This window comes from Amycolatopsis albidoflavus (assembly GCF_039525725.1).
Classification (GTDB): Bacteria; Actinomycetota; Actinomycetes; order Mycobacteriales; family Pseudonocardiaceae; genus Amycolatopsis; species Amycolatopsis albidoflava.
Map to the genome: position 1 here is coordinate 57,672 of NZ_BAAAHV010000008.1, position 111,719 is coordinate 169,390.

At 68.8% G+C, this 111,719-nt stretch carries 118 protein-coding genes and 1 tRNA gene (2 of these 119 cut by a window edge); 94 read left to right on the top strand and 25 right to left on the bottom strand.

Annotated features, from left to right (window positions below; genetic code table 11):
* A protein-coding gene (locus ABD156_RS10600; protein WP_344269986.1) for a MaoC family dehydratase N-terminal domain-containing protein crosses the window boundary here: on the top strand, nucleotides 1-148 show its end. 302 nt of this gene lie to the left of the window's left edge; 148 of the gene's 450 nt are visible here — the last part of the coding sequence; its start codon lies off the left edge, out of view; its stop codon occupies nucleotides 146-148.
* Complete coding sequence (locus tag ABD156_RS10605; RefSeq protein ID WP_344269989.1) at nucleotides 145-543, top strand: MaoC family dehydratase; 399 nt, start codon at nucleotides 145-147, stop codon at nucleotides 541-543. Before ABD156_RS10600 ends, ABD156_RS10605 begins: the two co-directional genes overlap by 4 nt.
* 165 nt (nucleotides 544-708) lie before the next feature.
* Here ABD156_RS10605 and ABD156_RS10610 read toward each other — a convergent pair whose 3' ends face one another.
* The gene (locus tag ABD156_RS10610; protein WP_425546104.1) at nucleotides 709-1,587 is read right to left on the bottom strand and encodes an SGNH/GDSL hydrolase family protein; all 879 of its coding nucleotides are present in this window, start codon (nucleotides 1,585-1,587) and stop codon (nucleotides 709-711) included.
* 80 nt (nucleotides 1,588-1,667) lie between these two features.
* A complete protein-coding gene (locus ABD156_RS10615; RefSeq protein ID WP_344269995.1) occupies nucleotides 1,668-2,570 on the bottom strand; it encodes a TIGR03619 family F420-dependent LLM class oxidoreductase in 903 nt (300 codons plus the stop codon).
* Between the two features lie 555 nt (nucleotides 2,571-3,125).
* Here ABD156_RS10615 and ABD156_RS10620 point away from each other — a divergent pair.
* The 6 genes from ABD156_RS10620 (at nucleotide 3,126) to ABD156_RS10645 (ending at nucleotide 6,858) form a co-directional block, all read left to right on the top strand.
* Nucleotides 3,126-3,198: transfer RNA gene (locus ABD156_RS10620), tRNA-Trp, on the top strand.
* 32 nt (nucleotides 3,199-3,230) lie between these two features.
* Entirely contained in the window at nucleotides 3,231-3,665 is a 435-nt protein-coding gene (secE, locus tag ABD156_RS10625) for a preprotein translocase subunit SecE (RefSeq protein WP_161269654.1), read from the top strand.
* A 74-nt stretch (nucleotides 3,666-3,739) separates the two neighbouring features.
* On the top strand, nucleotides 3,740-4,558 hold the full coding sequence (nusG, locus tag ABD156_RS10630; RefSeq protein ID WP_344270001.1) for a transcription termination/antitermination protein NusG: 819 nt from the start codon (nucleotides 3,740-3,742) through the stop codon (nucleotides 4,556-4,558).
* 82 nt (nucleotides 4,559-4,640) lie between these two features.
* Nucleotides 4,641-5,072, top strand: a complete 432-nt coding sequence (gene rplK / locus ABD156_RS10635; protein WP_037360170.1) for a 50S ribosomal protein L11 — start codon at nucleotides 4,641-4,643, stop codon at nucleotides 5,070-5,072.
* Nucleotides 5,073-5,259: 187 nt separating this feature from the next.
* Complete coding sequence (rplA, locus tag ABD156_RS10640) at nucleotides 5,260-5,979, top strand: 50S ribosomal protein L1 (RefSeq protein WP_344270008.1); 720 nt, start codon at nucleotides 5,260-5,262, stop codon at nucleotides 5,977-5,979.
* A gap of 69 nt (nucleotides 5,980-6,048) precedes the next feature.
* On the top strand, nucleotides 6,049-6,858 hold the full coding sequence (locus ABD156_RS10645) for an alpha/beta fold hydrolase (RefSeq protein ID WP_344270011.1): 810 nt from the start codon (nucleotides 6,049-6,051) through the stop codon (nucleotides 6,856-6,858).
* Between the two features lie 6 nt (nucleotides 6,859-6,864).
* Here the strand turns inward: ABD156_RS10645 and ABD156_RS10650 are convergent, their stop codons facing one another.
* Nucleotides 6,865-7,854 carry a hypothetical protein gene (locus ABD156_RS10650; protein ID WP_344270014.1) on the bottom strand — a complete coding sequence of 330 codons (990 nt, stop codon included), beginning with the start codon at nucleotides 7,852-7,854 and terminating at the stop codon, nucleotides 6,865-6,867.
* Nucleotides 7,855-8,172: 318 nt separating this feature from the next.
* On the opposite strand from ABD156_RS10650, the gene rplJ reads away from it, so the two are divergent.
* From rplJ to ABD156_RS10715, 13 genes are all read left to right on the top strand, one after another.
* A complete protein-coding gene (gene rplJ, locus ABD156_RS10655) occupies nucleotides 8,173-8,727 on the top strand; it encodes a 50S ribosomal protein L10 (RefSeq protein WP_116200926.1) in 555 nt (184 codons plus the stop codon).
* A gap of 49 nt (nucleotides 8,728-8,776) precedes the next feature.
* Nucleotides 8,777-9,163 carry a 50S ribosomal protein L7/L12 gene (rplL, locus tag ABD156_RS10660; RefSeq protein WP_344270019.1) on the top strand — a complete coding sequence of 129 codons (387 nt, stop codon included), beginning with the start codon at nucleotides 8,777-8,779 and terminating at the stop codon, nucleotides 9,161-9,163.
* Nucleotides 9,164-9,617: 454 nt separating this feature from the next.
* Nucleotides 9,618-10,796: an ABC transporter ATP-binding protein gene (locus tag ABD156_RS10665; protein ID WP_344270022.1), complete on the top strand. Its 1,179-nt coding sequence runs from the start codon at nucleotides 9,618-9,620 to the stop codon at nucleotides 10,794-10,796.
* A 32-nt stretch (nucleotides 10,797-10,828) separates the two neighbouring features.
* Entirely contained in the window at nucleotides 10,829-11,581 is a 753-nt protein-coding gene (locus tag ABD156_RS10670; RefSeq protein WP_051165981.1) for an MlaE family ABC transporter permease, read from the top strand.
* Between the two features lie 2 nt (nucleotides 11,582-11,583).
* Nucleotides 11,584-12,420 (top strand): MlaE family ABC transporter permease, encoded by an 837-nt coding sequence (locus ABD156_RS10675; protein ID WP_344270025.1) that lies wholly within the window; start codon nucleotides 11,584-11,586, stop codon nucleotides 12,418-12,420.
* Entirely contained in the window at nucleotides 12,417-13,748 is a 1,332-nt protein-coding gene (locus tag ABD156_RS10680; RefSeq protein WP_344270028.1) for an MCE family protein, read from the top strand. Before ABD156_RS10675 ends, ABD156_RS10680 begins: the two co-directional genes overlap by 4 nt.
* A complete protein-coding gene (locus ABD156_RS10685; protein ID WP_344270031.1) occupies nucleotides 13,745-14,773 on the top strand; it encodes an MCE family protein in 1,029 nt (342 codons plus the stop codon). Before ABD156_RS10680 ends, ABD156_RS10685 begins: the two co-directional genes overlap by 4 nt.
* A complete protein-coding gene (locus ABD156_RS10690; protein WP_344270034.1) occupies nucleotides 14,770-15,756 on the top strand; it encodes an MCE family protein in 987 nt (328 codons plus the stop codon). The genes ABD156_RS10685 and ABD156_RS10690 overlap by 4 nt, the downstream gene beginning before the upstream one ends.
* Nucleotides 15,753-16,934, top strand: a complete 1,182-nt coding sequence (locus tag ABD156_RS10695) for an MCE family protein (RefSeq protein WP_344270037.1) — start codon at nucleotides 15,753-15,755, stop codon at nucleotides 16,932-16,934. Before ABD156_RS10690 ends, ABD156_RS10695 begins: the two co-directional genes overlap by 4 nt.
* Nucleotides 16,935-16,944: 10 nt before the next feature.
* Nucleotides 16,945-18,168 carry an MCE family protein gene (locus ABD156_RS10700; protein WP_377926247.1) on the top strand — a complete coding sequence of 408 codons (1,224 nt, stop codon included), beginning with the start codon at nucleotides 16,945-16,947 and terminating at the stop codon, nucleotides 18,166-18,168.
* Nucleotides 18,168-19,430 (top strand): MCE family protein, encoded by a 1,263-nt coding sequence (locus ABD156_RS10705; RefSeq protein ID WP_344270043.1) that lies wholly within the window; start codon nucleotides 18,168-18,170, stop codon nucleotides 19,428-19,430. Before ABD156_RS10700 ends, ABD156_RS10705 begins: the two co-directional genes overlap by 1 nt.
* Before the next feature lie 36 nt (nucleotides 19,431-19,466).
* A complete protein-coding gene (locus tag ABD156_RS10710; RefSeq protein WP_344270046.1) occupies nucleotides 19,467-20,075 on the top strand; it encodes a hypothetical protein in 609 nt (202 codons plus the stop codon).
* Between the two features lie 26 nt (nucleotides 20,076-20,101).
* Nucleotides 20,102-21,169 carry a hypothetical protein gene (locus ABD156_RS10715; RefSeq protein ID WP_344270049.1) on the top strand — a complete coding sequence of 356 codons (1,068 nt, stop codon included), beginning with the start codon at nucleotides 20,102-20,104 and terminating at the stop codon, nucleotides 21,167-21,169.
* 17 nt (nucleotides 21,170-21,186) lie between these two features.
* Here ABD156_RS10715 and aroQ read toward each other — a convergent pair whose 3' ends face one another.
* Complete coding sequence (gene aroQ, locus ABD156_RS10720) at nucleotides 21,187-21,660, bottom strand: gamma subclass chorismate mutase AroQ (protein WP_344270052.1); 474 nt, start codon at nucleotides 21,658-21,660, stop codon at nucleotides 21,187-21,189.
* Between the two features lie 719 nt (nucleotides 21,661-22,379).
* Here aroQ and rpoB point away from each other — a divergent pair.
* The 3 genes from rpoB (at nucleotide 22,380) to ABD156_RS10735 (ending at nucleotide 30,653) form a co-directional block, all read left to right on the top strand.
* A complete protein-coding gene (gene rpoB, locus ABD156_RS10725) occupies nucleotides 22,380-25,883 on the top strand; it encodes a DNA-directed RNA polymerase subunit beta (protein WP_344270055.1) in 3,504 nt (1,167 codons plus the stop codon).
* Nucleotides 25,884-25,973: 90 nt separating this feature from the next.
* Nucleotides 25,974-29,885, top strand: a complete 3,912-nt coding sequence (locus tag ABD156_RS10730; RefSeq protein WP_344270058.1) for a DNA-directed RNA polymerase subunit beta' — start codon at nucleotides 25,974-25,976, stop codon at nucleotides 29,883-29,885.
* Between the two features lie 129 nt (nucleotides 29,886-30,014).
* On the top strand, nucleotides 30,015-30,653 hold the full coding sequence (locus tag ABD156_RS10735; RefSeq protein ID WP_344270061.1) for a double zinc ribbon domain-containing protein: 639 nt from the start codon (nucleotides 30,015-30,017) through the stop codon (nucleotides 30,651-30,653).
* Between the two features lie 435 nt (nucleotides 30,654-31,088).
* On the opposite strand, the gene ABD156_RS10740 is transcribed toward ABD156_RS10735, so the two are convergent.
* The 4 genes from ABD156_RS10740 to ABD156_RS10755 are packed head-to-tail and all read right to left on the bottom strand — an operon-like array spanning nucleotide 31,089 to nucleotide 34,683.
* Nucleotides 31,089-32,594 carry a hypothetical protein gene (locus tag ABD156_RS10740; RefSeq protein ID WP_344270064.1) on the bottom strand — a complete coding sequence of 502 codons (1,506 nt, stop codon included), beginning with the start codon at nucleotides 32,592-32,594 and terminating at the stop codon, nucleotides 31,089-31,091.
* 4 nt (nucleotides 32,595-32,598) lie between these two features.
* Nucleotides 32,599-33,756 (bottom strand): hypothetical protein, encoded by a 1,158-nt coding sequence (locus ABD156_RS10745; RefSeq protein ID WP_344270067.1) that lies wholly within the window; start codon nucleotides 33,754-33,756, stop codon nucleotides 32,599-32,601.
* Between the two features lie 13 nt (nucleotides 33,757-33,769).
* Nucleotides 33,770-34,105, bottom strand: a complete 336-nt coding sequence (locus ABD156_RS10750) for a type VII secretion target (protein ID WP_344270069.1) — start codon at nucleotides 34,103-34,105, stop codon at nucleotides 33,770-33,772.
* On the bottom strand, nucleotides 34,102-34,683 hold the full coding sequence (locus tag ABD156_RS10755; protein WP_344270072.1) for a YbaB/EbfC family nucleoid-associated protein: 582 nt from the start codon (nucleotides 34,681-34,683) through the stop codon (nucleotides 34,102-34,104). Before ABD156_RS10755 ends, ABD156_RS10750 begins: the two co-directional genes overlap by 4 nt.
* Before the next feature lie 630 nt (nucleotides 34,684-35,313).
* Here ABD156_RS10755 and ABD156_RS10760 point away from each other — a divergent pair.
* From ABD156_RS10760 to ABD156_RS10780, 5 genes are all read left to right on the top strand, one after another.
* On the top strand, nucleotides 35,314-37,176 hold the full coding sequence (locus ABD156_RS10760) for a hypothetical protein (RefSeq protein WP_344270075.1): 1,863 nt from the start codon (nucleotides 35,314-35,316) through the stop codon (nucleotides 37,174-37,176).
* 61 nt (nucleotides 37,177-37,237) lie between these two features.
* Nucleotides 37,238-38,998, top strand: coding sequence for a hypothetical protein (locus ABD156_RS10765; RefSeq protein WP_344270078.1), 1,761 nt, complete (start codon nucleotides 37,238-37,240; stop codon nucleotides 38,996-38,998).
* 40 nt (nucleotides 38,999-39,038) lie between these two features.
* A complete protein-coding gene (locus ABD156_RS10770; RefSeq protein WP_344270081.1) occupies nucleotides 39,039-39,473 on the top strand; it encodes a hypothetical protein in 435 nt (144 codons plus the stop codon).
* An 18-nt stretch (nucleotides 39,474-39,491) separates the two neighbouring features.
* Nucleotides 39,492-39,725 (top strand): hypothetical protein, encoded by a 234-nt coding sequence (locus tag ABD156_RS10775; protein ID WP_344270084.1) that lies wholly within the window; start codon nucleotides 39,492-39,494, stop codon nucleotides 39,723-39,725.
* Nucleotides 39,726-39,795: 70 nt separating this feature from the next.
* Nucleotides 39,796-40,287 (top strand): MmpS family transport accessory protein, encoded by a 492-nt coding sequence (locus tag ABD156_RS10780; protein ID WP_344270087.1) that lies wholly within the window; start codon nucleotides 39,796-39,798, stop codon nucleotides 40,285-40,287.
* Here the strand turns inward: ABD156_RS10780 and ABD156_RS10785 are convergent.
* A complete protein-coding gene (locus tag ABD156_RS10785; RefSeq protein WP_350564310.1) occupies nucleotides 40,280-40,768 on the bottom strand; it encodes a GNAT family N-acetyltransferase in 489 nt (162 codons plus the stop codon). The genes ABD156_RS10780 and ABD156_RS10785 overlap by 8 nt on opposite strands.
* A gap of 74 nt (nucleotides 40,769-40,842) precedes the next feature.
* Here ABD156_RS10785 and ABD156_RS10790 point away from each other — a divergent pair, with 74 nt between their 5' ends.
* The 40 genes from ABD156_RS10790 to ABD156_RS10985 all read left to right on the top strand — a co-directional run bounded on the left by ABD156_RS10790 (nucleotide 40,843) and on the right by ABD156_RS10985 (nucleotide 65,726).
* Entirely contained in the window at nucleotides 40,843-40,995 is a 153-nt protein-coding gene (locus tag ABD156_RS10790) for a hypothetical protein (RefSeq protein WP_344270092.1), read from the top strand.
* A gap of 929 nt (nucleotides 40,996-41,924) precedes the next feature.
* On the top strand, nucleotides 41,925-42,299 hold the full coding sequence (gene rpsL, locus ABD156_RS10795; RefSeq protein WP_003102113.1) for a 30S ribosomal protein S12: 375 nt from the start codon (nucleotides 41,925-41,927) through the stop codon (nucleotides 42,297-42,299).
* Entirely contained in the window at nucleotides 42,299-42,769 is a 471-nt protein-coding gene (gene rpsG, locus ABD156_RS10800) for a 30S ribosomal protein S7 (protein WP_007031033.1), read from the top strand. Before rpsL ends, rpsG begins: the two co-directional genes overlap by 1 nt.
* A gap of 75 nt (nucleotides 42,770-42,844) precedes the next feature.
* The gene (gene fusA / locus ABD156_RS10805; protein WP_344270144.1) at nucleotides 42,845-44,944 is read left to right on the top strand and encodes an elongation factor G; all 2,100 of its coding nucleotides are present in this window, start codon (nucleotides 42,845-42,847) and stop codon (nucleotides 44,942-44,944) included.
* Between the two features lie 129 nt (nucleotides 44,945-45,073).
* Nucleotides 45,074-46,267 (top strand): elongation factor Tu, encoded by a 1,194-nt coding sequence (gene tuf / locus ABD156_RS10810; RefSeq protein WP_037816270.1) that lies wholly within the window; start codon nucleotides 45,074-45,076, stop codon nucleotides 46,265-46,267.
* Nucleotides 46,268-46,686: 419 nt separating this feature from the next.
* Complete coding sequence (rpsJ, locus tag ABD156_RS10815) at nucleotides 46,687-46,992, top strand: 30S ribosomal protein S10 (RefSeq protein ID WP_003102098.1); 306 nt, start codon at nucleotides 46,687-46,689, stop codon at nucleotides 46,990-46,992.
* Between the two features lie 72 nt (nucleotides 46,993-47,064).
* The gene (gene rplC, locus ABD156_RS10820; protein WP_344270152.1) at nucleotides 47,065-47,715 is read left to right on the top strand and encodes a 50S ribosomal protein L3; all 651 of its coding nucleotides are present in this window, start codon (nucleotides 47,065-47,067) and stop codon (nucleotides 47,713-47,715) included.
* Nucleotides 47,716-47,717: 2 nt separating this feature from the next.
* Nucleotides 47,718-48,407 (top strand): 50S ribosomal protein L4, encoded by a 690-nt coding sequence (rplD, locus tag ABD156_RS10825; protein WP_344270155.1) that lies wholly within the window; start codon nucleotides 47,718-47,720, stop codon nucleotides 48,405-48,407.
* Nucleotides 48,404-48,715: a 50S ribosomal protein L23 gene (rplW, locus tag ABD156_RS10830; RefSeq protein ID WP_009072304.1), complete on the top strand. Its 312-nt coding sequence runs from the start codon at nucleotides 48,404-48,406 to the stop codon at nucleotides 48,713-48,715. Before rplD ends, rplW begins: the two co-directional genes overlap by 4 nt.
* A gap of 15 nt (nucleotides 48,716-48,730) precedes the next feature.
* Nucleotides 48,731-49,564 carry a 50S ribosomal protein L2 gene (rplB, locus tag ABD156_RS10835; protein ID WP_037816266.1) on the top strand — a complete coding sequence of 278 codons (834 nt, stop codon included), beginning with the start codon at nucleotides 48,731-48,733 and terminating at the stop codon, nucleotides 49,562-49,564.
* An 18-nt stretch (nucleotides 49,565-49,582) separates the two neighbouring features.
* Nucleotides 49,583-49,864: a 30S ribosomal protein S19 gene (gene rpsS, locus ABD156_RS10840; protein ID WP_003102083.1), complete on the top strand. Its 282-nt coding sequence runs from the start codon at nucleotides 49,583-49,585 to the stop codon at nucleotides 49,862-49,864.
* Between the two features lie 28 nt (nucleotides 49,865-49,892).
* Nucleotides 49,893-50,306: a 50S ribosomal protein L22 gene (gene rplV / locus ABD156_RS10845; RefSeq protein ID WP_344270166.1), complete on the top strand. Its 414-nt coding sequence runs from the start codon at nucleotides 49,893-49,895 to the stop codon at nucleotides 50,304-50,306.
* Complete coding sequence (gene rpsC / locus ABD156_RS10850) at nucleotides 50,306-51,148, top strand: 30S ribosomal protein S3 (protein WP_101436015.1); 843 nt, start codon at nucleotides 50,306-50,308, stop codon at nucleotides 51,146-51,148. The genes rplV and rpsC overlap by 1 nt, the downstream gene beginning before the upstream one ends.
* 3 nt (nucleotides 51,149-51,151) lie before the next feature.
* The gene (gene rplP / locus ABD156_RS10855; RefSeq protein ID WP_009072313.1) at nucleotides 51,152-51,568 is read left to right on the top strand and encodes a 50S ribosomal protein L16; all 417 of its coding nucleotides are present in this window, start codon (nucleotides 51,152-51,154) and stop codon (nucleotides 51,566-51,568) included.
* Nucleotides 51,568-51,813: a 50S ribosomal protein L29 gene (gene rpmC, locus ABD156_RS10860; RefSeq protein ID WP_009072314.1), complete on the top strand. Its 246-nt coding sequence runs from the start codon at nucleotides 51,568-51,570 to the stop codon at nucleotides 51,811-51,813. The genes rplP and rpmC overlap by 1 nt, the downstream gene beginning before the upstream one ends.
* Entirely contained in the window at nucleotides 51,810-52,088 is a 279-nt protein-coding gene (rpsQ, locus tag ABD156_RS10865; RefSeq protein ID WP_116204582.1) for a 30S ribosomal protein S17, read from the top strand. Before rpmC ends, rpsQ begins: the two co-directional genes overlap by 4 nt.
* 75 nt (nucleotides 52,089-52,163) lie before the next feature.
* Complete coding sequence (gene rplN, locus ABD156_RS10870) at nucleotides 52,164-52,532, top strand: 50S ribosomal protein L14 (RefSeq protein WP_004558867.1); 369 nt, start codon at nucleotides 52,164-52,166, stop codon at nucleotides 52,530-52,532.
* A complete protein-coding gene (gene rplX / locus ABD156_RS10875; RefSeq protein ID WP_033291190.1) occupies nucleotides 52,532-52,846 on the top strand; it encodes a 50S ribosomal protein L24 in 315 nt (104 codons plus the stop codon). The genes rplN and rplX overlap by 1 nt, the downstream gene beginning before the upstream one ends.
* A gap of 1 nt (nucleotide 52,847) precedes the next feature.
* On the top strand, nucleotides 52,848-53,411 hold the full coding sequence (gene rplE / locus ABD156_RS10880) for a 50S ribosomal protein L5 (RefSeq protein ID WP_037816262.1): 564 nt from the start codon (nucleotides 52,848-52,850) through the stop codon (nucleotides 53,409-53,411).
* A gap of 4 nt (nucleotides 53,412-53,415) precedes the next feature.
* Nucleotides 53,416-53,601 carry a type Z 30S ribosomal protein S14 gene (locus ABD156_RS10885; RefSeq protein WP_116204585.1) on the top strand — a complete coding sequence of 62 codons (186 nt, stop codon included), beginning with the start codon at nucleotides 53,416-53,418 and terminating at the stop codon, nucleotides 53,599-53,601.
* Between the two features lie 106 nt (nucleotides 53,602-53,707).
* Nucleotides 53,708-54,106 carry a 30S ribosomal protein S8 gene (gene rpsH, locus ABD156_RS10890; protein ID WP_116204586.1) on the top strand — a complete coding sequence of 133 codons (399 nt, stop codon included), beginning with the start codon at nucleotides 53,708-53,710 and terminating at the stop codon, nucleotides 54,104-54,106.
* Between the two features lie 16 nt (nucleotides 54,107-54,122).
* Complete coding sequence (gene rplF / locus ABD156_RS10895; protein WP_344270191.1) at nucleotides 54,123-54,662, top strand: 50S ribosomal protein L6; 540 nt, start codon at nucleotides 54,123-54,125, stop codon at nucleotides 54,660-54,662.
* Nucleotides 54,662-55,063: a 50S ribosomal protein L18 gene (gene rplR / locus ABD156_RS10900; protein WP_116204588.1), complete on the top strand. Its 402-nt coding sequence runs from the start codon at nucleotides 54,662-54,664 to the stop codon at nucleotides 55,061-55,063. Before rplF ends, rplR begins: the two co-directional genes overlap by 1 nt.
* 31 nt (nucleotides 55,064-55,094) lie before the next feature.
* Nucleotides 55,095-55,742 (top strand): 30S ribosomal protein S5, encoded by a 648-nt coding sequence (rpsE, locus tag ABD156_RS10905; RefSeq protein ID WP_067583695.1) that lies wholly within the window; start codon nucleotides 55,095-55,097, stop codon nucleotides 55,740-55,742.
* A 1-nt stretch (nucleotide 55,743) separates the two neighbouring features.
* Nucleotides 55,744-55,929: a 50S ribosomal protein L30 gene (gene rpmD, locus ABD156_RS10910; RefSeq protein WP_004558875.1), complete on the top strand. Its 186-nt coding sequence runs from the start codon at nucleotides 55,744-55,746 to the stop codon at nucleotides 55,927-55,929.
* Nucleotides 55,926-56,372 (top strand): 50S ribosomal protein L15, encoded by a 447-nt coding sequence (rplO, locus tag ABD156_RS10915; RefSeq protein ID WP_009072329.1) that lies wholly within the window; start codon nucleotides 55,926-55,928, stop codon nucleotides 56,370-56,372. Before rpmD ends, rplO begins: the two co-directional genes overlap by 4 nt.
* 897 nt (nucleotides 56,373-57,269) lie before the next feature.
* A complete protein-coding gene (gene secY, locus ABD156_RS10920; protein WP_344270202.1) occupies nucleotides 57,270-58,577 on the top strand; it encodes a preprotein translocase subunit SecY in 1,308 nt (435 codons plus the stop codon).
* Complete coding sequence (locus tag ABD156_RS10925; RefSeq protein ID WP_344270205.1) at nucleotides 58,574-59,128, top strand: adenylate kinase; 555 nt, start codon at nucleotides 58,574-58,576, stop codon at nucleotides 59,126-59,128. Before secY ends, ABD156_RS10925 begins: the two co-directional genes overlap by 4 nt.
* Nucleotides 59,129-59,172: 44 nt before the next feature.
* Nucleotides 59,173-59,949 carry a type I methionyl aminopeptidase gene (gene map, locus ABD156_RS10930; protein ID WP_344270724.1) on the top strand — a complete coding sequence of 259 codons (777 nt, stop codon included), beginning with the start codon at nucleotides 59,173-59,175 and terminating at the stop codon, nucleotides 59,947-59,949.
* Between the two features lie 239 nt (nucleotides 59,950-60,188).
* Nucleotides 60,189-60,410 carry a translation initiation factor IF-1 gene (gene infA, locus ABD156_RS10935; protein ID WP_004558881.1) on the top strand — a complete coding sequence of 74 codons (222 nt, stop codon included), beginning with the start codon at nucleotides 60,189-60,191 and terminating at the stop codon, nucleotides 60,408-60,410.
* A gap of 37 nt (nucleotides 60,411-60,447) precedes the next feature.
* Nucleotides 60,448-60,561, top strand: a complete 114-nt coding sequence (gene rpmJ, locus ABD156_RS10940; RefSeq protein WP_004558882.1) for a 50S ribosomal protein L36 — start codon at nucleotides 60,448-60,450, stop codon at nucleotides 60,559-60,561.
* Between the two features lie 197 nt (nucleotides 60,562-60,758).
* On the top strand, nucleotides 60,759-61,139 hold the full coding sequence (rpsM, locus tag ABD156_RS10945) for a 30S ribosomal protein S13 (RefSeq protein WP_009072337.1): 381 nt from the start codon (nucleotides 60,759-60,761) through the stop codon (nucleotides 61,137-61,139).
* On the top strand, nucleotides 61,136-61,321 hold the full coding sequence (locus ABD156_RS10950; protein ID WP_009072338.1) for a hypothetical protein: 186 nt from the start codon (nucleotides 61,136-61,138) through the stop codon (nucleotides 61,319-61,321). Before rpsM ends, ABD156_RS10950 begins: the two co-directional genes overlap by 4 nt.
* Before the next feature lie 18 nt (nucleotides 61,322-61,339).
* The gene (gene rpsK, locus ABD156_RS10955; protein WP_009072340.1) at nucleotides 61,340-61,744 is read left to right on the top strand and encodes a 30S ribosomal protein S11; all 405 of its coding nucleotides are present in this window, start codon (nucleotides 61,340-61,342) and stop codon (nucleotides 61,742-61,744) included.
* Between the two features lie 23 nt (nucleotides 61,745-61,767).
* Nucleotides 61,768-62,373, top strand: a complete 606-nt coding sequence (gene rpsD, locus ABD156_RS10960) for a 30S ribosomal protein S4 (RefSeq protein ID WP_344270220.1) — start codon at nucleotides 61,768-61,770, stop codon at nucleotides 62,371-62,373.
* Between the two features lie 106 nt (nucleotides 62,374-62,479).
* Nucleotides 62,480-63,553: a DNA-directed RNA polymerase subunit alpha gene (locus ABD156_RS10965; RefSeq protein WP_009072342.1), complete on the top strand. Its 1,074-nt coding sequence runs from the start codon at nucleotides 62,480-62,482 to the stop codon at nucleotides 63,551-63,553.
* A 42-nt stretch (nucleotides 63,554-63,595) separates the two neighbouring features.
* Nucleotides 63,596-64,141, top strand: a complete 546-nt coding sequence (gene rplQ, locus ABD156_RS10970; protein ID WP_344270224.1) for a 50S ribosomal protein L17 — start codon at nucleotides 63,596-63,598, stop codon at nucleotides 64,139-64,141.
* Nucleotides 64,142-64,213: 72 nt separating this feature from the next.
* Nucleotides 64,214-65,050, top strand: coding sequence for a tRNA pseudouridine(38-40) synthase TruA (gene truA / locus ABD156_RS10975; RefSeq protein WP_344270227.1), 837 nt, complete (start codon nucleotides 64,214-64,216; stop codon nucleotides 65,048-65,050).
* A 59-nt stretch (nucleotides 65,051-65,109) separates the two neighbouring features.
* Nucleotides 65,110-65,313: a CopG family transcriptional regulator gene (locus ABD156_RS10980; protein ID WP_344270230.1), complete on the top strand. Its 204-nt coding sequence runs from the start codon at nucleotides 65,110-65,112 to the stop codon at nucleotides 65,311-65,313.
* Entirely contained in the window at nucleotides 65,310-65,726 is a 417-nt protein-coding gene (locus ABD156_RS10985) for a type II toxin-antitoxin system death-on-curing family toxin (protein ID WP_344270233.1), read from the top strand. The genes ABD156_RS10980 and ABD156_RS10985 overlap by 4 nt, the downstream gene beginning before the upstream one ends.
* Before the next feature lie 54 nt (nucleotides 65,727-65,780).
* On the opposite strand, the gene ABD156_RS10990 is transcribed toward ABD156_RS10985, so the two are convergent.
* Together ABD156_RS10990 and eccE are read right to left on the bottom strand one after the other, a co-directional pair.
* Nucleotides 65,781-66,500, bottom strand: coding sequence for a hypothetical protein (locus tag ABD156_RS10990; RefSeq protein WP_067587903.1), 720 nt, complete (start codon nucleotides 66,498-66,500; stop codon nucleotides 65,781-65,783).
* Between the two features lie 82 nt (nucleotides 66,501-66,582).
* Nucleotides 66,583-67,815 carry a type VII secretion protein EccE gene (gene eccE, locus ABD156_RS10995; RefSeq protein ID WP_344270242.1) on the bottom strand — a complete coding sequence of 411 codons (1,233 nt, stop codon included), beginning with the start codon at nucleotides 67,813-67,815 and terminating at the stop codon, nucleotides 66,583-66,585.
* 858 nt (nucleotides 67,816-68,673) lie between these two features.
* Between eccE and eccB the strand changes: the two genes are divergently transcribed.
* The 3 genes from eccB to ABD156_RS11010 all read left to right on the top strand — a co-directional run bounded on the left by eccB (nucleotide 68,674) and on the right by ABD156_RS11010 (nucleotide 71,696).
* The gene (gene eccB, locus ABD156_RS11000) at nucleotides 68,674-70,224 is read left to right on the top strand and encodes a type VII secretion protein EccB (protein ID WP_377926201.1); all 1,551 of its coding nucleotides are present in this window, start codon (nucleotides 68,674-68,676) and stop codon (nucleotides 70,222-70,224) included.
* Nucleotides 70,225-70,314: 90 nt separating this feature from the next.
* The gene (locus ABD156_RS11005; protein WP_344270248.1) at nucleotides 70,315-70,623 is read left to right on the top strand and encodes a hypothetical protein; all 309 of its coding nucleotides are present in this window, start codon (nucleotides 70,315-70,317) and stop codon (nucleotides 70,621-70,623) included.
* A complete protein-coding gene (locus tag ABD156_RS11010; RefSeq protein WP_344270250.1) occupies nucleotides 70,620-71,696 on the top strand; it encodes a WXG100 family type VII secretion target in 1,077 nt (358 codons plus the stop codon). Before ABD156_RS11005 ends, ABD156_RS11010 begins: the two co-directional genes overlap by 4 nt.
* A gap of 135 nt (nucleotides 71,697-71,831) precedes the next feature.
* On the opposite strand, the gene ABD156_RS11015 is transcribed toward ABD156_RS11010, so the two are convergent.
* Complete coding sequence (locus tag ABD156_RS11015) at nucleotides 71,832-73,487, bottom strand: S8 family serine peptidase (RefSeq protein ID WP_344270253.1); 1,656 nt, start codon at nucleotides 73,485-73,487, stop codon at nucleotides 71,832-71,834.
* 8 nt (nucleotides 73,488-73,495) lie between these two features.
* A complete protein-coding gene (eccD, locus tag ABD156_RS11020) occupies nucleotides 73,496-74,896 on the bottom strand; it encodes a type VII secretion integral membrane protein EccD (RefSeq protein WP_344270256.1) in 1,401 nt (466 codons plus the stop codon).
* 329 nt (nucleotides 74,897-75,225) lie between these two features.
* Between eccD and eccCa the strand changes: the two genes are divergently transcribed.
* The 5 genes from eccCa (at nucleotide 75,226) to ABD156_RS11045 (ending at nucleotide 82,590) form a co-directional block, all read left to right on the top strand.
* Entirely contained in the window at nucleotides 75,226-79,245 is a 4,020-nt protein-coding gene (eccCa, locus tag ABD156_RS11025; RefSeq protein ID WP_344270259.1) for a type VII secretion protein EccCa, read from the top strand.
* Between the two features lie 43 nt (nucleotides 79,246-79,288).
* Nucleotides 79,289-81,304 (top strand): type VII secretion-associated protein, encoded by a 2,016-nt coding sequence (locus tag ABD156_RS11030; RefSeq protein WP_344270262.1) that lies wholly within the window; start codon nucleotides 79,289-79,291, stop codon nucleotides 81,302-81,304.
* Nucleotides 81,305-81,314: 10 nt separating this feature from the next.
* On the top strand, nucleotides 81,315-81,674 hold the full coding sequence (locus ABD156_RS11035) for a hypothetical protein (RefSeq protein ID WP_344270265.1): 360 nt from the start codon (nucleotides 81,315-81,317) through the stop codon (nucleotides 81,672-81,674).
* A gap of 241 nt (nucleotides 81,675-81,915) precedes the next feature.
* Nucleotides 81,916-82,236, top strand: a complete 321-nt coding sequence (locus ABD156_RS11040; protein WP_116202477.1) for a WXG100 family type VII secretion target — start codon at nucleotides 81,916-81,918, stop codon at nucleotides 82,234-82,236.
* A 63-nt stretch (nucleotides 82,237-82,299) separates the two neighbouring features.
* The gene (locus ABD156_RS11045; protein WP_116202478.1) at nucleotides 82,300-82,590 is read left to right on the top strand and encodes a WXG100 family type VII secretion target; all 291 of its coding nucleotides are present in this window, start codon (nucleotides 82,300-82,302) and stop codon (nucleotides 82,588-82,590) included.
* A 111-nt stretch (nucleotides 82,591-82,701) separates the two neighbouring features.
* On the opposite strand, the gene ABD156_RS11050 is transcribed toward ABD156_RS11045, so the two are convergent.
* On the bottom strand, nucleotides 82,702-83,379 hold the full coding sequence (locus ABD156_RS11050; RefSeq protein ID WP_344270270.1) for a DUF4333 domain-containing protein: 678 nt from the start codon (nucleotides 83,377-83,379) through the stop codon (nucleotides 82,702-82,704).
* A 52-nt stretch (nucleotides 83,380-83,431) separates the two neighbouring features.
* Entirely contained in the window at nucleotides 83,432-84,337 is a 906-nt protein-coding gene (locus ABD156_RS11055) for a hypothetical protein (protein WP_344270272.1), read from the bottom strand.
* 254 nt (nucleotides 84,338-84,591) lie between these two features.
* Between ABD156_RS11055 and rplM the strand changes: the two genes are divergently transcribed.
* From rplM to ABD156_RS11085, 6 genes are all read left to right on the top strand, one after another.
* Complete coding sequence (gene rplM / locus ABD156_RS11060) at nucleotides 84,592-85,044, top strand: 50S ribosomal protein L13 (RefSeq protein WP_009072361.1); 453 nt, start codon at nucleotides 84,592-84,594, stop codon at nucleotides 85,042-85,044.
* 11 nt (nucleotides 85,045-85,055) lie between these two features.
* Nucleotides 85,056-85,544, top strand: coding sequence for a 30S ribosomal protein S9 (gene rpsI, locus ABD156_RS11065; RefSeq protein ID WP_037816243.1), 489 nt, complete (start codon nucleotides 85,056-85,058; stop codon nucleotides 85,542-85,544).
* Nucleotides 85,545-85,749: 205 nt separating this feature from the next.
* The gene (glmM, locus tag ABD156_RS11070) at nucleotides 85,750-87,087 is read left to right on the top strand and encodes a phosphoglucosamine mutase (protein WP_344270279.1); all 1,338 of its coding nucleotides are present in this window, start codon (nucleotides 85,750-85,752) and stop codon (nucleotides 87,085-87,087) included.
* Between the two features lie 130 nt (nucleotides 87,088-87,217).
* Nucleotides 87,218-87,628: a hypothetical protein gene (locus tag ABD156_RS11075; RefSeq protein WP_344270282.1), complete on the top strand. Its 411-nt coding sequence runs from the start codon at nucleotides 87,218-87,220 to the stop codon at nucleotides 87,626-87,628.
* 27 nt (nucleotides 87,629-87,655) lie between these two features.
* Nucleotides 87,656-87,973, top strand: coding sequence for a hypothetical protein (locus ABD156_RS11080; RefSeq protein ID WP_344270285.1), 318 nt, complete (start codon nucleotides 87,656-87,658; stop codon nucleotides 87,971-87,973).
* Nucleotides 87,974-87,975: 2 nt separating this feature from the next.
* Entirely contained in the window at nucleotides 87,976-90,411 is a 2,436-nt protein-coding gene (locus ABD156_RS11085) for a hypothetical protein (RefSeq protein ID WP_344270288.1), read from the top strand.
* On the opposite strand, the gene ABD156_RS11090 is transcribed toward ABD156_RS11085, so the two are convergent.
* Nucleotides 90,412-91,248, bottom strand: coding sequence for a dienelactone hydrolase family protein (locus ABD156_RS11090; RefSeq protein ID WP_344270291.1), 837 nt, complete (start codon nucleotides 91,246-91,248; stop codon nucleotides 90,412-90,414).
* A 194-nt stretch (nucleotides 91,249-91,442) separates the two neighbouring features.
* Between ABD156_RS11090 and glmS the strand changes: the two genes are divergently transcribed.
* Genes glmS through tsaE form a run of 8 tightly spaced genes read left to right on the top strand, consistent with a single transcriptional unit; the run spans nucleotide 91,443 to nucleotide 100,855 of the window.
* Nucleotides 91,443-93,305: a glutamine--fructose-6-phosphate transaminase (isomerizing) gene (gene glmS, locus ABD156_RS11095; RefSeq protein ID WP_344270294.1), complete on the top strand. Its 1,863-nt coding sequence runs from the start codon at nucleotides 91,443-91,445 to the stop codon at nucleotides 93,303-93,305.
* Between the two features lie 17 nt (nucleotides 93,306-93,322).
* Nucleotides 93,323-94,765: an NAD(P)H-hydrate dehydratase gene (locus ABD156_RS11100; protein WP_344270297.1), complete on the top strand. Its 1,443-nt coding sequence runs from the start codon at nucleotides 93,323-93,325 to the stop codon at nucleotides 94,763-94,765.
* 50 nt (nucleotides 94,766-94,815) lie between these two features.
* The gene (locus tag ABD156_RS11105; RefSeq protein ID WP_344270299.1) at nucleotides 94,816-95,640 is read left to right on the top strand and encodes a DeoR/GlpR family DNA-binding transcription regulator; all 825 of its coding nucleotides are present in this window, start codon (nucleotides 94,816-94,818) and stop codon (nucleotides 95,638-95,640) included.
* On the top strand, nucleotides 95,630-97,063 hold the full coding sequence (gene xylB / locus ABD156_RS11110) for a xylulokinase (RefSeq protein WP_344270301.1): 1,434 nt from the start codon (nucleotides 95,630-95,632) through the stop codon (nucleotides 97,061-97,063). Before ABD156_RS11105 ends, xylB begins: the two co-directional genes overlap by 11 nt.
* Before the next feature lie 3 nt (nucleotides 97,064-97,066).
* Nucleotides 97,067-98,167, top strand: coding sequence for an ABC transporter ATP-binding protein (locus tag ABD156_RS11115; RefSeq protein ID WP_344270304.1), 1,101 nt, complete (start codon nucleotides 97,067-97,069; stop codon nucleotides 98,165-98,167).
* A 29-nt stretch (nucleotides 98,168-98,196) separates the two neighbouring features.
* Nucleotides 98,197-99,318 (top strand): alanine racemase, encoded by a 1,122-nt coding sequence (gene alr / locus ABD156_RS11120; protein ID WP_344270307.1) that lies wholly within the window; start codon nucleotides 98,197-98,199, stop codon nucleotides 99,316-99,318.
* Nucleotides 99,315-100,403 (top strand): alpha/beta fold hydrolase, encoded by a 1,089-nt coding sequence (locus tag ABD156_RS11125; protein WP_344270310.1) that lies wholly within the window; start codon nucleotides 99,315-99,317, stop codon nucleotides 100,401-100,403. The genes alr and ABD156_RS11125 overlap by 4 nt, the downstream gene beginning before the upstream one ends.
* Complete coding sequence (gene tsaE / locus ABD156_RS11130; RefSeq protein ID WP_344270313.1) at nucleotides 100,400-100,855, top strand: tRNA (adenosine(37)-N6)-threonylcarbamoyltransferase complex ATPase subunit type 1 TsaE; 456 nt, start codon at nucleotides 100,400-100,402, stop codon at nucleotides 100,853-100,855. The genes ABD156_RS11125 and tsaE overlap by 4 nt, the downstream gene beginning before the upstream one ends.
* A 67-nt stretch (nucleotides 100,856-100,922) precedes the next feature.
* Here tsaE and ABD156_RS11135 read toward each other — a convergent pair whose 3' ends face one another.
* From ABD156_RS11135 to ABD156_RS11170, 8 genes are all read right to left on the bottom strand, one after another.
* Nucleotides 100,923-102,326 (bottom strand): MFS transporter, encoded by a 1,404-nt coding sequence (locus ABD156_RS11135; RefSeq protein WP_344270316.1) that lies wholly within the window; start codon nucleotides 102,324-102,326, stop codon nucleotides 100,923-100,925.
* A gap of 390 nt (nucleotides 102,327-102,716) precedes the next feature.
* Nucleotides 102,717-104,033, bottom strand: coding sequence for a carboxyl transferase domain-containing protein (locus ABD156_RS11140; RefSeq protein ID WP_344270319.1), 1,317 nt, complete (start codon nucleotides 104,031-104,033; stop codon nucleotides 102,717-102,719).
* Entirely contained in the window at nucleotides 104,030-105,451 is a 1,422-nt protein-coding gene (locus tag ABD156_RS11145) for an acyl-CoA synthetase (RefSeq protein ID WP_344270322.1), read from the bottom strand. The genes ABD156_RS11140 and ABD156_RS11145 overlap by 4 nt, the downstream gene beginning before the upstream one ends.
* Nucleotides 105,452-105,560: 109 nt before the next feature.
* Nucleotides 105,561-106,307, bottom strand: coding sequence for an ESX secretion-associated protein EspG (locus ABD156_RS11150; protein WP_344270325.1), 747 nt, complete (start codon nucleotides 106,305-106,307; stop codon nucleotides 105,561-105,563).
* Between the two features lie 3 nt (nucleotides 106,308-106,310).
* Nucleotides 106,311-107,624 carry a WXG100 family type VII secretion target gene (locus ABD156_RS11155; protein ID WP_344270328.1) on the bottom strand — a complete coding sequence of 438 codons (1,314 nt, stop codon included), beginning with the start codon at nucleotides 107,622-107,624 and terminating at the stop codon, nucleotides 106,311-106,313.
* Nucleotides 107,624-108,220 (bottom strand): DUF3558 domain-containing protein, encoded by a 597-nt coding sequence (locus ABD156_RS11160; protein WP_344270331.1) that lies wholly within the window; start codon nucleotides 108,218-108,220, stop codon nucleotides 107,624-107,626. Before ABD156_RS11160 ends, ABD156_RS11155 begins: the two co-directional genes overlap by 1 nt.
* 4 nt (nucleotides 108,221-108,224) lie before the next feature.
* Nucleotides 108,225-108,716 (bottom strand): hypothetical protein, encoded by a 492-nt coding sequence (locus ABD156_RS11165; RefSeq protein WP_344270334.1) that lies wholly within the window; start codon nucleotides 108,714-108,716, stop codon nucleotides 108,225-108,227.
* Between the two features lie 112 nt (nucleotides 108,717-108,828).
* Nucleotides 108,829-109,485: a DUF3558 domain-containing protein gene (locus ABD156_RS11170; protein WP_344270337.1), complete on the bottom strand. Its 657-nt coding sequence runs from the start codon at nucleotides 109,483-109,485 to the stop codon at nucleotides 108,829-108,831.
* On the opposite strand from ABD156_RS11170, the gene tsaB reads away from it, so the two are divergent.
* Genes tsaB through tsaD form a run of 3 tightly spaced genes read left to right on the top strand, consistent with a single transcriptional unit; the run spans nucleotide 109,463 to nucleotide 111,653 of the window.
* The gene (gene tsaB / locus ABD156_RS11175; RefSeq protein ID WP_344270340.1) at nucleotides 109,463-110,128 is read left to right on the top strand and encodes a tRNA (adenosine(37)-N6)-threonylcarbamoyltransferase complex dimerization subunit type 1 TsaB; all 666 of its coding nucleotides are present in this window, start codon (nucleotides 109,463-109,465) and stop codon (nucleotides 110,126-110,128) included. The two genes, ABD156_RS11170 and tsaB, sit on opposite strands and share 23 nt — an antisense overlap.
* Entirely contained in the window at nucleotides 110,125-110,607 is a 483-nt protein-coding gene (gene rimI / locus ABD156_RS11180) for a ribosomal protein S18-alanine N-acetyltransferase (protein WP_344270343.1), read from the top strand. The genes tsaB and rimI overlap by 4 nt, the downstream gene beginning before the upstream one ends.
* Nucleotides 110,607-111,653, top strand: a complete 1,047-nt coding sequence (gene tsaD, locus ABD156_RS11185) for a tRNA (adenosine(37)-N6)-threonylcarbamoyltransferase complex transferase subunit TsaD (protein WP_344270346.1) — start codon at nucleotides 110,607-110,609, stop codon at nucleotides 111,651-111,653. Before rimI ends, tsaD begins: the two co-directional genes overlap by 1 nt.
* On the opposite strand, the gene wecB is transcribed toward tsaD, so the two are convergent.
* Nucleotides 111,634-111,719: the 3' end of a non-hydrolyzing UDP-N-acetylglucosamine 2-epimerase gene (wecB, locus tag ABD156_RS11190; RefSeq protein WP_344270727.1), read on the bottom strand. It continues 1,078 nt past the right edge of the window; the window shows 86 of its 1,164 coding nt (coding positions 1,079-1,164); its start codon lies beyond the right edge, outside the window; the stop codon is at nucleotides 111,634-111,636. The two genes, tsaD and wecB, sit on opposite strands and share 20 nt — an antisense overlap.

Consider the following 111,719-nt stretch of genomic DNA (forward strand, 5'->3'; position numbering starts at 1 on the left):
CGAGCTGGAAATCTCGGCCAAGATCGAAGCGATCATGGCGAGGGCGGGCAACGACTTCATCAACCTCCGCGCGGAAATCACCGACGCGGACGGCAAACTCGTGTGCACGACGCGGGCGCAGCTCGTGGTGCGGGGGGCGGAAGCGTGAACATCGGCGACGAACTGCCTCCGCTGGAGGTCCGCATCACGCGCGACCAGCTGGTCCGCTACGCCGGGGCCTCGCTCGACTTCAACCCGATCCACTGGAACGAGAACTTCGCGACCAAGGTCGGCCTCCCGGACGTGATCGCGCACGGCATGCTCACCATGGCCCTGTCCGGCCGCATCGTCACCGACTGGCTCGGCGACCCGGCCCGCCTCGTGGACTTCAGCACGCGCTTCACCCGCCCGGTCGTGGTGCCGGACAACGACGAGGGCGCGCTGGTCGAGGTCACCGGAAAGGTCGGAGCCCTGACGGACGAGGGCCTGGCCCGGATCGACCTGACGGTGAAGTTCGAAGGCAAGACCGTACTGGGCAAACCGCAGGCCCTAGTCCGCCCCTGACGCCACGGGCGTGGCTTGCGTTCCTGCGAAAAGTCCGTGAGGGGAACCCTGAGGGACTCTGATTCCCTCAGGGTTCCCCTCACGGACCTCGGTGCCGCGCGCCAGACTCGTGGATGGGGTGAGAACCCCGCGCGCGGTGCTGAGAAAACTCGTCGGGCGGCGGCCTCAGTGCACGCCCAGCACTGACTCCACCGCCCCGGCCATCCCGGCCTCGCCCCGCGCATTGGGGTGCAGGGCCGCGGCCGAGGAGGTCGGGACCACGCCTTCGACCCACTTCACGTCCGAGTTCGCGCAGACGTCGTGCCCCTTGCTCGGCTCGGCCGTGTCCGCGAAACCGGCGTCGTGAGACTTGGCCTGGTCGGACAGGGCGTCGTTGAGCTTCCCGAGCGCGTCCCGCAGATACGCCACATCACCGGCGCCCAGCGGAAGGACCGGCCAGCAGCCGTCGCCGTCCGGGAGGACCGTCGGGTAGCCGACGACCACCACGCGCGCCTTCGGGGCCTTCTTGTGGATCTGATCGAGTGCGGTGCCGACCTTCTTCGCGGTGTCGCTGATGCGATCGGCCAGCTGGTCTTTGCCGCCCGCGGTGAGCCGGTCCTTGCACGGCGAGGCGCTTTCGTGCGCGGTCACGCAGGACTGCGCCAGTGCGATGAATCCCACATCGTTGCCGCCGATGCCCAGGGTGACCAGCGTCGTGTCCGCGGTGACCGAGTCGAACTGCGGCGGGTTCGAGCCCTTGCGCGTCGACTGGGTGTCGCTCAGGTCGTCCGTCGTCGCGCCGCTGCAGCTGACGTCCACGAACTTCGCCGGCTTCAGCTTCGCGGACACCAGGTGCGGATAGTTGTTGTCCGAGCGCGCGCATCCGGCCGGCGAGCCCGACTGCTTCCCGGTGCGCGGCGCCGACGTGTACGAGTCGCCGAGTGCGACGTACCGGCCGCTGCCGCCGCCGGTGTCCGCGCCGGACGGCGGTGCGGTCGACGAGTCGTGCTTCGACTTGTAGTAGCCGACGGCCAGCAACGCCCCCACGACAACGAGGACGAGCAACCCGCATCCACCGCTCTTGTTAGCCCCCACTCGACCGTTCTACCGGTCCCGCCCCGCGCCGACGACCCGCTTACGGGTGATCACGCAAAGACAGCACCGTGCAGTTCGCCTGCCAGCTCCAGCGCGTGCGGGACGGTTTCGGCCACATAGTGCAGATCGACCAGCGCCTCGGTGATGCCGTCGGCTTCGGCGGCCTTGAGCTGACCTGCGACGTCCTCGACGGTCGCGACCTTCGAACCCGGCGTCGGGTTGATCCGCAGCACCCGGCGCAGCGACTCCGGATCCCGCCCCGCCTTCTCCGCGGATTCGACGACCACCGCCCACTTCTGGCGCAACATCGGGATCGGAAGCCCGGCGGGCAACCAGCCGTCGGCGATCCGGCCGACGCGCCGCAGCGCCGCGTCCGAAGCCCCGCCTAGCAGCACCGGCGGGCCGGGCTGCTGCATCGGACGGAGGCCGATCAGGGAGTCCGGGATGTCCCAGCGTTCGCTCTGGTGCCCGGCGGGGTCCGCGGTCCACAGCGTCCGCAGCACCTCGACCAGCTCGGCCAGCCGCGCGCCGCGGTGCTCCCACGGCACCCCGGCGGCGGTGTACTCGTCGCGGAGCCAGCTGAGCCCGAGGCCGACGTCGAGCCGGCCGCCGGACAGCAGGTCCAGCGACGTGAGGGAGCGCGCCAGCAGCACCGGCGAGTAGAGCGGGCCGTTGAGAGTGCTCGACCCCAGCCGCGCGGACTCCGTCGAGTTCGCCGCGATGGTGAGCGCCAGCAGCGGATCGACGAAGCGGACGAACTCCGGCGGGTACGGCCGTTCGGGTGTTCCGGACGGGTAATAGGTCTTGGGGGAGACCGGGGTCAGGACCCGGTCGCCGACCCACAGCGAGGCGAAGCCGATGCGCTCGGCTTCGGTGGCGAAGCCGGCGATGGCGGAGGGGTCGGCGAGCTTGCCGTACTGCGGCAGCGCCAGTCCGAGCCGGAAGGTGGTCACCGGATCTCCTGTGTTTGATTGCCACGGCTCCGCCGTGGCGGCGAGATCGCCTCAAGCCGATTTCTTCCCTCCCGATTCGCTCGGCCTGGGGGCCGAGCGAATCGCTCAGTCCAGAAATCGGCGCGATCTCGCGGTCCTGGTTTGCTTGGCGGACAACTAAGATCATCTTTGGTCAAGCCGGTCTTGGCTGCCTGGCGGGGAAATGCGTGGCGAACTCGGCCATTTTGGTTGCCTCGCCAGGAATCCGGGGTGATCGCGAAGGCGGGCTGCCCGGCGAGCGAGAGGGGCTCGGCGGCGGCTTCGCGATTAATCGGATTTCGGTGCACGCGCTTATATTGGCACGTTCGGGTGATCTTCGCCGTGGGGTCCGGGAACCTGCCCGAGAGTGCCGGAACGGTCGTCCCGGGGGCGCCGCGCGGGCGTCGAGGGGGCTGGGTTGCAAGGCAACATCCGGCTTGCCGTAGACTTCGGAACTCGGAACGCACTACGGTCATCCCCGCCGGATGGTGGGGACGATGGAATGCGTCCTCCGGAGCCAGGGTGACCGGGCTCCACAGGGGTGTAGCTCAATTGGCAGAGCAGCGGTCTCCAAAACCGCAGGTTGCAGGTTCAAGTCCTGTCACCCCTGCGTACGGGAACTGGTGGAGCGGAGGAGTGGTCGTGAGCGACAGCGACGCCAGCGGCGAGCACGAGCAGGACGATTCGGGCAAGCAGTCCGGAGTCGAATCCCGCCCGGTGTCCGCCGCGGCTCGACGCGAACGCCGCGCTTCCGCTCGGCCGGCAGGCAAGTCCGAGGCACGGCCGGGCTCGACCCGTCCGTCCGGCAAGGCGGGCGACAAGGTCGCGAAGCCCGCCGACGCCAAGGGCGCGCCGACCCCTAAGCGGGACCGGAAGGCGAAGAAGGCCTCGGTGTTCGCCCGGTTCACGCGGTTCATCCGCGAGGTCTGGGCCGAACTGCGCAAGGTCATCTGGCCCAACCGCAAGCAGATGGTCACCTACACCGCCGTCGTGCTGGTGTTCGTGGTGTTCATGGTGGCCCTCGTGAGCGGCCTCGACCTCGGCTTCAAGGAGCTGGTCGGGCTGGTCTTCGGCTGACGCCCGACGGGCGCGCCACCGCGCTGGCCGGGCCCCGGTCCGGCCCGGCAAGCGATCAACTGAGAGGACGGAACGTGACCTCCGACAACGGCACCGAAGCCGGTCGCGACCTGACCGAGCTTTCCGACGAGCAGGTGCAGACGGCACCCGGCGACGAGGAGTCCGCCGAGTCCGTCGAGGTGCCCGTCGCCGAGGACGAGGTCGCCGCCGCCACCGACGAGTCCGAGGAATCGGACGACGACGCCGACGTGACCGAGCCCGCCCCCGAGGCGGACGACCCGGTCGCCGCGCTGCGCGCCGAGCTCAAGGCCGCGCCGGGCGAGTGGTACGTCGTGCACTCGTACGCCGGTTACGAGAACAAGGTCAAGACCAACCTCGAGACGCGTACCCAGACCCTGGACGTCGAGGACTACATCTTCCAGATCGAGGTTCCGACCGAAGAGGTCACCGAGATCAAGAACGGCCAGCGCAAGCAGGTGCAGCGCAAGGTGCTGCCCGGCTACATCCTGGTCCGGATGGACCTCAACGACCAGTCGTGGAGCGCGGTGCGCAACACCCCGGGCGTCACCGGGTTCGTCGGGGCCACCTCGCGGCCGTCGCCGCTGACCGTGGACGAGGTGCTGAAGTTCCTCGCCCCGCAGGTCGAGAAGGAAGCCCCGGCCAAGGCAGCCAAGGGCGGGGAATCCGCCGCGGCCGCGACGTCCGGCGCGCCCGCCGTCGAGGTCGACTTCGAGGTCGGCGAGTCGGTCACCGTCATGGACGGCCCGTTCGCCACGCTGCCCGCCACGATCTCCGAGGTCAACGTCGACGGGCAGAAGCTGAAGGTCCTGGTGTCGATCTTCGGCCGGGAGACCCCGGTCGAGCTCTCGTTCAGCCAGGTCTCCAAGATCTGACGGCCGGGCCATCCCGGTCGGCAGTCCCCGCGTACTGGCAGGTGTGCGGGGGACTCACGTCAGTTAAGAAGGACACAAGGTAATGCCACCCAAGAAGAAGAAGCTTGCGGCGATCATCAAGCTGCAGATCAAGGCGGGTGCGGCCAACCCCGCGCCGCCGGTCGGCCCGGCGCTGGGTCAGCACGGCGTCAACATCATGGAGTTCTGCAAGGCCTACAACGCCGCGACCGAGTCGCAGCGCGGGGACGTCGTCCCGGTCGAGATCTCCGTCTACGAAGACCGGTCGTTCGACTTCAAGCTGAAGACGCCGCCGGCCGCCAAGCTGCTGCTCAAGGCCGCGGGCGTGGAGAAGGGCTCCGGCGAGCCGCACAAGACCAAGGTCGCCAAGGTCACCTGGGACCAGGTCCGCGAGATCGCGAAGACCAAGGAGACCGACCTCAACGCGCACGACATCGACCAGGCCGCGAAGATCATCGCCGGCACCGCCCGCTCCATGGGCATCACGGTGGAGTAGTTGGCCTCGACTCCGTCGAGGCGGCGAAATCGCCGTTAAGCCGATTTCTTCCCTCCCGATCCGCTCGGCCCGAGGGGCCGATCGAATCGCTCAGTCCAGAAATCGGCGCGATTTCGCGCTAGCTCGAGTGGGAGAGCCAGGTGCTGGCTCTGCAAACCACACTGATCCAAGACGTTAGGACAGAAGCATGACCAAGCACAGCAAGGCCTACCGCCAGGCCAGCGAGCTGATCGACAAGGCGCGCCTCTACGCGCCGCTCGAGGCCGTGAAGCTGGCGAAGGAGACCTCCAAGACGAAGATGGACGCGACCGTCGAGGTCGCGATGCGTCTCGGGGTCGACCCGCGCAAGGCCGACCAGATGGTCCGCGGCACCGTGAACCTGCCGCACGGCACCGGTAAGACCGCCCGCGTCATCGTCTTCGCCGTCGGCGACAAGGCCGCCGAGGCCGAAGCCGCCGGCGCGGACGCGGTCGGCACCGACGAACTGATCGAGCGCATCCAGGGTGGCTGGCTCGACTTCGACGCCGCGATCGCGACGCCGGACCAGATGGCCAAGGTGGGCCGCATCGCCCGCATCCTCGGCCCGCGCGGCCTCATGCCGAACCCGAAGACCGGCACGGTGACCCCCGCGGTCGAGAAGGCCGTGAAGGACATCAAGGGCGGCAAGATCAACTTCCGCGTCGACAAGCAGGCGAACCTGCACCTGGTGATCGGCAAGGCGTCGTTCGACATCGAGAAGCTGGTGGAGAACTACGCGGCCGCGCTGGACGAGATCCTGCGCGCCAAGCCGTCGTCGGCCAAGGGCCGCTACGTCAAGAAGATCACCTTCACCACCACGATGGGCCCGGGCATCCCGGTCGACCCGGCGCGGACCCGCAACCTCCTCACCGAGGACGCGGCGGTCTGAGTCGCACATCACGCGAAAGGGTGGTCACGCTTCGTGCGTGGCCACCCTTTTTTCGTGTCTCATGGACGTATGCCAACGACGTTCATCGCCCCCGACGGGCTCCAGCTGAGCTACACCGTCTGGGAGGGCGACGGACGGCACCGGCGGCCCGTCGTGCTGCACCACGGTTTCGCCGCCGACTCCCAGGTGAACTGGGTCAACCCCGGAGTCGTGGACGCGCTGGTCAAGGCGGGCTTCACGGTGATCGCGCTGGACGCGCGCGGGCACGGCGAGTCGGAGAAGCCGCACGACCCGGCGGCCTACGGCGAGGACATCATGGCCGCGGACCTGACCGCGCTGTTCGACGAACTCGGCCTCGAAGAAGTCTGCCTGGCGGGCTATTCGATGGGCGCGATCGTCTCGCTCCTGGTGGCTACGCGTGACCGGCGGGTCCGCTGCCTCGCGGTCGGCGGGGTCGGAGCGGGCATCGTGGACTTCGGCGGCGTGGATGCCCGAGTGGTCAACCGAAGCCAGATCGCGGCGGGGCTGCTGGCCGAAGACCGGTCGGAGGTGCCCTCGGCGGCGCGCCCGTTCCGCCGGCTGGCCCGCCGGGCGGGCGCGGACGTCGAAGCGCTGGCCGCGGTCATGCACGCGACCCCGCACGGCCCGATGCGGCTGTCGAACCTCTCGGCGGCGACGCTGATCCTGGCCGGAGAGTCGGACGAGCTGGCGACGCAGCCGGAGCGCCTCGCGGCGGGGATCGCGGGCGCGCGGCTGGTGCGGGTTCCGGGGAACCACATGGAAGCGGTGGCGCACCCGGCTTTCGCGGCGTCGCTGGTGGACTTCTTCGCGTACTCGGACACGGGGGAGACCCGGTTGCCGATCAGCTCGCCTGCCTGACGGCGGTCAGCCTGGGGTAGAGGTCGCCGTCGGCGGCGCGCATTTCTCCGGTCCGCGTTGGTGTCCGGAGATCAGCCACTGTCCTTTTTCGACCTGCTTGACGGTGAAGTCGCCGAGCGCAGGGCCGCCGGTGATGGGGAAGTCGCAGGACTTGATGACCACGTCCTCGCCCGGCGGCCATCCGGAACGCTTCGAGATCGACTCGGCGTAGGCGTCGACCGAACCGGGCGCGCGGTCGAGCCGGTCATGCAGACCCTGGACCGCCGCGGCACAGTCGGTGAAGCCGAGGTCAGTCGCGAACTTCAGTTGCGTGGCCTGGTCGAAAAGGCCGCAGACGTGGTCGACCATGCTCTTCTGTCCGGGACCGTGCTGCGCGATGCCGTCGTAGACGCGGCGGACCGATTCGTACGGCGAGGCCGTCGTGAGGATCTGGTTCGTGTGGTAGGTCCCGCCACCCTCGGCGGCGATCTGGGCCGAGGTTTTGCCGTCGTCGCTGGGGAAGATCTGGTGGTAGCCCCAGTTGATCAGGATGCCCAGGATGACCAGGGCGATCACCCAGCCCAGGATTTTCCCGCCGAGGCGTTTCACCCAGCGCGGCACCGGGCGGCGGCTGCGCGGCGGTTCCTCGTACGCGGTCAGCGCGCCCGGCTGGTTCGGCGGCGCCGGCGGCTGGCCGCCGGCGAGCGGCTGCGGCTGACGGTTGCCCGCCGGGACCAAGCCCGCGTCCGGTGCCGGAGCCGGTTCGGTTCCCTGCTGGGACTGGGTGAACCGCAGGTACTCCTGGAACCGCTGGAATTCCTGGAACTGGCGCAGCTGCTCAGGGTCCAGCTGCTGCGGCTCGGCCGAGCCGCTCGGCTGCGGGAGATTCGGAGCGGGCGTTCGCGGCGCGACCTCGGCCCCGCCGGGTTGCGGAAGCGCGGGCGGCTGAGCCGAGGACTCACCCGAACCGGGAGACGGGGTTTCTTCCGGCTTTCCGTGATCACGCTGTTCCGCCACGTCACCAATGATGCCCGCTCCGCCGCGATTTCCCGAGACTGCCCCGGTTCTCGCAGCTCAGGAAGGGGGTGCCCGCGAACGCCGCGAAGCCCTCCCGTATGCTGGTCGACGGTTCTACCAAAGACCGCTGGTTTTCTCCGGATTCCCGGGGAACGAAGGTTCCGCAGTACGGCGGACGGCCTGCGCAGGAGGAACGAGGCTTTCACCCCGGTCGCGAGACCGGGCAACGCCCCGCGTCTGCTGCGCGTGGGCGTTTTTGTCGTTCGGAGGCGCCTCCGACATGGCCAGTGGTGACACTAGCCAAGAGAGGAGGCGACCATGGCGAAGCCCGACAAGGTGGCGGCCGTCGCCGAGATCGCGGAGAGCTTCCGCAGCAGCTCGGCCACCGTCGTTACCCAGTACACCGGCCTCTCCGTGACTCAGCTGTCCCAGCTGCGCCGCGCTCTCGGCACCAGTGCCAAGTACCGGGTCGCGAAGAACACCCTCGTCAAGCGTGCCGCTGAGGACGCTGGTCTCGAGGGCGTCGAGGACCTGTTCGTCGGCCCGACCGCGATCGCCTTCGTGCAGGGCGAGGCAGTCGACGCCGCGAAGGCACTTCGCGACTTCGCGAAGGACAACAACGCGCTTGTCATCAAGGGCGGCTACATGGACGGCCGCGCGCTGTCCGTGGACGAGATCTCCAAGATCGCTGATCTCGACAGCCGTGAGGTGCTGCTCTCCAAGGCGGCGGGCGCGTTCAAGGCGAAGCTTTCCCAGGCCGCCGCGCTGTTCCAGGCGCCGGCGTCCCAGGTTGCCCGCCTGGCTGCCGCGCTGGAGGAGAAGCAGCGCAACGCCACCGGTACCGAAGCAGCCGAAGCACCCGCCGAGAGCTGAACCACCCCACCCCGAACGTTTTAGTTCGTTTTTCTGAGAGGAAGCCATCATGGCGAAGCTGAGCACCGCCGAGCTGATCGACGCCTTCAAGGAGCTGACCCTCCTCGAGCTGTCGGACTTCGTGAAGGAGTTCGAAGAGGTCTTCGACGTCACCGCCGCCGCCCCGGCCGCCGTTGTCGCGGCCGCCCCGGGCGCCGCTCCGGCCGAGGCCGCCGCGGAGCAGGACGAGTTCGACGTCATCCTCGACTCGGCCGGCGACAAGAAGATCCAGGTCATCAAGGTCGTCCGCGAGGTCGTCTCCGGTCTGGGCCTGAAGGAGGCCAAGGAGCTGGTCGAGGCCGCTCCGAAGGCGCTCCTGGAGAAGGTCGACAAGGAGGCCGCCGAGGCCGCCAAGGAGAAGCTCGAGGCCGCTGGCGCCAAGATCTCCATCAAGTGATCCCGGGCGCGCAAGCGCCTGCGTCACCTCGAAAGGGGCGGACACCCGACACGGGTGCCCGCCCTTTTTGCTGTCCGGAACAAAAAAGACGCACAGTCGCTGAGCGGCCCACGAGCGCCCTCGTTCAGGTGAACAAACCGTTCACCGGACGGCCCCGGGTCACCCCCTGTTTGCCGCGTTTCCGCCGGTTAACCCATCGGGATGAGCGCCGGTCGGCCATCTGGATCTGCGCTCGAACGTGACGTGCACTACCGTGCTGCCAGCGGTCGCCGTACTGGATCCCCGGCACGTGAGACGTGCACGGGGGCTGGCCAGAGAACAAAACTGGTGAGTAACCTGTTCGCGCTCAGCTCGTTGCACCTGGTTGAAGCGGAGTTCGCCGCGCGAGCTCCGCCGCTGCCAGCGGTGACGGGGCGGCGGTGCGCGACGACGCGGAACAGCTCCTGGAGGTGCGATGGGTGCCGAGGTGGTCATCGAAGGTCTGACGAAGTCCTTCGGAAAGCAGACCATCTGGCGGGACGTGACGCTGACCCTGCCTCCCGGCGAGGTCTCGGCGATGCTCGGCCCGTCCGGAACCGGCAAGTCCGTGTTCCTGAAGTCGATGATCGGCCTGCTCAAGCCGGACCGCGGACGGTGCGTCATCAATGGCGTCGACATCGTCACCTGCTCCGAGCACAAGCTGTACGAGATCCGGAAGCTCTTCGGCGTCCTGTTCCAGGACGGCGCGCTGTTCGGCTCGATGAACCTCTTCGACAACGTGGCCTTCCCGCTGCGGGAGCACACGAAGAAGTCCGAGACCGAGATCCGCCGGATCGTGCTCGAGAAGCTTGAGATCACCGGCCTCGCCGGCGCGGACAAGAAGCTCCCCGGCGAGATCTCCGGCGGTATGCGCAAGCGCGCCGGCCTCGCCCGCGCCCTCGTGCTGGACCCGGAGATCATCCTGGTCGACGAGCCGGACTCGGGTCTCGACCCGGTCCGCACCACCTACATCTCGCAGCTCTTCCTGGACGTCAACGCCCAGATCGACGCGACGTTCCTGATCGTGTCGCACAACATCAACCTCGCCCGCACGGTGCCGGACAACCTCGGCATGCTGTTCCGCAAGGAACTCGTCATGTTCGGCCCGCGCGAGGTGCTGCTGACCAGCGACGAACCGGTGGTCGAGCAGTTCCTCAACGGCCGCAAGCTCGGCCCGATCGGCATGTCCGAGGAGAAGGACAGCGCCCAGATGGCCCGCGAGCAGGCCGAGGCCGAGGCGGGCCACGGCGACGTGCTCAACGAGGACGTGCGCGGCGTCGTGCCGCAGATGCAGGTCAGCCCGGGCGTGCCGGAGCGCGGCGGGGCCAAGCGCCGGATGGACCGCGTGATGCGGATCCTGCACACGCTCCCGGCGGCGGCGCAGGAGGGGATCATCGAATCCCTCACCCCCGAGCAGCAGCGGCACTACAACGTGCGGCCCAACCCCGGTGCCTTCCACCACCAGGCGGGCCCCGAGGACACCCAGCAGCTGCCCCCGGTCAACGCGCCGGGTCCGGTGCCGAACCAGCACCAGGGACAGCTTCCCGCCGACCAGGTCGCGCAGATTCCGGGCGCGGACCGCCGGTCGCCCCGGCACGGGCAGGGTGGCGCGTGACCACCAGCACGGCCAAGATCCCCGGCTACGGAATGCTGCGGGAGACCGGGAACCTGTTCGCGCTCGGCCTCGACATCATCCGCGGCATCTTCCAGCGCCCGTTCCAGTTCCGCGAGTTCATCCAGCAGGCCTGGTTCGTCGCGAGCGTGACGATCCTGCCGACCGCGCTCGTCGCGATCCCGTTCGGCGCGGTCATCTCGCTGCAGTTCGGCGCGCTCGCCCGCCAGCTCGGCGCGCAGTCCTACACCGGTGCCGGTTCGGTGCTGGCGACCGTGCAGCAGGCCAGTCCGCTGGTCACCGCGCTGCTGGTGGCCGGCGCAGGAGGAAGCGCGGTCTGTGCTGATATTGGCGCGCGGACCATCCGCGAGGAGATCGACGCGATGGAGGTGCTGGGCGTCTCCGCGGTCCAGCGCCTGATCGTGCCCCGCACGCTCGCCATGATGCTCGTCGCGCTCCTGCTCAACGGCATGGTCAGCGTCATCGGCGTGCTCGGCGGCTACTTCTTCAACGTCGTGCTCCAGGGCGGCACCCCGGGCGCGTACCTGTCCAGCTTCTCCGCGCTCGCGCAGCTGCCCGACCTCTGGGTCGGCGAGATCAAGGCGCTGATCTTCGGCTTCATCGCCGCGGTCGTGGCGGCTTATCGCGGCCTGCACCCGAGCGGCGGCCCGAAGGGCGTCGGCGACGCGGTGAACCAGTCGGTGGTCATCACGTTCCTGCTGCTGTTCGTGGTGAACTTCGTGATCACGCTGATCTACCTGCAGCTCGTGCCCGGAAAGCTGGACTGACCATGACGTTCCTTTCGGGGGCGAAGCGGATCGCCAACCGCCCGCTGGAAACCCTGGACACGCTCGGCGACCAGATGTCGTTCTACGGCCGGGCACTGCTGTGGACGCCGCGCACGTTGCGCCGCTACACCAAGGAAGTGCTGCGGCTGCTGGCCGAGGTGAGCTTCGGCTCCGGCTCGCTCGCGGTCATCGGCGGCACGGTCGGCGTGATGGTCGGCTTGACGCTGTTCACCGGTGTTCTCGTCGGCCTGCAGGGCTACTCGGCGCTGAACTCGATCGGCACCTCGGCCTTCACCGGCTTCCTCACCGCGTTCTTCAACACCCGTGAGATCGCGCCGCTGGTGGCCGGGCTGGCGCTGTCGGCGACGGTCGGCGCGGGCTTCACCGCGCAGCTCGGCGCGATGCGGATCTCCGAGGAGATCGACGCGCTCGAGGTGATGGGCGTGCCGAGCCTCCCGTACCTGGTGACCACGCGGATCATCGCCGGGTTCGTGGCGGTGATCCCGCTGTACATCATCGGCCTGCTGAGCTCGTACCTCGCCTCGCGGCTGGTCGTTATCTATATCTACGGACAATCCGCGGGTACCTACGACCATTACTTCGACCTGTTCCTACCACCGCAAGACGTGCTCTATTCGTTCATCAAGGTGCTGATCTTCAGCGTTTTGATCATTCTTTCGCACTGTTACTTCGGGTACCGGGCCACCGGCGGTCCGGCCGGGGTGGGCGTGGCCGTCGGCCGCGCGGTGCGGCTTTCCATCGTCACGGTTTCGGTCGTGAACTTCTTCATCGGTTTCGCGATTTGGGGAACCGACGTCACGGTGAGGATTGCGGGATGACCACACTACGGCGCAGGTTGCTCGGCCTGCTGCTGGTGGCGGTGCTCGTCGGCGGGATCGCGCTCAGCATCGCGATGTACGACAAGGCGTTCAGCAAGTTCGTCACCGTGAAGCTCGACGCGGGCCACATCGGCAACCAGCTGCTCAAGCAGTCGGACGTGAAGGTCCGCGGATTGATCGTCGGTTCGGTGCAGGACATCAAGGCGACCGAGAACGGCGCGGAACTGACGCTGGCGATGGACCCGGAGTCGGTGAAGCTGATTCCGGAGAACGTGTCCGCGCGATTCCTGCCGAAGACGTTGTTCGGCGAACGCTATGTGTCGCTGCAGATTCCGCAGGACCCTTCGAGCAAGACGCTTTCCCAGGGCGACGTGATCACCCAGGACCGCACTTCCGGCGCGGTCGAACTGGACCAGGCGCTCGAACACCTGATGCCGGTGCTGCAGGCGGTGCAGCCGCAGAAGCTGTCCAGCACGCTCACCGCGATCTCGACCGCGCTGCAGGGCCGGGGCAAGCCGCTCGGCGAGACGCTTTCGCAGCTCGGCCAGTACATCGGCGACCTGAACCCGCACGAGCCGGAACTGCAGCACAACCTGCAGGCGCTCGCGGAGTTCTCCGGCCACCTGAGCAACGCGACGCCGGATCTGGTGCAGAGCCTGGACAACCTGAGCACGACCACCCGCACCGTGGTGGCCGAGCAGGGGAACCTGTCGAGCCTGTACGGCAACCTCACCACGGCGTCGCAGGACCTGCAGTCGTTCCTGGAGGCGAACTCGCAGAACCTCATCAGCCTCGCCAGCACCGCGCGGCCGACCGCCGAACTGCTCGCCAAGTACTCGCCGGAATACCCGTGCGTGCTGAAGCAGATGGCGAAGGTCGTGCCGGTCGCGGACGCGGCGCTGGGCAAGTACAACGGCAAGCCGGGCCTGAACGCCACCATCGAGATCGTCGTGAACCGCGGGCCGTACAAGCCGGGCGAGGAGCCGAGGTTCGAGGACAAGCGCGGTCCGCGCTGCTACGACCTCAACCCCGCGCCGGACCCGTTCCCGCAGCAACCGCCGGACGGTCCGTTCAAGGACGGCACCAAACAGGGCGCGGCTCCGAAGACCGTCGGCGAGGGCCTGAACCCGGCCAACTTCAAGGCGGACGCGGCCGGGGCCAACGGCGGCGGCACGTCGGGCGGCAACCCGGTCAACACCGCGGCTGAGAACGACTTCCTCGCCGCGCTGGTCGGCCCGGAGACGGGGATGTCGCAGAGCCAGTTCCCGGGCTGGGGCTCGCTGCTCGTCGGCCCGCTCTACCGGGGCACGGAGGTGACGGTCAAGTGAGGGGACTCGCCGCACCGCTGATCAAGCTGACCATCTTCGTGGTGGTCACGGTCCTGTTCACGACCGTGCTCGGCATCAGCATCGCGAACATCAACACCACCAGCACCAGCGCCTACTCCGCGCGCTTCACCGACGCCACGCTCCTGCTGCCCAACGACGACGTGCGCATCGCGGGCGTCCGGGTCGGACAGGTCAAGGACGTGAAGATCGTCGACAAGCGCCAGGCGCAGGTGGACTTCGAGGTCGACTCGGGACGCAAGCTCCCGGCGGGCGTCACCGCGCAGATCAAGTTCCGCAACCTGGTCGGCCAGCGCTACGTCTCGCTCGGCGAGGGCGACGACACCAGCGGCGCGACGCTCAAGCCGGGCGAATCGATCCCGCTCGAGCGCACCACGCCCGCGCTGGACCTGACCGAACTGTTCAACGGCTTCAAGCCGCTGTTCACCGCGCTGAACCCGGCTGATGTGAACAAGCTGTCGTACGAGGTCATCCAGGTGCTGCAGGGCGAGGGCGGCACGGTGCAGAGCCTGCTGTCGCACACCGCTTCGCTGGCCACCACGATCGCGAACAAGGACCAGGTGATCGGCGAGGTCATCGACAACCTCAACTCGGTCCTCGACACGGTCAACCAGCACACCCCGCAGCTCAACGACCTGATCGTGAAGCTGCAGCAGCTGGTGTCCGGCCTCGCCGCGGACCGCAAGCCGATCGGCGACGCGATCGACGGGCTGGGCAACCTGGCCACCACCACCGCCGGGCTGCTGACCGACGCGCGGGCTCCGCTGAAGGACGACATCGCGGCCCTTGGCAAGCTCACCACGAACCTGAACCAGAACGAACCGCTCGTCGAGCACTTCATCCAGTTCATGCCGAAGAAGGTCAGCGCGCTCACCCGCACCGCCGACTACGGCTCGTGGTTCAACTTCTACGCGTGCGAGATGACGGGGACGGTCGGCGCGCCGCCGCTGCTGCCGAACACGAACTTCACGCTCTTGCCGACGAACCGGGACAGGTGCAAGGGATGAAGTCCTTTCAGAAACGCAACCCGATCCCGATCGCGCTGGTCGGCATCGCGGTCATGGCGCTCGGCCTCGTCGCCGCGATGAACTCCGAGGACCTGCCGGTGATCGGCGGCGGCACCACCTACAGCGCGGACTTCTCCGAAGCGGCCGGGCTGCAGAAGGACAACGACGTGCGGATCGCCGGCGTGAAGGTCGGCAAGGTGTCCGACATCAAGCTGGACGGCGCGTCGGTCAAGGTGTCGTTCAAGGTCAAGGACGCCTGGATGGGCGACAAGACCACGGCGGCGATCAAGATCAAGACGCTCCTGGGCCAGAAGTACCTCGCGCTCGACCCGCAGGGCAACGGCAACCTCGACCCCGGCGCGCCGATCCCGCGCGACCGCACGATGTCGCCCTACGACGTGCTCGACGCGTTCCGCGGCCTGTCGCAGACGGTCGACGCGATCGACACGAACCAGCTGTCGAAGAGCTTCGAGGCGATCACCCAGACGTTCTCGAACACCCCGCAGGACGTGAAGGGCGCGCTGTCCGGGCTGTCGAAGCTGTCGGACACGATCGCCAAGCGCGATTCGCAGCTGGCGAACCTGCTGGCCAACACGCGCCAGGTGTCGCAGACGCTGGTCGACCGCGACGCCGAGGTGCAGAAGCTGATCACCGACGGCAACCAGCTGCTCGACGAGATCGGCAAGCGCGAGCAGGCGATCAAGACGCTGCTGGAAGGTTCGAAGCAGCTGTCGACGCAGTTGCAGGGCCTGGTCGACGACAACGACGGCCAGCTGAACCCGGTGCTCACCCAGCTCGACCAGCTCACGTCGATGCTGCAGCGCAACCAGGATTCGCTGGCGCAGGGAATCCAGAAGTTCGCCCCGTTCATCCGGGTCTTCAACAACACGATCGGCACCGGGCACTGGTTCGACAACTACATCTGCGGCCTGGTGCTTCCCTCGGTCGGCCCGCTCAATCCGGAGGGGTGCAACTCCAAATGACCGACACCCGCTTCGGCCAGTCGCTCACCCGCGGCTTCACGATCGCGATCGTGCTCGCGCTCGTGGTCGCGGGCGCGCTCTGGTGGACGCTCAAGGACGCCGGCCGCAACCACCTGACCGCGTACTTCGCCGGCGCCGTCGGCCTCTACGAGGGCAACAGCGTCCGGATGCTCGGCGTGGACATGGGCACGGTGACCAAGATCCAGCCGATGGGCAACCAGGTCCGGGTCGACCTCGAATACGACCGCTCGGTCGCGGTGCCCGCCGACGCGAAGGCGCTGATCGTGTCGCCGTCGCTGGTCAGCGACCGCTACATCCAGCTGGCCCCGGCCTACACCGGCGGCCCGCGCATCTCCGACGGCGCGACGATCGGCCTCGACCGCACCGAGGTGCCGCTGGAGGTCGACCAGCTCGCCGCCAGCCTCGCCAAGGTCAGCGAGACGCTCGGACCCAACGGGGCCAACAAGAACGGCTCGCTCTCGGACCTGCTGAACACCGCGGCGAACAACCTCGACGGCAACGGCAAGGCGCTGCACGACACGATCACCAAGCTCGGGCAGGCGTCCGGCACGCTGGCGGGCAACAAGGACGACCTCTTCCAGACGGTGCAGAACCTCGGCAAGTTCTCCCAGTCGCTGGCCAACAGCGACGGCCAGGTGCGCCAGTTCGAGAGCCAGCTCGCCGATGTGAGCGGATTCCTGGCCGGGGAGAAGGACAATCTCGCCCAGACCGTGCAGCAGCTGGGCACCACGCTGCAGTCGGTGCAGGGCTTCATCGAACGCAACCGCGGCCGGTTGAAGTCCAATGTGGACAAACTGGCCAGCGTGACCAAGGTGCTGGTGGACCAGCGCAGCTCGCTCGCCGAGATCCTCGACGTCGCGCCGGTCGCGCTCTCCAACATCGTCGGCGTCTACAACGGCTCGTCCGGCACGCTCGACGCGCGGCCGAACCTCAACGAGCTGACCCAGCCGCCGCTGGTGATGGTCTGCAGCCTGCTCAAGCAGACCTCGGTGACCAAGCAGCTGCTCGGCAACGCCTGCGACGGCATCGCGAAGGTGGTCGACGGCGTGGTTCCGCTGCCGTCCACCGCGCAGGTCATCCAGGCGATGCAGAACGGCCAGCTGCCGCCGCTGCCGCTCCCGCTGCAGGGCCAGGTCTACGGGACGCAGGGGAGCTGACGTGAAGCGACTGACGAAGTTCGCCGCGGGCGGGGCGCTCACCACGGTGACCGCGCTCGTGCTGAGCGGCTGCGCGTTCAACGGCGTCTACGACGTCCCGCTTCCCGGCGGGGCCGACCTCGGCAGCCACCCGTACACGCTGAAGATCCAGTTCAAGGACGTGCTCGACCTCGTCCCGCAGTCCGGGGTGAAGGTCAACGAGGTGCCGGTCGGGCAGGTCAAGGCGATCGGGCTGACGCCGGACGGCTGGCACGCCGAGGTGACCGTCGAGGTCAACGGCGACGTCAAGCTGCCCGCCAACGCGATGGCCAACGTGAAGCAGTCGAGCCTGCTCGGCGAGAAGTACGTGGAACTGGCTTCGCCGGGCGGCACCGAGGCGACCGGACAGCTGGCGAACGGGGCGACCATCCCGCTCGCGCGCACCGGCCGCGACGTCCAGGTCGAGGAGGTGCTCGGCGCGCTGTCCCTGCTGCTCAACGGCGGCGGCGTGGAGCAGCTCAACACGATCACCAAGGAGCTCAACAACGCCACCGCCGGCCGCGAGCCGGACATCAAGGCGCTGCTGTCCAACGCGAACGAGCTGGTCACGAACCTCGACAACCAGTCGGCCAACATCACCCGCGCGCTCGACGGCCTCAACCGGCTGTCGATGACCCTGCGGGACCAGAAGGACAAGCTGGTCGGCGCGGTCGACAACCTCGGGCCCGGGCTCGGGGTGCTGGAGCAGCAGCGCGGCCAGCTGGTGACCATGCTGAACGCGCTCAACAACCTCTCCGGCGTCGCGACCGACACGGTGAACAAGAGCAAGGCGGACCTGGTGGCCGACCTGAAGGCGCTCACGCCGACGCTGCAGAAGCTCGGCGAGGCGGGCAGCGACCTGCCGAAGGCGCTGGAGATCCTGCTGACCTATCCGTTCACCGACCAGGCCTACAACGACGTCAAGGGCGACTACTTCAACCTGTTCGCCAAGGTCGACCTGAACCTCAAGGACGTCATCGACAACCTCGGCCGCAGCAGGCAGAACGGGCTGAACGGGCTGCTCCCGGTTCCCGGGCTGACCGGCGGCGTCGAGGGCTCGCCGGCGAACCAGCCGCCGCCGCTGTCGTTCCCGGGCAGCCAGCCCGCCGGGCAACAGCAGCAGGCTCCGTCCTCGACCGGCGGCCAGGGCGGCGGGCAGCCGTCGCAAGGCGGGTTGTCCGGCCTGTTCGGGGTGCTTTCCGGAGGTGCTGGCTGATGTTGCTGCGCAGGACGAAAATCCAGCTGGTGCTGTTCGCGATCATCTCGGTCGTGGCCATCGTGTACGCGCTGATCCGCTTCGCCGGCCTCGGCACGGTGTTCGGCAGCAGCGGCTACACGGTGAAGCTGCAGCTCAACGAATCCGGCGGGATCTTCACCAACGCCGAGGTGACCTATCGCGGCTTCAACGTCGGCCGCGTCGGGCAGCTGCGGCTGACCCAGACCGGCCTCGAAGCCGACCTGAACATCGACCCGTCGGCCCCGCGGGTGCCGTCCGACCTCGACGCGGTGATCGCCAACCGGTCCGCGGTCGGCGAGCAGTACGTCGACCTGCGGCCGAAGAACGACCAGGGCCCCTACCTCGCGGGCGGTTCGGTGATCCCGGTCGCGCGCACGAGCACCCCGGTCAGCACCGACCGGCTGCTCGGCGACCTCGACTCGCTGTCGTCCTCGGTGCCCACCGACGCGCTGCGGAAGGTCGTCGACGAGTCCTACGACGCGTTCCGCGGCACCGGCGGCGACCTGCAACAGCTTCTCGACACCGCGCGCAGCTTCACCACCACCGCGCAGCAGTACCTGCCGCAGACCGTGCAGCTGCTGCAGGCGGGCGGCAAGGTGCTGGACACGCAGAACGACGAGGCGTCGAACTTCGCGTCCTTCTCCAAGAGCCTCAACCAGCTCAGCGGGACGCTCAAGAACTCCGACGGCGACCTGCGCAAGCTGATCGGCGTCACCCCGCAGGTGGCGACCCAGATCAGCCAGGTCGTCAAGGACACCGGGCCCGGCCTCGGCGCGCTGACCGCGAACCTGCTCACGACGGCCAACCTGACCGTGACCCGGCTGGACGGCCTCGAACAGGGCCTGGTGACCTATCCGGCACTGGCGGCCGCCGCGCCGTCGGTGGCCCCCGGCGACGGGACCGCGCACCTCGGCCTGGTGCTGAACCTGTTCAACCCGCCGTCGTGCACGAAGGGCTATCTGCCCTACAGCCAGTACCGGCCGGGTTCGGACACCTCGGTCCGGCCGGAGGACGACAAGGCCTACTGTGCCGAGCCGAAGGGGAGCCCGATCAACGTCCGGGGTTCCCAGAACGCGCCCTACAACGGCGTGCCGGTGCAGCCGTCGCAGCAGGACATCGCGGCCAACCAGAACCGGCCCGCGCAGCAGCTGCAGGAGCAGCGCGACGCGCAGGTGCCCGGTGTCGTCGGCAGCCCCGGGGTCTCGCTGAACAGCATGGGCTCGCTGCTGGGACTCGGCTGACCGGGATTTGATGACTGTTACCTACTCTGGAGTGTTATGAGTGCCGAGCACGCGGTCGCCGAGGAAGAGGTGACCGCTGATACGCCCGAACCGGCTTCGGCCGGTGCGGCGCAGGAAAAGTGGACGCTTCCCGGATCGCCGCGCGTCTGGCTGCTCGGGTCCGGGGCGTTCGCCCTCGCCGCGCTGGTGGTGGCGATCGTGTTCGGGATCATGTGGCTGGTCGCGGAGATGGACGGCGACCGGGACCTCGCCTCGGCGCGCGACGACGTGCTCAAGGACGGCTCGGCCGCGGTACTGGCCTACACCCAGGTCGACTACCAGCACCTCGACGACTACTTCGCCAAGCAGAAGGACGTGTCCAGCGACGACATGGCGAAGCAGATCGCGCAGGCCCAGCCGAACTACTCGAAGGCGCTGACCGACCAGAAGGTCAAGGTCACCACCACGATCCAGGACATCGCGGTCGAGGAGCTCAACGACCACGACGGCAAGGCCAGCTTCCTGGCCGCGATCAGCACGGACACGTCGGCGGGCGGCAAGAACGCCACCAAGGCGCTGCGGCTCGAGGTCCAGATGACCCGGGTCGACGGCAAGTGGAAGCTGTCCGGGATCGACCAAGTGCCGCTCGTCGCCGCCGGCCAGTAGCTTCACCCGCAGATCGGAGTTCCGCAGTGCCCCCCTCCCGTCGCCAGCCACCGCGCAGTGCCAGCACGCCACCGGCCCGCAGGCCGAAGGTCGCCGGGCTGCGCAAGCCGTCGGACCCGGCGGCGCCGGCGGCCTCGCCCAAACCGCGCCCCCGGCCGCTTCCCGACGCGGATCCGGCCGAGGTGACCCAGGAGCTGCGGATTCCCCGCGGCGGGCTGGTGCGCCCGGCCGAGCCTGAGCCTGAGCCCGCTGAGACCGCTGAGACCGACGTCGCCAAGACCGCGGTCGAGGAAGACGCCGTCGAGGCCGCTGAACCCGAAGCCGAGGTTTCCGGGGTCAGCAAGGAGGCTCCGGCCGAAGAGGTCGACGCGCTCACCGGCGAGACGGTCGAAGAAGAAGACTCCCGGCCGAGCCCTCGGCGCAAGAAGCGGGACACCGGTTCGGCGAAGCCCTCGGACGTGGAGGAAGCAGAGACCAAGGCGCGGGCCGAGGACGACTCGGTCCCGGCTCAGCGGTCCGTGGTCAGCCGCAACACCGTGCGGGTCGCGCTGCTGCTGGTGGTCGGCCTCGCGCTGGTCGCCGCGGCGGTCATCTTCCAGGTCAAGGGCTCCGACGCGGCCGATTCGACGAGCAACCGCGCGGTGCTCGACGTGGCGAAGACCGCGCAGGTGAAGGACCAGGTCTCGAAGTCGATCGAGACGCTGTTCTCCTACGACTTCAACAACATCAAGAAGACCGAGGACGCGGCCAATCAGCTGCTCGCGACCGACCAGGTCAAGACGAGCTACAACGCGCTGATGGGCCAGGTCAAGAAGCTCGCGCCGCAGCAGAAGGTGGTCGTGACCTGCAAGGTCACCCGCAGCGCGGTGATCCGGCTGAACGGCGACCTCGCCAGGGTGATGCTGTTCATCGACCAGACCTCGACGCGGGCGGACACGAAGCAGACCGCGGCCGGCACGGCGCAGATGCACGTGGACGCCCAGCTGCAGGGCGACACCTGGAAGATCACCGACATGGACACCTACAAGGCCGCCGCACCGGCCGGTGGCGCGCCCGCGCCGTCCGCGCCCGCGTCGGCCCCGCCGTCCAAGTAGACAGTCCTCAGCAGACGTCACGGCCCGTTCCCGGAAGCTCCGGGGGCGGGCCGTTGTCGTGCCAGCGTCCGGAAAGCCGTCCGGAGTGGCTCCTGCTTCAGCTCGTCCGGCGTTTCGGGCGGCGTGAGAGGTTCGGGGCCGATCGCGGCCAGCCGGTCCAGGAGAGCGGCTGTGAGGCCGTCCAGCTCGGCGCGCAGCACGGACAGGTCAGGGCCGCCGGTCGGCCGGTCGCCGGGCTGCTCGGTCCAGCGCTCGAAAAGCCGGCGCTGGACCTGCTTGCTCGCGGCGATCTGGTCGGTGAGGACTCCGGCTGCGAGGTCCGGGTCGAGGCCGATTTCGCGAGCCAGCGCCCGGACGCGGGCCAGCTCCCGCTGCTCGCGGACAGGATCGTCGACCGCCCGCCCGGCCCCGAACTTCGCGGCGGCGACCTGCTCGCTGATCGCCAGCCTGCGCAGGACCAGCTCGGGAAGCGACGCGTCGGGTTCCGGCATCGTGCGCACCTCCGGGAGTTCGGCCCCGCCCAGTTGATCACCGGGACGGCGCCGCTGCCAACCGCCGCTTCCCGCCGTGCGCAACCCCTGCCCGGGGGACCCGGAATCCGGGTTCGAGCTGCCCGAAGTTCCCCTATTCCGCTCTGCCGCTGAGCGCACGACCGCTCGCGGAATGTGATCCATCCCGCGCCCGCCGCGCCGCGCCGGAATCCGCCGCCCCGACCGCGGGCGAGCCGCCGACCTGCGTCGCTGCCGCACCGACCTGCACGGCGGGCCTCGGGTACCCGGCGGTAACCTCGGCGGCCGCCGGATCGGTCACCCTGCGCTGTCCCGCTTCGACGCTGCGCCAACCGGCGGGACCGCCGCGCGGCATCTTGACTCCAAAGCCGCGTGGGTTCACGCTTACTGCCAACGGTCACGGCCGGGGAACGCGAACCTTGCGGGAGGGGCGCGAAAACCCGGGCGAACCGGGAGCCAGAGGACGCAGTGAGGCTCAGGGAGACGCACTGCCCCAAGGTGACGCGATGCAGGCTGGGCCCCGTCGGGAGTGCCCCCTGGACAGACCGCGTCATGGGGGCTAGACTGCTTCTTTGCGCTGCCCTCTTTCAGGCTGCCCGGAGCCGGTAGTTAGGATAGTGGGCACACGGCACCCCTGACAGTCCGCGACAGCTGTTGCCATCGCGGCTGCTCACCGCTCATTGTCCCCGGAAGGACGCATCTTGGCAGTCTCTCCCGCGAACCAGGCCACTGCTGCGACCACCTCGGCTGAATCCCGCGCGCAGGCCACGGGAATCCCCGGAGCGCCCAAGCGGGTCTCCTTCGCGAAGATCCGCGAGCCACTCTCCACCCCGAACCTGCTTGACGTCCAGATCCAGTCGTTCCAGTGGTTCACCGGCAACGAGGCGTGGTTCGAGCGCCGCGTCAACGAAGGCGAAGAGAACCCGGTCGGCGGTCTGGAAGAGGTCCTCAACGAGATCTCTCCGATCGAGGACTTCTCGGGCTCGATGTCCCTGTCCTTCTCCGCCCCGCGCTTCGACGAGGTCAAGGCCTCGATCGAGGAGTGCAAGGACAAGGACATGACGTACGCGGCCCCGCTGTTCGTCACCGCCGAGTTCGTCAACAACAACACTGGCGAGATCAAGAGCCAGACGGTCTTCCTGGGCGACTTCCCGGTGATGACCGACAAGGGCACCTTCATCATCAACGGGACCGAGCGGGTCGTCGTGTCCCAGCTGGTGCGTTCTCCGGGCGTGTACTTCGACAGCAGTGTCGACAAGACGACCGACAAGGACGTCTTCAGCGTGCGCGTGATCCCGAGCCGCGGCGCGTGGCTCGAGTTCGACGTGGACAAGCGCGACACCGTCGGCGTCCGCATCGACCGCAAGCGCCGCCAGCCGGTCACCGTGCTGCTGAAGGCGCTCGGCTGGTCCACCGAGGCGATCCGCGAGCGCTTCTCGTTCTCCGAGACGCTGCTGGCCACCCTCGAGAAGGACCACACCGCGGGCACCGACGAGGCGCTGCTCGACATCTACCGCAAGCTGCGCCCGGGCGAACCGCCCACGAAGGAGAGCGCGCAGACGCTGCTGGAGAACCTGTTCTTCAAGCCGAAGCGCTACGACCTGGCCAAGGTCGGCCGCTACAAGGTCAACAAGAAGCTGGGTCTCGACTCGACCTACGACACCGGCACGCTGACCGAAGAGGACATCGTCTCGGCCATCGAGTACCTGGTCCGGCTGCACGCCGGCGAGGACAAGATGACGAGCTCCGCCGGCGTCGAGGTGCCGGTCGAGACCGACGACATCGACCACTTCGGCAACCGCCGCCTGCGCACCGTCGGCGAGCTGATCCAGAACCAGATCCGGGTCGGCCTCTCCCGCACCGAGCGCGTCGTGCGCGAGCGCATGACCACCCAGGACGTCGAGGCGATCACGCCGCAGACCCTGATCAACATCCGCCCGATCGGCGCGGCGATCAAGGAGTTCTTCGGCACCTCGCAGCTGTCGCAGTTCATGGACCAGAACAACCCGCTGTCGGGCCTGACGCACAAGCGTCGTCTTTCGGCCCTCGGCCCGGGCGGTCTGTCCCGTGAGCGCGCCGGCATGGAGGTCCGCGACGTCCACCCGTCGCACTACGGCCGCATGTGCCCGATCGAGACGCCGGAAGGCCCGAACATCGGCCTGATCGGCTCGCTGTGCTCCTACGCGCGGGTCAACCCGTTCGGCTTCATCGAGACGCCGTACCGCAAGGTCGTCGAGGGCCAGGTCACCGACCAGGTCGACTACCTGACCGCGGACGAGGAAGACCGCTACGTCAAGGCGCAGGCCAACGCGCCGCTGACCGACGACGGGCACTTCGAAGAGGACAAGGTCCTGGGTCGCCGCAAGGGCGGCGAGGTCGAGCTGATCGACCCGCTCGAGATCGACTACATGGACGTGTCGCCGCGGCAGATGGTCTCCGTCGCCACCGCGATGATCCCGTTCCTGGAGCACGACGACGCGAACCGCGCGCTGATGGGCGCGAACATGCAGCGCCAGGCTGTTCCGCTGCTGCGCAACCAGGCTCCGTACGTGGGCACCGGCGTGGAGCTGCGCGCCGCGGTCGACGCCGGGGACGTCCTGGTCGCCGAGCAGGCCGGCGTGGTCGAGGAGCTGTCCGCGGACATCATCACGATCATGCACGACGACGGCACGCGGAAGAGCTACGGACTCTACAAGTTCCGCCGCTCCAACCACGGCACGTGCTTCAACCACCGGCCGATCGTCAACGAGGGTGACCGGGTCGAACAGGGCCAGGTCATCGCCGACGGCCCGTCCACCGAGAACGGTGAGATGGCGCTCGGCAAGAACCTCCTCGTCGCGGTCATGCCGTGGGAGGGCCACAACTACGAGGACGCGATCATCCTCTCCGAGCGCCTGGTGCAGGACGACGTGCTCACGTCGATCCACATCGAGGAGCACGAGATCGACGCCCGCGACACCAAGCTGGGCGCCGAGGAGATCACCCGGGACATCCCGAACGTCTCCGAGGAGGTCCTGGCCGACCTCGACGAGCGCGGCATCATCCGCATCGGTGCCGAGGTCCGCGACGGCGACATCCTGGTCGGCAAGGTCACGCCGAAGGGCGAGACCGAGCTGACCCCGGAGGAGCGCCTGCTCCGCGCGATCTTCGGCGAGAAGGCGCGCGAGGTCCGCGACACCTCGCTGAAGGTGCCGCACGGCGAGACCGGCAAGGTCATCGGCATCCGGGTGTTCTCCCGCGAGGACGACGACGAGCTGCCCCCGGGCGTCAATGAGCTGGTCCGCGTCTACGTGGCCCAGAAGCGCAAGATCCAGCCGGGCGACAAGCTCGCCGGCCGGCACGGCAACAAGGGCGTCATCGGCAAGATCCTGCCGGTCGAGGACATGCCGTTCATGGAGGACGGCACCCCGGTCGACATCATCCTGAACACCCACGGTGTTCCGCGACGGATGAACATCGGCCAGATCCTCGAGCTGCACCTGGGCTGGCTGGCCTCGCAGGGCTGGACGATCGAGGGCGACCCGGACTGGGCGAAGAACCTGTCGCAGGAGCTCTACGACGTCGCGCCGAACACGAACACCGCGACCCCGGTGTTCGACGGCGCGAAGGAAGAGGAGCTCACCGGGCTGCTGGGCGCGACCAAGCCGAACCGCGACGGCGAGCGCATGGTCAAGGAGAACGGCAAGGCCACGCTGTTCGACGGCCGCTCCGGCGAGCCGTACCCGTACCCGGTGTCGGTCGGCTACATGTACATCCTGAAGCTGCACCACCTGGTCGACGACAAGATCCACGCCCGCTCCACCGGCCCGTACTCGATGATCACCCAGCAGCCGCTGGGCGGTAAGGCGCAGTTCGGCGGCCAGCGCTTCGGCGAGATGGAGTGCTGGGCGATGCAGGCCTACGGCGCGGCTTACACGCTGCAGGAACTGCTCACGATCAAGTCGGACGACGTGGTCGGCCGCGTCAAGGTGTACGAGGCGATCGTGAAGGGGGAGAACATCCCCGAGCCGGGCATCCCGGAGTCGTTCAAGGTGCTCCTCAAGGAGCTCCAGTCGCTGTGCCTCAACGTCGAGGTGCTCTCCAGCGACGGCGCGGCGATCGAGATGCGCGACTCCGACGACGAGGACCTCGAGCGCGCCGCGGCGAACCTCGGCATCAACCTGTCCCGCAACGAGTCGCCCTCGGTGGACGACGTCGTGCACTGATTCGGTGTCGAGCCGGGATCTGCCTCCCGCGGATCCCGGCTCCACCGCCGACCCCTCCTCTAGCCGAATCAACCCCAAGGGGATCTAGACGTGCTGGACGTCAACTTTTTCGATGAGCTCCGGATTGGCCTCGCCACCGCCGACGACATCCGTCAGTGGTCCTTCGGCGAGGTCAAGAAGCCGGAGACCATCAACTACCGGACCCTCAAGCCGGAGAAGGACGGGCTCTTCTGCGAGAAGATCTTCGGTCCGACCCGGGACTGGGAGTGCTACTGCGGCAAGTACAAGCGCGTCCGGTTCAAGGGCATCATCTGCGAGCGCTGCGGCGTCGAGGTCACTCGCGCCAAGGTGCGCCGTGAGCGGATGGGCCACATCGAGCTGGCCGCGCCGGTCACCCACATCTGGTACTTCAAGGGCGTTCCGTCGCGCTTGGGCTACCTGCTGGACCTGGCGCCCAAGGACCTCGAGAAGATCATCTACTTCGCGGCTTACGTCATCACCGGCGTGAACACCGAGCTGCGGCACAACGACCTGCCGACCCTCGAGAACGAGATCGGCGTCGAGCGCAAGAACCTCGAGACGAAGCGCGACTCCGACATCGAGGCCCGCGCGCAGAAGCTGGAAGCCGACCTGGCCGAGCTGGAGGCGGAGGGCGCGAAGTCCGACGTGCGCCGCAAGGTCAAGGAGGGCGGCGAGCGCGAGATGCGCCAGCTGCGCGACCGCGCCGGCCGCGAGCTGGACCGCCTCGAGGAGGTCTGGACGACCTTCACGAAGCTCGAGCCGCGTCAGCTGATCGCCGACGAGCTGCTCTACCGCGAGCTGATCGACCGGTACGGCGAGTACTTCACCGGCGGCATGGGCGCCGAGGCGATCCAGAAGCTGGCGACCGAGTTCGACGTCGCCGCGGAGGCCGACAGCCTGCGCGACACCATCCGCAACGGCAAGGGGCAGAAGAAGCTCCGCGCGCTGAAGCGGCTCAAGGTCGTCGCCGCGTTCCAGGCGACCGGCAACGACCCGCGCGGCATGGTGCTCGACGCCGTCCCGGTCATCCCGCCGGACCTGCGCCCGATGGTGCAGCTCGACGGTGGCCGCTTCGCCACGTCGGACCTGAACGACCTGTACCGCCGCGTGATCAACCGCAACAACCGGTTGAAGCGGCTGATCGACCTCGGCGCGCCCGAGATCATCGTCAACAACGAGAAGCGGATGCTGCAGGAGGCCGTCGACGCGCTGTTCGACAACGGCCGCCGCGGGCGTCCGGTCACCGGCCCGGGCAACCGGCCGCTGAAGTCGCTGTCCGACTTGCTCAAGGGCAAGCAGGGCCGGTTCCGCCAGAACCTGCTGGGCAAGCGTGTTGACTACTCGGGCCGTTCGGTCATCATCGTCGGCCCGCAGCTGAAGCTGCACCAGTGCGGTCTGCCGAAGGACATGGCGCTCGAGCTGTTCAAGCCGTTCGTCATGAAGCGGCTGGTCGACCTGAACCACGCGCAGAACATCAAGTCCGCCAAGCGGATGGTGGAGCGCTCGCGGCCGCAGGTGTGGGACGTGCTCGAAGAGGTCATCACCGGCCACCCGGTGATGCTGAACCGTGCGCCGACCCTGCACCGGCTGGGCATCCAGGCCTTCGAACCGCAACTGGTCGAGGGCAAGGCCATCCAGCTGCACCCGCTGGTCTGCGAAGCGTTCAACGCGGACTTCGACGGCGACCAGATGGCGGTGCACCTGCCGCTGTCGGCCGAGGCGCAGGCCGAGGCCCGGATCCTGATGCTGTCGGCGAACAACATCCTGTCGCCGGCCTCGGGCCGTCCGCTCGCCATGCCGCGGCTTGACATGGTCACCGGTCTGTTCCACCTGACCCGGCTGAACGAGAACGCCGAGGGCGCGGGCAACGCGTACTCCTCGCCCGCCGAGGCGATCATGGCGTTCGACCGCAAGGCGCTGAGCCTGCACGCCCCGGTCAAGATCCGCGTCACCGACCGGCAGCCGGCGAAGGCCGACGAGGCGCGTCTCGCGGAGGCGGGCTGGGAGCCGGGCAAGGCGTGGCTGGCCGAGACGACGCTGGGCCGCGTGCTGTTCAACGACCTGCTGCCGGCGGACTACCCGTTCATCAACGAGCCGATGCCGAAGAAGCGGCAGGCGGCCATCGTGAACGACCTCGCCGAGCGGTACTCGATGACGCAGGTCGCGCAGACGCTGGACAAGCTCAAGGACGCCGGTTTCTACTGGGCGACCCGCTCGGGCGTCACGGTCGCGATCTCGGACGTGCTGACCCCGGTCGGCAAGAAGGCCATTCTCGACGAGTACGAGGGCAAGGCCGACCAGGTCGAGAAGCGCTACCAGCGCGGTCAGCTGTCCCACGCCGAGCGCAACAACGAGCTCGTCAAGGTGTGGACGCAGGCGACCGAAGAGGTCCACAAGATCATGGAGACGGCGCTGCCGGACGACAACCCGATCGCCATGATCGTGAAGTCGGGCGCCGCCGGAAACATGACGCAGGTCCGTTCGCTGGCCGGCATGCGTGGTCTGGTGTCGAACCCGAAGGGCGAGTACATCCCGCGCCCGATCAAGGCGAACTTCCGTGAAGGCCTGTCGGTGGCGGAGTACTTCATCGCCACGCACGGCGCCCGGAAGGGTCTGGCGGACACGGCGCTGCGTACCGCCGACTCGGGTTACCTGACCCGTCGTCTGGTGGACGTCTCGCAGGACGTCATCGTCCGCGAGGTCGACTGCGGCACCACGCGCGGCATCATGATGCCGATCGGCGAGGACCTCGGCGACGGCAAGGTCGTGCGCGACCAGCACGTCGAGACCTCGGTGTACGCGCGGAACCTCGCGACGGACGCGGTGGACGCCAAGGGCAACGTCGTGCTGAACGCGGGCGACGACATCGGCGACCCGGCGCTGGACAAGCTCATCTCCAGCGGCATCACCAAGGTGAAGGTCCGCTCGGTGCTGACCTGCGAGTCGGCCGTCGGTGTGTGCGCGACCTGCTACGGCCGTTCGATGGCGACGGGCGAGCTCGTCGACGTCGGCGAGGCGGTCGGCATTGTCGCCGCCCAGTCGATCGGTGAGCCGGGCACGCAGCTGACGATGCGTACCTTCCACCAGGGCGGTGTCGCCGGTGACGACATCACGACCGGTCTGCCCCGTGTCACCGAGCTTTTCGAGGCTCGCGTGCCGAAGGGCAAGGCTCCGATCGCGGACGTCGACGGCCGCGTGCGGATCGAGGAGAGCGAGCGGTTCTGGAAGATCACCCTGATCCCGGACGACGGGTCGGAGGAGATCGTCTTCGACAAGCTGTCCAAGCGGCAGCGGCTCGCGAACACCCCGAACGGCCCGCTGGGCGACGGCGACCACGTCAACGTCGGCCAGCAGCTGCTCGAGGGCACGCCGGACCCGCACGAGGTCCTGCGCGTCATGGGCCCGCGCGAAGCGCAGATGCACCTCACGGACGAGGTCCAGAAGGTGTACCGGGCGCAGGGTGTGTCGATCCACGACAAGCACATCGAGGTCATCGTGCGGCAGATGCTGCGCCGCGTGACGATCATCGACTCCGGCGCCACGGACTTCCTGCCGGGCGAGCTGCCCGAGCGGACGAAGTTCGAGGCGACGAACCGGGCCGCGGTCGCCGAGGGCGGCGAGCCGGCTTCGGGACGTCCGGTGCTGATGGGCATCACGAAGGCGTCGCTGACCACGGACTCGTGGCTGTCGGCGGCCTCGTTCCAGGAGACCACGCGAGTCCTGACCGACGCGGCCATCAACGGCCGCTCGGACAAGCTCGTCGGCCTCAAGGAGAACGTCATCATCGGTAAGCTCATCCCGGCCGGTACGGGCATCAACAAGTACCGGAACATCCAGGTGCAGCCGACCGAAGAGGCGCGGGTCGCGGCGTACGCGATCCCGTCCTACGACGACGGTTACTACACCCCGGACGTGTTCGGTTCGGGCACCGGCGCCGCGGTTCCGCTGGACGACTACGACTTCGGTCGCGACTTCCGCTGAACCTCGCGTAGCTGAACGAAAAGCCCCCGGTCCTCGTGACCGGGGGCTTTTTCGTCGCGCTGCGTAGCGGGTCCGGAGACGGTACTTGTACGGTCGTGGGTTTCCTCCGGCTGCCTTAAATTCGCGCGCGTGGCTGATGTCGTGCCGTTCACGGACAACTTCTCGGATCTCTCCAATGCCCAGGGCTACCAGTTCGAGTTCCACTGCGAGCGCTGCGGAAACGGGTACCGCTCCGCGTTCCAGCGGGACACGATGGAGACCGGGCGCAGCATGCTGCGCGCGGTGGGCTCGTTCTTCGGCGGGACGCTGCAGCAGCTGAGCAGCTCCGCGGACCAGTGGAAATACGACCGCGCGACGAACTCGCCGGCGAAGGACCGCGCGCTGACCGCGGCGGTCGAGGAGATCACGCCGCGCTTCCGCCAGTGCCGAGGCTGCAGCGACTGGATGTGCGCGGATCAGTGCTGGAACGAGGAAATCGGCCAGTGCCTGCGTTGTTCGCCGATCGTGGCGGAGGAGATCTCGCGCGCCCAGGCGGCGGCGCAGCGGGACCAGATCTGGGAAAAGGCGCGCGAGAAGAACTGGACCAAGGACCTGGATCTGGGCACCCGCGCGAAACTCACCTGCCCGGACTGCGGCCTGAAGGTGGACGGCGGCAAGTTCTGCACCGGATGCGGAAGCTCACTGGCCCCGACGGTCCATTGTGGAGAGTGCGGGAAGGAATCCAAGGCGGGTGCGGTGTTCTGCGCGGATTGCGGACACCGGCTCTGAGGCCAGACCTTGGCGAGGGCTTCGCGCCGCTTCTTCACCTGGGGCGGGAAGCTCGCTCTTGTTCCAGTCAGCGGTGATCTCGCGGGTGCTGCCGTCCTGCTCGTAGGTACCCTCGATCTTGGCTTGATCCTCAGTGCGGGACAGGTCGCCGCTGGTGGTCACGCAATGCCGGGTACCGCCCTCGCTGACCCGGGTAGCCGTTGCTTGCACCTGCGGAGCCAGCCTCGTTAGCACGGAGACGTCGCTGACCACGGAATCGTGGCTGTCGGCGGCCTCGTTCCGGGAGACCATTGCATCCCGGACGTGTTCGGTTCGGGCATCGCTGCCGCGGTTCCGCTGGACGACTACGACTTCGGTCGCGACTTCTGCTTAACCTCGCGTAGCTGAGCGAGAAGCCCCCGTCGGGACTCCCGGCGAGGGCTTTCGCGTTGGTGGCTAAACAGTTGCGAGAGTCTTGCGCATCTTGCGGACCCGCCGGGGCGGGCGGGGCAGGTACGTGCGCTTTGCGAGGTACAGGCCCGGAATGAGCCAGACCAAGGCCATCAGCAAATCGATCGAGGCGGACGACGGCCAGTCAGCCTGGTAGGCGATGTCTCCCCACAACGGTCCCAACGAGACCTCGACTGTGTCGCCCCTCCTGGGCAGTTCACCGACCCATCCGACGGTGATCTGCCGAGTGGCGCCGTCCTGGCTGACCGTCCCCCGCACGCTGGGCTGGTCGGTGATGCAGCGGTAATTGCCGGCGGCGCTGAAGCAATGCTGGGTGCCGCCCTCGCTCATCGTGGTGACCGTGAGCTGGGCGTGGGAGGCCAGCCCGGTCATCGCTGCTGATGCGTTGACCGCAGGACCGATTCCGATGGCCAGCAGACCGAGCGCGAGCAACGACCGCATGGTCAGCGAGATCGACGTCACCGGCTGCCGGTCGGCGGCTTCGCGGCGGCGGTTCACCGGCGTGCGGATGAAGCCGCCGCGCTTGCCGAACCAGGCGTCGTAACTCGTGTCGGACTGGGTGACGACGTCGTGAAAGTCCCGGTCCCCACCCCATACTTCCCACACCGGCGCCGAAACGGCGGCCGCCAGCATCGCGAGGCGGCGGGAGTTGCCGAACATCCGGTCCTCGGTGAGGCCGCCGGTGTCCGTGGTCCATAAAGCCGTTCCGTAGAACGCCACTTGGTGGACGCGGAACCACAGGTCATTCATGATCATTTCGCGGCATTCGCCGGTGAGCACCGCTGCCGCGAACTCCGGGTCCGACGTATAGACGGAGAACCGGCGGTCGAACTCGGGGTCGACCTCGAAACTGTGCAGTGTCGTATCCGGCCGTAGCCAGCCGAACTGGTTGCGGACGATCCGGGCGTCCTCCAGCGGGGTGAAGAAGTCCGGCTCGAACGCCTGCGTGTTCGGCGAGATCGTGAGAGCGGGCACCTCAGGAACGCGCAGTTCGACGACCGCGTTGATCGAATCGAGCTCTTCGGACACTCTTCCGAGTTGTTCGAACGTCTCGTTCCGGATAGGCGATTGGGTCGAGTACTCCATGCCGAGCAGCCGGTGGCCTTGGTGCGTGAACTCGACAGTGGTTCGCCGAGGCCAGGGATCGGGATGGTCGAGTGCCACCGCGCGGCCGCTGTGCGGCAGGAAACCAAAGGTCGGTTCCCCAGCCGAATCGAGACGTTTGATCCAGCTTCGTTGATGCCAGCCCCGCCACGAGATCAACGCGGTGACGACGAGCGGGAAGGCGATCCATCCGAACAGCGGGACCGAACTGGCCGTGCCGGCTGACAGCCAGTAGAGGCTCGTCAGCGAAAACGCGATCCCGGAGAGCGCATAACAGACCGCGGCACTGGCCGAACGGCGTGCCTCGAGCCAGTTCGCGAGCCACAGCAGGCCGAAGGAGAGCGCGTAACCACCGACGATGAGCCAGGGACCGAGCAGATCCGCCATCCGCTTACTGGCCCATGTCGAGATCTTCGCGGGTTTCTTCGGAGCTTTGGCCGTTCCCGGGATGCTCGCGCTTGAGATTGTCGATCGTCTTGTTCGCCCCCTTGTAGGCGGCCTTGCCGGTGTACGCCGAGCCCTTCGACAGGTCGCCGGGGGTGATCCCGGTCGTCTCCTTGACGGTTTCGTCGAAGAGCTTGCGCGGCACGCTCGTGAACACGTCTTTCGCCGCCTGCCCGTAGGCGGCACCCTGTGCGTTCAGGCCCTTGGCCAGTGCGCCGGTGATCGCCTTCTCCTCGCCGGGAGTCATGCCGACCTTGCCCGCCTTCGTGAGCTTCGAACCCTGCTTGACCAGATCGTCGCTCCACTTCATCAGGAAGCCCATGAACTTGTCGAGCAGCTTGCCGAGCCTGCCAAGATGCTTGGTGATTTTGCCGAGTGCGCTCGCCGCCTTCGCGACTGATGCCGCCATCGCCCCCGCGACCGACGAGCCGAGGCTCACGATCGAAGCGGCCAGTGCCGGCAGCCAGATGTAGATGAGCCAGCTGACCAGCTCCGAAATGATGGCCTTGATGACCTCTTCGATGACGGTCATGACCATCGACCACATCTGCAGCGTGTCGGCGACCGCGCCGGCAGCGGAGCCGATGCCCTCGATGCCCTGTGCGAACTCGGCCAGCGCTTTCTTGGCCGCCCCGCCTCCCTCGCCTTCCCAATCCTTGAGCGCTTCGTCCCCGACCTGGACGAACTCCTCGGCCAGGGTGACGAAGCCCTTGCCGATCGTGACGAAGTTGCCGGAGGCCGTCTTGAGCGCGGGGCCGTCCCCGGTCACCATGTGCAGCCCGTCCTGGAGAGGCTGAATCAGCTCGAGGAGCATGTTGAGGCCGTTGCTGACCAGCCAGCCCACCGGGTCGAGCGCGAAGCTGGCCATGTCCAAGGTCGCGCCTGCCACGAAGCCCGCGCCGTCCTGCAACAACTGCCCGCTCGCCGCGGCGACATCGCCGACGTCCTTCGCGGAGCCGAACTTCTTGTAGGCGTTCTCGATGGTTTCGGCGCCCTTGCCGACGACCGGTGCCTTCTTGACGGTGTCGCCGACATTCTTCAAGAAGCTGTCGTCGTAGCCTTTGAGGTTGTTCTTGACGCCGTCGGCGACGCTGTCCTGCCCCATGCTTCCCCCTTGCTCAGAGCGGTCCGTCGATGTCGGCCTTGAACTTGCCGAAGGTCATCACGGTGTCCTTTTCATGGCCGTCGTAGATGCTCGCGGCCTGATTGAGCTTGCCCTGGAACGCGCCGACCCCGGTCTTCATCAGCTCCAGCAACTGCTTGAGCTCGTCGAGCTTGCTCGTATAGGTCTGCTTGACCGCCAGCCCGATCAATCCCCACGACCGGTCGGTGACGTCGGCCTGGTTCACGAGGTCGCCGAACTTGGCCGCTTCTCCCGTGTAGTGATCGAGGCCGGTGGCGTACTTCGTGATCGCGGCGGTGTCGACCTTGTGGCCGCCGTTCGTCGGGCTCATCGGTGCCCCTCTTCGTCGTCGAACAAGTTCTTGAGGAACTGGTCGCCCGCCGAAGCCGAGGGCGGCGCCGGCGGAGGCGCCGGAGTCGCCCGGTTGTCGTCGCGAAGCAGATCGTTGTTCGCGAAGTCCTCGTCGTCCCTGGCCGGTGCTGCCTGCCGCGGCTGCTCCTCCGGCAGATTGGACTCCAGTTCTTCGACAGTGGTTCCCAAACCAGCTGCCTGAGCTTCCAGGACCTGATCGGACACGTTCAACCCGAAGGCCGTGCCCACGTGCTCGTCGACGATCCCGGCCTGCTTGCGAGCGGATTCGGCGACGGCCTGGTGCAGGGTCGCCAGGATCGAGGTCGCCAGCTGGTCGGGCTGTTGCCGGAGCGCGTCCGGGGTGAGCCGGAGGTCTTTGATCGATCCGCTCGGGCCCGCGACGACGGTGACCGCTCGATCCGGCGACCTCACTGCGGCCTCGAGCGCGTTCAGCTCCTCCTGCATGTCGCCGACTTTCGCGAACTGCGCTTCGGCCTGCTTGAGCTTCGTCTGGAACTTGTCGAACTCCGCGACGAGTCGTTCCATCTCTGCCGACACCGGCGGTCACCCCTTCCCCTGGTCCGTCACGTGATGTGCGGATTATGCCGCTTCTGTCAGGTTCGCGCCGCAGGGTCGGCGAATCCGGCATGGGTGATTCATCGCGGGGTCGGGGCGAAAGTTCCCGGCGATCGGTCACGAAAAGGTAACGAACATATCGGGCGAACAGTCCCTCCCCGGACGCCGAATCGCCGAACATACTGTGGGCCGAACGGAGCATCGCAGGTCAGCGCCGCCGCTCGGGGCCGGCGCGGAGCGAGGGGCGGGCAACTCGGCCCAGTTCGTGGGATATTCACCCCTTCGGTCGACGTTCCCACGATTGATCACCGCATTGACAGTGCGTGCGGTTCGCCAGAGTATTTCGCGCATGTCCTTTCCGGTTGCCCTGGTGTGGCGTCTGCACGTGGATCTGCGCCAGCAGGCCAGCGCGCTGTGTAGGGATTCCTGACCTTTTCTCCCGGCCGCTTCCGGCTGGCTGATTTCTCTTGCCCCGCAACGGGTTTCTCTGACCCGAGGGGATGAACGCTTTCTCTGTTCGGTGTGGGTTTCGCGCGGGTTTCGTGCTGCCCTCGGAACGGGGAAAGAAGTGCCTTCGCGGGCGCTTCACGGGAACACAAACAGGGAGACACAATGCGATTCAGCTCCTCCTCGGGCGCCCCGCCCCGATGGCGGAAAGCGCTGACCGTCGCCGGCGCGGTCGCGCTCGCGATCGGTGCGGTGACCTACACCGGGTCAACCACCAGCGCTTACGCCGACGTCCAGGTGGTCACCGACGCCAAAACCGCGTCCGACGGCAAGCAATACTGGGTGCAGAACCACCTGGTCAGCAAAGACCTTGCCGCGCAAGCACGTTCCGCCGACGGCACGCCGAAGAAGTGGCTGCTGGTCTGGGCGGGCGACGAGAACATCGCCGACACCGCGGTGAAGGACGTCAAAAACCTGCCGGGTTCGCTCGGCGGCGGCCTCGGCAAGGTCAAGAATGCCTTGCCTGGCCCCGATTTCCTCGCGGTGATCGACGCGACGCAGGGCTCGCCGACGTACGGCAAGGTGGTGAACACCGCGACCGTCGGGCCGCTCGTCGAGAACGAGCCGCACCACATGCAGTACGTGTGGCACAAGGGCGACACGATCTACGCCGGCGCGTTGTTCGCCGCGGCGACGTACGCGTTCGACGTCAGTGCGTTGCCCCAGTTGAAGCTCAAGGGCATCAGCCTGCCGACGCAGACGCTCGGCGGGTCCGTGCCTGACGCGTACTGGGTGTTGAAGGACGGCACCGCGTACGGCACGTACATGGGCGGTCCGGTCGTGCCCGGTCCGTACGCGTACCAGGACGGTTCCACGCAGATCGGCAACGGTTTCGCCGGCAGTCCGGGCGAGGTGGTGCACTTCGATCAGAACGCGCAGGTGCTGTCGCAGAATCCGGCGGCGACCCCGCAGGGCGACAACGCGAAGCTGTGCGACAACCTGCCGCAGCTGGGCAAACCGTCCTGCGCGAACCCGCACGGCGTCCAGGCGCGCGAGGATCTCAACACCCTCGTCACCAGTGACTACGCCGAACCGCGCAACATCATTCTCGACCCGGTGAAGCAGCCGTCGCCGTATCTGCGCCGTCCGACGATCCGCACCTGGGACATCTCCGACCGCAATCACCCGAAGCTGAAGGCGGTGTCCTACCTGCAAGACGGCCCGCGGGCGAACCCGGCGGACCCGCTGCACTCGGAAAGCCGCGCGGTCATGGAGACCACGGTGACGAACAAGCCCGGCCACAAGGGCGCGTTCGCCGAAACCATGCAGGGCGGCGCGATCTTCTACACGCCGGACATCACGGCGAAGGACCCGCACTGGATCGAGGTGTTCGACGACGGCACCGCGGGCAAGCCGATCTACTCGCAGAACGACTCGAACGGCGCCAGCTCCAACGGCGGCTGGCTGCAGACCAGCCCGGACGACCGGTTCCTGTACCACGCGGTGCAGGGCAGGCAGAAGGGCGTGCTCGGCCCGGACGACCCCGGCACCACCGGCGGCGTGTACGTGCTCGACATCCAGAAGCTGGTCGCGGCCGGCGACAAGGTCGAGGACATCAAGGGCCGCGTCGACACGAAGGAAAAGGCGCAGCAGGGCGGCGGGGGAGACCTGCCGACCGTCGTGGGCTCCGCGCCGATCAACCCGGGCGTGCCCGGGGCGGGCCCGCACTGGGGCGCGTACGACAACTTCGCACTCGGCCAGGACGGTCTCTACCACGAAACCGAGCAGCCGCAGCACATCGCGGTGTCGAACTACTTCGTCGCCCGGTCCGGTTTGGACGGTGACCACAAGGTCAACCTGCTGAACCTGTCGCCGGACGGGAAGCTCGCGGTGGATCAGAACTTCCGCGACGAGTTCACCGGGCAGGTCGGCCTCAACTTCAACCGGAAGTCGTGGCCGCACGGGGACTTCGGCAACGCCAAGCCGCACTCCGAGCTGTTCGTGGTCGCCGACCAGAACGTGAAGTAACTCCTCCCCGGCGCGCGGGCGCCCCGTCCGCGCGCCGGGATCTTCTCCCCGGAAGGTCTCCATGGATCACCACGTCACTCCGGTCCCCACCGGATCGTCCGGTGTGGACAGTGCCGCGCTGGTGCTGCGGCTGATACTGCTGCTGGCGACGGCTTTCCTCGCCGGTACCGGGATTCTGCGCCCGCTCGTCGGTCCGCTGCCGCGCAAGCTGTGGATCACCACCGGCGTGCTGGGCGTCGGTTCGGCGGTGCTGGCCGCGGTGTCGGCGGCGACGGTCGACGTCAATCTTGTCGCGCTGATCGTCCACGTTGTGCTCGCGCTGGCGGTGCCGGTGCTGCTGCGGTGGCCCTCAGCGGGTCGTTGGGCTTCGCTCGCGCTGGTCGTGCTCGTGGTGCTGGAAACCTCCGTTGATGGCTCGGGGATCTCCTTCGCCATCGACACCGTGTACGTCGCCGCGGCCGCGCTGTGGTTCGGCGTGACGCTGCTTTCGGCGTGGGTGCCGGTTGAGGAGTGGCGATCGACGCCGTTGCGCGTCGGTCCGCTTTCGGTCAGCCTCGCCGGACTGCTGACGCTCGCTGGCGTCGTGCAACTCGGCGTCTCCGGGGTCGCTTTCGACCGACGGCTGTACGAAACGCTCTTCGGCCTCTCGCTGATCGTGGTGGTCCTGCTGCCCGCGGCGGTCACCGTCATATCGGCGATCTTGTTGTCTCGCAACGCTTCTCTTCGCGGCTACCGTTACGGCGTCGCTGGCGTCGCACTCGGTTTCGTCGCGTGGAGTGCGCTTGCCGCGGTGCCGCAGCCAGCTCCGCTGCCGGTGCCCGGTGTGCCGGTGCTGACGGACGCGACAGTCGGTGGTGCGACTGTGCCGGTGCTGGTCAGCCCGCACCGGCCCGGGCGCAATCTCGTGCACTTCCCTTCGAGCGCGGGCACCGACCTGTCCGCCGGCGTCGAGGGCGGAATCGTGACCATTGCGGCGGCGCGTCCCGGTGCGGAAGGCAGTTGGGCTGAGGTCGAACTTCCGGCCGGACGCAGCACTCTCGTGGTCCGCAAGGGCGACGCGACCACCACGGTCGACGTCGACGCGGGTACCGAAGCGGGCCCGGCGGTGCCGGACGCCGACGCGCCGGAATGCGCGGAAGCCGCACTCGGCGGTCTGGTGGCGCAGAAACGCGAGGTGCTCGCCAGCTGTCCGGCAGAGGCGTTGTCGCCGGAGGACCGCGGTTCGCTGGTGAAGCTGGTCGAGTTCCTCGCCTCGCGAAAGCCGTCGGCGATCACGCTGGTCGAGGACAAGTCGCCGCGCGGGGTGCAGGCCGCGCAGCTCGTTCGTGAGACCGCTGCCCGCGTCGGTCTGCCGGTGCGCCCGGACGCGGCCGCGGACACCGCGCTGGTGGTCGTCTCCGGCTGGAGCGACGGGTACCTCGCGATGAGCCGCGCCGCCGAATCGCAGCGGCTCAAACCGACCCACCAGTTCGGCCTGTACCTCGCGCCGTGGCTGCTCAACGGACCCATCGTGAACACCGTGGCCAGCGCGGCCATGCCGCTGCGCTTCGACCCGCGCGACCAGCTCGCGGTGAGCTACGCGGTGGCCGTCGGCAACAGCTTCGGCGGGGAAAGCCCGTCGCTAGGCGGTTTCCGGACCTGGCTTGGTCCACAGTGGACAGCGGTGAACGGCGAGGTGCAGCTGTTCGCGGCCGCGCAGGTCAACGCGATGCCGATGTACCCCAACGAACCGCACGCGCCAGGCATGCAGGCTGCGCGCGACTACGCCGGGCAGTGGATCCCCGACGGAACCATCGTCCCGATCAGCGGCGCGCTCCGCTGAGCCCAGTTCCCCGAAGAACCCCGAAGAAAGGAAAACCCTGATGAAACGCATTGCCGCCCGGATCCTGCTGCCGCTCGCCGCGGCCGGGGCGTTCGCCGGATTCGCCGGGGGAGTGGCCAACGCCGCCACCCCGGAGACGTCCGCCGCCGGTCAGCCCGCTGGCCTGCCTTCGCTGCCGACGGGCGGTCTGCCGTCCCTTCCGACCGGCGGCTTGCCCTCGCTGCCGACTGGCGGCTTGCCGTCCTTGCCGACCGGCGGCCTCCCGTCCCTCCCGACCGACGGCCTGCCCTCGCTGCCTTCCGTGCCGAACCTGCCCACCCCGGGCCTGCCCGGCGTCCCCGGCGCACCGGCCGGCGGCGGGCCGTCGGTCTGGGTCGTCCCCGGCCTCGACGCGGGCAGCCTCCTCGGCCCGACCACCCAAGCCCCGGCCCAGCTTCTCGCGCCGGTGTTCAACGCCATCACCGCCGTTTCCTGAGCACAGAAGGAGAAAGCCATGAAAAAGACCGTCATCCGAGCTGTCGCCGCCACCGCGCTCGCCGGAGCCGCCGTGCTCGGCGCCGCCGCGCCCGCGCTGGCCGCGACGCAGGACCAGCCCGGTGTCACCGTCGTCGACGAGCCGGACACGTCGAACCTGAACAACATCTGGACGTTCGCCCCGCTGGGCGTCCCGGCGCTGGGCCTGATCCAGTCGCTGAACGGCGTCCCCGGCCGGATCCTGCCCGGCTGACCCCGCCTCCGCCGGTGGTTCCCCTCGTCCCCGGGAACCACCGGCGGATCCCGCCGAAAGAACGAGGACCATGGACAGACAGCTGATCGGCAGGCTCGCGATCGCGGGCATCGCGGTGGCCGCCGTCGCCGCGACCGTAGTGATCCTCGGCACCGGCGACGATCCCGCGCCCGCCCCGGTCGCCGTGACCGCGCCGACCACCGAAGTGCCGCGGCGCGCCCCAGACCGCACGGTGACCCGCACCCTGGCCCCGACGACCTCCACCGGGCCGGTCGCGCCCGCTCCGTCCAGCTGGCAGATCACCTACGAACTCTCCGGCTCCGGCACCGCCACCGTGGTTTACGACGACAACGGCCTCGGCCTGGTGCACCAGGAGCTGTCGGTGCCGTTGCCCTGGAGCAAGACCCTGACCTGGCCGAAGACCGCCGTCGCGCCGACTGTGCAGCTCATGGGCCAGTCGAGCGACGCGGTCGAATGCCGGATCTCGGTGAACGGCGTGCTGGCGCGGTCCGCGAAAGCCTCCGGCGGCGAGGTGGCCAGCTGCGCGGGACGGCTCAGCTGAGGTCTTTGGAGAACCAGTGCTCGGCGTACTGGTCGTCGTTGAACGCCTCGACCTCCGCGTAGCCCATCGACGCGTACAGCGCGCGTGCTTCGACCAGGTCGTCCCGGGTGTCGAGCCGCATCCGGACCGAGCCCAGCCGCTTGGCCGCCTCTTCAGCCGCCGCGACGATCAGCTTGCCGCCGCCGTGCCCGCGATGTTCCGGGCGTACGTACACCTTCGTCAACGCGCTCAGCCCGGGCTCGACCATCCGGACGCCGACACAACCGGCCGGCTTCCCCTCGCGGTAAGCCACCAGGAACGCTCCGGTCGGCGCGACGAGGCCGTCGCTGGGTTCGTCGGCCAGTGCCGCGTCCACCTCGGCGGGCGTCGCCGGGCGGCCGTGATACCGCGACGCCAGTTCGTCCATGTACTCGCGCAGGATCGCCGTCGCGTCGGGGTGTTCGGCCGGGAATTCGCTGATCTTCCAGTCCACGTCCCTCATCTTGGGGAGTCCGTCCACCGATTTCTCCGGCAGGTACCGTGCAGAACGGCAGGGGAACCGAACGAGGAGGCGACATGGACGGCAGCGAGAAGGTCGACCAGCCGGGGGACAAGAAGACCGGCGGCAGCCATGCCGCGCCGGAGGGGGCTGGAGTGCACCCGCTGATCGATCTGTCGCGCGACCCCAACCCGGGCAAGCCCGACCACGCGAAGCCCGACGAGGACTGACCCGCGGCCCGGCCCGGCGGGTGCACACCGCCGGGCCGGGTTTCGCGGCTCGCCCCGGTGAGGTGATTGTCACCCCGGGACGGAAGTCCATTGTGGAACATCCGGCGGCTCTTCTTCTTACCGCCGAAGAATTTCTCTCGCGTTCTTAACGCCGCCGCGAGTCCCGCCTCGTCTTCCGTGCGCAGGGTCCTCACCGCCGACGAGCTTGGCGCGCGATGCCGAAAGTCCGTGAGGGGAACCCTGAGGGAATCAGAGTCCCTCAGGGTTCCCCTCACGGACTTTCGCGGCTTTCGCGGCAACGGAGCCACGCCGCCCGTCTCGCCAGGCTGTGCTCCGCATCCCCCTGGCCAGTAGGTCACAACGAACTCGCCACCCACCGCGCTGCTGAGAACACCCCAATGTGGCATTGGGTGCATCTGACGCACCGAACGCCACATTGGGTGCGCTGAACGCACCGAACGCCACATTGGGGCGCGGGAAGCCGCGGGGCCCGGCGCGCGTCCATTAGTTGGTCGCCCCGTCCCGGCATGCGAACTCTCGTGTGCCCTGACCGCGGGAACCCGCTCCGGAATAGCGTGCCGGAGCCCGGCGTTCTGCTTGTCGGGAAGTCCCGCGCGGCGCCGTCCCAAGGCCCCGATCTGGGGTTACGATGACCGGTCGGCGACCGTAGCGACCCCCCGCCCGGACCGCTCCGCGAGTGGACGGGTATCTTTGGAGACCGTGCCCGGCAGGCGTCGGGCCGCTCCGCGTGCCGTTGGGCATGAGCGGGGTGCTTTTGCACCCGGTTCACCGGCCTCGCCACGTGGGGTTCCGACGGAAAATCCCTCCGGGAAGTTACCGGTCGCGAGACCGTGACGCGGGCCGACACGCCCGACCGCGGGGACCGGTGAAGACACGAAGAAGCAAGATCACGACAGGAAGCTGGTCCATTGCCCACGATCCAGCAGCTGGTCCGCAAGGGCCGCCAGGACAAGGCTGCCAAGCAGAAGACCGCGGCCCTCAAGGGGAGCCCGCAGCGTCGTGGCGTGTGCACCCGCGTGTACACCACGACTCCCAAGAAGCCGAACTCGGCCTTGCGCAAGGTTGCTCGTGTGAAGCTGACCAGCGGTATCGAGGTCACCGCGTACATCCCGGGTGAAGGCCACAACCTCCAGGAGCACTCCATGGTGCTCGTGCGCGGCGGCCGGGTTAAGGACCTGCCGGGTGTTCGCTACAAGATCATCCGCGGTTCGCTCGACACCCAGGGTGTGAAGAACCGCAAGCAGGCGCGCAGCCGGTACGGCGCGAAGAAGGAGAAGAGCTAATGCCTCGCAAGGGTCCGGCGCCGAAGCGGCCGCTGATCTCCGACCCCGTCTACGCCTCCCCGCTGGTCACCCAGCTGGTGAACAAGGTGCTGAAGGACGGCAAGCGGTCCCTGGCCGAGCGCATTGTCTACGGCGCTCTCGAAGGCGCTCGCGAGAAGACGGGCACCGACCCGGTCGTCACGCTGAAGCGCGCGCTCGACAACGTGAAGCCCACCATCGAGGTGAAGAGCCGCCGCGTCGGTGGCGCCACCTACCAGGTGCCGATCGAGGTCAAGCCCGGTCGTTCCACCACGCTGGCGCTGCGCTGGCTGGTCTCCTTCTCGCAGGCCCGCCGCGAGAAGACGATGATCGAGCGGCTGCAGAACGAGCTGCTGGACGCGAGCAACGGCCTTGGCGCCAGCGTCAAGCGCCGTGAAGACACGCACAAGATGGCCGAGTCGAACAAGGCCTTCGCGCACTACCGCTGGTAAGTAGTCCGGTGCCGCCGCCCGGTCCTTCGGGTCGAGCCATGCCGGGCCCCACGTTCGAGACAGGGGAACATTCTCGTGGCACGTGAAGTGCTGACCGACCTCAACAAGGTCCGCAACATCGGCATCATGGCGCACATCGACGCCGGTAAGACCACCACCACCGAGCGGATCCTGTTCTACACCGGGATCAACTACAAGCTCGGCGAAGTCCACGACGGCGCCGCCACCATGGACTGGATGGAGGAGGAGCAGAAGCGGGGTATCACCATCACCTCGGCTGCCACCACCACCTTCTGGAACGACTACCAGATCAACCTGATCGACACCCCCGGGCACGTCGACTTCACCGTCGAGGTGGAGCGCAACCTGCGGGTGCTCGACGGCGCGGTCGCGGTCTTCGACGGCAAGGAAGGCGTCGAGCCGCAGTCCGAGCAGGTCTGGCGGCAGGCGGACAAGTACGACGTCCCGCGCATCTGCTTCGTCAACAAGATGGACAAGCTGGGTGCGGACTTCTACTACACCCTGCAGACCATCACGGACCGTCTCGGCGTCCGGCCGCTGGCCATCCAGCTGCCGATCGGCGCGGAGAACGACTTCGAGGGCGTCATCGACCTGGTCCGGATGAAGGCCCTGGTCTGGCGCGGCGAGGTGCAGAAGGGCGACGACTACGCCGTCGAGGACATCCCGGCCGAGCTGGCCGACCGCGCCGCCGAGTACCGCGAGAAGCTGGTCGAGGCCGTCGCCGAGACCGACGACGCGCTGATGGAGAAGTTCCTCGAGGGCGAGGAGCTGACCCAGGACGAGATCAAGGGCGGCATCCGCCACCTGGTCGTCACCCGCGAGGCGTTCCCGGTGCTCGCCGGCTCCGCGTTCAAGAACAAGGGCGTGCAGCCGATGCTGGACGCGGTCATCGACTACCTGCCGTCGCCGCTCGAGGTGCCGCCGGTCGAGGGCCTGCTTCCGGACGGCGAGACCCCGGTCACCCGGCACGCGACGACCGAGGAGCCGTTCTCGGCTCTGGCGTTCAAGATCGCCGCGCACCCGTTCTTCGGCAAGCTGACCTACATCCGGGTCTACTCGGGCAAGGTCGCCTCCGGCGCCCAGGTCGTCAACGCGACCAAGGAGCGCAAGGAGCGCATCGGGAAGATCTTCCAGATGCACTCCAACAAGGAGAACCCGGTCGACGAGGCCTTGGCCGGCCACATCTACGCGGTCATCGGCCTGAAGGACACCACGACCGGTGACACCCTTGCCGACGCGCAGAACCCGGTCGTCCTCGAGTCGATGACCTTCCCGGACCCGGTTATCCGGGTGGCCATCGAGCCGAAGACGAAGGCCGACCAGGAGAAGCTGTCCCTGGCGATCCAGAAGCTCGCCGAGGAGGACCCGACTTTCCAGGTCCAGCTCGACGAGGAGACCGGTCAGACGATCATCGCCGGCATGGGCGAGCTCCACCTCGAGGTGCTCGTCAACCGGATGAAGTCCGACTACAAGGTCGAGGCGAACATCGGCAAGCCGCAGGTCGCCTACCGCGAGACCATCAAGAAGACCGTGGACAAGCTCGACTACGTCCACAAGAAGCAGACCGGTGGTTCCGGCCAGTTCGCGAAGGTCATCGTGAAGCTGGAGCCGCTCGAGCGCACCGACGGTGCTCTCTACGAGTTCGACAACAAGGTCACCGGTGGCCGCGTGCCGCGGGAGTACATCCCGTCGGTCGACGCGGGCGCGCAGGACGCCATGCAGTACGGCGTGCTGGCCGGCTACCCGCTCGTCGGGTTGAAGTTCACCTTGTTGGATGGCGCGTACCACGAGGTCGACTCTTCCGAAATGGCCTTCAAGATCGCCGGCTCCATGGCGATGAAGGAAGCCGCCCGGAAGGCCGGCCCGGTCATCCTCGAGCCGATGATGGCCGTCGAGGTCACGACTCCCGAGGACTACATGGGCGACGTGATCGGCGACCTCAACTCCCGCCGTGGCCAGATCCAGGCCATGGAGGAGCGCGCCGGTACCCGTGTCGTGAAGGCACTGGTCCCGCTGTCGGAGATGTTCGGCTACGTCGGCGACCTGCGGTCCCGTACCCAGGGCCGGGCGAACTACTCCATGGTGTTCGACTCCTACGCCGAGGTTCCCGCGAACGTCGCGAAGGAAATCATCGCGAAGGCGACGGGGGAGTAACTCCCTCACCGCGCGCGGGCATTAAGGAACTCTCCTGAACGTCCGCAGCAACGACGAAGGAACATTCGTGGGGCAGCAGCCACGCTGCCCCACGAGCACAACGCGAAATCAGTCCAGGAGGACATTCCAGTGGCGAAGGCGAAGTTCGAGCGGAGCAAGCCGCACGTCAACATCGGCACCATCGGTCACGTCGACCACGGCAAGACCACGCTGACCGCGGCGATCACCAAGGTTCTGCACGACGCGTACCCGGAGCTGAACGAAGCCCGTGCGTTCGACCAGATCGACAACGCGCCGGAAGAGAAGCAGCGCGGCATCACGATCAACATCTCGCACGTCGAGTACCAGACCGAGAAGCGTCACTACGCACACGTGGACGCCCCCGGTCACGCCGACTACATCAAGAACATGATCACCGGTGCCGCGCAGATGGACGGCGCGATCCTGGTGGTCGCGGCGACCGACGGCCCGATGCCGCAGACCCGCGAGCACGTGCTGCTGGCCCGCCAGGTCGGCGTGCCCTACATCGTGGTGGCGCTGAACAAGGCCGACATGGTCGACGACGAGGAAATCCTCGAGCTCGTCGAGCTGGAGGTCCGCGAGCTGCTGTCCTCGCAGGAGTTCCCGGGCGACGACGCGCCGGTCGTGCGCGTCTCCGGCCTCAAGGCTCTCGAGGGCGACCAGAAGTGGGCCGACGCCGTGCTCGAGCTGATGCACGCCGTCGACGACAACGTGCCGGACCCGGTGCGCGAGCTCGAGAAGCCCTTCCTGATGCCGATCGAGGACGTCTTCACGATCACCGGCCGCGGCACCGTCGTGACCGGTCGCGTGGAGCGCGGCCAGGTCAACGTCAACGAAGAGGTCGAGATCGTGGGTATCCGCGAGAAGTCGACCAAGACCACCGTCACCGGTGTCGAGATGTTCCGCAAGCTGCTCGACTCGGGCCAGGCGGGCGACAACGTCGGCCTCCTGCTGCGCGGCATCAAGCGCGAGGACGTCGAGCGCGGCCAGGTCGTCGTGAAGCCGGGCACCACCACCCCGCACACCGAGTTCGAGGGCCGGGTCTACATCCTGTCCAAGGACGAGGGCGGACGGCACACCCCGTTCTTCAACAACTACCGCCCGCAGTTCTACTTCCGCACCACGGACGTGACCGGCGTCGTGACCCTCCCCGAGGGCACCGAGATGGTCATGCCGGGCGACAACACGGACATCAGCGTCGTGCTGATCCAGCCGGTCGCCATGGACGAGGGTCTGCGCTTCGCCATCCGCGAGGGTGGCCGGACCGTCGGCGCGGGCCAGGTTACCAAGATCAACAAGTGACGTCGGCGCCCTGAATTCGGGTCAATACACCCCCGAGTTCAGGGCGTCAACTCACGTGTGCGACACTATTCAGGTTGCTCGTCCTGGGGCGGCCGAACCCTCATCGGTTTTCAATCGACTGGGTTCCGGCCGCCCTGGCGCGAGTGGCCACGGTCCGTGGAGCTCTTCCTTCGGGTGAGGCTAGCGGGCAAAGGCCAGTAGGGACGACCGCGGTGCTTGTTCAGACCAGGTCGGCCCGCGGCCTCCTCACGTAAGAGGAAGACCAGGCAAGACGACGATCCTTAGGGATCCGTCTGTGCGGCGGGCGCGACACGCCCGACCGCGTGGACCGGGGACAGGGCCGTTGAACTGCTGAAACCCGGGCTCCGGCCCAGGTTGACGAGACAAAGCGGCACGAGACGACAAGGAACGCAGCCACCATGGCGGGACAGAAGATCCGCATCCGGCTCAAGGCCTACGACCACGAGGCGATCGACACCTCGGCGCGCAAGATCGTGGAAACGGTCACGCGCACCGGCGCCCGTGTTGTCGGGCCGGTGCCGCTGCCTACCGAGAAGAACGTTTACTGCGTCATCCGCTCGCCGCACAAGTACAAGGACTCGCGCGAGCACTTCGAGATGCGCACGCACAAGCGTCTGATCGACATCCTCGACCCGACGCCGAAGACGGTGGACGCGCTCATGCGCATCGACCTCCCGGCGAGCGTCGACGTCAACATCCAGTAAGCGTCGGAGGACCTGCTTGCAGGGTCCGACCATTGGACACAGGCGAGCGGCAGAGACAAAAGAGACGGACTCATGTCTGACAGGCAAATGAAGGGCATCCTGGGCACCAAGCTCGGCATGACCCAGGTCTTCGACGAGCAGAACCGGGTCATCCCGGTCACTGTCGTCAAGGCCGGGCCGAACGTGGTGACCCAGGTTCGGACCACTGACAAAGACGGCTACGCGGCCGTGCAGCTGGCGTTCGGCGCGATCGACCCGCGCAAGGTGAACAAGCCGCGCACCGGCCACTTCGACAAGGCGGGCGTGACCCCGCGTCGCCACGTTGCCGAGCTGCGCACCACCGACGCCGAGACCTACGAGGTCGGCCAGGAGATCACCGCCGAGGTGTTCGAGGCCGGGACCTCGGTCGACGTGACCGGTACCAGCAAGGGCAAGGGCTACGCCGGCGTCATGAAGCGCCACGGCTTCAAGGGCCAGGGCGCGAGCCACGGTGCGCAGGCCGTGCACCGCAAGCCGGGTTCCATCGGCGGCTGCGCCACGCCCGGCCGCGTGTTCAAGGGCCTGCGGATGGCGGGCCGGATGGGTAGCGACCGGGTCACCACGCAGGGCCTGACCGTGCACGCGGTGCGTGCCGAGGACGGCCTGCTGCTGATCAAGGGCGCGGTGCCCGGTCCCAAGGGCGGCCTGCTGTTCGTGCGCAGTGCCGCGAAGGGTGGAAACTGACGATGACGAACGTCGAGCTGAAGACTCCGGCCGGTAAAGCCGACGGCACCGTCGAGCTCCCCGGGGAGATCTTCGACGTGCAGGCCAACGTCGCGCTGATGCACCAGGTCGTGGTGGGCCAGCTGGCCGCCGCGCGCCAGGGCACGCACGACACGAAGACCCGCGGTGAGGTCTCCGGTGGCGGCAAGAAGCCGTACCGGCAGAAGGGCACCGGTCGCGCCCGCCAGGGTTCGACCCGCGCGCCGCAGTTCGCCGGCGGTGGCGTCGTGCACGGCCCCACGCCGCGCGACTACACCCAGCGCACCCCGAAGAAGATGAAGGCCGCCGCTCTGCGTGGCGCCCTCTCCGACCGGGCTCGCGCCGGCCAGCTGCACGTCCTGACGGAACTGGTCTCCGGCGAGAAGCCGTCGACCAAGACCGCCAAGACGGCGATCGCCGCCGCGACACAGGCCAAGCGCGTTCTCGTGGTCCTGCACCGCGACGAGGAGCTCGCCTGGGTGTCCGCGCGGAACCTGCCGTACGTGCACCTGATCTGGGCTGACCAGCTCAACACCTACGACGTCCTGGTCAACGACGACGTCGTGTTCACCAAGGCCGCTTACGACGCGTTCGTGGCAGGCCCCGTCCGCGGGAAGGTCGTCAAGGCCCTCGCGCGTTCGAGCGAGGTTTCGGAAGGGAGTGACGAGAAGTGAGCTCGGTCGCCATTCCGGACCCCCGCGACATCCTGCTCGCGCCGGTGATCTCCGAGAAGTCCTACGGACTGCTCGAGGACCACAAGTACACGTTCATCGTCCGTCCGGACGCCAACAAGACCCAGATCAAGATCGCGGTCGAGAAGGTGTTCGGCGTGAAGGTCGTCAGCGTCAACACGGCCAACCGCCAGGGCAAGCGGAAGCGGACTCGTACCGGCTTCGGCAAGCGCAAGGACACCAAGCGCGCCATCGTGACTCTTTCGCCTGAGAGCAAGGCGATCGAGATCTTCGGCGGACCCACCGCGTAAAGGACTGAGCTGACAATGGGCATCCGCAAGTACAAGCCGACGACCCCGGGTCGTCGCGGTTCGAGCGTCTCGGACTTCGCCGAGATCACCCGGTCCACGCCGGAGAAGTCGCTGCTGCGTCCGCTGAGCAAGACCGGCGGCCGCAACGCCTCGGGCAAGATCACCACCCGGCACAAGGGCGGTGGCCACAAGCGCGCCTACCGCGTGATCGACTTCCGTCGTCACGACAAGGACGGCGTGCCGGCCAAGGTCGCGCACATCGAGTACGACCCCAACCGCACCGCGCGCATCGCGCTGCTGCACTACGCCGACGGCGAGAAGCGCTACATCATCGCGCCGGAGAAGCTGAAGCAGGGCGACACGGTTGAGAACGGCCCCCGCGCCGACATCAAGCCGGGCAACAACCTGCCGCTGCGCAACATCCCGGTCGGCACCGTGATCCACGCGATCGAGCTCCGCCCCGGCGGCGGCGCGAAGATGGCCCGGTCCGCCGGCGCCCGCGTGCAGCTCGTCGCCAAGGACGGTCCTTACGCCCAGCTGCGTCTCCCCTCGGGCGAGATCCGCAACGTGGACGTGCGCAACCGCGCGACCGTCGGCGAGGTCGGCAACTCGGAACACTCGAACATCAACTGGGGCAAGGCGGGCCGCAACCGCTGGCGCGGCAAGCGCCCGACTGTCCGTGGTGTCGTGATGAACCCGGTCGACCACCCGCACGGCGGTGGCGAGGGCAAGACGTCCGGTGGTCGCCACCCGGTGAACCCGAACGGCAAGCCCGAAGGCCGTACTCGCAAGAGCAAGCCGTCCGACAAACTGATCGTCCGCCGCCGGCGTACCGGCAAGAAGCGCTGAGCAGGGAGGTAGAAGCACATGCCACGCAGCCTTAAGAAGGGCCCGTTCGTGGACGACCACCTGCTCAAGAAGGTGGACGCGCTGAACGAATCGGGCAAGAAGACCGTGATCAAGACTTGGTCGCGGCGCTCCACGATCATCCCGGACTTCCTGGGTCACACGATCGCGGTGCACGACGGCCGCAAGCACGTCCCGGTGTTCGTCACCGAGGCGATGGTGGGTCACAAGCTGGGCGAGTTCGCCCCGACGCGGACCTTCAAGGGCCACATCAAGGACGACCGCAAGTCGCGCCGCCGCTGAGCGGGCCAGAGAAAGTTAAGGGAAGCAGATGAACGCCCAGTCAAACGCCACGGCCACGGCAGAAGAGCTGCCCACGGCCGTCGCGCGGGCTCGCTTTGTCCGGGACGCGCCGATGAAGGTGCGCCGGGTGATCGAGCTCGTCAAGGGTCGTAGCGTCAGCGAGGCCTTGGCCGTGCTCCGGTTCGCGCCGCAGGCTGCCAGCACGCAGCTCGCGAAGGTCATCGCCAGCGCGGCGGCCAACGCCGAGAACAACCTCCAGCTGGACCCGGAGACGCTCTGGATCAAGTCCGCGACCGCCGACGAGGGCCCGACCCTCAAGCGCATCCGTCCGCGTGCCCAGGGCCGTGCGTACCGGATCCGCAAGCGCACCAGCCACATCACCGTGGTGGTCGAGTCGCGGCCTGCGGAGAAGAAGAGCAACAAGAAGGCAGGTGGCCGGTAGTGGGCCAGAAGATCAACCCGCACGGCTTCCGCCTGGGTATCACCACTGACTGGAAGTCGCGCTGGTACGCCGACAAGCAGTACGCGGAGTACGTGGCCGAGGACGTCAAGATCCGCAAGCTGCTCTCCACCGGCATGGAGCGCGCCGGCATCTCCAAGGTCGAGATCGAGCGCACCCGTGACCGCGTTCGCGTCGACATCCACACCGCCCGGCCGGGCATCGTCATCGGCCGCCGCGGCGCGGAAGCCGACCGGATCCGCGGCGCGCTGGAGAAGCTGACCAAGAAGCAGGTCCAGCTGAACATCCTCGAGGTGAAGAACCCCGAGGCCGACGCGCAGCTGGTCGCCCAGGGTGTCGCGGAGCAGCTGAGCAACCGCGTGGCGTTCCGCCGCGCGATGCGCAAGGCGATCCAGACCTCCATGCGCTCGCCGCAGGTCAAGGGCATCCGCGTGCAGTGCGGCGGTCGTCTCGGCGGCGCCGAGATGTCCCGTTCCGAGCACTACCGCGACGGCCGGGTCCCGCTGCACACGCTGCGCGCCGACATCGACTACGGCTTCTTCGAGGCCAAGACGACGTTCGGCCGCATCGGCGTGAAGGTGTGGATCTACAAGGGCGAGCTGGTCGGCGGCCTGAAGGCCCGCGAGGCGCGCGACGCCGCCGCGGCTGCCGAGCGGGCCCCCCGCCGCGACCGTGGCGACCGGCCGTCCCGTCCGCGCCGTTCCGGCGCGTCGGGCACGACCCCGACCTCGACCGAGGCCGGCCGCGCCGCAGCCGCTGCGAAGAGCGACAACGCGACTGAGGCGGCCCCGGCCGCTGAGACCGCAGAAAAGACGGAGGGCTGAGACGTGCTCATCCCGCGCAGGGTCAAGCACCGCAAGCAGCACTCCCCGAAGCGCCACGGCGCCGCCAAGGGCGGTACCAAGGTCAACTTCGGCGAGTACGGCATCCAGGCGCTTGAGCACAGCTACGTGACGAACCGGCAGATCGAGTCCGCTCGTATCGCCATGACCCGTCACATCAAGCGCGGCGGCAAGGTGTGGACCACGATCTACCCGGACCGCCCGCTGACCAAGAAGCCCGCGGAAACCCGCATGGGTTCCGGTAAGGGTTCGCCCGAGTGGTGGATCGCCAACGTGAAGCCGGGTCGCGTGATGTTCGAGATCAGCTTCCCGAACGAGGAGACCGCCCGCGAGGCGCTCCGCCGCGCGATCCACAAGCTCCCCATGAAGTGCCGCATCGTGACCCGGGAAGGTGAGTTCTGATGGCTAACGGAGCCGCACAGGCATCCGAGCTGCGTGAGCTCACCGCCGAAGAGCTCGTGCTGCGTCTGAAGGAATACAAGGAGGAGCTCTTCAACCTCCGCTTCCAGATGGCGACCGGGCAGCTGGACAACAACCGTCGGCTGCGCACCGTCCGCACGGACATCGCGCGGATCTACACGGTCATGCGCGAGCGCGAGCTCGGCCTGTCCGTGGCGCCCGACGCCGAAAGTGAAGGTGCCGCATGAGCGAGGCTGCCACCGAGAAGACCGCCCGGAACTACCGCAAGGTCCGCGAGGGTTACGTCGTCTCGGACAAGATGGACAAGACGATCGTGGTCGAGCTCGAGGACCGCAAGAAGCACCCGCGCTACTCGAAGGTTCTCCGCAGCACCACCAAGGTCAAGGTGCACGACGAGAACAACGAGGCGGGCGTGGGCGACCGGGTCACGCTGATGGAGACCCGGCCGCTGTCGGCGACCAAGCGCTGGCGTCTGGTGCAGGTCGTGGAGAAGGCCAAGTAAGCAGGGCTCTTCGGAGTCCTTGGTTCCGCAAGGCTCGCCCGCAAGCGAGAACCAGCGCGACATACAGGAGTTGACGTGATCCAGCAGGAGTCGCGGCTTCGGGTTGCCGACAACACGGGCGCGAAGGAAATCCTTTGCATCCGCGTGCTCGGCGGCTCCGGGCGGCGCTACGCCGGCATCGGCGACATCATCGTCGCCACCGTGAAGGACGCCATCCCGGCCGCCGGGGTGAAGAAGGGCGATGTCGTCAAGGCTGTCATCGTCCGCACGGTGAAGGAGCGCCGTCGTCCGGACGGTTCCTACATCCGGTTCGACGAGAACGCCGCCGTGCTCATCAAGAACGACAACGAGCCCCGGGGCACCCGCATCTTCGGCCCGGTGGGCCGCGAGCTGCGCGACCGAAAGTTCATGAAGATCATTTCGCTCGCGCCGGAGGTGCTGTGATGAAGGTGAAGAAGGGCGACACGGTCGTCGTCATCGCCGGCAAGGACAAGGGCGCGAAGGGCAAGGTCATTCAGGCCTACCCCGAGCGGGAGCGCGTGCTGGTCGAGGGTGTCAACCGGATCAAGAAGCACACCCGGATCACCCAGACCCAGCGTGGCGCCCAGTCCGGCGGCATCGTGACGCAGGAAGCGCCTATTCACGTGTCGAACGTGATGGTCGTGGACTCGGACGGCAAGCCGACCCGGGTGGGCTACCGCATCGGCGAGGACGGCAAGAAGGTCCGGGTCTCGCGCCGGAACGGCAAGGACATCTGACATGACCACCGCAGAGAAGATCGTGCCGCGTCTGAAGACCCGGTACCGCGAAGAGATCAAGGGCGAACTCCAGAAGGAGTTCTCCATCCCCAACGTGCACCAGATTCCCGGCGTCGTGAAGATTGTCGTGAACATGGGTGTCGGGGACGCCGCCCGGGACAGCAAGCTGATCGACGGCGCGGTCCGCGACCTTGCCCTGATCACCGGGCAGAAGCCGGAAATCCGGAAGGCCCGCAAGTCCATCGCGCAGTTCAAGCTCCGCGAGGGACAGCCGATCGGCGCGCGCGTCACGCTGCGCGGCGACCGGATGTGGGAGTTCCTCGACCGGCTGCTGACCATCGCGCTGCCCCGTATCCGCGACTTCCGCGGGCTTTCGCCCAAGCAGTTCGACGGCAACGGCAACTACACGTTCGGTCTCAACGAGCAGTCGATGTTCCACGAGATCAACCCGGACGACATCGACCGCCCTCGCGGCATGGACGTCACCGTCGTCACGACCGCCACCACCGACGACGAGGGCCGGGCGCTGCTGCGCAAGCTCGGTTTCCCGTTCAAGGAGAACTGAGCCGATGGCTAAGAAAGCGCTAGTCAGCAAGGCTTCGAAGAAGCCGAAGTTCGCGGTGCGCGGCTACACCCGGTGCAACCGGTGCGGCCGTCCGCACTCGGTCTACCGCAAGTTCGGCCTGTGCCGGATCTGCCTCCGGGAGATGGCGCACGCGGGCGAACTGCCCGGTGTTCACAAGTCCAGCTGGTAAGGCTCGAAACTCTATTCCCAGTTCGCCACAGGCCCCGCCGACCCGGCCGGAGACCTCTCCGGCCGGGCGAGGCGGGGAACCAGGCGAGAAAGGTTGACAGGTCACCATGACGATGACCGACCCGATCGCAGACTTCTTGACCCGTCTGCGCAACGCGAACTCGGCGTACCACGACGAGGTCGTGCTTCCGCACTCGAAGATCAAGGCGAACATCGCCGAGATCCTCAAGCGCGAGGGCTACATCGCGAGCTACCGCGACGAGCCGGGCGAGAAGCACAAGAACCTCATCGTGGAGCTGAAGTACGGCCCCAACCGCGAGCGGAGCATCGCCGGCCTTCGCCGCGTCTCCAAGCCGGGTCTGCGGGTCTACGCAAAATCGACCGAACTGCCGTCCGTTCTGGGTGGCCTCGGCGTCGCGATCATCTCGACGTCCGGCGGCTTGCAGACCGACCGGCAGGCCAAGCGCAACAACGTGGGCGGCGAAGTCCTCGCCTACGTCTGGTAAGGAAGGGGGCACAGACATGTCACGCATCGGAAAGCTGCCGGTCGCCGTCCCCTCCGGGGTCGAGGTGACCATCGACGGCCAGAACGTCAAGGTCAAGGGTCCGAAGGGCACCCTGGAGCACACCGTCGCCGAGCCGATCTTCGTCGAGCGCGGCGAGGACGGCACGCTCCTGGTGAAGCGTCCGGACGACGAGCGCACGAGCCGCGCCCTGCACGGTCTCACCCGCACGCTGGTGAACAACCTCGTGGTGGGCGTGACCGCGGGCTACGAGAAGAAGCTTGAGATCCACGGCGTCGGTTACCGCGTGCAGGCCAAGGGCTCGGACCTCGAGTTCGCCCTCGGCTACAGCCACCCGGTCAAGATCGAGGCCCCGGAAGGCATCACCTTCAAGGTGGAGTCGCCGACCCGGTTCTCGGTCTCCGGCATCGACAAGCAGAAGGTCGGCCAGACCGCCGCGGTCATCCGCAAGCTGCGCCGCCCGGACCCGTACAAGGGCAAGGGCCTGCGCTACGAGGGTGAGAAGATCCGCCGCAAGGTCGGAAAGACGGGTAAGTGATGAGCGACACGACTACCACGAAGCGCAAGCCGGTCGGCAAGGACATCTCGACCCGCCGCCGCGTCGCCAAGACCCGTCGGCACTTCCGGCTCCGCAAGAAGATCAGCGGCACGCCGGTGCGTCCGCGCATGGTCGTCAAGCGGTCCTCGCGGCACATCACCGTGCAGGTGATCGACGACCTCGCCGGTCACACGCTGGCGTCGGCGTCCACCCTCGAGACCGACCTCCGGTCGTTCGAGGGCGACAAGAAGGCCAAGGCGGCGAAGGTCGGCGAACTGGTGGCTTCGCGCGCCAAGGACGCCGGCATCGAAGCCGTGGTGTTCGACCGTGGCGGCAACGCCTACCACGGCCGCATCGCCGCGCTTGCCGACGCCGCCCGTGAGGCGGGGTTGAAGTTCTGATGCACATGCTCGTGAATGGAAGGAAAGCCTGATGCCGGGACGTACACGGCAATTCGGCGGCGGCCAGGGCGGACCGGGCGGTCAGGGCGGCAACGACCGCAACGACCGCCGCGGTGGCGGCCGGGACCGGCGCGACGGCGGCCGTGGCGGGGCCGGCCAGGACAAGACCCCGCACCTTGAGAAGGTCGTGACGATCAACCGCGTCGCCAAGGTCGTCAAGGGCGGTCGTCGCTTCAGCTTCACCGCCCTGGTGGTCGTCGGCGACGGCGACGGTCAGGTCGGCGTCGGCTACGGCAAGGCCAAGGAAGTTCCCGCGGCCATCGCCAAGGGCGTCGAGGAAGCGAAGAAGAACTTCTTCCGCGTTCCGCGCGTCGCCGGCACCATTCCGCACCCGATCCAGGGTGAGGAAGCCGCCGGTGTCGTGCTGCTCCGTCCCGCCTCCGCTGGTACCGGCGTCATCGCCGGCGGCCCGGTGCGCGCGGTGCTGGAGTGCGCGGGCGTCCACGACGTGCTGTCGAAGTCGCTCGGCTCCGACAACGCGATCAACATCGTGCACGCGACCGTGGCGGCCCTGAAGGGCCTGCAGCGTCCGGAGGAGGTGGCCGCTCGCCGCGGTCTGCCGCTCGAGGACGTCGCCCCGGCCCGGATGCTGCGTCAGCGTGCCGGCCAGGGGGTCTGACATGGCTCAGCTCAAGGTCACTCAGGTCAAGAGCAAGATCGGCACGAAGCACGCTCACCGCGAGTCGCTGCGCACCCTCGGGCTGCGCAAGATCCGCCAGAGCGTCGTGCGTGAGGACACCCCCCAGGTGCGCGGCCTGATCCACACCGTCCGCCACCTGGTGGAGGTCGAGGAGGTCCAGGCATGACCGCCATCAAGATCCACCACCTTCGTCCGGCTCCTGGCGCCAAGCGCGACAAGATCCGCGTCGGCCGTGGTGAGGGTTCGAAGGGCAAGACCGCCGGTCGCGGTACGAAGGGCACCAAGGCCCGGAAGAACGTGCCCGCCGGCTTCGAGGGTGGGCAGATGCCCATCCACATGCGGCTGCCGAAGCTGCGTGGATTCAAGAACCGGTTCCGCACCGAGTACCAGCCGGTGAACGTGGGCGACATCGCCCGGGTGTTCGCTGATGGTGGCAAGGTCGGTCCGGAGGAGTTGGCCGCGAATGGGCTTGTCCGCAAGGGCAAGCTGGTTAAGGTGCTCGGGAACGGGGATCTTAACGGGGTCAAGCTCGAGCTGACCGCGCATGCTTTCTCTGGTTCTGCCAAGGAGAAGATCGAGGCTGCTGGTGGTTCGGCCACCGTTAGCTGATCTGGCTGCGTTGTGAAGCGGGCCCGTCCGGTTTTCCGGGCGGGTCCGTTTTGTTTTGTCTGCTGGCTCGTCGCCTGGCGGCGACATTGGCCCCTTGGTTGCGTGGGGCACCCCGAAGCTTGATTGTGCTGACGGTTCGGGGGTGCTTGTCAAGGCGGGAAAGATGCCTTGACAAGCACCCCCGAACCGCAGGAGAGCTTCGTATCGGGGTGCGGGGGAGGGGCTGGGTGCCTCGATCGTTGGGTGCACCGGTGCGGTTTGTTGAGGTGTACCGGTGCGGTTGTCGTGGTGCATCGGTGCGGTTTGTTGGTGGGTGGGGGCTTGCGCCCCAATGTGGCATTGGGTGCATCGCACGCACCCAATGTGGCGTTCGGTGCGTCTGACGCACCCAATGCCACATTGGGGCGCGTTCCGGCGGTGGGCGGAGGCGGTCCGTGAAGGGCTCCTTGAGGGAATCTGGTTCCGTGAGGGGCTCCTTGAGGGAATGCCGGTTCGGAGGGGAGCCCTGGGGGGATGTTTGTCTGTGAGGGGAACCCTGAGGGACTCTGAGTCCGTGAAGGTTCCCCTCACGGATCGTCAGTGGGGGCGCGGGCGGTGGCGTTTTTTCGTGCTGCTGCGGGAAAGCCCGCCGAACGGTGCGGGCCGAACAGGTGATCATCTGTGCTCCGACTGGCCTCACCTGCGGCTCAGTGCCGCGGGGCTGTCTCGCGCTGAGACGTAAAACGCACACGCGCTGCGGGCGGCCCATGCGAAGCTGTTAGAGTCGGCGGCACGCTTCCGGGCCTGTTTGCCCTGAAGCGTTCCTGGCTTGCCAGTGAGTCAGACATCCCGCCGGTCTCGTACCGGCCAAGCCGATCGTCGGTTGGGACGACCGACGACGCCGAGGAGGTCCCCCGCGTGCTCAGCGCATTCCGCTCGGCTCTCGCGACGCCGGATCTACGCAAGAAGATCCTGTTCACGCTAGCCATCGTCGCGGTCTACCGGATCGGTGCAACCATCCCGGCTCCGGGGGTCTCGTTCGCCGCCGTGCAGGCCTGTACCGCACAGGCCGATCAGCAGGGCGTGTACCAGCTGCTCAACCTCTTCAGCGGCGGTGCGCTGCTGCAGCTGTCGCTGTTCGCGACGGGCATCATGCCCTACATCACCGCGAGCATCATCATTCAGCTGCTCACCGTGGTCATCCCTCGGTTCGAGGAGCTGAAGAAGGAAGGCCAGTCCGGCCAGAACAAGCTGACCCAGTACACCCGGTACCTCACGATCGCGCTGGCGATCCTGCAGGCCACCGGCGTGGTCGCGCTCGCCGACCGCGGCACCCTGTTCCAGGGTTGCTCGCAGCCGATCATCCCGGACAACAGCATCTACTCGCTGACGCTGATCGTGGTCACCATGACCGCGGGCACCGCGGTGATGATGTGGCTGGGCGAGCTCATCACCGAGCGCGGCGTCGGCAACGGCATGTCCGTCCTGATCTTCCTGAACATCGCGGCCCGCATCCCGGCCGAGGGCGCCAACATCATCAGCAACGGCGGCGGCGTCGCGCTGGTCGTGGTTCTCGCGTTCGGCCTGGTGATCATCGCCAGCGTCATCTTCGTCGAGCAGGGCCAGCGCCGGATCCCGGTGCAGTACGCCAAGCGCATGGTCGGCCGCCGGATGTACGGCGGCACCTCGACCTACCTGCCGATCAAGGTGAACCAGGCCGGCGTCATCCCGGTCATCTTCGCCTCTTCGCTGCTGTACCTGCCGCAGCTGCTCAGCCAGCTGATCGGCGACCCGCAGAGCAACTCGGGCTGGCAGTCGTTCATTCAGAACTACCTGGTCAACCAGAGCAGCTGGGTGCACATCCTGCTCTACTTCCTGTTGATCATCTTCTTCACCTACTTCTACATCACGATCACGTTCAACGTGGACGAGCGTGCGGAAGAGATGAAGAAGTTCGGCGGCTTCATCCCGGGCATCCGGCCCGGTCGTCCCACCGCCGAGTACCTCAGCTTCGTGCTGGGCCGGATCACTCTCCCCGGCTCGCTGTACCTGGGCATCATCGCGATCCTCCCGAACTTCTTCCTGTCCCTCACCGGCAGCGGGAACAACCAGAACTTCCCGTTCGGTGGCACGGCTGTGCTGATCATGGTCGGCGTCGGGCTCGACACCGTGAAACAGATCGAAAGCCAGCTGATGCAGCGCAACTACGAAGGGTTCTTGAAGTGACGCGACTGGTTCTCGTCGGCCCGCCCGGCGCGGGCAAAGGCACGCAGGCGGTTGCCCTGTCCGAGCAGCTGCGGATCCCGCACATCTCGACGGGCGACCTGTTCCGGGCGCACGTGGGCCAGGAGACCCCGCTCGGCCAGGAGGCCAAGCGGTACCTGGACTCGGGCGAACTGGTGCCGGACTCGGTGACCAACGAGATGGTCCGCGAGCGGCTGGCCGAACCGGACGCGAAGGCGGGCTTCCTGCTCGACGGGTTCCCCCGCAACACCAAGCAGGCCGAGGTCCTCGGCGAGATGCTGAGCGACGCCGACACCAAGCTCGACGCGGTCATCCAGCTCGACGTGGCCGAGGACGTCGTCGTCGGCCGCCTCATGTCGCGCGGCCGCTCGGACGACACCGAAGACGTGATCCGCCGCCGCCAGCAGGTGTACGTGTCGGAGACCGCGCCGCTGCTGGAGTACTACGCCGACATCCTGGTGAAGGTCGACGGCGTCGGCGAGGTGCAGGAGATCTCGGACCGCGTGCTGAAAGCGCTGCGCGACCGCACGTGAACCTCGGAGGATTGCGTGTTCTGCAAGTGCTCCGCCGCGGGCGCATGATCGAGGTCAAGACCCGCGGCGAGCTGGAGGCCATGCGGGCGGCCGGACTCGTCGTCGCCCGCACCCTGGCCGGCGTGCGCGAACTCGCGCGGCCCGGGGTCAGCACGGCCGAGCTCGACGAACTGGCCGAGCAGACGATCCGCGACGCCGGCGCGGTGCCCTCGTTCAAGGGCTACCACGGGTTCCCGGCGTCGATCTGCGCGTCGGTGAACGAGCAGATCGTGCACGGCATCCCGTCGAGCAAGCAGGTGCTCGCCGAGGGCGACCTGATCTCGGTCGACTGCGGCGCGATCCTCGGCGGCTGGCACGGCGACTCCGCGGTCACGCTGGAGATCGGCGAGGTCAGCGAAAAGGACCGGCAGCTGTCCGCGGCCACCGAACGCGCCATGTGGGCGGGCATCGAAGCCGTCCGCGCGGGTTCCCGGCTCACCGACATCTCGTTCGCCGTGCAGACCGCCGCCGAGAAGGCGGGCCGGGACGACGGCCGCGAGTACGGGATGATCCTCGAATACGGCGGCCACGGCATTGGCCGCGAGATGCACATGGAGCCGTTCCTGCCGAACGTCGGCAAACCCGGCAAGGGCCCGCGGCTCAAGCCCGGCATGGCGCTCGCGGTCGAGCCCATGCTGACCGGCGGCAGCGGCGAAACCCTCGAACTGGAAGACGGCTGGACGGTCGTCACCATCGACGGTTCGCGCGCCGCGCACTGGGAGCACACCGTCGCCATCACCGAAGACGGTCCCTGGGTGCTCACCCTGCCCGAAGAGTCCTGAGCGGCCCCGCGCCGCCACTCACAAGGGTCTACTTCACCCCCGGTCGACGGGGCACTGCACGGGTTGCGTACACTGTCAAGTCGGCGCGCTCATGCGCCGGTTCCAGCATGCTCGTGAATTCTCGCGAACCTCATGGACCCGGGGCCGAGTGTGGCCGAGCACCACCCAGTAAGCAAGGACTCGAGCTCAAAACCGATCACGCTGTGCACATCAAGCGTGCATCAGGGATTGCGGAGGACATGGCTAAGAAAGACGGGGCCATCGAGGTCGAAGGCCGCGTGGTCGAGCCGCTCCCCAACGCGATGTTCCGCGTCGAGTTGGAGAACGGCCACAAGGTCCTGGCACACATCAGCGGCAAGATGCGGCAGCACTACATCCGCATCCTGCCGGAGGACAGGGTTGTCGTGGAGCTGTCGCCCTACGACCTCTCCCGTGGTCGCATCGTCTACCGCTACAAGTGATCACGCCAGAGCCGAGCAGAGCAGGAAGCAGGAAGACGTGAAGGTCCAGCCGAGCGTCAAGAAGATCTGCGACAAGTGCAAGGTGATCCGCCGTCACGGCCGGATCATGGTGATCTGCGAGAACCTGCGTCACAAGCAGCGTCAGGGCTGACCACCGCACTGCAGCAGGCCGCTTGACGGCTACCCACCCTCCCCGTACCTGCCGGGCCGCGAAAGCGGCCCGGTGCACCCCCGGACTTCAGGCCGGGGCCGGGACACCCGGGGCGCAAGCCCCGGGCACGACAGGCGAGTCGGTTCCGGAACCGGACGGGGAGCAGACCTGAAGACGAACCCGAAAAAGGAGCACCAGTGGCACGACTCGCTGGCGTCGACCTCCCCCGCGAGAAGCGGTTGGAGATCGCGCTGACTTACATCTACGGGATCGGCCGTACCCGCTCGAAGCAGATGATCGCTGCTGCCGAGCTGAACGCCGACACCCGCGTCAAGGACCTCAGCGACGAGGATCTCGTCAAGCTGAAGGACTACATCGACGAAAACTTCAAGGTCGAGGGTGACCTTCGCCGTGAGGTGAACGCCGACATCCGGCGCAAGATCGAGATCGGGACCTACCAGGGTCTGCGCTGGCGTCGCGGTCTGCCGGTGCGCGGTCAGCGCACCAAGACCAACGCCCGCACCCGCAAGGGCCCGAAGAAGACGGTCGCCGGCAAGAAGAAGGCTGGCAAGAAGTGAGCACCCAGGGCAAGAAGGTCGTTCGCATGGGCGGTTCCGTCCGTCGCTCCACGGCTTGTGTCTCGCCCAAGGCGCTCTACGCCCGCCCGATGGCACTGCGCAACCTCTACACCGACGCCGGATCCATCATCCGCCGCGGGCAGCAGGAAGCGGTCGCCGCTCACCAAGAGAACGCGCGCTAACAGGAGATCCCTCAGAACATGCCACCCAAGAGCCGCACTGCGGGGGCCAAGAAGGTCCGCCGCAAGGAAAAGAAGAATGTCGCGCACGGTCACGCGCACATCAAGAGCACCTTCAACAACACCATCGTCTCGATCACGGACCCGACCGGCGCCGTGATCGCGTGGGCGTCGAGCGGCCACGTGGGCTTCAAGGGCTCGCGCAAGTCGACTCCGTTCGCCGCGCAGATGGCCGCCGAGAACGCCGCCCGCAAGGCTGCCGAGCACGGCATGAAGAAGGTCGACGTTTTCGTGAAGGGCCCGGGTTCGGGCCGCGAGACGGCGATCCGCTCGCTGCAGGCGGCCGGCCTCGAGGTCGGCACCATCCAGGACGTGACCCCGCAGCCTCACAACGGCTGCCGCCCGCCCAAGCGGCGCCGGGTCTGAGGAACGGGGAGGAGTACTAAGAAATGGCTCGTTACACCGGCCCCGCGACGCGTATTTCGCGTCGCCTCAAGGTTGACCTCATCGGCGGCGACCAGGCTTTCGAGCGTCGCCCCTACCCGCCGGGCCAGCACGGCCGCGGGCGCATCAAGGAGTCCGAGTACCTCCTGCAGTCGCAGGAGAAGCAGAAGGCTCGCTACACCTACGGCGTTCTCGAGCGCCAGTTCGTCCGGTACTACAAGGAAGCCGTGCGGCGTCCGGGCAAGACCGGTGAGAACCTGCTGCAGATCCTCGAGTCCCGGCTGGACAACGTGATCTACCGCGCCGGCATCGCCCGCACCCGCCGTCAGGCGCGGCAGCTGGTGAGCCACGGCCACTTCCTGGTCAACGGCGTCAAGGTCAACGTGCCGTCCTACCAGGTCACCAAGTGGGACATCATCGACGTCAAGCCGAAGTCGGCGGGCACGCTTCCGTTCGTGGTCGCGAAGGAGTCCTTCGGCGACCGTCCGGTCCCGGCGTGGCTGCAGGTCGTTCCGTCGAACCTCCGCGTGCTGGTCCACCAGCTGCCGGAGCGCGCGCAGATCGATGTTCCGGTTCAGGAACAGTTGATCGTCGAGCTTTACTCGAAGTAACCGGTCTCTGCGACTGGTTGCAGGGCGGCGGCGCCCAGAGTGCGCCGCCGCCACGCCATCCCTTCGACGTCATATGGCGGGCGTCGTCTGGAAAGGAAACTAAGAAATGCTGATTTCCCAGCGGCCGGCTCTCGGCGAAGAGACGGTCAACGAGACCCGCTCCCGGTTCACCATCGAACCGCTGGAGCCCGGCTTCGGCTACACGCTCGGCAACTCGCTGCGGCGCACGCTGCTGTCGTCCATCCCGGGCGCGGCCGTGACGAGCATCCGCATCGACGGCGTGCTGCACGAATTCACCACCGTTCCCGGGGTGAAGGAAGACGTCACCGACATCATCCTGAACCTGAAGGAACTGGTCGTGTCCTCGGAAGAGGACGAGCCGGTCACCATGTACCTGCGCAAGCAGGGCCCCGGTGAGGTCACGGCTGCCGACATCGTGCCGCCCGCGGGCGTCACCGTGCACAACCCGGATCTGCACATCGCGTCGCTGAACGGCAAGGGCAAGCTCGAGATCGAGCTCGTCGTCGAGCGCGGCCGCGGTTACGTTCCGGCCCTGCAGAACAAGCAGGCGGGCGCGGAGATCGGCCGGATCCCGGTCGACTCGATCTACTCGCCGGTGCTGAAGGTGACCTACAAGGTCGAGGCCACCCGTGTCGAGCAGCGCACCGACTTCGACAAGCTGATCCTGGACGTCGAGACCAAGCCGTCGATCACCGCGCGCGACGCGGTGGCCTCGGCCGGCAAGACGCTGGTGGAGCTGTTCGGTCTCGCCCGCGAGCTGAACGTCGACGCCGAGGGCATCGAGATCGGCCCGTCGCCGCAGGAGGCGGACACCATCGCCGCCTACGCGATGCCGATCGAGGACCTGGACCTCACCGTCCGGTCGTACAACTGCCTGAAGCGCGAAGGCATCCACACCGTTGGCGAGCTGGTCTCGCGCAGCGAGGCGGACCTTCTCGACATCCGCAACTTCGGCGCCAAGTCGATCGACGAGGTCAAGCTGAAGCTCGTCGGCCTCGGCCTCGCGCTGAAGGACAGCCCGCCCGGGTTCGACCCGTCCGCGGCTGCCACCAGCTACGACGGCGAAGGCTGGTCGGAAGGGGTCGCCGGCATCGGCGGCGGGATTTCGGACGACGGCCACGACGATGGCCAGGACTACGCAGAGACCGAGCAGCTCTGAGGCCTCGTGCCCGGACGCTGTGAGCTGAACTAGGAGAAAGTCATGCCCACCCCTACCAAGGGAGCCCGGCTCGGCGGGTCTGCCGCGCACGAGCGGCTGATCCTGGCCAACCTGGCCACTCAGCTGTTCGAGCACGGCAAGATCACGACGACCGAGGCCAAGGCCAAGCGGGTCCGCCCGCTGGCCGAGAAGCTGATCACCAAGGCGAAGCGGGGCGACCTGCACAACCGTCGCCTGGTGCAGAAGGTCGTCCGGGACAAGGACGTCGTGCACAAGCTGTTCGCCGAGATCGGCCCGCACTTCGCGGAGCGCGCCGGCGGTTACACCCGCATCACCAAGACGATGCCGCGCAAGGGCGACAACGCCGCCATGGCCGTCATCGAACTGGTCGCGGAGAAGACCGTCACCTCTGAGGCCGAGCGGGCCCGCGGTACCAAGTTCGCCAAGGACGAGGTCGCCGCCGCTCCGGTCGTCGAGGAAGCCGCTGAGGCTCCTGCCGCGACCGAAGAGGCCCCGGCTGCCGAAGAGGCCGCCCCGGCTGCGGACGAGGCTGCTGCCTCGGACGACGCGGACGCCAAGAAGGACTGAGTCCTGCCGGCACTGTCTACATCGGACGAGCCCGCCGCTCCCCACGGGGAGGGCGGGCTCGTTCGTCTGCGCTTGGACGTGAGTTACGACGGCACGGATTTCTCCGGCTGGGCCCGCCAGCCCGGCCGGCGCACCGTGCAGGCCGAGCTGGAACAGGCGCTGCACCGCCAGCCGCCGGGGGAGTCGGTGCCGAAGTCCGTGGTCGTCGCGGGCCGCACGGATGCCGGAGTGCACGCGACTGGTCAGGTCGTGCACGTCGACGTCGTCCCGTTCGCGCCTGGTGCGCCGGGGCGGATTCCCGTGGACGAACAGGGAATCCCGGATCTGACGCGGATGCGCGGCCGCTGGAACAAGCTTTTGCCCGCCGACGCCCGGGTATTGAACGCCCGTGTGGCCCCGGCGGGTTTCGACGCCCGGTTCTCGGCCATCCGCCGGCACTACCGGTATCGCGTCTCAGATGCCCCGTGGGGCGTCGATCCCTTGCGGCGCAACGACACTCTGGCCTGGGGCCGTCCACTGTCGACAGAGCGGATGAACGCCGCCGCTGAGACCTTGCTGGGGCTGCAGGACTTCGCGGCGTACTGCAAACAGCGCGAGGGCGGCACGACGATCCGCGAGCTGCAGCGTCTGGAATGGACCCGGATCGACGAGCACCTGCTGGAAGTCCGGGTCAGCGCGGACGCGTTCTGCCATTCCATGGTCCGGAGCCTGGTCGGGGTGTTGCTGCTCGTGGGGGACGGGCGGCGCGGAACCGGCTGGCCTGGCGAGGTTTTGGCGAGCGGGGCGCGGGACAGCGCGGTCGCTCCGGCGCACGGGCTGACGTTGACGGCGGTGGACTACCCGCCCGACGATCTGCTGGCCGCGCGGGCGGAGCAGACCCGGAATGTGCGGTCGTCGACCGAGCTTTAGGCCGGGTCTGCGGTAAAAGAGCAGGCCACCGATGATACCAGAGTGGTATCATCCACCTCATGGCGATGACTTTGCGGTTGAACGACGAGTTGGAGCGTGCGCTCGCGTTGCTTGCCGAGGCGGACGGGGTGAGCAAGCACGAAGCGGTGGTGCGGGCGATCGCGGACGCCGCGGCCCGCCGGGTCCGGGACGACCGGGTGCGAGACCTGTCCGCGGAAGGCCGCGCCCGCTACGCCTCCCTGCTTGATCGCCTGGCGCAGTGATCGAGTACCTGACGCTCGACGATCTGCTCACGCTCGCGGGCGATCTCGGGGTGCCCCGGGTGCGCGATCTGGGCTTGCTCGACGCGGCGGCGCACCGGCCGCAGTCCTCGCTGATGGGGCAGGACGCTTATCCGGACCCGCACGAGAAAGCCGCGGTGCTGCTGGAATCCCTCGTCCGGAACCACCCGCTGATCGACGGCAACAAGCGGCTGGGCTGGATGTCGGTGTACGTCTTCTACGGGCTCAACGGCTACGACCTGGACGCGCCGGAGGACGACGCGTACGACCTGGTGATCGCGACCGCGACCGGGACTTTGCCGTATCAGTCGGTGGCTGAGCACCTGGCGGAGTGGGCCATCGGCCTCCCGCCGAATGTGGTGGTCTTGACCGAGGCCGAGCACCGCAAACTGTGAAAGGCCTCCTTGCCGGAATCCAGGCAAGGAGGCCTTTCGACGTTCCGGAGGTGCTCAGTCGCCCCGGCGAACCGGGCCGAGCAGCTGCTGTTCCTTCTGCGTCGTGACCAGCCGCAGCGGCCGCCACAGGTTCGTGCCCAGCGCGACGACCTGGTCGTCCTTCAACGTGGTCAGCTGGCGCATCATCTGCGGCGGCAGCCGCCAGATGCGGGCGGCCAGTTCAGCCTGTCCGGCGGGCAGCCGCTGCATCAGCACGAGGTCCGCCGCATTCGCCGTGGTGCCCGCCTGCGGGTGCAGGTACGGCAGCACGTACACCGTGGTCTGCCAGGGCGACCGGGGCGGGAACAGGTCCTGCGGGGTCGGGCCGCCGTCGGTCACCACGAGCAGCGGGGCGTCCTCGGACGGGCGCGGCAGCTCGACCGGCGAAAGCCGGCGGATCTGCACCAGCGGCGACGGGCGTCCGTCGCGGCTTCCGGCGGCCTGCTGCAGCACCTGCCACGCCGCCGGCCGTCCGGTGGCCACGACCACCCAGGCGCCCGTCGCCATGGCGCGCATCGCGACCTGGCGGGCCAGGTAGAGGCCTCCGACGAGCACGATGCGGGTCGGCTGCGAGCGCAGCGCCGACACCGTCAGCGGTTCGCCCTTGAGGCCGGAGCCGAGGACGACGCCGCCGCGGTCGCCGGACGGGCTGATCGCGTCGAGCATGGCCGGGTCGACGGTGAATTCCGGGGCGACGCCGGTGTTCTGCCCGGCGTCGCGAACTCGGGTGCTCATGCCGCCGCCTCCTTGAGGGCTTTCACGCTGGCTGCCCGGGAGGCGGCGGCATGAATAACGATGATTCGCTGGCAAGCGGCGCTCATGCCGTCCCTCCGATCGGCAGCGTCGCGGAGAACGCCGAGATCTGCATGCCCTTCAACGGGGTCAGGTCGACGTCCAGCCGCTCCGCGATGCTCTGCAGCCGCTGGTCGGCCGCGTCCAGCTCACGCGGGTTGCGGGCGCTGAGCCGCACCACGCCGCGCAGGCCGATGCGGCCCTCGTCGGCGGACGGCGAGATCGCCATGGCGACCGTCGCGGACAGTGCGCGCACGCTGGTGAGCCCGTTGAGGCTGCCGCTGATCTTGCCCTTGGGCCAGCCGGTGATCGCGTAGCTGGAGTGCCCGATGCCGGCCGCGGTGACGCCGGTCCAGCTCTCCTGCAGGCTGACCTTCTCGTTCGAACCGGCGACCGCGGTGAGCTCGGCCGCCGAGATGCTGGCGCGCAGCAACTCGTCCGGGTCGAGCGGCCGGGTCGGCACGCCTTGGGATTCCAGCGCGTTCCGCACCCGCGACAGCGCGCCGATCATCGCGCGGTGCGCGCCGACGACGCCGCCGCCGCGTTCCCGGATCGCCTCCGGGCAGCGCCGCGGGTCGAGCCGGACCGCGATCCACGTCGTCCGCCGCGCGGCCGCGGGCAGCGGGCCGAGCACCTCGAGATAGGAGCTGAGCGCCGGGGCGTCCGCGGGCATCGCGGCCGAACCCGGGTAGCTGTGCCAGATCATCTGGATGGAATCGAGCAGCACGCCGCGGTCTTCCAGGCACGGCGCGAGCGCGGACAGCGGAAGGCTGGGCGCGCCGCCCGCCTGCGAGATCATCGCCGGCATCGGCTCGACGAGCAGGACCGCGGTCCAGGTGCCGTCGTTCCAGGCGATGCCGACTTCCTGCCGTTCGTGGTCGACGGCGTGCGCCACCACGAGGTCCGGCACGGCCAGCCGCAGCAGGCTGACGCGCGCGTCCTCCGGGCCGGTGACGGCGCTTTCCTCGGCGAGTTCCTCGATGCTGGTCGGCGGCGGAGGGGTCGCCACCCGGCCGCGCGAGCGGAACCGGTACCGCAGCGTCAGCGAAAGCCACTGGGTGAACCAGCGCCCGCCGACGCGCAGGAACGCGAAGATCAGGCCGAGCGCCGCGACGCCGATCGCGACGTACTTGAGCTGCATGTTGATCGCGAGCAGCACGAGCCCGATCGCGACGCCGACTTCCAGCACGACCAGGTTGACCACCGGCAGCGGGCCGAGCGAGATGCCGCCGGAGCGCCGCCGCGAGGGCGGGGCCATCCGGAGCGCGGTCGCGGTGCCGCCGCCGGTCGGTGCGGGTTCGCTGCTTTCGGGGCCACCGGGACCGCCCGGTCCGCCGGGGCCACCCGGGCCGCCAGGTCCGCCGCCGCCGGGACCGCCCGGACCACCGGGACCGCCGCCGCCAGGGCCGCCCGGACCACCGGGCCCACCGGGACCGCCGGGTCCGCCGGGACCATTGCCGCCGGGACCACCCGGACGGGGACCGCCAGGCCCGCCGCCGCCAGGACGTCCAGTGCGCGGGCCAGTGGGACCACCAGGTCCGCCCGGTCCGCCCGGTCCACCAGGACCGCCGGGGCCGCCAGGCTTAGGCCCACCGGGACCGCCGGGACCACCGGGGCCGCCAGGCTTGGGTCCGCCGGGCCCAGGCGCGCCGGGGCCGCCGGGCTTGGGAACACCGGGTCCGGGAGTGACCGGCCCGCCCGGCCGTCCAGGACCTCCGGGCCCGCCAGGACCTCCGGGCCCGCCGGGAGCGGGAGTGCGAGGGGGCATGCCGGGACCGCCGGGAGCCGCACCGGGTCCGCCGGTTCTGCCGGGCCGCTGCGGCGGACCCGGGGGACGTCCCCCGGGAGGCGGTGGCGGTCCCTGCGGACCAGGCGGACGTGGAGGCGTGCTGACGGACATCCGCGCGTTCTCTTCCCCTCGTGAGTGCTGCGTACCCGGAAAGCCGGTCCCGGGATGCCTGACCCTAACCGGAGTTGGTAGAAACCCCACACCAGACGGTCCCCGTACGGCTATCCTGCGGAACCGTACCGCGACGGGGAGGACTGTAGGTCGAGAATGCCATCAACACCCACGACTAAGTCTCAGGTTCAGGCATACAAGTTCGTCCTGCGCAGGATGCAGTCCGCGCTGGTCCGCCGTGATGCGGTGATGTTGCACGACCCGATGCGCTCGCACGGGCGCGCGACCGCGGTCGGCGTCATCCTCGGCGTGCTGGGCGCCGTCGTTTTCGTGCTGTGGGGCCTGTTGAGCCCCGCGCCCGCGGTGCCGCAGTCGGACAACATCGTGATCGGCGAGCAGTCCGGCACCGTGTATGTCGTCACGGGAAACCCGTCGCGGCTGATCCCCACCTTCAACCTCGCGTCGGCGCGGCTGATCCTCATGGCGCAGAAGCAGCAGAGCAGCCAGGGACAGCCGGGCGGCGGCCAAGGCGGCCAGCAGCAGGCGGCCGAGGTGAAGAACCCGACTGTCGTCTCCGATGAACAGTTGAAGAACATGCCGCGCGAGAAGCTCACCGGCATCCCGGACGGGCCGCAGCTGCTGCCGTCGGCGGACCAGCGGATCACCCCCAACTGGGCGGTGTGTGACGAGGTCGTGCTCGACCTGTCGCTGCCGCAGCCGGATTCGGTCAACAAGACCAACACCGACGTGATCGCCGGCATCGACAAGCTCGGCAGCGAACTGCAGCAGAACCAGGCGCTGCTCGGCGACGCCGGGAACGGCAAGACCTACCTCATCTACCGGTCGAACGCGAACACCGTGCGCGCCGAGGTGCCGTCCGGCTCCAACGACCCGGTGCGGTCCGCGCTGCATCTGCCGACGAAGTCGCGCAAGGTGTCGCAGGCTTTGCTGAACGCGATCCCCGAGGTCACCAAGCTGATCCCGCCGCCGGTGGCCGACGAGGGTTCGACGCCGTCGAGCAGCTTCGACGGACTGACCGTCGGCAATGTCTTCTCGACCCAGCCGACCGGCGGGGCGCAGGAGTTCTGGCTCATCGCGAAGAACGGCATCCAGAAGGTGTCGCCCGCGGTCGCGGACATCGTCCGCACGGCGAAGAGCGGCGGCACCGCCACCACGCCGACGCTGGGCCTCGACAAGATCAACAACGTCAAGGTGCTGCAGCAGGGCGACCCCGGCTACGTGCGGGTCGACACCTACCCGCAGGTCGTGCCGACCGTTCTCGACGCCGTCCAGTCGCCGGTGTCGTGTCTCGGTTGGACGCTCAACGCCGACCACAGCCAGGCGCACACCTCGGTCTACATCAACAAGCAGATCCCGGTGGAGAAGAACGCCGACGGCACCTCGAAGATCATCAGCGTCAGCAACACCGGCCCGAACGGCGTGCCGATCACCGGTTTCTACATGCCAACCGGGTACGGCGCGGTGGTGCAGTCGGCCACCGAGACGAGCGCGACCTTCAACAAGGGACCGATCCAGCTGATCTCCGACCGGGGCATCCGCTACGGCGTCCCGGACGCGGCGACCGCGGAGGAGCTGGGGCTGAACAACCGGCTTCCCGCTCCGGAATCGATCATCGGGCTGCTGCCGACCGGGGCGTCGCTGAACGTGCAGAACGTCATGAAGCAGTTCGATTCGGTGCCGATCGACCCGAACGCGGGCTCGTACAAACCGCAGGCGGCCGGACAGCAGCAACCCGCGGGGAACTGACGGCGGGTTCCGTCCGTCACACTCGGACATAGCCGGGTGAGCGGAGGGTTCAACGTGTCAGCGCCGGGAAGCAGTCCGGGAACAAGCGCCGTGCGGATCGACGGCGCGGTCGTCGGCGGCTACGCGGCGAAAGTCGCGCAGGCGGCCGACGAACTGGAGACCGCCGCGGGCGAGGTGGGCGCGCGAGCGACCACCGCCGAGGCGTACGGCGAGGCGGCCGCGCGGCTGGGCGTGCCGGAGTCGTACGCGCAGGCTTCGCAGGCGTTGCGCGGCCAGCTCACCGCCGGGGTGGCCGCGCTGCGGTCGGTCACCGCGGCGCTGGAGCAGCTCACCACCGGCCACGCCGAGCGGGACGCCGACGCGGCCGAGCGGATCGAGCGCGCCGGGAGGATCTCGTGACGGAGCCGTCTCTGGCGTACGTGACCGAGCTCGCCCGCGAGCTGGGCGTGCCGGATCCGGTCGCCGCCTATTACCAGCCGCTCACCGGCCGCTGGGAGGAACTGGACGCGGAGGCCGAGAGCCTGCGCGCCGCGGCCCGCACGGCGGCCAGGGTGTCCAAGGACCTCGCTGAGGATCTCGGCCGGATCGACGCGTCGTGGTCCGGCCCCGACGCGGACGCGTTTGTCGCCTACCTTGGCGAAATTCGCGCCGCGAGCGAGGGGGCGGAGGACGCGCTCGACGCGCTCGCCGGTTCGCTCGACCAGCTCACCGAATCACTGCGCAAGATCGCGGGCGCGGCGGAGGAGGTGCTGGTCGACGCTGCCGATTTGCTGTCCGAATCGGCGATGCTGCCCAGTGGCGGCGCTTCGCGGGCGCGTTCGCAGATGCGGGAGACCGAGCAGTCGCTGAAGTCCTTGCACGAGGCGGCGGAGGACGTGCTGCGCGAGTTCGGCCGGTTGTGCTCCGGGGTGGACGCTCCGGCGGGGAGCCCGTCGAGCATCGAACTGCGGCACCACTATCCGGCGGAGCAGTTCCGGCTGCACGACGCGGACGGGCCCGCGAGTACCCCTGCGGGTGCCGCTGCCGGGACCAGTCCGTCGGCCGATGCCGCGGCCGGAGAGTCCACAGTGGCCTCGGCGGCCTCGGCGGCCTCTGTCGAGTCCTCTTCGGACGATTCGGTGAGCCCGTCCGCCGCCGAGGAATCCCACCACGGCAAGGAAACCGCCGCCGATCCGCGGCTGGAGCAAGGTCAGGCGGGCATTCCGCCGGTCGAGCCGGTCGCCCCGGCCCCGCAGGCCGCGGCGGCGAATCAGGGCTCGGGCACGTCGATGATGCCGATGATGGGCTTCGCCGGAATGGGCGGCGGAGGCGGTGGCGGCGGAAGCTCGCAGCACAAGCCGAGGCAGCGCACGGCGGCGAAGACCTCCGAGATCTTCGGCGAGCCCGCGCAGGTGACTCCGCCGGTGATCGGCCAGGACCCGCCCGCGCGGCGGCCGGAGAAGGACGGGAAGCCGCCGAAACCCGGAAAATGACCGGAAGGCCGCTGGCCGCGACATCCGCGGCCAGCGGCCTTCTCCGGCCCCGGAACCGGGCGCTCTCCATTGTGGACAAAGAAAGGGCCGCTCCTCGCGATGATCGCGGGAAGCGGCCCTTTTCTCGTGCCTGAGTTATCGCGGAGGCGGCGCCCCGGACCGGTTTCGCCGGATCGTGTGCACCACGAACAGCGTGATCAGCAGTGCCGCCACGCCGCCGCCGGTGCCGGCGAGCGCGACGATCATCGGCGTCGAGCTGATGCCGTCGGCAGGCGGCAGCTTGGCCTCCTGCACCACCGGCTTCGGCAGCGCGAGGTTTCCGGTGTCGCCGGGCAGGTTCGCGGTGAGCGCGGCCACCGGGTCGATCACGCCGTAGCCGACGAAGTTGTCCCGCCCGCCCGGAGCGGCCGGGTGCTGCGCGGTCGCCTTGAGCCGCTTGACCACGTCGCGCGCGCTCAGGTTCGGGTACATCGAGCGGACCAGCGCGGCGACGCCGGCCACGTACGGCGCGGCGAAGCTGGTGCCCTGGATCGGCGACGGGCTGCCGTTCGCGATGGTCAGGTTCGCCAGTCCGGTCGAGTGTTCCGCCGGGTCGAGCGACACGATCTTGGTGCCCGGCGCGGCGACGCCGACCCATGGGCCGTGCACGCTGAACGGCGCGATGCCGCCGTCCTCCTGGATGGCCCCGACGGACAGCACGTCGTCGGAGAACCACGGCGGAGTGACGACCGACTTCGGCTTGTTCGGGTCGGCCTGGTCGTTCTGCGGGCAGTTTTCCGAGACGTTGCCCGCGGCCGCGACGACCACGATGTCCTTCTCGGCCGCGTAGTGCACCGCGGCCTGGACGAGGCGCTCGCCCTCCTGGATGTCGCCGGGCGCGGTGCCCGCGCGGCAGTGGTCGACCGACATGTTGATCACGCCGATCCCGCCGCGGTCGGCAATGCCGCGGATGATCTGCGCGAGCGTGTTGAGCGTGCCCGCGGTGCCTTCCTTCGCCAGCTGCCGGTTGTCGCCCTTGTTGTCCTGCTGGGGCGCCGTGCCGCTTCCGCTGCCGGTGCCGCCGCCCGAGGACGGGGGCAGCTGGCTGTTGCTGCTGCCTGCCGGAGGCTTCTGGTTGTCGCCGCTCGCCGGCGGCTGGCCGGTCCCGCTCGCCGGGGGAGACGCGGGCTGCTGCGGGCTGTCGTCCTTGGCGTAGTTCTCGCTCAGCTGCCGGTAGGAGACGATGCGCGCGTCCGGGGCCACGCCGATGAAGCCGACCTTCGGGTCCTGCGGGTTGCCCGCGATGATGCCGGCGACCTCGGTGCCGTGGCCGTCGCAGTCCTGAAGTCCCGGGTCCGCGCCGTTGTCCGGCTTCGCCACGTAGTCCCCGCCGCTTTCCACCCGGCCCTGGAACCACGGATGCTGCGTGACGCCGGTGTCGATCACGGCGACCCGCTGGTCGCCCCCGACCGATCCTTTCGCCGCGCGGACGATCTCCTGCGCCTTCGACAGCTGCAGGTAGTCCTGGCCCCACGGGCGGAAGTTGATCTCGACGTTCTGCCCGAGACTGCGCTGCACGCAGTCGTTCTTCTTCTTGTACGTCTTGTCCGGCACGTGGCTGTCGGCGGGCGGCGCGTCGCCGGGACCCAGCGGCGGCGGGGTGGCCCAGGTGCCGGCGGGCGCGCTCGCCGTCTGCGCCGACGCCGGAGCGGCGGCGAACGGCGACAGCAGTCCCAGCCCGGCCGCGAACAGCGCCACCCCGGCGCGGCCGGGGAGGCCGAGCCTGCGGGGGAAGGAACGTGGGGAGCCCATCGCGCGGCTCACTTGAGGTTGAGGTGGCGCAGCGTCGAGTAGAGGTCCATCACGCCGAGAGCGAGCGGCAGCACCACGGCGATGCAGATCGCCTCGATGATCTCCACCGTGCGCCGCAGCGGCGGCGAGAAACGCTGGTCCGGGAAGACCACGCCGACCACGAGGGCGGCCGCGGCGATCAGGATCAGCGCACCGAAGACGTACAGCAGCCGCTGCTCGGCGGTGGCGGAGAAGAACAGCCAGCCGAGCAGGATGCCCGCCGCGGCGACCATGCCGGTGGTGAGCAGCGCGATGGCCTGCGCGCCGTTGGCGTAGGCACGGGCGCGCAGCAGCAGGACCAGCGTCGCGACGACGCCGAGGATGACGCCGAAGACGTTCGGCGCGGTGGCCGCGAGGACCGCCGCGACCGCCGTGGTGGCGCCGCAGCCGATCATCAGGCCGGTCATGTAGTCGTGCGCGACCGCGGTGCGCTGCTCGATCGCCTTGTAGTCCGGGAAGCCGGTGTCTTCCTTCAGTTCTTCGGCGGTGCTCGGCACGTAGGGCAGCGGCAGCTTGGCGAGCCAGATGGTGGCGCGCGGCAGGAACGAGATGCAGCCCAGCGCGACGGCGACCGTGCCCGCGGCGACCGCCGAGGTGTCGGCGCTGGTCACGAGCGTCGCGATGAGGAAGGCGAGCGAGCCGAACACGCCCGCGGTGGCGGTGGCGATGAACACCCGGATGCCCGCGCCGACCACGAGGATGCAGACCGCCGAGACGATCAGCACCAGCACCGCGCCGAGCAGAAGGTTTGCCCGGACGGACAGCCCCGGCACGATGTAGAACCCGCTCACGAAGGCCAGCGGCAGGCCGCCCGCGGACGCGATCAGCACGCCGGTGGCCTCGGCCTGGTAGGCCTTGGCGAGCGTGGCGCCGACCGCGACGCAGGCGATCGCGCCGAGGCCGCCGGCGATCGCCGGGCCGAGCGAGGAACCGCCGTAGAGGGAACCGCTGAAGAACAGCGCGAGCGCGGAGAAGAACAGGGCGAGCCCGCCCGCGACGTGGCCGAAGCGGCGCGCGGTCTCCTTCGTCCACGGACGGAAGGTGTCTGGGTCGGACTCCGCGATGGCGTCGACCACGTCGTCGTACATCGGCGGCGGCGGGTTCTCGTTCCGCTTGCGCAGCTGCAGCAGCTCGCCGTCGACCACGCCGAGGGACGCGAGCGTCCGGCTCGGGTCGAGCGGCGCGTCGCCGAGCTTGGCCAGCGCCCACCCGCCGTGCCGGGCCCCGCCGTCCGGAGTGACCTCCTTGGCCATCTCCAGAAGCATGGGCAGCAGGTCGGCCACCGCCACGTCGGCCGGAAGCGCGACGTCGATGCGTGTCGTCGGTGCGACCACCGTGACCCTGCTGAATACCGTCGTGCCCGTTGCCACTAGATCCCCCGCTCTGAAAAGACAGCTCCCGGGGGAACTTATACCGAACCTGGTGACAGGTTTCAGCGCGTGTCCGCAAATCGTCGGCGAAAATACCCGTACCGGCCCGGTTAGACCAGACCGACCAGCGGGTTCCTCCGCCTGGTCCGTTGACTGTCGGTGGTGGTCCCTACACTCGGGCGCACTGGGAGGACGGGCCCCGCCGCGGGCCCGCGGAGGGGGTGCGAGATGCCGATCCGGGAGTTGGCCGGATTTCCGGGGCGACGTTCGATAGGTTGTCCCGCGCACCCGGGTGCAGGCGTCGAGCAGGAATAGAGGGGTCCTTCGAGATGAGCACGCTGCAGTTCAAGAAGTCGCCGCGGCTGGCCGCGCCGCGCCCGCCCGGCGGCGAGGTGCATCTCGAGCCGCCGCCCGAGGTGCCCCGCACGATCCCGGGAAGCATTGTCGCCAAGGCGATTCCGGGCGTGATGATCTTCGCGTCGCTCGGGATGATGGTTTTCATGTTCACGGCGGGCGGCGCGAAAAACCCGACCACGATCATGATGAGCGGCATGATGCTGATGGGCACCGTCGGCATGCTCGCGGGCGGCGGCGGCAAGGGCGGCGGCCAGAAGAAGGCCGAGATGGACGAGGACCGCAAGGACTACCTGCGGTACCTCGGCCAGATGCGCGACCGCGCCCGCGAGGCGATGGTCGACCAGCGCGCCGCCCTCGAATGGGTGCACCCGGACCCGCAGTCGCTGTGGTCGCTCGCGGCCAGCCGCCGGATGTGGGAGCGCAGGCAGAACGACCAGGACTTCCTGCACCTGCGCGTCGGCCGCAGCTCGCACCGCCTCGCCACCCGGCTGGTCCCGCCCCAGACCGGCCCGGTGGACGAACTGGAGCCGATCGCCACCCTCGCGCTGCGCCGGTTCGTGCGCGCGCATTCGATCGTGCCGGACCTGCCCACCCAGATCACCCTCCGCGGGTTCGCCGCGGTCAGCATGCAGGGCGAGCGGAGCCGCACCCGCGCGCTGACCCGCGCGATGCTGGCCCAGCTGGTCGCCTTCCACAGCCCGGACGACGTGATGATCGCGGTCGCCACCGCGGGCCGGGCGAAGGAGGAGTGGGAGTGGGCGAAGTGGCTCCCGCACACCCAGCACCCCACGCTGTCCGACGGCATCGGCCAGCTGCGCATGATGGCGGGCTCGCTCAAGCAGATCGAAGACTGGCTGGACGAGGAGCTGCGCGACCGGCAGCGGTTCTCCCGCAACGCGACGCCCGCCCCGGACCAGCCGCACGTCGTGATCATCGTGGACGACGCCGAGGTCACCCGCGAGGAGCAGATCATCCTCGAGGAGGGCCTGGTCGGCGTCACCCTGGTCGACCTTTCCGATTCGGTCGGCAACCTCGCCGCCCGGCGCGGCCTGCGGCTCGTGGTCGAGGAAGACCGGCTCGGCGCGCGCAGCGCGGGCGGCGTCGAGTGGTTCGGCCGCCCGGACTCGCTGTCGGTGGTCGAGGTCGAGGCGCTCGCCCGGCTCCTCGCGCCGTACCGCGTCGGCGGGGGCGGCGGGCAGGACGTCAGCGAGGAAGAGCCGCTGCTGTCCAACCCCTCGCTGCTGGAACTGCTCAGCATCCCCGGCGACCCGATGACGTTCGACGTCCAGCAGGCGTGGCGGCCCCGGCCGATCCGCGACCGCTACCGCGTCCCGTTCGGCGTCGGCGAGTACGGCCAGCCGGTGGAGCTGGACATCAAGGAAGCCGCGGCGGAGGGCATGGGCCCGCACGGCCTGTGCATCGGCGCGACCGGTTCCGGCAAGTCGGAGTTCCTCCGCACCCTGGTGCTGGGCATGCTGGCCACGCACTCGTCGAGCACGCTCAACTTCGTCCTCGTCGACTTCAAGGGCGGCGCGACGTTCCTGGGCCTGGACAAGGCACCGCACGTGTCCGCGGTCATCACCAACCTCGCGGACGAGGTCACGCTGGTCGACCGCATGAAGGACGCGCTGGCCGGCGAGATGAACCGCCGCCAGGAAGCGCTGAAGAACGGCGGCAACTTCAAGAACGTCTGGGAGTACGAGAAGGCCCGCGAAAACGGCGCCGACCTCGACCCGCTGCCCGCGCTGTTCATCGTCTGCGACGAGTTCTCCGAATTGCTGGCGGCGAAACCGGACTTCATCGACCTGTTCGTCGCGATCGGCCGACTGGGCCGGTCGCTGCAGATGCACATGCTGCTGGCGTCGCAGCGGCTGGAAGAGGGCAAGCTGCGCGGTCTCGACTCGCACCTGTCCTACCGGATCGGCCTCAAGACGTTCTCCGCGGCGGAATCCCGCGCGGCGATCGGCGTGCCGGACGCGTTCGAACTGCCGTCGGTCCCCGGCGGCGGTTACCTGAAGTACGACACCTCGACCCTGGTGCGGTTCAAGGCTTCTTACGTCTCGGGCCCGTACCGGCCCGCGGGCATCAAGGCGGCCGGCCCGGCCGCCACGGTGGTGCGCGCCGACAAGCGGCCGCAGCTGTTCGTGCCGGACTTCGTGGAGCTGCCGAAGGAACCCGAGCCGGAACCGGTCGTCGAGGAGCAGGAAGCACCGAAGAAGCCGGAGTCCGAAGAGGCCGTCGAGCCCAGCGAACTGGACGTCATCGTCAGCCGCTTGATCGGGCAGGGCCCGCCGGCGCACGAGGTGTGGCTGCCGCCGTTGAACGAGCCGAACTCGCTCGACACGATGCTGCCGAACCTCAACCCCACCGACGACCGCGGCCTGTCCCCGGTCGGGTTCTTCGGCAACGGCAGGCTGCAGGTGCCGATGGGCATCGTCGACCGGCCGTACGAGCAGCGGCGCGACTTCCTGTGGGCGGACTTCGCCGGTGCGCAGGGCCACGGCGTCATCGCGGGCGGCCCGCAGTCGGGCAAGTCGACCATGCTCCGGACGCTGATCATGTCGATGGCGCTCACCCACACCCCCGAGGAAGCGCAGTTCTACTGCCTCGACCTCGGTGGCGGTACCCTCGCCGGCCTCGCGGACCTTCCGCACGTCGGCGGGGTCGCGGTGGCCCGGCGCGAGCCGGACAAGGCCCGCCGGATCGTGGCCGAGCTGACCACGCTGCTGACCGAGCGCGAAGGCCGGTTCGGGGCGCTGGGCGTCGACTCGATGACGGAGTTCCGCAACCGGAAGCGCCGCGGCGAGATCACGCCGGAGCAGGACCCGTTCGGCGACGCGTTCCTGATCGTGGACAACTGGCGGGCGCTGCGCGACGACTTCGAGGAGCTGGAGACGTCGATCACCCGGCTGGCCACGCAGGGTCTCGCCTACGGCGTGCACGTCATCATCTCGGCGAACCGGTGGGCCGACCTCCGGCCGGCGATCAAGGACATGCTCGGCACGCGGTTCGAGCTGCGTCTGGGTGACCCGACGGAGTCCGAAATGGACCGCCGGATCGCGGTCAACGTGCCTGCCGGGCGGCCGGGCCGCGGTCTGACCCGCGACAAGCTGCACCTGCTCACCGGCCTGCCGCGGATCGACGGGTCGAGTGACCCGGAGACAGTCGCGGCGGGCGTCGCGGACGCGGTCGCGAAGATCCGCGGGGCGTGGCGTGGCCGGGTGGCCCCGCAGGTGCGCCTGCTGCCGGAGATGATCACCTACGAAGAGGTCCTGCAGATCGACCAGAAGCGGGACACGAAGCTGGTCCCGATCGGCGTCAACGAGGAAGACCTGCAGCCGATCTACCTGGACTTCGACGCGGACCCGCACTTCTTCGCGTTCGCCGACGGCGAGTCCGGCAAGACGAACCTGCTGCGGCAGATCGCGCGCGGCATCACCGAGCGCTACACGCCGCAGGAGGCCGTGATCCTGCTGGTCGACTACCGGCGCACGATGCTCGGGTTCCTCGAGGGCGATTCGCTGCTCGGCTACGCCGTTTCCTCGGCGCAGCTGGACAGCATGGTCCAGGACGTGCACGGGTCGATGACGCGGCGGCTGCCGGGTCCGGACGTCACCCAGGAACAGCTGAAGACCCGGTCCTGGTGGACCGGTCCGGAGCTGTTCGTGATCGTCGACGACTACGACCTGGTGGCGACGCAGTCCACGAACCCGCTCAAGCCGCTGTCGGAGTTCCTCGCCCAGGCGAAGGACGTCGGCCTGCACCTGATCGTGGTCCGGCGCACCGGTGGTGCGTCGCGGGCGGCGTACGACCCGGTCATCGGCAAGCTCAAGGAACTCGCCGCCACCGGCATGGTGATGAACGGTTCCCGCGACGAGGGCGTGCTGATCGGCAACATCCGGCCGAGCGCCATGCCGCCGGGCCGGGGCAACATGCTGAGCCGCAAGAACGGGAAGCAGCTCGTGCAGGTGTCGTGGATCCAGCCGGACTGACCGGCCGGGGAGGAGCCGGCGCGCCTGACCGAAGGGGTGCCCGGTGACGGTGCGGGTCGCGATCGACTTCGGGACCTCGAGCACCTGTGTCGTCGTGTCGGTCAACGGTCGCGAACCGCAGGTCGTGGTGATCGACGGGCAGCCGCTGATGTCCTCGGCGGTGTACGCGGCGTCCGACGGCACCCTGTTCGTCGGCCAGGAGGCCGAGCGGCAGGCGGCCGTCGACCCGTCGCGCTACGAGCCGAATCCGAAGCGGCGGATCGACGAGGGCGATCTGCTGCTCGGCGATTCGGTGCTGCGGGTCATCGACGTCGTGCACGCGGTGCTGGACCGGGCCGTCGCCGAGGCGCGGCGCGTCGCGGGCGACGCCGAGGTGGATCTGCTGGTGCTCACCCACCCGGCGGACTGGGGCGCGATCCGCACCCGGCTGCTGCGCCAGGCCGCGGGACGGCTGGCGCGCGAGGTGGCGCTGGTGCCGGAACCGGTGGCCGCGGCGGTGTACCACGCGGCCACCTTCGCCCCGGAAGCTTCGCCGGGCGGCCGGACGGTCGAGTTCTCCGGCCGTCCTGGCGACGCGCTGGCAGTGCTCGATCTCGGCGGCGGCACGGTCGATGTCAGCGTCGTCCAGCGGTCGCCGGAGGCCGCGCGCGCGGCGCGAGTGCCGGGCGCGCCTCCGCAGCGGGGCGGGTTCCAGGTGCTGGCCACGCGAGGCGACCCGAGTTTCGGCGGGGCCGACATCGACCAGGCGTTGCTGGAGCACGTCGGGTCGCTGGTGTCCGGCACGGATCCGCAGGCGTGGCAGCAGCTGGTCGAGGGTCGCGAGCTGGCTGAGCGCCGACGTCGGCGAGTGCTGCGCCAGGACGTTCGCGGCGCGAAAGAGACACTGTCCAGGCACACGTACACCGACGTCCCGTTGCCGCCGCCGTTCGCGGACGCGCACGTGACGCGAGTGGACCTGGAACGGCTGATCGGGGCTCCGCTCGGCCGGGTGGTCGAGCTGACCAGCGGCGCGATCGCCGACTCCGGCCTGCGTCCGAAGCAGCTCGCGGCGATCTTCCTCGTCGGCGGTTCGAGCCGGATCCCGATGATCTCCCGGCTGGTGCACGAGCGCACCGGCGTGGTGCCGACGAGCCTCGACCAGCCGGAGACGGTCGTCGCGCGCGGCGCGCTCCGGGCGGTGCTGCTGGAACCGGACCGCACCGGCGTGCTGCCCGGTTCGTCGATCCCGGGGCAGGCCGACCACCGCACCGAGATCGTCCGCGGGGACGCGCCGACCCGGCGGGTGCCGCCGGTGCCGAACGCGCTCAACGCGCCGCCGCGAAACGCTCCGGTGCCGCCTCGCGGGTTCTCGCCAGCCGATCCGGCGAGGGGGCCGCAAAGCGCGCCGTTCGGCGCCGTCGCGCCCCCGAGTCCACTGCGGACTGGGCCGGGCAAGAACGCGTTGGGACAGAACGGTTCCGGGAACGGGGCGTTCGGCGCTCCCGGCGCGGAGGCGGCGGGCGGCTCCGGCGGCAAAGCGAAGAAACGCCGCCGGCTGTGGCTGATCACCGCGGCGGTGGCGGTCGTGGCGCTGATCGCGGGCGGAATCGTGTACTTCGTCAGCCGCGGGGACAACTCCGAGCAAGGCCGCTCGTTCTCCCAATACGATTTCAGCCTCGTCGCGCCGAACGACTGGGTCCAAACCACCGACGAGGTCGCGGACCGGCAGGTGATCCTGCACCCGCAGGACGCCGAGCGGGGCAACGACCTCGTGCTCGCGCAGGAGTTCGTCATGGACTACGACGCGACGGCGGACCGGCAGAAACTCGTCGATGCTTTGCAATCCGGGGTGACGGGAAACGCGAACTACACTGCGTTCCGCTCCGATCTGACTTACGGTGGCCGGAGCGTGATCGGCTACGTCGAGAGCAAACCGGAACGGATTACCGTCCGCTGGTATGTGCTCGTGCAGGGCCGGATCCGGGTGCACGTCGGCTGCCAGTACCAATCGCCGGCGGTGCAGCAGCGCGTCGACGCCGCGTGCGAGCAGGTGGTGCGCACGTTGAAGATCACCAGCTGAAGGAGCACTCGTGGCCTCCGAACCGGAATCCGCGCCAGCGGCATTCACCCGAGCAGGCCAGGACGCAGTCACTTTCTCGCGCCGCGTCGCGGGCACCGCGCTCGCGCGCAGCGAACGGCGCCGCGGCGAAAACCGGGAACTGCTGAAAGAGTTCGGCAGGCGGCGGCTTTCCGGAGCCGCGGAGCCCGCCCCGTCCGCGTTGCGCGGGGCCGCCCGCCGGTTCCGCGCGGCCCGCGGATTGCCGATGCCGGTCGAACCCGCCGCTCCCGAGCCGGTTCCCGTTCGTCCCAAGATTTCGCCCGAACAGACACGGACGAGTGAAGAGGACGAGGACTTTTCGCAGTCGCGAATCATGAGCCGGGACTCCTGAAATATTCCAGGAACCGGCTGTGCGTGTGCTAACCACGCTGGTGGACAAGGTTTTTTCGGAAGCGCGCGGAGACCGTTCACCCGGCCGTTGCCGGGCGGTTCCCTGATCCGGCGTTCACGCAAGCAACTACTTGAGAAGAAGTCGCGACAAGTGTGAACCGAACTGGCAATGTCTTCGTCGTAGGTGCAGTGCCGGAAACACCAGCCGGCGCGCACAACCACTCACGAAGGGGGTAGCTCCCATGGCTGGCGGCTTCACTGGGGATCCGAAGGAATTCACTCAGGCTGAGGGGCGCGTTGTCGACGCGACCGGCCGGATGAACAAGAACCTGGGCGACCTGCGCTCCAACATCGAGGCGACCCGCGCGGGCTGGGAAGGCGACGCGCAGCGTGCCTTCGACAACGTCATGCGCCGCTTCGACGACTGCGGTCGTGGCCTCAACGACGCTCTGCACCGCATCGGCACCCTGCTTCAGGAAGGTGGCTCGATGTACGCCAAGAGCGAGGCGGCGCAGCACGAGCACATCAACTCGCTCAACAAGGGCTTCGGCGTTCTTGGCTGATCGGGAACTTCCCCGTTCGGATTCGCCTTCATTCTTCATTCATTCTTCTGACAGGAGCTTGACATGCCTGACGGCCGTATTGTTGTAGACCCGGGTACGATCCACCGCGCCGCGGAGGACTGCACCGCCACCGGTAGCGAGCTGAAGAGCCTCTTCGACAACCTGAAGAGCGACCTCAACCCGCTGACCCACAGCTGGAGCGGTGAAGCGAAGGACCAGTACATCCAGGCCCAGAACGAGTGGGACCAGAAGTTCGACGAGTTCACCCAGCTTCTGGCGCAGATCGCCGCCGTGCTGCCGCAGATCGCGGACGGCTACCAGGCGACGGACCGCTCGGTGCAGAACCTGTTCTGAGCCACGCTCCGAAACCACGGCGGGCCAGGCACCTTCGGGTGCCGGCCCGCCGTTTTCGTGTGCGGGAAACGCGGCAGGGCCGCGTGGCTCACCGACTTCTGCGGAGAAACCTCAGTGCGGGGCGCCGACGGAGTATTCCGGCTTGTCGTTGAGCACCCGCACGGTCACCTTCTTCGGCTGCCCGCCGACCTGCACCGTGCAGTCGAACGTGGTGCCGTTCTCGATCGTCCGCCCCGACGGGCACGCGACGTTCTTGACGTCCGGCTCGCCGTAGTTCTCGTTGAGCACCTTGGAAACGCCGTCCTGCAACGACTTCTGGTCCAAAGTGTCTCCGGAGAACACCCCGGTCGCCCACGAGATCCCGGCCGCGGCGGCCAGCGCCACGACGACCGCGCCGCCGATCAGGAACGGCTTCTTCGAGCGCGGTTTTCCTGGCTTGGCCGAGGAAAACGCGCCGAGGCCGCCGTACTCGGACGGCTGGAACCCGCCGCCGTAAGGGTTTCCGGACGGCGGCTGTCCCGGCTGGCCTTGCTGAACCGGAGTCGGCTGGCTCAGGGGCTGCCCAGGTCCGCCGTACGGCTGTGCCTGCTGGCCGTACGGCTGCGCCGGATAACCCTGCTGCGGATACTGCGCGGGCGGAAACTGGTGCTGCGCCGGAGGTTGCGCCCACTGGCCGCCTTGCCGGCCGGGACTGTCCACTTCGGACGGGTAACCCGGCTGCGGCGCGTTGGTCCCCGGCTGCCACCACTGCGGCTGCCCTTGCGGCTGCTGGTCGGGAGGCTGGGTCATCGGTGCTCACCTCGGGGTTCGATGGACGCGGGAGTCGGCGGGAGAGTGCGCATCAACGCCCCTGCAGTTCGCCGAGCCTGCGGTAGAAGTCCTGTTTGGCCGCGTCGTCCGCGAGCACGGTGACCTGCGAGGCGTCCGGGACCGTCGGCAGGTCCGAGGCGGTCGCCTCGCCGGTGAACTTGAAGTCGTAGCGCAGTTCGACCTTGTGCCCGTCGCCCTCGAACTTGGCCGCCATCGTGAACTCGGCGAGCGAACCGTCCGGCTTGAGCGTGATCGTGCTCGGCACGACGGCCTTGCGCAGTTCCGGGCCGACCTCGTTGACGACCTTGTCCGGGAGCAGTTCGACGCGCCGGTCGAGGAAGATCGAGAACGGCACGTTCACGGTCAGCTGCTCGGTGCCGTCCGCGGAGCTCTTCGCGCCGCGCAGCGCTTTCTTGTCCGCCTTGTACGAGCTGTCGACCGAGTCGCCCATCTTGCACGCGATCTGCACCCCGCCCCACGCGCACGGCTGCACGAGCCCGGCCTCCGGCTTGGGCATCGAGACCCACGGCGTCGGCGCGAGCGATTTGTAGGCCGGGCCGAGGTAGAGGTACTCGACGGTGCCGTCGGCCGGGGTGAACGAGTCGAGGAACTCGTTGGGGTTCTTCTGCGACCGGTTGTGCACGATGCGGCTCTCCGGGCTGCCGGTGCGCGCGGAGGTGACGATGTTGTGCAGGTACTTGTCGTCGAACTTGAAGTACCGGTCCGCCGAGTTCGTCACGTTGCGCGGGTCGACGATCGTGTCCCCGAGCTTCGCCATGGCCTTCTCGAACTTCGCGCCGACGTACGCGGCGGCCTGATCGCCGTCGGGCAGCGCGGTGCCGGCGCGGGCCTGCCCGCACGCGGTCGCGAGCGCCAGCACGGCGGCGACGGCCGCGGTCGTCCGTACGGCTGCGGCCGTCCTCGCTCGTGTCTTCAACTGCCGTCCCCAGGTGCTCGCTCGTGCTCGCGCGGATGCGCGAGCGAATCGTCTCACCTCGAGCGGACGCGCGCGGCGGCGTGGTGGTTCCGGGAACCGGTCGGGTAGGCTGTGAACCGGCCGACGAGGCGTCTTCGCACCCCCGCTGCACAACAGGCGGGACCACAGGGGTATCTTCATATGTCGTTGTGCGTTGCGGCGCGTCAGCGCTCGGCCCGCACATTACCCACACGCAATGACGACGAGGTAGACCCTTGCCCACGTACAGCCCCAAGCCCGGCGACGTCACTCGTGCCTGGCACGTGATCGACGCCGAGGATGTCGTGCTCGGACGGCTCGCGACCGAGGTCGCCACGCTGCTGCGCGGCAAGCACAAGCCGACCTACGCCCCGCACGTGGACACCGGTGACTTCGTCATCATCGTCAACGCCGAGAAGGTCGCTCTCACCGGTAACAAGCGCGAGCAGAAGTTCGCGTACCGGCACAGCGGTTACCCCGGCGGTCTGCGGAAGCGCTCCTTCGGCGAGCTGCTCGACACCAAGCCCGAGCACCTCGTGGAGAAGGTGGTCAAGGGCATGCTGCCGAAGAACAAGCTCGGCCGCGCCATGGCCAAGAAGCTGAAGGTGTACGCCGGCCCGCAGCACCCGCACGCCGCGCAGCAGCCGCAGGCGCGCGAGATCACCAAGATCGCGCAGGTCGCGCAGTGAGTGAGGAACAGTTGACCAGCACCGAGACCGAGGTCGTCGCTTCGACCGAGACCCCCGCCGAGGCCGTGGCGACCAGCGAGTCCGCCGCCGCCCCGCGCCCGTCGCGTGCCGCCGGTGGCAACGCGCAGACGGTCGGCCGCCGCAAGGAGGCCGTGGTCCGCGTCCGCGTCGTGCCGGGTACCGGTGAGTTCAAGCTCAACGGCAAGTCCCTTGAGCAGTACTTCCCGAACAAGGTGCACCAGCAGCTCATCAAGGAGCCGCTCGTCACCGTCGAGAAGCCGGACTCCTTCGACATCTTCGCCAACCTCAAGGGCGGCGGGATCTCGGGCCAGGCCGGCGCGCTGCGTCTCGCCATCGCCCGTGCGCTGGTCGAGGTCGACGCCGACGACCGCCCGGCCCTGAAGAAGGCCGGCTTCCTGACCCGTGACGCGCGCGCCACGGAGCGGAAGAAGTACGGCCTCAAGAAGGCCCGTAAGGCCCCGCAGTACTCCAAGCGCTGATTTTCAGCACTCTGGCGCAACCCCGGAAGCGCCCATCCGTCCATCGGATGGGCGCTTCCGGCGTTTTCCGGGCCTGGTGATGCGTTCTTCGCCACTGGCACGACTGTCTTGGGGTAGGGCAGGGGATCACCCTTGCCGGGCCCGGCGCTAAATTGTCGAGGCCCGGCGCGCCCCGAGGCCGGTGAATCAAGACAAGGAGGTCGAGATGGCTCGACTGTTCGGCACCGACGGGGTACGCGGTCTGGCCAATGCCGACCTGTCCCCGGAACTGGCCCTGTCGGTCGCGGCGAGCGCCGCCCGAGTGCTGGCGGCGCACGACCGTTCGCACCGCCCGGTGGCCGTGGTCGGCCGCGACCCGCGCGCCAGCGGCGAGATGCTGGAGGCCGCCGTGGTGGCGGGCCTCGCCTCGGCCGGTGCGGACGTCCTGCGGCTCGGCGTGCTCCCGACCCCCGCTGTCGCCTACCTCGTGGGCGCGCTCGACGCGGACCTCGGCGTGATGATCTCCGCCTCGCACAACCCCATGCCGGACAACGGCATCAAGCTCTTCGCCGCCGGCGGGCACAAACTGCCGGACAGCATCGAGGACGAGATCGAATCCGGCCTCGACGCGACCGGCGTCACCCGCCCGACCGGCGACGGCGTCGGCCGCGTGACCGACGTCCCGGACGCGCTCGACAAGTACATCGAGCACCTGCTCGCCGCGACGCCGCATCCGCTGACCGGCCTGAAGGTCGTGGTGGACTGCGCGAACGGCGCGTCGTCCGCGGCCGCGCCCGAGGCGTACCGCCGGGCCGGTGCTGAGGTCGTGGCCCTGCACGCGGAGCCGGACGGCCTCAACATCAACGACAGCTGTGGCTCGAACCACCCCGATCTGCTGCGCGCGGCAGTCGTCGAACACGGTGCCGACCTCGGCATCGGCCACGACGGAGACGCGGACCGCTGCGTGGCCGTCGACGCCGCCGGCGAACTGGTGGACGGCGACCAGATCATGGCGGTCCTGGCGCTGGCGCTGGCCGAAGAGGGCGCGCTGGTGAAGGACACCCTGGTCGCGACCGTGATGAGCAACCTCGGCCTGCACCTGGCGATGAAGGCACACGGCATCACGGTCGTCACGACTGCGGTGGGTGACCGCTACGTGCTGGAGGAACTGCGCGCGTCCGGCCTGGCCCTCGGCGGCGAACAGTCCGGCCACGTAGTCCTCCCCGCCCACGCCACCACCGGCGACGGCCTGCTCACGGCGATGCGCCTGATGGCCCGGATGGCCGCGACGGGCAAACCGCTGGCAGAACTGTCCGCGGTGATGAACCGGCTGCCGCAGGTGCTGGTCAACGTCCCGGTGGCGGACAAGGCAGCGGTGGCCGGGTCCGCCGAAGTCCGCGACGCGGTGGGCGAGGTCGAAGCCGAACTCGGCGAGGAAGGGCGGGTCCTGCTGCGCCCGTCCGGAACCGAGCAGCTGGTGCGGGTGATGGTGGAAGCCCCCGCCCACGACACGGCCCAGGCCGCGGCGGACCGGCTGGCTGGGGTCGTGTCCGCGGTCTCCTGACCGAAATATGGTGAATACTCTGCGCCACCAGTGATCCGGCAGGTACATTCCGCAATGCGGGATCAACCGGGGAGGGGCGATGTACGACCAGAGTGAGGTGCCTCCGCATTTCGCCAGAAGCCTGGCGGCAATGGAAGAGGTGCGCGCGCAGTACAGCGCCGATCACGAGCGGGCGATCGCCGACGACGAGGCCAGGCAGGCCGCGTTCGCGAAGCTTCTCGATGAACACCGCGCTCAGGACGCACAGTCGCAGGCCGACCGCGAGGCCGCGATCGCCGCTGCCGCCGCCGAGGGAACCGAGGACGACCGGGCCGCGTCGGAAGAGGCAGAACGGACAGCCCAGCGGGTTGCCAAACAGGTTGCCGAGGATGACGCGACCGCCGCGATGTTCCGGGTTGAGGACGACGGCGAACCGGCCGCGCCGGCACCACCGGCGCCGGCCGCTCCGCCGGCGGCGTCTCCTCCGCCCGCTTCGGCGGCCCGGCACCGGGCATGGGAGGACGACGACTTCTCGGCCACCAACTGGATCGACGCAGAGTAGCCGCGGGCGCGAGGGGAGAGGGCGACGATGGCGAAATTCCACATTGAGCCGGACCAGGTCAAAAAGGTGGCGAACGACGTCTCCACGATGAGCACCTCGTTCAAGGAGATCAAGACTTACACCGCGCAGTCCCAGTTGGCGGCGGCGCATTTCGGCAAGATCCCCGGCTTGTCCGAGGCGGCGGGAGCCTACGTCGCGAAGATGCAGGCACTCGGCGATTCCGCCGCGAAAGGCAGTACTTTCCTCGGCGGTTTCGCGGAACGGCTCAACACCTCGGTGACCCTGCACAGCGAGAACGAGCAAGAGAACGCCTGGGGCGTCACGAACGCCGGCAAGGGAGCCTGACCGTGACTCCTCCGGCGGACCAGGGCACTGGTCGTCTCGGCGACACGATCATCGCCCCGCTGCAGCCTCCCGCGGACGTCCATCTCGACGACACGTCCGACAACATTCTCAAGCCGCTGGCCGGTTTCCGGGAAAAGATGACCGGGAAACTCGTGCAGCCGTACACGCGGTGGACGCAGCATCCGTCGCGGAACCTCGGGCTGCGGTTCGCCCCGCCCTACGGCCAGGGGGACGAAGAGAACCGGATGCTGAACGAACTCGGCGGGTTCGGATTCGGCTACCTCTGGGGCGCGCAGGGACGCGCGGCGAACCTGGGCAAGGCGGCGAAGGCCGCGCAGGACGACACCGCTCAGGTCAAGCAGGGCCTTACCGCTGCTTGGCAGGGCAAGGCCGCCGATTCGGCCGCCGAAAAGCTGGACGATTTCAGCAAGGCTTCCGGCGAATACCTCGGCACGGTCAACGGTTTCAGTCAGCTGCTTCATCAGTTGTGGCAGACGGTCCGCAAGCCGATCCTCGATTTGGGACAGGTGCCCGAAAACGGCGGACAGGCGCCCAAGAAATTCCTGGACGCGCACAAGCCCGAGGACACCGACGGGCTGCTGATGTTCATGGACCGGCTCGACGAAGCGATCAAATGGGGCCGGGACAACGGCGACGGCATCGAACTCTCCAGCCTTTGGGGCAATGCGCGGTCCGGCTCGGAGGTCGCGCGGAGTCAGGAGTACGGGACCGGACCTATTGCGCCCCAGGACATTCGCGGCATGTCCGTCGACCTGGACACCGATTACAACTCCAAGTGGTCCGACATGTTCTGCCGTCAGATGGACGAGTACTGCCAGCAGTACTCGGACGCGATGGACGCCTACCGGCAGTACATCCGCAACGCGCACACCGCGGCGACGAACGGGCTGCGCGCGTTCTCCGACGGCCTGAACGTGCCGACAGATCCGTTCGGCCGTCTGCAACTCGGCGCCGACAGCGGCAGCGGCGGGCACGACAAGGGCTCGTCCGGCCGGAACGACGGCGGCGGCGGAGACAGCAAGCCGCCGTCCAGCGGTGGCGGGGGCGATACGAAGCCGCAGCAGGCCACGGTTCCTCCGCAGGTCGGTCCGACCCCCGCGCAGCCGCAGACGCCGCCCGCGCAGCCGGATCCGAACCAGAATCCGGTTACGCACAAGCCGCTCGAGGTGGATCCGTCCACCGGGCAGCCGTATCCGATCGACCCGCGCACCGGAGAAGCGGTCAAGACCGAGCACGAAGCGCCGGACACCGTGACGGTCCAGCACGGCGAGCACAAGATCACCATGTCGGAGCCGGACGACCACGGGAAGATGGCGGTCTCGATCGGCGACGGGACCGGGCACGACAAGGCGTACCAGCTCGATTTCGGCGACCAGGCCGACAAAGCTGACAAGGCCCCCGGAACGGGCGCTGGCGCGGCGCAAGGAGACCCGGCGGCTCGTCCGCACGACGGTTCGGCACAGCCCGCGCACGACGGCCAGGACACCGCGGCGAAGCCGCACGACGCTCCCGGCGGCCCGATCCACAAGCAGCCGGACGGCACTGCGCCGACGACGGACCCGAACCAGGTGCACCGCCCTGGCCCGGACGGGAAGATCCACATCGAGGACGGCAACCTCAAGATCACGGCCGAGCGCCCGAGCGGGCCGGACGGTCCGACCGTGGTGACGGTGGACGACGGATCCGGCGAGCCGACGAAATACACGCTCGACGACCACGGAAAGATCGACCCGGCCACCGGCCGGCCGGTCGACGGGTTGACCGCTCAGCAGCACGGCGGCGGTGCCGGGAGCCCGGCAGCGCCTGCCGGCGAACTGCCCGCGGAGCACCTTCGCGAAGGCCGGCAGGTCGTGGCGGACGCTGGCGCGGCCGCTGCCGGACATGGCGAGCCCGTGAGCGCGCAAGCTGCCGCGACGCAGGACCACTCGGCGACCGGGCAGGCAGCGGCCGCCGACGGGCATGAGCAACCCGCTGGAGAGCAACCGGGTCGCCAGCACGCCCAGCCGGTCGCCGCGGAGGCGGACGCGACCCCGGCACACGGCATCCCCGCGCAGAACGGCCCGGACGACTCAACCACGGCGCAGTCCGTGCTGGACCCGTTCAGCAGCGACCCCGGGCTGGGCCACGTCGCCGCTGACCCGGGCCTCGGGGATTCGGCGGTTCCGGCCGGATGGCAGCAGGACGAACCAGCGCACCCGTCCGAACTCGGCACCGCGCCGACCACCACCGATCAGCAGCACGGCCAGCAGATGGGCATGATGGGCAGCCCGATGATGGGCGGCGGCGGACAAAACAACTCCGGTGACCAGGAACGCGGCACCAGCGGCTACCGGGTCGACGGCGGACTGTTCGGCACCGCGCCGGGCGGCAGCCGGATCAGCGGATCGCTCGCCGAGGAAGACGAAGGGCGGCGCTGATCAGGCAGCCGGTTCCTCATCCTCCGGAACCTCGATCGGCGCGCGCTTCACATCCGCGTCCAGCAGCGGCAGGTACTTGTCCGTACCCGTCAAATGCGTGAGAAAGAACGCCGTGAACAGCGCCTTCGTCAGTTGCTGAGTCGCCCGCTGCGGCTTGCCCTGCAGCAGCAACTGGCTCCAGTGCCGCCCCTCCGTCACCGCCAGGTGCGAAGACTTCGCCAGCGTCCGCAGCTGCACCGGGCCGCCCCACGCCTGGGCGATCGCGTCCGCATGGCCGACCGCCGGGGCCACCAGATCGCCGTCCACCGCCAGGTGCAGGCCGGGGGCGCTGATTACCTTCGCGGCGTCCGTCGCGGGCGGGAACGTCTGTGCCGCGGCCACTGTCGCCACCGCGCGGACCTTCGGGCGGGCCTCGTCGCCCGCGCCGGCGGACTGGGCGGCTGCCAGCACCGCTGAACCGCCGCCGGTGGAGTGGCCGGCCAGGCCCAGTTTCCGCGGGTCGACGCTGATGCCGTCCGGGCCTAGGCGGACCGTGGTGATGACGTCGAGCGTCGTCAGCAGGTCGCCGGCCAGCAGGCGGTGCGACGGGAGCGGGCCGAGCTGGGTCGCGGGGGCCGCGGCGACTACGCCCCAGCTCGCGAGGTGGTGGAGCAACTGCCGGTAGCGGGTGGCCGGCTGCATCCAGCCGTGCCCGAACGCGATGGCGGGCAGGCCAAGGCCTTGGCGCGGGGTGAACACGACGCCGGGCAGTCCGACCAGGGCGAGGTTGCCGCGCAAAACCTCGTGGGGTCCCGGGTGGGACAGCTCCGTGAGCAGCTGCTTGGGCTTGCTGGCCATGCGCGTGACCTTACTGCCCGTGCCCCGCACCGGCCCGGTGCGCCACCCCGATCGGTTTAGGGGTCCGCCGCCACAGTGCGCGAAGACCCGGTCAACGATTGTCCGGGAGGTCGCTCGCCCAGCTCAGCGGCACTGAAAACCCCGCTCTAGGGACCGGAGTAGGGGACTGGACTTGTCTCGTTACGCTAGTTCGCGTGTGTGGAATCGTGGGATACGTCGGACACCGCCCGGCTCTGGACGTCGTGCTCGGTGGGCTCCGCCGCATGGAATACCGGGGCTACGACTCGGCTGGCGTGGCGGTGCTGGACGGCGCCGGCGCGCTGACAGTCGAGCGCAAGGCCGGCCGTCTGGCCAATCTGGAAGCCCGGCTCGACGAGGTCGGCCGCGACGCGTTCGCGGGCACCGCGGGCATGGGGCACACCCGCTGGGCCACGCACGGGGCCCCGATCGACCGCAACTCGCATCCGCACCGGGACACCACCGGTCGCGTCGCGGTGGTGCACAACGGGATCATCGAGAACTTCGCCGCGTTGCGCGCCGAGCTCGAGGCCGCGGGCATCGAGATGGCCAGCGACACCGACACCGAGACCGCCGCGCACCTGGTTTCCCTCGCCTACTCCGAGGGCGACACCAAGGGCGACCTGCCGGCCAGCGTCGCCGCGGTGTGCCGCCGGCTGGAGGGCGCGTTCACGCTCGTCGTGACGCACGCGGACGAGCCGGACACGATCGTCGCCGCGCGCCGGTCGTCGCCGCTGGTGGTCGGGGTCGGCGAGGGCGAGCACTTCGTCGCTTCCGACGTCGCCGCGTTCATCGAGCACACCCGCGAGGCCGTCGAGCTGGGCCAGGACCAGCTGGTCGTCATCACCCGCGACGGCTACGAGGTCACCGACTTCCACGGCGACGCCGCGCAGGCCAAGCCGTTCACCGTCGACTGGGACCTGTCGGCCGCGGAAAAGGGCGGCCACGAGTACTTCATGCTCAAGGAGATCGAGGAGCAGCCGGAGGCGCTGGCGAACACGCTGCGCGGGCACTTCGAGGCCGGCCGGATCATCCTCGACGAGCAGCGCATCTCGGATCAGGACCTGCGCGACGTCGACAAGGTTTTCGTCATCGCCTGCGGTTCGGCGTATCACTCCGGCCTCGTCGCGAAGTACGCCATCGAGCACTGGTGCCGGCTGCCGGTCGAGGTGGAGCTGGCCTCGGAGTTCCGCTACCGCGACCCGGTCCTCGACCGCGACACGCTCGTCGTCGCCGTCTCCCAGTCCGGCGAGACCGCGGACACCCTCGAAGCCGTGCGGCACGCGCGCGAGCAGAAGGCGCGCGTCCTGGCGGTCTGCAACACCAACGGCGCGCAGATCCCGCGCGAGTCCGACGCGGTGCTGTACACGCACGCCGGGCCGGAGATCGGGGTCGCGTCGACCAAGGCGTTCCTCGCGCAGATCGCCGCGAACTACCTCGTCGGCCTCGCGCTGGCGCAGGCGCGCGGCACGAAGTACCCGGACGAGGTCGCCCGCGAGTTCGCCGAGCTGGAAGCCATGCCCGCCGCGGTGCAGAAGGTGCTGTCCACTGTGGAGCAGACGCGCGAGATCGCGCGGCGGATCTCCGACTCGCGCGCGGTGCTGTTCCTCGGCCGCCACGTCGGGTTCCCGGTGGCGCTGGAAGGCGCGCTGAAGCTGAAGGAACTCGCGTACATGCACGCCGAGGGCTTCGCGGCGGGCGAGCTGAAGCACGGTCCGATCGCGCTGATCGAAGAGGGCCTGCCGGTCGTCGTCGTGATGCCGTCGCCGAAGGGCCGCGCGGTGCTGCACTCGAAGCTGGTGTCGAACATCAGCGAGATCCAGGCGCGGGGCGCGCGCACGATCGTGATCGCCGAGGAGGGCGACGAGACCGTGCGCCCGTTCGCCGACGAGCTCATCGAGGTGCCCGCGGTGCCGACGCTGCTGCAGCCGCTGGTGTCCACCGTTCCGCTGCAGGTGCTGGCCGCGGAGATCGCCAGTTCGCGCGGGTACGATATCGACAAGCCGCGTAACCTGGCGAAGTCCGTCACCGTCGAGTAAGACCGGAGGCCGTCGCCGTGCAAGGAATCTGGACTACAGAACGGATTCGCGCGGCGGAGGACCTGCTGCTCGCGCGCACGTCGGACGGCGAGCTGATGCGCCGGGCCTCCTTCGGCCTCGCCGCCGAGGTGGCCGGGTTGCTGGCCGAGGACACCGGCGGCGTCGCCGGGCGACGGGTCGTGCTGCTGGTCGGCTCGGGCAACAACGGCGGCGATGCCTTGTGGGCCGGCGCTTTCCTGCGTCGGCGTGGGGTCGCGGTGGCCGCGGTACTGCTGAAGCCGGAGAAGGCGCATCCGGCCGGATTGGCCGCGCTGCGCCGATCTGGCGGACGCGTGGTGTCCATTGCGGACAGTCCACAGTGGATCAAGCGGGCGGACGTCGTCGTGGACGGCATCGTCGGCATTTCCGCCCGAGGCCCGCTGCGCCCCGACGCCGCCGAGCTGGTCGCGCAGATCGAAGCGCCGGTAGTAGCGGTGGATTTGCCAAGCGGCGTTGACCCCGACACTGGTGCGGTCGACGGTCCACATGTCACTGCCGCACGCACGGTGACGTTCGGCGCGCTGAAGCCCGTGCACGTGCTGGCCCCAGAGGAATGCGGCGAAGTCGTGCTGGTGGACATCGGCCTGCGGCCCTGGCTGGACGAGCCGGATCTGCAGCGCCTGGACCTCGCCGACGTCGCCGAGGCGTGGCCGATTCCCGGCCCGGAGGACGACAAGTACACCCAAGGCGTCGTCGGCATCGCTGCCGGATCGGCGACGTACCCAGGCGCGGCGGTGCTCGCGTCCGGCTCCGCGGTCCGCGCGACGGCGGGCATGGTCCGCTACGCCGGACACGCGGCGGACGTCGTGCGCTCTCGCTGGCCGGAGATCGTCGCGACCGGCTCGGTCGCCGACGCGGGTCGGGTGCAGGCGTGGGTGGTCGGCCCGGGCATCGGCACCGGCGGGGAAGGCCGGGAAATCCTGCGGCACATCCTCGGCCAGGGCGTCCCGGTGTGCGCGGACGCCGACGCCACCACGCTCATCGCGCACAGCCCCGAAGTCCTCGACGCCCGCGACCCGGACACTCCGCTCGTGCTCACCCCGCACGCCGGCGAGTACGAGCGCCTGATGGGCCGCCGCCCTGGCGCGGATCGAGTCGCGGCCGCGCGGGAGGCGGCGAAGAAGTACGACGCCGTCGTGCTGCTGAAAGGCCACTGCACAGTCGTCGCCGCTCCGGACGGCCGCGTCGCCGTGAACACCCCGCGCGGTTCGTGGCTGGCGACCGCTGGCTCCGGTGATGTGCTGACTGGCCTCGTTGGCTCTCTGCTGGCCGCGCGGCTCGACCCATGGCTGGCCGCCGCTGCTGCTGCGCAGGTGCATTCGCTAGCAGGCGCGCTTGCCGCGGAGGAGGTGCCGACGTCGGCGTCCGGTCTGGTCGACGCCATCCCGGCTGCGCTCCGATTGGTCCGCGCGACCGCATAGTTATCGAGTTACGTGTTAACTCGGCTCGCGATATCTGGTAAGAACAAGATGTGAGTCGAGACACGCCAGGACGGCCGAAGACGCGCCCGTCCGACGCCGCGGTGGAGCAGCGGCGCCACGAGATCCTCGACTACGTCATTGACCAGGGCGAAGTCCGGATCGACGACCTCACCGCCCGGTTCGGCGTGAGCCTCATGACGATGCACCGCGACCTCGACGACCTCGCCGACAAGCGGCTGCTGCGGAAGCTGCGCGGCAAGGTCGAGGCGTATCCGGCGCTCACCATGGAGACCGCCAGCCGGTTCACGTTGCACTCGGCCGAGAAGGAAGCCCTCGCCGACCTCGCGATTCAGCAGGTCGAGCCCGGCCAGACCGTGTTCGTGGACGACTCCACCACGCTGTTCCCGCTGGTCGAGCGGCTGGCCCAGCTCGAACGCCTCACCGTGATCACCAACTCGCTGCAGGCCGCGCGGTTGTTGGGCACCGGCGTCGACGTGGTCCTGGCCGGCGGGCATTACGACCCCGAGTACGACTCCTGCTCCGGCCCCGACGTGCTCGCGTTGCTCGAGCGCATTCGCGTGGACATCGCGTTCGTCTCGGTGAGCGCGGTCGCGGTGGGCAGGCTGTTCCACCCGGTCCGCGACTATGCCGAGCTGAAGAAGGCCGTGCTGCGCGCCGCGAACCGCAACGTGCTGGTGCTCGACCATTCGAAGTTCGGCCGCACCGCGACGTACGCGCACGGCACCGTCGGCGATTACGACCTCCTGATCACCAGCGAAGCCACTCCGACCGAGGAGATCGAGGCCGCGTTGAACGAGGGAACGGCGGTCGAGGCCGCGGAGTACGTCGAGGAGGGGCAGCCTTATGACAGCTGAGCTGGTGGCCGGGGTCGATTCGTCGACGCAGTCGACCAAGGTCGTGGTCTGCGACGCGCGCACGGGCGAGATCGTGCGCACCGGTCGCGCACCGCACCCGGACGGCACCGAGGTCGACCCCGCAGCGTGGGCGCAAGCGTTTGCGGACGCCACTCGCGACGTCCTCGACGGGGTGAAGGCCATCGGCGTCGGCGGTCAGCAGCACGGCATGGTCACGCTCGACGAGGCGGGCGAGGTAGTCCGTCCGGCGTTGTTGTGGAACGACACCCGCTCCGCGCAGGCGGCGAAAGACCTGACCGACGAGCTGGGCGGACCCGGCGTGTGGGCGAAGTCGGTCGGGCTGGTCCCGGTCGCCAGCTTCACCGTCACCAAGCTCCGCTGGCTCGCCGAGCATGAACCGGAGAACGCCGACCGCGTCGCCCGCGTCCTGCTGCCGCACGACTGGCTCACCTGGCGGTTGCTCGGCCGTCCGGAAACCGCGGTGACCGATCGCGGCGACGCCTCCGGCACCGGCTATTTCTCGCCGACGGACAACACTTATCGCCCGGACGTCCTCGCGCACGCGTTCGGCGGCCGCACCCCGGATCTGCCGACGGTGCTCGGCCCGTCCGACGTCGCCGGGCACACCAGCGACGGCATGCTCGTCTCCGCGGGCACCGGTGACAACATGGCCGCCGCGCTCGCTCTCGGGCTGGCTCCGGGCGACGCGGTGATCTCGATCGGCACCAGCGGCACGGTTTTCGGCGTCACCGAGACCGGCGCGGCCGACGCGAGCGGCCTGGTCGCCGGATTCGCCGACGCCACCGGACGCTTCCTCCCGCTGACCGCCGCCCTCAACGCCGCCCGCGTGCTCACCGCGGGCGCGGCGATGCTGGGGGTCGACCTCGCCGAGTTCGACCGGCTCGCGCTGGCCGCCGAACCGGGCGCGGGCGGGCTCACGCTGCTGCCGTACCTCGACGGCGAGCGCACCCCGAACCTGCCCGGCGCGACCGGTTCGCTGCACGGTCTGACCAGGGCGAACATGACGCCGGAGAACGTCGCGCGGGCGACTGTCGAGGGCATGGTCTGCGGGTTGGCCGCCGGGCTCGACGCGGTGCGCGCGCAGGGCATGGCCGTGCAGCGCGTGCTGCTGATCGGCGGCGGCGCGCAGTCCGCCGCGGTGCGGGCGATCGCGCCGATCGTGCTCGGCCTGCCCGTGGTGATTCCCGAGGTCGGCGAGTACGTCGCGCAGGGCGCCGCTCGACAGGCCGCCTGGGCGCTCGCCGGCGCCGCCGAACCGCCCGTGTGGCACGGGACCGAAAGCCAGCTCGTCCTGGACGAGCCGACCGGGGCGCTGCGCGCCGCCGGCATCGAGATCCAGCAACGCCACCTCGAGGCGCGCGAGGCCGCGCACGGGGTTTCCGCGAAATTGGGAGAGGACTGACCGATGGCCAGCATCACCTACGACAAGGCGACCCGGCGCTACTCCGGGACCGAGCGTCCCGCCGTCGACGCGCTGGACCTGGAAATCGCCGACGGCGAGTTCCTCGTGCTGGTCGGGCCCTCGGGTTCGGGCAAGTCCACCGCGCTGCGGATGCTCGCGGGCCTGGAGGACATCGACGAGGGCGCGGTCTGGATCGGCGACCGCGACGTCACGCAGCTGCCGCCGCGTTCGCGCGACATCGCGATGGTGTTCCAGAACTACGCGCTGTACCCGCACATGACGGTCGCGCAGAACATGGGCTTCGCGCTGAAGATCGCCGGGCGGCCGGCTTCGGAGATCAAGCAGAAGGTGCTCGACGCGGCGAAGCTGCTGGACATCGAGCAGTACCTGGACCGCAAGCCGAAGGCGCTGTCGGGCGGTCAGCGCCAGCGCGTCGCGATGGGCCGCGCCATCGTGCGTGAGCCGCAGGTGTTCCTCATGGACGAGCCGCTGTCGAACCTCGACGCGAAGTTGCGTGTCTCGACCCGTACGCAGATCGCCGCGCTGCAGCGCCGGCTCGGCGTCACCACCGTGTACGTGACCCACGACCAGGTCGAGGCCATGACGATGGGTGACCGCGTCGCGGTGCTGTCGGACGGTTTGCTGCAGCAGTGCGACACCCCGCGCGCGCTGTACGACCGGCCCGCAAACGTTTTCGTCGCGGGCTTTATCGGCTCCCCGGCGATGAACCTGGTCGCCGCGAAGCTCACCGCGGACGGCGCCGAGGTCGGTGGCGTGCAGGTGCCGCTCAAGCCCGAGGTCCGGTCCGCGGCCGACGGCGACACGGTCACCATCGGCTTCCGTCCGGAGTCGCTGGAAGCCACCACCGACACCGACGGCACGCTGCCGATCAAGGTCGAGCTGGTCGAGGAGCTGGGCTCGGACGCTTACGTCTACGGCAAGCTCGGCGCCGGCGTCGAGGAGTCCACGGAGGGTGCGTCACGCAACGTGGTCGCGCGCGTCGACCCGCGTACGCCGCCGCGCATGGGTGACACCCTGCACCTGCGGATCCGCCCGGACGAGCTGCACGTCTTCTCCGGGACTTCCGGGCAGCGTCTCTCCTGAGCCGATGGCGTGGGAAACTGGCAGTCGTTATGACTGCCAGTTCTCCGCACGCCGAGACCGTGGTCGATCTCGGCGCTGTGCGCCACAACGTTTCCTTGCTGGCCGACCGGGCACCCGGTGCGGCCGTGATGTGCGTGGTCAAAGCCGACGCGTACGGCCACGGCGCGGTGCCCGTCGGCCGCGCCGCTGTCGAAGCCGGGGCCACCTGGCTCGGCACCTGCTCGCTGCAGGAGGCCCTCGATCTGCGGGCCGCCGGGCTGTCGGTGCGGCTGTTCAGCTGGCTGGACGTGCCGGAGCTGGATTTCGCGCCCGGCATCGAGGCGGACATCGACCTCGGCGTCAGCTCCCTCGGCGAGCTGGCCCGGGTCGACGCCGCCGCGGAGCTCGCCGGAAAGCGCGCCCGCGTGCACCTCAAAATCGACACCGGCCTGTCGCGCAACGGCTGCCCGCCCGCCGACTGGCCCGCGCTGGTCGAGGCGGCGGCCAAGGCCCGCGGCGTCGAGGTGGTGGCCGTCTGGTCGCACCTGGCCTGCGCCGACGAGCTGGGCCACGCGTCGATCGACGCGCAGGCGAAGCTGTTCTCCGAGGCCTACGACGCCGCCCGCGCCGCCGGGCTCGACCCGTTCCGGCACCTGGCCAACTCCGCGGCCACGCTCACCCGGCCCGACCTGCACTTCGAGCTGGTCCGCCCGGGCATCGCGATGTACGGCCTCAACCCGGTGCCGACCGACGACGACCTCCGCCCGGCGATGACGTTCCGCTCCAGCGTGGTCCTCACGAAGCCCTTGGCCGCCGGCGAATCCGTCTCCTACGGCCACACCTGGACCGCGCCGGAGGACACCACGCTCGCGCTCGTGCCCGCCGGGTACGCCGACGGGGTGCCGCGCACGCTGTCCGGCCGGATGGACGTCTGGCTGGGCGGGCGACGGCGTCCGGTCGTCGGGCGGGTCTGCATGGACCAGCTCGTGGTGAACGTCGGCAACGAGGACGTGCCTCGCGTCGGCGACGAGGTCGTGCTGTTCGGGTCGGGCCGCTCCGGCGAGCCGACCGCGCGCGAATGGGCGGACAAGCTCGGCACCATCGACTACGAGATCGTCACCTCGATGTACCGGCCGCGTGTACAGCGCCGGTACGTGGGGGAGCGGGCGTGACTCCTTCGGCGCGGCTGTGGGCGATCGTCGGCGGAGTCGGAGCGGTGGTGACGGGCGCGGCGGCGGCAGTTGTCGCGACGCAGCAACGCAAACCGACCGAAGACCCCTTCGCCGACGAGCCGCTAGGCGAGCTGAAGCCAGACCGTACGTCCACCGTCGCGGCCGAAGACGGTACGCCGCTGTCGGTCGAGGAGATCGACCCTGAGGACTGCGAGAAGCCGGAGCTGACTCTCGTCGGCGTACACGGCTTCGCGCTTTCGCGGCGCTCGTGGCACTTCCAACGCCGCGACGTCGCTTCGCTGCGTCTGCCGCGCGTACGGCAGGTCTACTACGACCATCGCGGCCACGGTCTGTCCGGAGAGGCTTCCACCGAGACGTCGACCATCGAGCAACTCGCGCACGACCTCGACAGCGTGCTGCGCGCGATGGTGCCCGAGGGACCGATTGTCCTCATGGGACATTCCATGGGCGGCATGGTGATCATGGAGCTGGCCGCGCAACGGCCAGACCTCTTCGAGGACCGCGTCTGCGGCGTCGCCTTCATCGCGACCGCGGCGGGCGAAGTCGGCGCACGCGGGTTGCCGAGACCGTTGTTGTCCAAGTACAACCCGCTCACGCGCGGCGTCGGCGAGCTGGCTGGGTGGCAACCCGGGTTGGTGGAGTTCGTGCGCGCAGCCGGTGGTCAGCTGACCCGCCAGGCAGTGCGACGGCTCGCGTTCGGCAGCCGCGACGTCTCGCCGCGCCTGGTCGACTTCATGCTTGAAATGCTGGCTGTCACGCCGGTGCGCGGGCTGCTCAACTTCGTCGACACCCTCGGCAGCCACAATCGCTACGCTGTGCTGGCCGGGCTGAAACACGCACAGGTGCTGGTCATCGGCGGCGACTCGGACCGTTTCACGCCGTACGCGCACGCCGAGCGGATCGCCGCCGAGCTGCCGGACGCCGAGCTGGTGCGGGTGCGCGGGGCCGGGCACATGGTGCAGCTCGAACAGCCCGAGCTGGTGAACAGCCATCTCATCGACCTGCTGCAGCGCTGTGGTGGCAGCGCCGCGCCGAACCGGCGAAACTGGTGGTGGACAAGGTGATTCTGGAAACCCCCGAGGACACGATGGCCTTCGGGCGGACGCTGGGCGCGGCCCTGCGCGCGGGCGATCTGGTGCTGCTGGACGGTCCGCTCGGGGCCGGGAAGACGACGCTGACCCGCGGCATCGCGGACGGCCTCGGCGTCGGCGGCCGGGTCAGTTCGCCGACGTTCGTGCTGGCGCGAGTGCACGCCGCGGGCGCGGCCGGGGTCCCGCTGATCCACGTGGACGCCTACCGGCTCGGCGGCGATCTGTCCCAGCTGGACGACCTCGATCTGGACACCGACCTGGAGTCGTCCGCGGTGGTCGTCGAATGGGGCGAGGGCAGCGCGGAGCGGCTTTCGGAGGACCACCTGGTGGTCCGGCTGACCCGCCACGACGACGACACCCGGACTGTCGTGCTGGAACCGCACGGCTCCTGGACCGCCCGGGTGGACGAGCTGCAAGCGGCCTGACCGTCCGTGAAGGGCCCCTTGAGGGAATCAGATTCCTTCAAGGGGCCCTTCACGGCTCGTTAGGCGATTACCGTCCGGCGGTGGCTTCCTCGCTGGCGGACAGCGACGGAGCCGAGCCAGGCAACGGCTTCCGCGCCGTCTCCTTCAGCTTCAGCAGCGTGATCACCCCGACCACCCCGGCGATCATCAGGTAATACCCAGGCCACTTGAGATCCCCGGTGGCCAGCACCAGCGCGCTCATCACCAGCGACACCGTCCCGGCGAACGCCGACACGAAGATGTTGAACGAAATCGACAACCCGCCGTACCGGACCTCGGTCGGGAACAGCGCGGGCAGCGTGGACGGGCAGGTCGAGGAGAAGCAGATCAGCAGGAGTCCCATCAGGACCAGGCCGAGCAGCACCGAGAACAGCGACCCGCTCTTGAGCAGCAGCACCATCGGCAGCCCGAGCACGATCAGCCCGCCCGCGCCGACCCACAGGATCGGCTTGCGGCCGTAGCGGTCGCTGAGCTTGCCGAGGAACGGGATCAGCAGCACGCCCAGCCACAGCACTCCGATCTGCAGCCATTCCGCCGCGGTGGCCGAGATGGCCTGCCCGCCGTTAGCGGACATCGTGCGGTCGTCCTTGAGGTAGGTCGGCATGTAGCTGGTGAGCATGTAGTTGGTGACGTTCCAGGTCACCACGAGCCCGCCGGCCAGCAGCATCGTCGGCCAGTACTTCGCGAAGATCGTGCGGACCACGTGCTTGGCCTCGGCGTCCTCGCGCTTGCCCGACTCGTCGAGAAGCTGCTGGAACGCGGGCGTCTCTTCGAGCTTCGTCCGCAGGTAAACCCCGACGATGCCGAGCGGCAGCGCCACCATGAACGGGATCCGCCAGCCCCAGGTGTCCATAAAGGCCGGCGTCGACACCAGCGGCAGCACCGACGAGACGGTCGCGCCCAGCGCGTACCCGATGAAGGTGCCGAACTCCAGGAAGCTGCCGAAGTAGCCGCGGCGGCGGTCCGGGCTGTACTCGGCGATGAACGTCATCGCGCCCGCGTACTCGCCGCCGGTGGAGAAGCCCTGCAGGACCCGCGCGCACACCAGCAGGATCGGCGCGGCCAGCCCGATCGAGGAGTACGACGGGATCAGTCCGATGAGGAAGGTGCCGGTCGCCATCAGGATCACCGTCACCGCGAGCACCTTGGTCCGGCCGATCTTGTCGCCGAGCGGACCGAAGAACAGGCCGCCGAGCGGACGCACCAGGAACGCCACCGCGAAGGTCGCGAACGTCGCGAGCTGGGCCAGCGCGGGATTGCCGGGCGGGAAGAACTGTGCCTCGATGGTGGTGGAGAGGTAGCCGTAGACCCCGAAATCGAACCACTCGGTGATGTTGCCGACCGCGGCCGCGCCGACTGCCCGGCGCATCGTCGCGTCGTCCGTGACCGTGGCGCCGCCCGACGGCCCCCTCCCGTCTGCTGCCTCTGTCACATCGCTCCTTTCGCGTTTTCCAGGACTCACTGCGCAGAGCCCCCGACATCACCTACCGCGAGCGATCCAAAGCGTAACGTGATACGTCTCACTCCCGCACGGGGGTAGCGCAGGTAACGCGTAGCGGGGACCATGCGTTATAGCAGGTAGATACCTGTTAAACCCCATCAACTCGCACACGTCGGCCAGCGGATCACCCGGATTCGCCGACGGCATCGGCGTGCGCACCCCGTGAGGAGGAGCCGCAATGACGGCAGTATTCGTGGCCATCGCAAGCTGTGCAACCGCGGGAGTCGCTGTCGCGGCTACCCTCGCGTCCTACGCGCAGCGCAAGTGGCGGGTCCGCGCCGTCGAGGCGTGACCCGTTAGGACTCTCGCAGCTCTAGGTCTCTAGGGCTCGACAATTCCGACTGCCAGGCCGAGGCCGACCAGATCCTGCGGACGCAACCGCAGCTGGTCGGCCACGGCCGGCACGTCGGTCATCGGGCGTTTCAGGATCGCCGCCGCCGCTTCCGGCGAAGTGACCGAGAAGTAGGCGTCCGGGGCGATCCAGGTCGTGCCCGGAGCGGCGAAAGCCAGCGCGCCGCCGGAACCGCCTTCGCCGATCACCAGCGTGGTGACCGGCACCGCGGCGGTGGCGATCGCCTCGAACAGTTCCGCGATCGCCGGCCCGGCACCGCCTTCTTCCGCTTCCGCGTCGTTTGCCGCTCCGGGAGTGTCCACAAGCGTCAACACCGGAATTCCTAGCCGGGACGCCAGCCGGACGAGCCGCGCTGCGGTCCGAAAGCCCGCTGGACGCGTCGCGGTGCCGCACTGTGCTGCGTACGCGATCGCGCGGCCTTCTCGCCAGCCGAAGCCACATTGGACGCCTTCGTCGACGTGACCAGCACGGTCGCCTTGGACGTTCTCTCGCCACTCGAAGTACGCGTCGAGGTACTCGGGCGCGCGCGCTCGCGAAGAAGCGCGCGCCGTTCGTACGGCTTCCCAGCCGGTTTCGGGCAACGCGGCGTCGCGACGGGCGTTAGGCGGGGGCGCAGGTTCTGTCGACGGCGAAGCCAACAGCTGTAGCCATCGTGCGAGCACGTCACCCAGCTCGTCTGGCTCAACGAGACGGTCGACCTGACCCCATTCCAGCTTCGCCTCGACGGTGTACGCCTCCGCAGGCGACGTCGCAGGCCGTACGCGAGAACCTGCGAAGCCCACTTGCGCGTCTGGGAGTCCCAACACGACGTCGGAACCGGCACCGAGCGTCGCCCAGCCGCCGCCGGTGGATGGGTTGCGCAGAACGGAAATCTGCGGGACACCCGCCGCGCGCGCGTCCGCGGAGGCGCGCGCGATTCGCTGGAGCTGGGAAAGCGCGCGCATGCCGTGCTGCATCCGGCTGCCGCCAGTCGCGACCAGCGACACCACCGGCAGTCCACGCTCTTTCGCGTGGGCGAAGGCGGCTTCGACGCGGTCGCCGGTCTGCTGTCCGATCGAACCGCCGAGGAACCCGAACTCCCAGGCGATCAGCACCGTGGGCACGTCGCCGATCTTCGCCTCTCCGACGACCACCGATTCGGTCTCGCCGGTGCGCGCGGCGGCCGCCGCCCTGGCCTCCGGATAACCCGGCCAGCCGAGCGGATCGTCCGCCGGAGTGTCCGCCAGCGACAGGTCGGCGAACCCGGCGGAGACGGCGGCCAGCAGCTCGCGCGCGGTGGTGTTCATCCCAGCGCTCGCTTCATGACTTTGCCCATGTCGTTGCGGGGCAACGCATCCAGGTATCGCACGACGCGCGGCCGCTTGTGCGGAGCGAGCAGCTTCGACACGTGGTCGGCGAGTTCTTCGAGCGCCGGACGCTCGCCGTCCGGCACGACCCAGGCGACGATGCGCTCGCCGAGGTCGTCGTCCGGTTCGCCGGTCACCGCGACCTCGGCGACCTTCGGGTGCTCCAGCAGCGCGTTCTCGATCTCGCCCGCGCCGATTTTGTACCCGCCGCTCTTGATCAGGTCGGTGGCCTTGCGGCCGACGATGCGGACGTAGCCGTCGGGGTCGCGGGTGGCCATGTCGCCGGTGCGGAACCAGCCGCCGTCGAGCGCGGCGGCCGTGGCGTCCGGCCGGTTGAGGTATTCGGTGAACAGATTCGGCCCGCGGACCTGGATCTCGCCGACCGCGTCCGGCTCGCTGATTTCGGTGCCTGCCTCGTCGACCAGCCGAAGGTCGACCCCGGCGAGCGGGACGCCGACCGAACCCGGCTTGCGCTCGCCGTCGGCGCGGACGCTGGTGTTCATCAGCGTCTCGGTCATGCCGTAGCGCTCCACGACCTGCTGCCCGGTCGCGGCGGTGATCCGCTGGTGGTCGTGCACCGGCAGCGCGGCTGAGCCGGAGACCAGCAGCCGTGCGGACTTGAGCGCGTTGGCGAGGCCTTCGTCGGTCGCGACCGTTTCGGCGATCCGGTGGTACATCGTCGGGACGCCGAACAGCATCGTCGCGCCGTTCGCGAGTTCCTCCGTGACGCCCTCAAGGGAGAACCGCCCCAGATGATGCACTGTCCCGCCGCGCCGCAGCGGCCCGAGGATGCCCAGGATCAAGCCGTGCACGTGGAACAACGGCAGGCCATGGACGAGCACGTCGTCAGCGGTCCACTGCCAAGCGCCCTCAAGCGCGTCGAGCGTGGTCGCGATCGAGCGGCGAGGCAGCACGACGCCCTTGGGCGGCCCAGTCGTGCCGGAGGTGTAGACGATGAACGCGGGAGCTTCGGCGTCCGGCTCGCTGGCCGGCGGTTTCCCGTCGCCTTCAAGCGGAATGTCGCGACGCGGCAGGTCGAGCGCGGCGGGCAATTCGACGCCGGGTTCGGCGAGCACCAGCGCGGGCTCGCTGTCGGCGAGGATGTGCCCGAGTTCGCGTTCGCCGATCTTGGGGTTGAGCGGCACCACCGGAACCCCGGCGAGCAGCGCGGCGACCACCGCGACGCTGGTGTGCAGCGTCGGCGTCGCCCAGACCGCGACCCGGCGGTCTCGGGGCAGTTCGGCGGCCAATGCCCCGGCGACCGCGCCGAGTTCGGCGTAGGTGAGTTTTCGGTCGCCGAAGTGCAGCGCTTCCTTGCCGGATCCGGCGGCGACTGCGGGGAACAGCGGATCGGGCACTTTCGCGGACCTCCTGCGTCACCGGCACCTGGAACCGCACCGTACCGCCTTGTGGCGGTGGCCACCTGCGACGCGATTCACAGATCCTGATTGTCAGGGGTACCCAGGTTCAGGCGAGATTATCGAGCAGCGCGCGCACCCGTTCGACCATCGTTTCGTAGCGGCCGGGGGCGACGTTCACGTACCGCTCGCCGCCGTCGGTTTCGGAGAACGAGAACAGGTAGCGGCCGTGCTCGGTGTCGTAATACGTGCAGATGTCGCGCCCGCTGATCCGCCGCCCGCCAAGCCCGTCGCGGACGGCCGCGGTGATCTGCCCGCCGCCGACGCGGGGGAGCGCGGCGACGTCGAGCAAATGCCGGACGTCCTGCCTCGCCGGCCCGCCGTCGATGGCCAGATTCAACGCCGATTCCGGTACCGACACTGCTTGGCCCTGCGCGGGCTGGACGCGCGGCAACTCCCGGATCAAGTCCTCCGCCAGCGCTTCCGGCCGGGCCGGCCGCAACACCACAGTGCCGGTGGACGGCATATGGCAAGCGAGCACCGCGTCCTTGTTCAATGCCGCGACGACCAGCCAATACCGCCGATCCCGCCCGCTTTCGACGGTCGCCGACAGCTCGCTGGCCCCGCGGCACAACACGGTCATGGTCCGGACGAACGTCTCGTCCGGACCGCCGCGACCCCAGACGCCCTGGTCGGCCATGGCGTTCACCGCGGCTTCGCGATACGCGTGCGTCTCCTCGGGGTCGCGCCAGATCGGGTCAGGCGAGAGCGCCGCCGGGAGCGAAACCCCAGCCAGCTCCGCCGCGACGGGAAGGCAATCGGCAGGGAGCACCACCTCGCGGGCGAGCACCAGCATCCGTCAGAGCCCGATCACCGGCGGAACCGCCTTGGGAAGGTCCCCGATGAGGGCGGCGTCCGGGTCCTGCTCGACCAGGTAGTCGGCGGTCTCGTGGACGAGGTCGTCTTCCCCTTCGCCCTTCTGCCCGCGGCCCATCGCACCCGCACCCATGCCCGGCGCCCCCGCGCGCCCGTTGGCTCCCGCCGTTGCGCCGCCTCGCCCGGCGGCTTCGGCGTTCCCGCCGAACGGCCCGGTGCCGGTACCTGCTCCGCGGCCGACGCTGTTGCTGTTGCCGGGGTTGCCCGCGTTGCTACTGCCGGGGTTGCCCGAGTAACCGCTACCGGCCCCCGGGAGCCCCGGCGTGTACAGGCTGCTGCTGCCGCCGTTGGGGTTCGCGGTGTTGGGGTTGCTGCTGTTGAACGACCAGGAGTTGGGGTTGCTGGTGCTGTTGGGGTTGCTGGTGCTGGTCAGATCCGGCGGAACGTAGCCGGAGGTCCGAGTGTCATCCGGCAAATCGCTGTGCGGCGGGTGGTACTTGCCCGGCGTCTCAGTCGGATCGTGGTGCGGCGGAGGCTCCGCTTCCCACCGATGGGTGTCCGAAGGAGGCGTCACCCCCGGCGGCCCAGTGCGATCGTTGGTGTGGTCGCGGTGGCTGGTGCCGTTGTCGCCGGTGCTGCTGCTGGTGCTGTTGTCGGCGACGTAGCCGCCTTCGGAGTACGTGCCGGCGGTGCCGCCTGGGCCGCCCGGGGTGTAGTGAGTGGGCAGGTGAGCGGTACCGGTGCTGCCGGGCTGGGTGATGGTGAAGTCCCCGCCCGCGGAGGGCATCGCGAGCTGCCCGTATTGGGACGGGTCCGCCCAGCGACTCGAATTGTCCGACGACTGCTGATGGTAAGCGTCGTAGCTTTCGGTGATCGCCTGCGCTTTCCGGTTCCAGTCGTCAATCTCGTTCTGCCGGTTCGAAAGGAACGAGAGAGGGGTTCCGGAAACCCAGTCGCCTGCCGGTTTCTCGCCGACGTCGCCGACTGACTGGACTTTGGCATGCAGGGTGTTGAAGGACTCGCCCTGTCCCTGGTACAGGTTCTGGGCTTGCTGCAAGTGCTGGCCGCTGACTTGGCTGGCCTGGACCAACGGTCCGGCCCCGGTGTACGCCTGACCGGCGGCGTCCCCTTGCCAGTATTCGCTCATCGCGCCTTGCAGCTGGCGCATTTCGTTGGCGATGTCTTGATGCAACTCCGAAAGCTGGCTGCTCGTGCCGCCGCCTGCGAACATGCCGCCGGAGCCGCTCCCGCTCTTGACCAGATCGACAATTTGCTGAGGGGTGTAAGCCGTTCCCATCACGCACCCGCCTTGATCGTGGCTAAAGCCGCTCCGGCTGCTTTGAGTGCGACCGAACACGGGTCGCCGTAGGACGGCGACTGTTTGAAAAGGATGACTGAACTGGTGAATGCCTCGTCGGCGCGCACGCCGACCGCTACCTGGCAGCCGCCGTCCGAACGGTTGTCGAGGACGTTGCTGAATACCGCCGGGTATCCGTCGACCGAGGGGGCCGGTTCGAAGTAGCCGCTGCTGCTCCGGTTTTGGTAGACGGTCGCGAGCCCGCCTTGTCCGGGGAGGAGGCCGATCGCCAGTGAGCTGTTTTCGCTGTCGTTCCAGGTGCAGACCGGGGCGACGTTGCCTGCGATTTTGCGGTTGCGGACCGCGTTGAAGGCTTGCGTCGCCTGAGCCTGGGTGAGAATCGAGCAGGGATCCTGCTCGTATTTGGCGACGTCAAGCGGGTTTGCCACCTTGGGCACGTCGGGCGCGGCGTTGCTGGAGGCGGCGGGCGGGTTCGACGACGCCGGGGCAGGCTGGCCGCCGTTCGGCGAGGAGCACGCGGTAAGGGCGAGCAACAGGACGCTGGCAGCGCTCGCAGCAGTGGCGATCGGTTTCACCGGGTCATCCTTGCTTACGAAGGCTGGCCGTGTTGGCGTGATCTTGGCCTTCGTACTTCGCGATGGCGTTCTTCAACTGAACGGCGTAGCCCTGGGCGTACTTGAGCTGTTGCTGGAGGCTGGCCAGGTAGGCCGCGGCGTGCCGGTCGGCAGCTTGTTTTTGAAGGCCGCTGGCGTCGTCATTGGCCGGTTTCCGCACAGCTTGGAGCTGAGTGGCCAACTGGGTCGCGTCGCTGAGCTTGTCCGCGATCCCCTGCCATTTAGGCTGCAGCTTCCGCATCGCGTCGATGTCCATGTTGAACCCGCCACCCGCCGCCGCAGCGTTGACCTTGGCGTCCTCAGCCGCGCGCTGCTGGTAGACCCGCACGCCGTTGGAGTTCATCGCTTCGCCGAACTGCTTGTCCTGGCGGTCGCGTTTGGCCTGCTCCTCCGGGTCGACGTACCCCGCGCGCCCGTCTACCGGCTGGCTGCTGCTGGACGACTCCCCATTGCCCACGACGACGCTCCCCCTCGTTCCCGGCGGCACTGTCTTCGACTGCCGACGCTTTGACTGAGCTTAATCGGTCGAGGTTCCGCGCGTGGACAAAATCCCCCAAGCCGGGCAGTTGTCAGGAACCTGCCTTGAGGGTGGCCACGACCGCCTGTGCGGCTTTGAGCGCGACCGAGCACGGGTCGCCATAGGACGGGGACCTCGGGAGGAGCATGACTGAACTGGTGAATGCCTCGTCAGCCTGCACGCCGACGGCTATTTGGCAGCCGCCTTGTCCTCGGTTGTCGAGGACGTTGGTGTAGGCCGCCGGGTAGTCGTCGATCTCGGGGGCCGGGTCGAAGTAGCCGGTGCTGGTCAGGTTTCGGCCGATGGCGGCGAGGCCGCCTTGCGCGGGGAGGAAGCCGATGGTCAGGGTGCTGTTTTTGCTGTCGTTCCAGGTGCAGGCCGGGAGGATGGCACCGGTGGTCTTGCGGTTGCGGACGGCGTTGAAGACTTCCTCGGGCTGGGGGAGCAGGGCGCACGGGTCCTGTTCGTATTTCCGCACGTTGAGCGGTGGCGGACCCTGCGACACCTCGGGCGGCGCGGAGGATTCCGTCACTGGGGCTGGCGCGGCCGAACAACCAGCCAAAAGCAGCATTCCGCCGAGCAAGGCCACGAAAGACAGCTTCATCACGGAACGTATCTTTCCCGAGGCCGCCATCCGCCCCGCCCGCTCCCCGGTCTCCTTCGGACCAGAGCTATCCTGGGAAATCGTGCTGGTATTGGCGATCGACACGGCTACTCCGGCGGTGACGGCGGGCATCGTCGCCCTCGACGAGGCTGAGCTCGTCACTCGGGCGGACCGCGTCACGGTGGATCCGAGGGCGCACGGCGAGCTGATCGCCCCGCATGCGCTGGCTGCCGCGGAGGAGGCCGGGGTCACGCTCCGCGAACTCGACGCGATCGTGTGCGGCGTCGGGCCTGGCCCCTTCACCGGGCTGCGGGCGGGCATGGCCACGGCGGCCGCGTACGCGCACGCGCTCGGCATTCCGGCGTATCCGGTGTGCAGTCTCGACGCGATCGCTGCGGACGTGGTGCGCACGGAGAAGCCCTTCCTCGTCTTCACGGACGCGCGGCGTCGCGAGGTCTACTGGGCTGCGTACGACGCTTCGGGCGCGCGCACTGACGGTCCGCACGTACAGCGGCCTGCGGACATCGAAACGGACACTCGCGTCGCAGCGGGCGACGGGGCGTTGCAGTACGCGGCGGCGGTGGGTGTGGTGCCGATCGAGCCGCGGTTTCCGTCGCCGGCTGGGTTGGTGCGCGTGGCGCGTACGGCGCTTCTTGAGCGCGCGGAGCCGGAGCCGTTGACGCCGCTTTACCTGCGTCGTCCGGACGCTGTCGAGCCCGCGGCGCGCAAGAGGGTGACCGCGCTGTGAAGCTCGACCAGTTGCGCCGCGCTGACGTCGCGAGGTGCGCGGAGATCGAGAAGATCCTCTTTCCCGGCGACGACCCGTGGAGTGCGCGCGCCTTTCATTCCGAGCTCGACCAGGGGCACTACTACCTGGCGGCGCGGTCGGACGACGGGGAGACCCTGCTGGGGTACGCGGGGCTCGCGGTGGTCGGGCGGCGCGGTGACTACGAAGCGAACGTCCACACGATCGGCGTCGTGCCGGAGGCGCAGGGCCAGGGCATCGGCAAAGCGCTGCTGCGAGCGTTGCTGACCCGCGCCGACGAGCTGCACGCCGCTGTCTTCCTCGAAGTGCGCACGGACAACGACCCGGCCGTGACGCTGTACGAGGCACACGGTTTCCAGAAACTCGGCATCCGGAAGCGCTACTACCAGCCTTCCGGCGCCGACGCGTTCACCATGGCCCGCCCCGCGCAGGCCCCGGCACGAGACGAGGTGGCCGGCTGATGGCGCGCGTCATCATGGGCATCGAGAGCTCCTGCGACGAGACCGGAGTCGGCCTCGTCCGGCTGCACGACGACGGCACGGTGGAGCTGCTCGCCGACGAGGTCGCGTCCAGTGTGGACCAGCACGCTCGCTTCGGCGGCGTCGTGCCGGAGGTCGCCAGCCGTGCGCACCTCGAGGCGATGGTGCCGACGGCGGAGCGGGCGTTCGCCACTGCCGGGCTGAAACTGTCCGATGTGGACGCGATCGCGGTGACGGCCGGGCCCGGGCTCGCGGGCGCGTTGCTGGTGGGGGTTTCGGCGGCGAAAGCCTATGCGACGGCGCTGGATGTGCCGCTGTACGGCGTGAATCACCTTGCCGGGCACATCGCGGTGGACACGTTGCAGCACGGGCCGTTGCCGACGCCGGTGCTGGCGTTACTGGTTTCCGGCGGACACACGCAGCTGTTGCGAGTGGACGACATCGCGTCGAGCATCACCGAGCTTGGGTCCACTGTGGACGATGCGGCGGGTGAGGCGTACGACAAGGTCGCGCGCGTACTCGACCTGCCGTATCCGGGCGGGCCGCCGATCGACAAGGCGGCCAAGCAGGGAAACCCGAAGGCGATCGCGTTCCCGCGCGGGATGACCGGTCCGCGCGACGCAAAGTTTGACTTTTCCTTCTCTGGCTTGAAAACGGCTGTGGCGCGCTGGGTGGAGAACGCCGAGCGTGCTGGCGACGCCGTGTCGGTGAACGACGTCGCGGCGTCCTTTCAGGAGGCGGTCGCGGACGTGCTCACTGCGAAGGCGATCCGTGCCGCGCGCGAGCAAAACATCGGCACGTTGGTGATTTCCGGTGGTGTAGCGGCGAATTCGCGGCTTTCGGAGCTGGCGGCGGAGCGCTGCGCGGAGGCGGGGATCGAGCTGCGCGTGCCGCGGCCGCGGTTGTGCACGGACAATGGCGCGATGATCGCGGCGCTGGGTGCGCACGTGGTGGCGGCAGGCCGGGCGGTGGCGCCGTTGGACTTCTCGGCGAACCCGGGCCTGCCGGTCAACATTGTGTCCCTTTAGGACTCACAAGAGCCGCGGCATCAAGGGACACCCCCAGCAGCGCCTCGATCGCCGAAGCCGACCGCG

What these genes read in the sequence shown, in the direction of transcription:
- ABD156_RS10770 (WP_344270081.1), top strand. Translation starts at nt 39,039, where the DNA reads ATGAAACGCATTGCCGCCCGGATCCTGCTGCCGCTCGCCGCGGCCGGG.
- ABD156_RS11040 (WP_116202477.1), top strand. Translation starts at nt 81,916, where the DNA reads ATGGCTGGCGGCTTCACTGGGGATCCGAAGGAATTCACTCAGGCTGAG.
- ABD156_RS11080 (WP_344270285.1), top strand. Translation starts at nt 87,656, where the DNA reads ATGGCGAAATTCCACATTGAGCCGGACCAGGTCAAAAAGGTGGCGAAC.
- ABD156_RS10670 (WP_051165981.1), top strand. Translation starts at nt 10,829, where the DNA reads ATGCTGCGGGAGACCGGGAACCTGTTCGCGCTCGGCCTCGACATCATC.
- rpmC (WP_009072314.1), top strand. Translation starts at nt 51,568, where the DNA reads ATGGCTAACGGAGCCGCACAGGCATCCGAGCTGCGTGAGCTCACCGCC.
- rpmD (WP_004558875.1), top strand. Translation starts at nt 55,744, where the DNA reads ATGGCTCAGCTCAAGGTCACTCAGGTCAAGAGCAAGATCGGCACGAAG.
- ABD156_RS11015 (WP_344270253.1), bottom strand. Translation starts at nt 73,487, where the DNA reads ATGGGCTCCCCACGTTCCTTCCCCCGCAGGCTCGGCCTCCCCGGCCGC.
- ABD156_RS11075 (WP_344270282.1), top strand. Translation starts at nt 87,218, where the DNA reads ATGGAAGAGGTGCGCGCGCAGTACAGCGCCGATCACGAGCGGGCGATC.
- ABD156_RS10740 (WP_344270064.1), bottom strand. Translation starts at nt 32,594, where the DNA reads ATGGCGGATCTGCTCGGTCCCTGGCTCATCGTCGGTGGTTACGCGCTC.
- rpsK (WP_009072340.1), top strand. Translation starts at nt 61,340, where the DNA reads ATGCCACCCAAGAGCCGCACTGCGGGGGCCAAGAAGGTCCGCCGCAAG.
- eccB (WP_377926201.1), top strand. Translation starts at nt 68,674, where the DNA reads ATGCAGTCCGCGCTGGTCCGCCGTGATGCGGTGATGTTGCACGACCCG.
- rplF (WP_344270191.1), top strand. Translation starts at nt 54,123, where the DNA reads ATGTCACGCATCGGAAAGCTGCCGGTCGCCGTCCCCTCCGGGGTCGAG.
- ABD156_RS10760 (WP_344270075.1), top strand. Translation starts at nt 35,314, where the DNA reads ATGCGATTCAGCTCCTCCTCGGGCGCCCCGCCCCGATGGCGGAAAGCG.
- rpsQ (WP_116204582.1), top strand. Translation starts at nt 51,810, where the DNA reads ATGAGCGAGGCTGCCACCGAGAAGACCGCCCGGAACTACCGCAAGGTC.
- infA (WP_004558881.1), top strand. Translation starts at nt 60,189, where the DNA reads ATGGCTAAGAAAGACGGGGCCATCGAGGTCGAAGGCCGCGTGGTCGAG.
- ABD156_RS11140 (WP_344270319.1), bottom strand. Translation starts at nt 104,033, where the DNA reads ATGAACACCACCGCGCGCGAGCTGCTGGCCGCCGTCTCCGCCGGGTTC.
- rplA (WP_344270008.1), top strand. Translation starts at nt 5,260, where the DNA reads ATGACCAAGCACAGCAAGGCCTACCGCCAGGCCAGCGAGCTGATCGAC.
- ABD156_RS10645 (WP_344270011.1), top strand. Translation starts at nt 6,049, where the DNA reads ATGCCAACGACGTTCATCGCCCCCGACGGGCTCCAGCTGAGCTACACC.
- ABD156_RS10705 (WP_344270043.1), top strand. Translation starts at nt 18,168, where the DNA reads ATGTTGCTGCGCAGGACGAAAATCCAGCTGGTGCTGTTCGCGATCATC.
- ABD156_RS11045 (WP_116202478.1), top strand. Translation starts at nt 82,300, where the DNA reads ATGCCTGACGGCCGTATTGTTGTAGACCCGGGTACGATCCACCGCGCC.
- ABD156_RS10675 (WP_344270025.1), top strand. Translation starts at nt 11,584, where the DNA reads ATGACGTTCCTTTCGGGGGCGAAGCGGATCGCCAACCGCCCGCTGGAA.
- rpsD (WP_344270220.1), top strand. Translation starts at nt 61,768, where the DNA reads ATGGCTCGTTACACCGGCCCCGCGACGCGTATTTCGCGTCGCCTCAAG.
- ABD156_RS10665 (WP_344270022.1), top strand. Translation starts at nt 9,618, where the DNA reads ATGGGTGCCGAGGTGGTCATCGAAGGTCTGACGAAGTCCTTCGGAAAG.
- ABD156_RS10680 (WP_344270028.1), top strand. Translation starts at nt 12,417, where the DNA reads ATGACCACACTACGGCGCAGGTTGCTCGGCCTGCTGCTGGTGGCGGTG.
- rplJ (WP_116200926.1), top strand. Translation starts at nt 8,173, where the DNA reads ATGGCGAAGCCCGACAAGGTGGCGGCCGTCGCCGAGATCGCGGAGAGC.
- rplL (WP_344270019.1), top strand. Translation starts at nt 8,777, where the DNA reads ATGGCGAAGCTGAGCACCGCCGAGCTGATCGACGCCTTCAAGGAGCTG.
- rpsE (WP_067583695.1), top strand. Translation starts at nt 55,095, where the DNA reads ATGCCGGGACGTACACGGCAATTCGGCGGCGGCCAGGGCGGACCGGGC.
- xylB (WP_344270301.1), top strand. Translation starts at nt 95,630, where the DNA reads ATGACAGCTGAGCTGGTGGCCGGGGTCGATTCGTCGACGCAGTCGACC.
- eccE (WP_344270242.1), bottom strand. Translation starts at nt 67,815, where the DNA reads ATGGCCCCGCCCTCGCGGCGGCGCTCCGGCGGCATCTCGCTCGGCCCG.
- ABD156_RS10990 (WP_067587903.1), bottom strand. Translation starts at nt 66,500, where the DNA reads ATGAGCACCCGAGTTCGCGACGCCGGGCAGAACACCGGCGTCGCCCCG.
- rplQ (WP_344270224.1), top strand. Translation starts at nt 63,596, where the DNA reads ATGCCCACCCCTACCAAGGGAGCCCGGCTCGGCGGGTCTGCCGCGCAC.
- rpsG (WP_007031033.1), top strand. Translation starts at nt 42,299, where the DNA reads ATGCCTCGCAAGGGTCCGGCGCCGAAGCGGCCGCTGATCTCCGACCCC.
- ABD156_RS10750 (WP_344270069.1), bottom strand. Translation starts at nt 34,105, where the DNA reads ATGAGCCCGACGAACGGCGGCCACAAGGTCGACACCGCCGCGATCACG.
- rpsS (WP_003102083.1), top strand. Translation starts at nt 49,583, where the DNA reads ATGCCACGCAGCCTTAAGAAGGGCCCGTTCGTGGACGACCACCTGCTC.
- rplO (WP_009072329.1), top strand. Translation starts at nt 55,926, where the DNA reads ATGACCGCCATCAAGATCCACCACCTTCGTCCGGCTCCTGGCGCCAAG.
- tsaD (WP_344270346.1), top strand. Translation starts at nt 110,607, where the DNA reads ATGGCGCGCGTCATCATGGGCATCGAGAGCTCCTGCGACGAGACCGGA.
- ABD156_RS10695 (WP_344270037.1), top strand. Translation starts at nt 15,753, where the DNA reads ATGACCGACACCCGCTTCGGCCAGTCGCTCACCCGCGGCTTCACGATC.
- alr (WP_344270307.1), top strand. Translation starts at nt 98,197, where the DNA reads ATGACTGCCAGTTCTCCGCACGCCGAGACCGTGGTCGATCTCGGCGCT.
- rplX (WP_033291190.1), top strand. Translation starts at nt 52,532, where the DNA reads ATGAAGGTGAAGAAGGGCGACACGGTCGTCGTCATCGCCGGCAAGGAC.
- rplR (WP_116204588.1), top strand. Translation starts at nt 54,662, where the DNA reads ATGAGCGACACGACTACCACGAAGCGCAAGCCGGTCGGCAAGGACATC.
- rplC (WP_344270152.1), top strand. Translation starts at nt 47,065, where the DNA reads ATGTCTGACAGGCAAATGAAGGGCATCCTGGGCACCAAGCTCGGCATG.
- eccCa (WP_344270259.1), top strand. Translation starts at nt 75,226, where the DNA reads ATGAGCACGCTGCAGTTCAAGAAGTCGCCGCGGCTGGCCGCGCCGCGC.
- ABD156_RS10745 (WP_344270067.1), bottom strand. Translation starts at nt 33,756, where the DNA reads ATGGGGCAGGACAGCGTCGCCGACGGCGTCAAGAACAACCTCAAAGGC.
- ABD156_RS10780 (WP_344270087.1), top strand. Translation starts at nt 39,796, where the DNA reads ATGGACAGACAGCTGATCGGCAGGCTCGCGATCGCGGGCATCGCGGTG.
- rplV (WP_344270166.1), top strand. Translation starts at nt 49,893, where the DNA reads ATGAACGCCCAGTCAAACGCCACGGCCACGGCAGAAGAGCTGCCCACG.
- ABD156_RS11155 (WP_344270328.1), bottom strand. Translation starts at nt 107,624, where the DNA reads ATGGGAACGGCTTACACCCCTCAGCAAATTGTCGATCTGGTCAAGAGC.
- rplD (WP_344270155.1), top strand. Translation starts at nt 47,718, where the DNA reads ATGACGAACGTCGAGCTGAAGACTCCGGCCGGTAAAGCCGACGGCACC.
- ABD156_RS10885 (WP_116204585.1), top strand. Translation starts at nt 53,416, where the DNA reads ATGGCTAAGAAAGCGCTAGTCAGCAAGGCTTCGAAGAAGCCGAAGTTC.
- ABD156_RS11090 (WP_344270291.1), bottom strand. Translation starts at nt 91,248, where the DNA reads ATGGCCAGCAAGCCCAAGCAGCTGCTCACGGAGCTGTCCCACCCGGGA.
- ABD156_RS10980 (WP_344270230.1), top strand. Translation starts at nt 65,110, where the DNA reads ATGGCGATGACTTTGCGGTTGAACGACGAGTTGGAGCGTGCGCTCGCG.
- rplE (WP_037816262.1), top strand. Translation starts at nt 52,848, where the DNA reads ATGACCACCGCAGAGAAGATCGTGCCGCGTCTGAAGACCCGGTACCGC.
- rpsJ (WP_003102098.1), top strand. Translation starts at nt 46,687, where the DNA reads ATGGCGGGACAGAAGATCCGCATCCGGCTCAAGGCCTACGACCACGAG.
- rplB (WP_037816266.1), top strand. Translation starts at nt 48,731, where the DNA reads ATGGGCATCCGCAAGTACAAGCCGACGACCCCGGGTCGTCGCGGTTCG.
- ABD156_RS11150 (WP_344270325.1), bottom strand. Translation starts at nt 106,307, where the DNA reads ATGCTGGTGCTCGCCCGCGAGGTGGTGCTCCCTGCCGATTGCCTTCCC.
- rplK (WP_037360170.1), top strand. Translation starts at nt 4,641, where the DNA reads ATGCCACCCAAGAAGAAGAAGCTTGCGGCGATCATCAAGCTGCAGATC.
- glmM (WP_344270279.1), top strand. Translation starts at nt 85,750, where the DNA reads ATGGCTCGACTGTTCGGCACCGACGGGGTACGCGGTCTGGCCAATGCC.
- ABD156_RS10785 (WP_350564310.1), bottom strand. Translation starts at nt 40,768, where the DNA reads ATGAGGGACGTGGACTGGAAGATCAGCGAATTCCCGGCCGAACACCCC.
- ABD156_RS10965 (WP_009072342.1), top strand. Translation starts at nt 62,480, where the DNA reads ATGCTGATTTCCCAGCGGCCGGCTCTCGGCGAAGAGACGGTCAACGAG.
- ABD156_RS10765 (WP_344270078.1), top strand. Translation starts at nt 37,238, where the DNA reads ATGGATCACCACGTCACTCCGGTCCCCACCGGATCGTCCGGTGTGGAC.
- aroQ (WP_344270052.1), bottom strand. Translation starts at nt 21,660, where the DNA reads ATGCCGGAACCCGACGCGTCGCTTCCCGAGCTGGTCCTGCGCAGGCTG.
- ABD156_RS10775 (WP_344270084.1), top strand. Translation starts at nt 39,492, where the DNA reads ATGAAAAAGACCGTCATCCGAGCTGTCGCCGCCACCGCGCTCGCCGGA.
- ABD156_RS11115 (WP_344270304.1), top strand. Translation starts at nt 97,067, where the DNA reads ATGGCCAGCATCACCTACGACAAGGCGACCCGGCGCTACTCCGGGACC.
- map (WP_344270724.1), top strand. Translation starts at nt 59,173, where the DNA reads ATGATCGAGGTCAAGACCCGCGGCGAGCTGGAGGCCATGCGGGCGGCC.
- ABD156_RS10710 (WP_344270046.1), top strand. Translation starts at nt 19,467, where the DNA reads ATGAGTGCCGAGCACGCGGTCGCCGAGGAAGAGGTGACCGCTGATACG.
- ABD156_RS10690 (WP_344270034.1), top strand. Translation starts at nt 14,770, where the DNA reads ATGAAGTCCTTTCAGAAACGCAACCCGATCCCGATCGCGCTGGTCGGC.
- ABD156_RS11050 (WP_344270270.1), bottom strand. Translation starts at nt 83,379, where the DNA reads ATGACCCAGCCTCCCGACCAGCAGCCGCAAGGGCAGCCGCAGTGGTGG.
- rpsH (WP_116204586.1), top strand. Translation starts at nt 53,708, where the DNA reads ATGACGATGACCGACCCGATCGCAGACTTCTTGACCCGTCTGCGCAAC.
- ABD156_RS10790 (WP_344270092.1), top strand. Translation starts at nt 40,843, where the DNA reads ATGGACGGCAGCGAGAAGGTCGACCAGCCGGGGGACAAGAAGACCGGC.